The organism is Bradyrhizobium sp. PSBB068 (genome assembly GCA_016839165.1).
GTDB lineage: Bacteria > Pseudomonadota > Alphaproteobacteria > Rhizobiales > Xanthobacteraceae > Bradyrhizobium.
Genome location: CP069300.1, coordinates 1,532,397 through 1,647,739 on the forward strand (window position 1 = coordinate 1,532,397; position 115,343 = coordinate 1,647,739).

The 115,343-nt window shown below is 62.7% G+C and carries 106 protein-coding genes, 1 tRNA gene and 5 pseudogenes (2 of these 112 cut by a window edge); 67 read left to right on the plus strand and 45 right to left on the minus strand.

The annotated features are described in order from the left end of the window. On the minus strand, positions 1-545 hold the beginning of the coding sequence (locus tag JQ507_07300) for a PLP-dependent aminotransferase family protein (protein QRI71287.1). It extends 694 nt beyond the left edge of the window; the window shows 545 of its 1,239 coding nt (coding positions 1-545); it begins with the start codon at positions 543-545; its stop codon lies off the left edge, out of view. A 71-nt stretch (positions 546-616) separates the two neighbouring features. Next, complete coding sequence (locus tag JQ507_07305; protein ID QRI73235.1) at positions 617-1,039, minus strand: DUF3124 domain-containing protein; 423 nt, start codon at positions 1,037-1,039, stop codon at positions 617-619. 178 nt (positions 1,040-1,217) lie between these two features. Here JQ507_07305 and JQ507_07310 point away from each other — a divergent pair, with 178 nt between their 5' ends. From JQ507_07310 to JQ507_07325, 4 genes are all read left to right on the plus strand, one after another. Next, a complete protein-coding gene (locus JQ507_07310) occupies positions 1,218-2,951 on the plus strand; it encodes a cation:proton antiporter (protein QRI71288.1) in 1,734 nt (577 codons plus the stop codon). 147 nt (positions 2,952-3,098) lie between these two features. Continuing rightward, positions 3,099-4,175, plus strand: a complete 1,077-nt coding sequence (ribB, locus tag JQ507_07315; protein ID QRI71289.1) for a 3,4-dihydroxy-2-butanone-4-phosphate synthase — start codon at positions 3,099-3,101, stop codon at positions 4,173-4,175. Positions 4,176-4,303: 128 nt separating this feature from the next. After that, entirely contained in the window at positions 4,304-5,518 is a 1,215-nt protein-coding gene (locus tag JQ507_07320) for an acyl-CoA dehydrogenase (protein ID QRI71290.1), read from the plus strand. 128 nt (positions 5,519-5,646) lie between these two features. Next, positions 5,647-6,564, plus strand: a complete 918-nt coding sequence (locus tag JQ507_07325) for an MBL fold metallo-hydrolase (GenBank protein ID QRI71291.1) — start codon at positions 5,647-5,649, stop codon at positions 6,562-6,564. Between the two features lie 123 nt (positions 6,565-6,687). Here JQ507_07325 and JQ507_07330 read toward each other — a convergent pair whose 3' ends face one another. Then, positions 6,688-7,545: a DUF1499 domain-containing protein gene (locus JQ507_07330; protein ID QRI71292.1), complete on the minus strand. Its 858-nt coding sequence runs from the start codon at positions 7,543-7,545 to the stop codon at positions 6,688-6,690. Positions 7,546-7,701: 156 nt separating this feature from the next. After that, on the minus strand, positions 7,702-9,330 hold the full coding sequence (locus JQ507_07335; protein ID QRI71293.1) for a fatty-acid--CoA ligase: 1,629 nt from the start codon (positions 9,328-9,330) through the stop codon (positions 7,702-7,704). Positions 9,331-9,508: 178 nt separating this feature from the next. Here JQ507_07335 and JQ507_07340 point away from each other — a divergent pair, with 178 nt between their 5' ends. Beyond that, positions 9,509-10,579 carry an extensin family protein gene (locus JQ507_07340; protein ID QRI73236.1) on the plus strand — a complete coding sequence of 357 codons (1,071 nt, stop codon included), beginning with the start codon at positions 9,509-9,511 and terminating at the stop codon, positions 10,577-10,579. A 23-nt stretch (positions 10,580-10,602) separates the two neighbouring features. Here the strand turns inward: JQ507_07340 and JQ507_07345 are convergent, their stop codons facing one another. Further along, complete coding sequence (locus JQ507_07345) at positions 10,603-11,280, minus strand: L,D-transpeptidase (GenBank protein QRI71294.1); 678 nt, start codon at positions 11,278-11,280, stop codon at positions 10,603-10,605. 349 nt (positions 11,281-11,629) lie between these two features. On the opposite strand from JQ507_07345, the gene JQ507_07350 reads away from it, so the two are divergent. Both JQ507_07350 and JQ507_07355 read left to right on the plus strand, forming a co-directional pair. Further along, positions 11,630-12,607: a magnesium transporter CorA family protein gene (locus JQ507_07350; GenBank protein ID QRI71295.1), complete on the plus strand. Its 978-nt coding sequence runs from the start codon at positions 11,630-11,632 to the stop codon at positions 12,605-12,607. A 131-nt stretch (positions 12,608-12,738) separates the two neighbouring features. After that, entirely contained in the window at positions 12,739-12,960 is a 222-nt protein-coding gene (locus JQ507_07355) for a hypothetical protein (protein QRI71296.1), read from the plus strand. A 138-nt stretch (positions 12,961-13,098) separates the two neighbouring features. On the opposite strand, the gene JQ507_07360 is transcribed toward JQ507_07355, so the two are convergent. After that, entirely contained in the window at positions 13,099-13,851 is a 753-nt protein-coding gene (locus tag JQ507_07360) for an SDR family oxidoreductase (GenBank protein ID QRI71297.1), read from the minus strand. 147 nt (positions 13,852-13,998) lie between these two features. Continuing rightward, positions 13,999-14,640 carry a pyridoxamine 5'-phosphate oxidase gene (pdxH, locus tag JQ507_07365; protein ID QRI71298.1) on the minus strand — a complete coding sequence of 214 codons (642 nt, stop codon included), beginning with the start codon at positions 14,638-14,640 and terminating at the stop codon, positions 13,999-14,001. 108 nt (positions 14,641-14,748) lie between these two features. On the opposite strand from pdxH, the gene JQ507_07370 reads away from it, so the two are divergent. Continuing rightward, positions 14,749-15,156 (plus strand): hypothetical protein, encoded by a 408-nt coding sequence (locus JQ507_07370; GenBank protein ID QRI73237.1) that lies wholly within the window; start codon positions 14,749-14,751, stop codon positions 15,154-15,156. Between the two features lie 125 nt (positions 15,157-15,281). Beyond that, on the plus strand, positions 15,282-16,253 hold the full coding sequence (locus JQ507_07375; protein QRI71299.1) for a J domain-containing protein: 972 nt from the start codon (positions 15,282-15,284) through the stop codon (positions 16,251-16,253). 388 nt (positions 16,254-16,641) lie between these two features. Here JQ507_07375 and JQ507_07380 read toward each other — a convergent pair whose 3' ends face one another. Continuing rightward, entirely contained in the window at positions 16,642-17,406 is a 765-nt protein-coding gene (locus JQ507_07380; protein QRI71300.1) for an anti-sigma factor, read from the minus strand. A gap of 66 nt (positions 17,407-17,472) precedes the next feature. Beyond that, complete coding sequence (locus JQ507_07385; protein QRI71301.1) at positions 17,473-17,961, minus strand: sigma-70 family RNA polymerase sigma factor; 489 nt, start codon at positions 17,959-17,961, stop codon at positions 17,473-17,475. Positions 17,962-18,182: 221 nt separating this feature from the next. On the opposite strand from JQ507_07385, the gene JQ507_07390 reads away from it, so the two are divergent. The 4 genes from JQ507_07390 to JQ507_07405 all read left to right on the plus strand — a co-directional run bounded on the left by JQ507_07390 (position 18,183) and on the right by JQ507_07405 (position 22,083). Next, positions 18,183-18,782, plus strand: coding sequence for a histidine phosphatase family protein (locus JQ507_07390; protein ID QRI71302.1), 600 nt, complete (start codon positions 18,183-18,185; stop codon positions 18,780-18,782). A 75-nt stretch (positions 18,783-18,857) separates the two neighbouring features. Continuing rightward, positions 18,858-19,946 (plus strand): chorismate synthase, encoded by a 1,089-nt coding sequence (gene aroC / locus JQ507_07395; protein QRI71303.1) that lies wholly within the window; start codon positions 18,858-18,860, stop codon positions 19,944-19,946. A 43-nt stretch (positions 19,947-19,989) separates the two neighbouring features. After that, positions 19,990-21,183 (plus strand): adenylate/guanylate cyclase domain-containing protein, encoded by a 1,194-nt coding sequence (locus JQ507_07400; GenBank protein ID QRI71304.1) that lies wholly within the window; start codon positions 19,990-19,992, stop codon positions 21,181-21,183. Between the two features lie 12 nt (positions 21,184-21,195). Next, complete coding sequence (locus JQ507_07405; protein QRI71305.1) at positions 21,196-22,083, plus strand: EamA family transporter; 888 nt, start codon at positions 21,196-21,198, stop codon at positions 22,081-22,083. 7 nt (positions 22,084-22,090) lie between these two features. On the opposite strand, the gene clpS is transcribed toward JQ507_07405, so the two are convergent. Further along, positions 22,091-22,396: an ATP-dependent Clp protease adapter ClpS gene (clpS, locus tag JQ507_07410; GenBank protein QRI71306.1), complete on the minus strand. Its 306-nt coding sequence runs from the start codon at positions 22,394-22,396 to the stop codon at positions 22,091-22,093. 220 nt (positions 22,397-22,616) lie between these two features. Here clpS and JQ507_07415 point away from each other — a divergent pair, with 220 nt between their 5' ends. Continuing rightward, the gene (locus JQ507_07415; protein QRI71307.1) at positions 22,617-23,465 is read left to right on the plus strand and encodes a DUF1194 domain-containing protein; all 849 of its coding nucleotides are present in this window, start codon (positions 22,617-22,619) and stop codon (positions 23,463-23,465) included. Between the two features lie 114 nt (positions 23,466-23,579). On the opposite strand, the gene JQ507_07420 is transcribed toward JQ507_07415, so the two are convergent. The 11 genes and pseudogenes from JQ507_07420 to JQ507_07470 form a co-directional block, all read right to left on the minus strand. Next, on the minus strand, positions 23,580-24,821 hold the full coding sequence (locus JQ507_07420; protein QRI71308.1) for a class I SAM-dependent RNA methyltransferase: 1,242 nt from the start codon (positions 24,819-24,821) through the stop codon (positions 23,580-23,582). Then, entirely contained in the window at positions 24,814-25,569 is a 756-nt protein-coding gene (locus JQ507_07425) for a TlyA family RNA methyltransferase (GenBank protein QRI73238.1), read from the minus strand. Before JQ507_07425 ends, JQ507_07420 begins: the two co-directional genes overlap by 8 nt. 8 nt (positions 25,570-25,577) lie before the next feature. Continuing rightward, a complete protein-coding gene (locus JQ507_07430) occupies positions 25,578-26,141 on the minus strand; it encodes a nucleoside 2-deoxyribosyltransferase (protein ID QRI71309.1) in 564 nt (187 codons plus the stop codon). Positions 26,142-26,203: 62 nt separating this feature from the next. Continuing rightward, positions 26,204-28,132: a 1-deoxy-D-xylulose-5-phosphate synthase gene (dxs, locus tag JQ507_07435; protein QRI71310.1), complete on the minus strand. Its 1,929-nt coding sequence runs from the start codon at positions 28,130-28,132 to the stop codon at positions 26,204-26,206. Between the two features lie 538 nt (positions 28,133-28,670). Further along, positions 28,671-28,922 carry an exodeoxyribonuclease VII small subunit gene (locus JQ507_07440; GenBank protein ID QRI71311.1) on the minus strand — a complete coding sequence of 84 codons (252 nt, stop codon included), beginning with the start codon at positions 28,920-28,922 and terminating at the stop codon, positions 28,671-28,673. 125 nt (positions 28,923-29,047) lie between these two features. Then, positions 29,048-29,974: a histone deacetylase family protein gene (locus JQ507_07445; GenBank protein ID QRI71312.1), complete on the minus strand. Its 927-nt coding sequence runs from the start codon at positions 29,972-29,974 to the stop codon at positions 29,048-29,050. A 282-nt stretch (positions 29,975-30,256) separates the two neighbouring features. Continuing rightward, positions 30,257-31,930, minus strand: a complete 1,674-nt coding sequence (locus JQ507_07450; protein QRI71313.1) for a bifunctional metallophosphatase/5'-nucleotidase — start codon at positions 31,928-31,930, stop codon at positions 30,257-30,259. A gap of 79 nt (positions 31,931-32,009) precedes the next feature. Further along, positions 32,010-32,771 carry a crotonase/enoyl-CoA hydratase family protein gene (locus tag JQ507_07455; protein ID QRI71314.1) on the minus strand — a complete coding sequence of 254 codons (762 nt, stop codon included), beginning with the start codon at positions 32,769-32,771 and terminating at the stop codon, positions 32,010-32,012. 200 nt (positions 32,772-32,971) lie between these two features. After that, positions 32,972-33,208 (minus strand): annotated as a pseudogene (locus tag JQ507_07460) (alpha/beta hydrolase). Positions 33,209-33,221: 13 nt separating this feature from the next. Then, positions 33,222-33,785 carry a DinB family protein gene (locus JQ507_07465; GenBank protein QRI71315.1) on the minus strand — a complete coding sequence of 188 codons (564 nt, stop codon included), beginning with the start codon at positions 33,783-33,785 and terminating at the stop codon, positions 33,222-33,224. 25 nt (positions 33,786-33,810) lie between these two features. Next, positions 33,811-34,701 (minus strand): LysR family transcriptional regulator, encoded by an 891-nt coding sequence (locus tag JQ507_07470; GenBank protein QRI71316.1) that lies wholly within the window; start codon positions 34,699-34,701, stop codon positions 33,811-33,813. 186 nt (positions 34,702-34,887) lie between these two features. Here JQ507_07470 and JQ507_07475 point away from each other — a divergent pair, with 186 nt between their 5' ends. The 4 genes from JQ507_07475 (at position 34,888) to JQ507_07490 (ending at position 36,891) form a co-directional block, all read left to right on the plus strand. Further along, positions 34,888-35,556 carry a hypothetical protein gene (locus JQ507_07475; GenBank protein ID QRI71317.1) on the plus strand — a complete coding sequence of 223 codons (669 nt, stop codon included), beginning with the start codon at positions 34,888-34,890 and terminating at the stop codon, positions 35,554-35,556. A 225-nt stretch (positions 35,557-35,781) separates the two neighbouring features. After that, positions 35,782-35,982: a hypothetical protein gene (locus JQ507_07480; protein ID QRI71318.1), complete on the plus strand. Its 201-nt coding sequence runs from the start codon at positions 35,782-35,784 to the stop codon at positions 35,980-35,982. 39 nt (positions 35,983-36,021) lie between these two features. Then, positions 36,022-36,729, plus strand: a complete 708-nt coding sequence (locus tag JQ507_07485; GenBank protein QRI71319.1) for a VOC family protein — start codon at positions 36,022-36,024, stop codon at positions 36,727-36,729. A gap of 9 nt (positions 36,730-36,738) precedes the next feature. Then, positions 36,739-36,891: a hypothetical protein gene (locus JQ507_07490; protein ID QRI71320.1), complete on the plus strand. Its 153-nt coding sequence runs from the start codon at positions 36,739-36,741 to the stop codon at positions 36,889-36,891. Positions 36,892-37,075: 184 nt separating this feature from the next. On the opposite strand, the gene JQ507_07495 is transcribed toward JQ507_07490, so the two are convergent. The 4 genes from JQ507_07495 to JQ507_07510 form a co-directional block, all read right to left on the minus strand. Continuing rightward, a complete protein-coding gene (locus JQ507_07495; protein QRI71321.1) occupies positions 37,076-37,729 on the minus strand; it encodes a pilus assembly protein in 654 nt (217 codons plus the stop codon). A gap of 11 nt (positions 37,730-37,740) precedes the next feature. Further along, complete coding sequence (locus tag JQ507_07500; protein QRI73239.1) at positions 37,741-38,238, minus strand: pilus assembly protein; 498 nt, start codon at positions 38,236-38,238, stop codon at positions 37,741-37,743. Positions 38,239-38,316: 78 nt separating this feature from the next. Continuing rightward, positions 38,317-39,717, minus strand: a complete 1,401-nt coding sequence (locus JQ507_07505) for a pilus assembly protein (protein QRI73240.1) — start codon at positions 39,715-39,717, stop codon at positions 38,317-38,319. Between the two features lie 979 nt (positions 39,718-40,696). Further along, positions 40,697-42,475, minus strand: coding sequence for an acyl-CoA dehydrogenase (locus JQ507_07510; protein QRI71322.1), 1,779 nt, complete (start codon positions 42,473-42,475; stop codon positions 40,697-40,699). Positions 42,476-42,689: 214 nt separating this feature from the next. Between JQ507_07510 and JQ507_07515 the strand changes: the two genes are divergently transcribed. Further along, positions 42,690-42,764 (plus strand) — tRNA-Gln (locus JQ507_07515). Positions 42,765-42,956: 192 nt separating this feature from the next. Here JQ507_07515 and JQ507_07520 read toward each other — a convergent pair. Beyond that, the gene (locus JQ507_07520) at positions 42,957-44,267 is read right to left on the minus strand and encodes a hypothetical protein (GenBank protein QRI71323.1); all 1,311 of its coding nucleotides are present in this window, start codon (positions 44,265-44,267) and stop codon (positions 42,957-42,959) included. A 1,222-nt stretch (positions 44,268-45,489) separates the two neighbouring features. Here JQ507_07520 and JQ507_07525 point away from each other — a divergent pair. Next, a pseudogene (locus JQ507_07525) lies at positions 45,490-47,406 on the plus strand (ParB N-terminal domain-containing protein). Here the strand turns inward: JQ507_07525 and JQ507_07530 are convergent. The 3 genes and pseudogenes from JQ507_07530 to JQ507_07540 all read right to left on the minus strand — a co-directional run bounded on the left by JQ507_07530 (position 47,406) and on the right by JQ507_07540 (position 50,011). After that, positions 47,406-47,663: pseudogene (locus JQ507_07530) on the minus strand (helix-turn-helix domain-containing protein). The pseudogenes JQ507_07525 and JQ507_07530 overlap by 1 nt on opposite strands. 63 nt (positions 47,664-47,726) lie before the next feature. Then, positions 47,727-48,880 (minus strand): IS3 family transposase gene (locus JQ507_07535; GenBank protein ID QRI71324.1). Its coding sequence is split into 2 segments (ribosomal slippage): positions 47,727-48,631 and positions 48,631-48,880, totalling 1,155 coding nucleotides; the frame shifts between segments, so codons are not numbered across the junction. A 588-nt stretch (positions 48,881-49,468) separates the two neighbouring features. Next, positions 49,469-50,011, minus strand: a pseudogene (locus tag JQ507_07540) (hypothetical protein). 349 nt (positions 50,012-50,360) lie between these two features. On the opposite strand from JQ507_07540, the gene JQ507_07545 reads away from it, so the two are divergent. After that, positions 50,361-51,221 (plus strand): SDR family oxidoreductase, encoded by an 861-nt coding sequence (locus JQ507_07545; protein ID QRI71325.1) that lies wholly within the window; start codon positions 50,361-50,363, stop codon positions 51,219-51,221. A 260-nt stretch (positions 51,222-51,481) separates the two neighbouring features. After that, positions 51,482-51,685 carry a tryptophan-rich sensory protein gene (locus tag JQ507_07550; protein ID QRI71326.1) on the plus strand — a complete coding sequence of 68 codons (204 nt, stop codon included), beginning with the start codon at positions 51,482-51,484 and terminating at the stop codon, positions 51,683-51,685. A gap of 1 nt (position 51,686) precedes the next feature. Here the strand turns inward: JQ507_07550 and JQ507_07555 are convergent, their stop codons facing one another. The 5 genes from JQ507_07555 to JQ507_07575 form a co-directional block, all read right to left on the minus strand. Further along, a complete protein-coding gene (locus JQ507_07555) occupies positions 51,687-53,222 on the minus strand; it encodes a cryptochrome/photolyase family protein (protein QRI71327.1) in 1,536 nt (511 codons plus the stop codon). Next, positions 53,223-53,912, minus strand: coding sequence for a sigma-70 family RNA polymerase sigma factor (locus tag JQ507_07560; GenBank protein QRI71328.1), 690 nt, complete (start codon positions 53,910-53,912; stop codon positions 53,223-53,225). 684 nt (positions 53,913-54,596) lie between these two features. Continuing rightward, positions 54,597-55,094: a DUF427 domain-containing protein gene (locus tag JQ507_07565; protein ID QRI71329.1), complete on the minus strand. Its 498-nt coding sequence runs from the start codon at positions 55,092-55,094 to the stop codon at positions 54,597-54,599. A gap of 38 nt (positions 55,095-55,132) precedes the next feature. Then, positions 55,133-56,647, minus strand: a complete 1,515-nt coding sequence (locus JQ507_07570; GenBank protein QRI71330.1) for an alpha/beta fold hydrolase — start codon at positions 56,645-56,647, stop codon at positions 55,133-55,135. After that, positions 56,644-57,963, minus strand: coding sequence for a DUF3422 domain-containing protein (locus JQ507_07575; GenBank protein QRI73241.1), 1,320 nt, complete (start codon positions 57,961-57,963; stop codon positions 56,644-56,646). The genes JQ507_07570 and JQ507_07575 overlap by 4 nt, the downstream gene beginning before the upstream one ends. A gap of 274 nt (positions 57,964-58,237) precedes the next feature. Here JQ507_07575 and hemC point away from each other — a divergent pair, with 274 nt between their 5' ends. From hemC to JQ507_07590, 3 genes are read left to right on the plus strand one after another with little or no spacing between them, the layout of a single operon-like run. Next, positions 58,238-59,224, plus strand: a complete 987-nt coding sequence (gene hemC, locus JQ507_07580; GenBank protein ID QRI73242.1) for a hydroxymethylbilane synthase — start codon at positions 58,238-58,240, stop codon at positions 59,222-59,224. Positions 59,225-59,233: 9 nt separating this feature from the next. After that, positions 59,234-60,256, plus strand: a complete 1,023-nt coding sequence (bchI, locus tag JQ507_07585; protein QRI71331.1) for a magnesium chelatase ATPase subunit I — start codon at positions 59,234-59,236, stop codon at positions 60,254-60,256. Then, positions 60,253-62,010: a magnesium chelatase subunit D gene (locus JQ507_07590; GenBank protein QRI71332.1), complete on the plus strand. Its 1,758-nt coding sequence runs from the start codon at positions 60,253-60,255 to the stop codon at positions 62,008-62,010. The genes bchI and JQ507_07590 overlap by 4 nt, the downstream gene beginning before the upstream one ends. Here JQ507_07590 and JQ507_07595 read toward each other — a convergent pair. Further along, positions 62,007-63,059: a uroporphyrinogen decarboxylase gene (locus JQ507_07595; protein QRI71333.1), complete on the minus strand. Its 1,053-nt coding sequence runs from the start codon at positions 63,057-63,059 to the stop codon at positions 62,007-62,009. The two genes, JQ507_07590 and JQ507_07595, sit on opposite strands and share 4 nt — an antisense overlap. Positions 63,060-63,167: 108 nt before the next feature. On the opposite strand from JQ507_07595, the gene JQ507_07600 reads away from it, so the two are divergent. The 6 genes from JQ507_07600 to JQ507_07625 all read left to right on the plus strand — a co-directional run bounded on the left by JQ507_07600 (position 63,168) and on the right by JQ507_07625 (position 68,812). Next, positions 63,168-64,127: an alpha/beta hydrolase gene (locus JQ507_07600; protein QRI71334.1), complete on the plus strand. Its 960-nt coding sequence runs from the start codon at positions 63,168-63,170 to the stop codon at positions 64,125-64,127. 9 nt (positions 64,128-64,136) lie between these two features. Continuing rightward, positions 64,137-65,072, plus strand: a complete 936-nt coding sequence (locus JQ507_07605; GenBank protein QRI71335.1) for an alpha/beta fold hydrolase — start codon at positions 64,137-64,139, stop codon at positions 65,070-65,072. A gap of 17 nt (positions 65,073-65,089) precedes the next feature. Next, on the plus strand, positions 65,090-66,637 hold the full coding sequence (locus JQ507_07610; protein QRI71336.1) for a phytoene desaturase: 1,548 nt from the start codon (positions 65,090-65,092) through the stop codon (positions 66,635-66,637). After that, positions 66,634-67,689, plus strand: a complete 1,056-nt coding sequence (locus tag JQ507_07615) for a phytoene/squalene synthase family protein (protein ID QRI71337.1) — start codon at positions 66,634-66,636, stop codon at positions 67,687-67,689. The genes JQ507_07610 and JQ507_07615 overlap by 4 nt, the downstream gene beginning before the upstream one ends. A 10-nt stretch (positions 67,690-67,699) precedes the next feature. Next, a complete protein-coding gene (hemF, locus tag JQ507_07620; GenBank protein ID QRI71338.1) occupies positions 67,700-68,602 on the plus strand; it encodes an oxygen-dependent coproporphyrinogen oxidase in 903 nt (300 codons plus the stop codon). Between the two features lie 63 nt (positions 68,603-68,665). Then, entirely contained in the window at positions 68,666-68,812 is a 147-nt protein-coding gene (locus JQ507_07625; GenBank protein QRI71339.1) for a hypothetical protein, read from the plus strand. Between the two features lie 13 nt (positions 68,813-68,825). On the opposite strand, the gene JQ507_07630 is transcribed toward JQ507_07625, so the two are convergent. Both JQ507_07630 and crtI read right to left on the minus strand, forming a co-directional pair. Beyond that, complete coding sequence (locus JQ507_07630; protein QRI73243.1) at positions 68,826-69,773, minus strand: carotenoid 1,2-hydratase; 948 nt, start codon at positions 69,771-69,773, stop codon at positions 68,826-68,828. Continuing rightward, positions 69,686-71,221 (minus strand): phytoene desaturase, encoded by a 1,536-nt coding sequence (gene crtI / locus JQ507_07635; protein QRI71340.1) that lies wholly within the window; start codon positions 71,219-71,221, stop codon positions 69,686-69,688. Before crtI ends, JQ507_07630 begins: the two co-directional genes overlap by 88 nt. A gap of 103 nt (positions 71,222-71,324) precedes the next feature. Here crtI and JQ507_07640 point away from each other — a divergent pair, with 103 nt between their 5' ends. The 17 genes from JQ507_07640 (at position 71,325) to JQ507_07720 (ending at position 87,145) form a co-directional block, all read left to right on the plus strand. Further along, positions 71,325-72,191 (plus strand): polyprenyl synthetase family protein, encoded by an 867-nt coding sequence (locus tag JQ507_07640; protein QRI71341.1) that lies wholly within the window; start codon positions 71,325-71,327, stop codon positions 72,189-72,191. Positions 72,192-72,280: 89 nt separating this feature from the next. Further along, entirely contained in the window at positions 72,281-73,423 is a 1,143-nt protein-coding gene (locus JQ507_07645) for a methyltransferase domain-containing protein (protein QRI73244.1), read from the plus strand. Positions 73,424-73,493: 70 nt separating this feature from the next. Then, the gene (gene bchC, locus JQ507_07650) at positions 73,494-74,435 is read left to right on the plus strand and encodes a chlorophyll synthesis pathway protein BchC (protein QRI71342.1); all 942 of its coding nucleotides are present in this window, start codon (positions 73,494-73,496) and stop codon (positions 74,433-74,435) included. Further along, positions 74,432-75,427 carry a chlorophyllide a reductase iron protein subunit X gene (locus JQ507_07655; protein ID QRI71343.1) on the plus strand — a complete coding sequence of 332 codons (996 nt, stop codon included), beginning with the start codon at positions 74,432-74,434 and terminating at the stop codon, positions 75,425-75,427. The genes bchC and JQ507_07655 overlap by 4 nt, the downstream gene beginning before the upstream one ends. A gap of 25 nt (positions 75,428-75,452) precedes the next feature. Further along, positions 75,453-77,060, plus strand: coding sequence for a chlorophyllide a reductase subunit Y (gene bchY, locus JQ507_07660; protein ID QRI71344.1), 1,608 nt, complete (start codon positions 75,453-75,455; stop codon positions 77,058-77,060). Further along, positions 77,060-78,511 (plus strand): chlorophyllide a reductase subunit Z, encoded by a 1,452-nt coding sequence (gene bchZ, locus JQ507_07665; protein QRI71345.1) that lies wholly within the window; start codon positions 77,060-77,062, stop codon positions 78,509-78,511. Before bchY ends, bchZ begins: the two co-directional genes overlap by 1 nt. A 74-nt stretch (positions 78,512-78,585) precedes the next feature. Next, positions 78,586-78,822, plus strand: coding sequence for a hypothetical protein (locus tag JQ507_07670; GenBank protein ID QRI73245.1), 237 nt, complete (start codon positions 78,586-78,588; stop codon positions 78,820-78,822). Positions 78,823-78,941: 119 nt separating this feature from the next. Then, entirely contained in the window at positions 78,942-79,160 is a 219-nt protein-coding gene (locus tag JQ507_07675; protein ID QRI71346.1) for a light-harvesting protein, read from the plus strand. Between the two features lie 12 nt (positions 79,161-79,172). Then, positions 79,173-79,364 carry a light-harvesting protein gene (locus JQ507_07680; protein ID QRI71347.1) on the plus strand — a complete coding sequence of 64 codons (192 nt, stop codon included), beginning with the start codon at positions 79,173-79,175 and terminating at the stop codon, positions 79,362-79,364. 118 nt (positions 79,365-79,482) lie between these two features. Then, positions 79,483-80,319 (plus strand): photosynthetic reaction center subunit L, encoded by an 837-nt coding sequence (locus tag JQ507_07685; GenBank protein ID QRI71348.1) that lies wholly within the window; start codon positions 79,483-79,485, stop codon positions 80,317-80,319. A gap of 28 nt (positions 80,320-80,347) precedes the next feature. Continuing rightward, positions 80,348-81,271 carry a photosynthetic reaction center subunit M gene (locus JQ507_07690; GenBank protein QRI71349.1) on the plus strand — a complete coding sequence of 308 codons (924 nt, stop codon included), beginning with the start codon at positions 80,348-80,350 and terminating at the stop codon, positions 81,269-81,271. Positions 81,272-81,475: 204 nt separating this feature from the next. Further along, positions 81,476-82,912 (plus strand): transcriptional regulator PpsR, encoded by a 1,437-nt coding sequence (ppsR, locus tag JQ507_07695; protein QRI73246.1) that lies wholly within the window; start codon positions 81,476-81,478, stop codon positions 82,910-82,912. Continuing rightward, positions 82,905-83,798, plus strand: coding sequence for a chlorophyll synthase ChlG (gene chlG, locus JQ507_07700; protein ID QRI71350.1), 894 nt, complete (start codon positions 82,905-82,907; stop codon positions 83,796-83,798). Before ppsR (JQ507_07695) ends, chlG begins: the two co-directional genes overlap by 8 nt. 2 nt (positions 83,799-83,800) lie before the next feature. Further along, complete coding sequence (locus tag JQ507_07705; GenBank protein QRI71351.1) at positions 83,801-85,156, plus strand: BCD family MFS transporter; 1,356 nt, start codon at positions 83,801-83,803, stop codon at positions 85,154-85,156. Continuing rightward, entirely contained in the window at positions 85,153-86,349 is a 1,197-nt protein-coding gene (locus tag JQ507_07710; GenBank protein ID QRI71352.1) for a geranylgeranyl diphosphate reductase, read from the plus strand. Before JQ507_07705 ends, JQ507_07710 begins: the two co-directional genes overlap by 4 nt. Next, the gene (locus JQ507_07715; GenBank protein ID QRI71353.1) at positions 86,349-86,837 is read left to right on the plus strand and encodes a tryptophan-rich sensory protein; all 489 of its coding nucleotides are present in this window, start codon (positions 86,349-86,351) and stop codon (positions 86,835-86,837) included. The genes JQ507_07710 and JQ507_07715 overlap by 1 nt, the downstream gene beginning before the upstream one ends. Before the next feature lie 41 nt (positions 86,838-86,878). Next, complete coding sequence (locus tag JQ507_07720) at positions 86,879-87,145, plus strand: hypothetical protein (protein QRI71354.1); 267 nt, start codon at positions 86,879-86,881, stop codon at positions 87,143-87,145. 25 nt (positions 87,146-87,170) lie between these two features. Here JQ507_07720 and JQ507_07725 read toward each other — a convergent pair whose 3' ends face one another. Further along, complete coding sequence (locus JQ507_07725) at positions 87,171-87,605, minus strand: c-type cytochrome (GenBank protein ID QRI71355.1); 435 nt, start codon at positions 87,603-87,605, stop codon at positions 87,171-87,173. A 384-nt stretch (positions 87,606-87,989) separates the two neighbouring features. Here JQ507_07725 and ppsR (JQ507_07730) point away from each other — a divergent pair, with 384 nt between their 5' ends. Both ppsR (JQ507_07730) and JQ507_07735 read left to right on the plus strand, forming a co-directional pair. Then, entirely contained in the window at positions 87,990-89,363 is a 1,374-nt protein-coding gene (ppsR, locus tag JQ507_07730; protein QRI71356.1) for a transcriptional regulator PpsR, read from the plus strand. Position 89,364: 1 nt separating this feature from the next. After that, on the plus strand, positions 89,365-91,545 hold the full coding sequence (locus JQ507_07735; protein QRI71357.1) for a GAF domain-containing protein: 2,181 nt from the start codon (positions 89,365-89,367) through the stop codon (positions 91,543-91,545). 19 nt (positions 91,546-91,564) lie between these two features. Here JQ507_07735 and JQ507_07740 read toward each other — a convergent pair whose 3' ends face one another. Both JQ507_07740 and JQ507_07745 read right to left on the minus strand, forming a co-directional pair. Beyond that, positions 91,565-92,257, minus strand: coding sequence for a biliverdin-producing heme oxygenase (locus JQ507_07740; protein ID QRI71358.1), 693 nt, complete (start codon positions 92,255-92,257; stop codon positions 91,565-91,567). 77 nt (positions 92,258-92,334) lie between these two features. Further along, positions 92,335-93,228: a cobalamin B12-binding domain-containing protein gene (locus JQ507_07745; GenBank protein ID QRI71359.1), complete on the minus strand. Its 894-nt coding sequence runs from the start codon at positions 93,226-93,228 to the stop codon at positions 92,335-92,337. Positions 93,229-93,462: 234 nt separating this feature from the next. Between JQ507_07745 and bchF the strand changes: the two genes are divergently transcribed. The 15 genes from bchF (at position 93,463) to JQ507_07820 (ending at position 109,786) form a co-directional block, all read left to right on the plus strand. Further along, positions 93,463-94,062 carry a 2-vinyl bacteriochlorophyllide hydratase gene (gene bchF, locus JQ507_07750; GenBank protein QRI73247.1) on the plus strand — a complete coding sequence of 200 codons (600 nt, stop codon included), beginning with the start codon at positions 93,463-93,465 and terminating at the stop codon, positions 94,060-94,062. After that, positions 94,059-95,342 (plus strand): ferredoxin:protochlorophyllide reductase (ATP-dependent) subunit N, encoded by a 1,284-nt coding sequence (locus JQ507_07755; GenBank protein ID QRI71360.1) that lies wholly within the window; start codon positions 94,059-94,061, stop codon positions 95,340-95,342. Before bchF ends, JQ507_07755 begins: the two co-directional genes overlap by 4 nt. Before the next feature lie 2 nt (positions 95,343-95,344). After that, positions 95,345-96,919 carry a ferredoxin:protochlorophyllide reductase (ATP-dependent) subunit B gene (locus tag JQ507_07760; protein QRI71361.1) on the plus strand — a complete coding sequence of 525 codons (1,575 nt, stop codon included), beginning with the start codon at positions 95,345-95,347 and terminating at the stop codon, positions 96,917-96,919. Next, the gene (locus tag JQ507_07765) at positions 96,894-100,622 is read left to right on the plus strand and encodes a magnesium chelatase subunit H (GenBank protein ID QRI71362.1); all 3,729 of its coding nucleotides are present in this window, start codon (positions 96,894-96,896) and stop codon (positions 100,620-100,622) included. The genes JQ507_07760 and JQ507_07765 overlap by 26 nt, the downstream gene beginning before the upstream one ends. Next, a complete protein-coding gene (locus tag JQ507_07770; protein ID QRI71363.1) occupies positions 100,619-101,530 on the plus strand; it encodes a ferredoxin:protochlorophyllide reductase (ATP-dependent) iron-sulfur ATP-binding protein in 912 nt (303 codons plus the stop codon). The genes JQ507_07765 and JQ507_07770 overlap by 4 nt, the downstream gene beginning before the upstream one ends. Next, positions 101,530-102,231: a magnesium protoporphyrin IX methyltransferase gene (locus JQ507_07775; protein QRI71364.1), complete on the plus strand. Its 702-nt coding sequence runs from the start codon at positions 101,530-101,532 to the stop codon at positions 102,229-102,231. Before JQ507_07770 ends, JQ507_07775 begins: the two co-directional genes overlap by 1 nt. After that, a complete protein-coding gene (locus tag JQ507_07780) occupies positions 102,228-103,661 on the plus strand; it encodes an MFS transporter (GenBank protein QRI71365.1) in 1,434 nt (477 codons plus the stop codon). Before JQ507_07775 ends, JQ507_07780 begins: the two co-directional genes overlap by 4 nt. A gap of 21 nt (positions 103,662-103,682) precedes the next feature. After that, positions 103,683-104,450: a photosynthetic reaction center subunit H gene (puhA, locus tag JQ507_07785; protein ID QRI71366.1), complete on the plus strand. Its 768-nt coding sequence runs from the start codon at positions 103,683-103,685 to the stop codon at positions 104,448-104,450. Continuing rightward, complete coding sequence (locus tag JQ507_07790) at positions 104,447-105,124, plus strand: PH domain-containing protein (protein ID QRI71367.1); 678 nt, start codon at positions 104,447-104,449, stop codon at positions 105,122-105,124. The genes puhA and JQ507_07790 overlap by 4 nt, the downstream gene beginning before the upstream one ends. Positions 105,125-105,137: 13 nt before the next feature. Further along, positions 105,138-105,596, plus strand: a complete 459-nt coding sequence (locus tag JQ507_07795; GenBank protein ID QRI71368.1) for a phosphonate-binding protein — start codon at positions 105,138-105,140, stop codon at positions 105,594-105,596. Continuing rightward, positions 105,593-105,898: a hypothetical protein gene (locus JQ507_07800; GenBank protein ID QRI71369.1), complete on the plus strand. Its 306-nt coding sequence runs from the start codon at positions 105,593-105,595 to the stop codon at positions 105,896-105,898. The genes JQ507_07795 and JQ507_07800 overlap by 4 nt, the downstream gene beginning before the upstream one ends. Continuing rightward, positions 105,895-106,992: a magnesium-protoporphyrin IX monomethyl ester (oxidative) cyclase gene (acsF, locus tag JQ507_07805; GenBank protein ID QRI71370.1), complete on the plus strand. Its 1,098-nt coding sequence runs from the start codon at positions 105,895-105,897 to the stop codon at positions 106,990-106,992. The genes JQ507_07800 and acsF overlap by 4 nt, the downstream gene beginning before the upstream one ends. A 13-nt stretch (positions 106,993-107,005) precedes the next feature. Beyond that, positions 107,006-108,016: a DUF3623 domain-containing protein gene (locus tag JQ507_07810; protein ID QRI73248.1), complete on the plus strand. Its 1,011-nt coding sequence runs from the start codon at positions 107,006-107,008 to the stop codon at positions 108,014-108,016. Further along, positions 108,013-109,224, plus strand: a complete 1,212-nt coding sequence (gene hemA, locus JQ507_07815) for a 5-aminolevulinate synthase (GenBank protein ID QRI71371.1) — start codon at positions 108,013-108,015, stop codon at positions 109,222-109,224. The genes JQ507_07810 and hemA overlap by 4 nt, the downstream gene beginning before the upstream one ends. Positions 109,225-109,306: 82 nt before the next feature. Then, positions 109,307-109,786, plus strand: a complete 480-nt coding sequence (locus JQ507_07820; GenBank protein ID QRI71372.1) for a hypothetical protein — start codon at positions 109,307-109,309, stop codon at positions 109,784-109,786. A gap of 580 nt (positions 109,787-110,366) precedes the next feature. Here JQ507_07820 and JQ507_07825 read toward each other — a convergent pair. The 3 genes and pseudogenes from JQ507_07825 to JQ507_07835 form a co-directional block, all read right to left on the minus strand. Next, positions 110,367-110,606, minus strand: a pseudogene (locus JQ507_07825) (IS3 family transposase). 466 nt (positions 110,607-111,072) lie between these two features. Next, on the minus strand, positions 111,073-111,387 hold the full coding sequence (locus JQ507_07830) for a hypothetical protein (protein QRI71373.1): 315 nt from the start codon (positions 111,385-111,387) through the stop codon (positions 111,073-111,075). Between the two features lie 8 nt (positions 111,388-111,395). After that, positions 111,396-111,659, minus strand: a complete 264-nt coding sequence (locus JQ507_07835; GenBank protein QRI71374.1) for a hypothetical protein — start codon at positions 111,657-111,659, stop codon at positions 111,396-111,398. Between the two features lie 351 nt (positions 111,660-112,010). On the opposite strand from JQ507_07835, the gene JQ507_07840 reads away from it, so the two are divergent. After that, positions 112,011-112,439, plus strand: a complete 429-nt coding sequence (locus JQ507_07840) for a helix-turn-helix domain-containing protein (GenBank protein QRI71375.1) — start codon at positions 112,011-112,013, stop codon at positions 112,437-112,439. Between the two features lie 22 nt (positions 112,440-112,461). After that, positions 112,462-112,728: a hypothetical protein gene (locus JQ507_07845; protein QRI71376.1), complete on the plus strand. Its 267-nt coding sequence runs from the start codon at positions 112,462-112,464 to the stop codon at positions 112,726-112,728. A gap of 753 nt (positions 112,729-113,481) precedes the next feature. On the opposite strand, the gene JQ507_07850 is transcribed toward JQ507_07845, so the two are convergent. Then, on the minus strand, positions 113,482-114,099 hold the full coding sequence (locus tag JQ507_07850) for a response regulator transcription factor (GenBank protein ID QRI71377.1): 618 nt from the start codon (positions 114,097-114,099) through the stop codon (positions 113,482-113,484). Between the two features lie 14 nt (positions 114,100-114,113). Further along, positions 114,114-115,343, minus strand: the 3' portion of a protein-coding gene (locus tag JQ507_07855; GenBank protein ID QRI71378.1) for a PAS domain S-box protein. It continues 471 nt past the right edge of the window; the window shows 1,230 of its 1,701 coding nt (coding positions 472-1,701); the start codon falls outside the window, past its right edge — the gene reads right to left on this strand; the stop codon is at positions 114,114-114,116.

A 115,343-nucleotide genomic window follows, 5' to 3' on the forward strand; every position in this document is an offset into this window, starting at 1 on the left:
TGCACGGTCGGGATGGTGTAGATGTATTTCGGCGTGATGCCGCGTCGCTTGTGATCGGCGAGCGCTGTGGCCAGCGCATCGATCCGGATGCCCTCGCCGTCGAGGGGAATGCCGACCGCATTGACGCCGAGCCGGGTCAGCCGGTTCAGCGAGCCCTGATAGGTCTCCTGCTCGATCAGCACGGTGTCGCCCTTGGCAAGCAGCGTCTGATTGACCAGATCGAGCGCCTGCAGCGAGCCGGAGACGATCATGATCTCGTCCGCCGTGCAGGCGATCCCGGCATCGCGCTTCAGCTTCTCGGTCAGGAACTGGCGCAACGGCAGATAGCCCTGCGGTCCATGCGCGAGGTTGTAGGTCGCAAGACTCCTTCCCTCACGCTTCAGCACGGCATTCATTGCTTCGAGCAAGCCGTCGACCGGCACCTGCTCGGGATCGTTGTTGCCGCCGACGAAGCTGTATTTGGCGAGCCCGGTCCAGCGCGCGGCCGGCGCAGGCAGGCCGGCCGGGAGCAGCGGTGCAAAGTCGAACTGGGCTGAGGTGGACATGGACGTTTCGCTCCGTGTTGTTGTCGTTGAGAAGGTCCGCGGGAAGCGGCCTTCCGTGAAGTCAGTTCAATTCAGTTCTTGCCGACCAGCCGGATCGGGCGGCCCTGGCTGATGAAGGCGTAATGCCCGGCGCCGACGCTGCCGACCATCAGGGCCTCGACCGCGGGTTCCGCGATTTCGCCGGCGGCCGCCCAATCGACCATGAAATTCGCGCCGGTGCCGCCGCGGGTATCGGTGGTGGCGATCGCGACCTCGATCGTAGCAAACGGTTTTAGCGCGATCGGCGATTTGAGGTAGCTCTCCACCATCTTGCCTGATGTGTCGAAATAGGCGATCCGCTTCAGCACCAGGGGCCTGGTTTCGGAGGCGTTGTGCACGCTGAGCGTCACCGAGAAATCGGCCCGAAGCTTGCCCTGGCTCATCGACACGCTGGAATACACCGGCACATAGAATGCACCTGTTGCGGTGAGGCCCTCCGATGGTACCGCGGTCAGCGAGTTCGCGAAATTTTGTTCAATACTTGCGGAGGATTGTGCTAGCGCCTCGGTCACGCGCACGGTGAGCAGGCAGAGCAAAACTGCCAGAAAAATGCCGCCTGCGCGGATGTGACACATTGCTCGGTTGATCCTCACGCCCGGCCCTCTAGGTTGCGGCAACGGAAGTCTTTGACGCATGCATGAACTCATTCGCGATATCACGCTCTGTATCCTGTTTGCCTGGGGGATCGGGCTGCTCGCCCATTTCTCCCGGCAACCGCTGATACTGGCCTATCTTATCGCCGGCTTTTTCATTGGTCCATTCGGGATGGGCTGGGTCAAGTCCCAGGAGTCGATCAGCGTCATCTCCGAGCTCGGTCTGATCTTCATGCTGTTCATGATCGGGCTGGAAATCGACCTCAAGAAGATCATCCGCGCCGGCAAGGTCATCCTGTTCGCCGGCGCCGGCGAACTCCTCGGCGGCTGCCTGATCGGCATCGCGTTCTTTGCCGGAATCGGGCTCGCGATCGGCGGCGGCAGGTTCGACGCGGTCTATCTCTGCGTCGCCTGTGCGCTGTCCTCGACCGTGATCATCGTCAAGGTGCTCTACGAGAAGCGCGAGCTCGACACGCTGCCAGGCCGGATCACGCTCGGCGTGCTGGTGCTGCAGGACATCTTCGCGATCCTGTTCCTGGCGGTGCAGCCGAGCCTCGACAATCTGCAGATCGGCGTCGTGCTGCTGTCGATCGCCCGCGTCGCGGTACTGGTCGCGACCGCATTGGTGTTGAGCCGTTATGTGCTGCCGCGGTTGTTCCACCAGATCGCGCGCAGGCCCGAACTCGTGCTGCTCGGCGCGCTCGCCTGGTGCTTCCTGATCGGCGAGATCGCCGAGCGGCTGCATCTGTCGCGCGAGATGGGCTCGCTGGTCGCCGGCGTCTCGATCTCGACATTTCCCTACGCGCTCGACGTCACCGCCAAGGTCACGACGCTCAGGGATTTCTTCATCACGCTGTTCTTCGTGGCGCTCGGCATGACGATCCCGATCCCGGGCCTGCAGGTGATCGGACTGGCGCTCGTCATCGCAGCCTTCACGGTGGTGAGCCGCCTGGTCACGACGTTCACACCGCTTTACCTGATGAAGCAGGGCCTGCGCGCCAGCCTGCTGCCGGCGATCAACCTGGCGCAGATCTCCGAGTTCTCGCTGGTGGTGATCCAGACCGGCGTCGCCGCCAACCATATCGGGACCGAGACCGCGAGCGCGGCCTCGTTCGCCTTCGTGGTGCTGGCGGTGCTCTCGACCTTCGCGATGGGCCGCAGCGACCAGATCGTACGCGGCCTGATCGGGCCGCTGAAGCGGATCGGGCTGCGCGATCTCGACCACGTGGGCGAAGGCCGCGGTGAGGGCAGCCAGGAGGGGGGACATGGCGAGATCCGGCGCATTGTCATCCTCGGCTTTTTCCGCGCCGCGAGCGCGCTGATCAGCCAGATCGAGCGGCAGAACCAGTCGCTGCTCGAGCAGATCAGCGTCATCGACTTCAACCCGCTGGTGTTCCGCACGCTGTCCGACCGCGGCATGCACGTGATCTATGGTGACATCAGCAATGTCGATACGCTGGTGCATGCCGGCATCGGCAAGGCCGAGATCATCATCCTGAGCGTGCCGGATTTCCTCCTGGTCGGCGCCGACAATGAGAAGCTGGTGCGCCACGTCCGCGCCCTCAATCCGGACGCGCGGATCGTCGCCACCGCGGACCTGCTGTCCGGCGTCGCGGATCTCTACGAGGCCGGTGCCGACTATGTCACGGTGACGCGGCTCAGCGACGCCGGCGAGCTCTATTCGGTGATCGAGGCCGCCGACGCCGGCCTTCTCGACGACAAGCGCGCCGAAATGGACGCCCAGCTCGCCGACCGGCGCGAGGTGCTGCCTTAGAGGCCGCTGCGTAGTCCGGATGGAGCCAACGGGTGCCGATACCGCCCTGGTATGCCTGCCGGACGCATGGCGGGTTGCATAATGATACTGGCGCCGACATCGGAACCCGGCTAATCCACTGCCTGCATAAAGCGAGATGTCAGGACAATGGCCGATACGATCCAGGAAGTGCTGCAAGCCTTTGCGAAGGGTGAACTCGTCGTCGTCACCGACGATGACGATCGGGAAGGCGAGGGCGATTTGATCGTCGCGGCGTCGTTCTGCACAGCGGAAAAGATGGCCTTCATCATCCGCCATACCTCCGGCATCGTCTGCGCGCCGATCACCACCGAGGACGCCCGCCGGCTGCGGCTCGACCCGATGGTGGCGCACAACGAGTCCAACCACACCACGGCCTTCACCGTCTCGATCGACTACAAGCCCGATGGGGGCACCGGCATCTCGGCCGAGGAACGCGCCTCGTGCTGCCGCGCACTCGCCAACCCCAACGCCGGCGCCAATGATTTTGCGCGGCCGGGCCACATCTTCCCGCTGATCGCGCGCGACGGTGGTGTGCTGCTGCGCTCCGGCCACACCGAGGCAGCGGTCGATCTGTGCCGGCTCTCCGGCCTGCCGCCGGTCGGCGTCATCAGCGAGCTGATGAACGACGATGGAACCGTGATGAAGGGCGAACAGGTCGCGAAATTCGCCGCCGCGCACAAGCTCAAGCATGTCACGATTGCTGATATGATCGCCTATCGCCAGGCGCGCGAGAAGCTGATCGAGCGGGTCGCGACCTTCACCACCGAAAGCCCGATCGGTCCGTTGCAGGGCTATGCCTATCGCTCGCCGTTCGACGAGATCATGCATGCCGCCTTCGTCTATAATGGCATCGGCGATGGCCGGGACGTGCTGACCCGGCTGCACAAGCCCAACATCGTGAAGGACCTGTTCACCGGGCCGGCGCGGATGGAAGCCGTGTTGCGGCACTTCAAGGATGCCGGCCGCGGCGTGCTGGTCTATCTGCGCGATGGTGCCGCCGGTGTTCCGGTCCAGCCGGTTGGCGACCAGAAGACCGCGGAGGCCGATCGCAACAAGCAATGGCGCGAGGTCGGCGTCGGTGCACAGATCCTGCGCGATCTCGGCATCACCTCGATCCGGCATTTGACCTCGTCGGTGCACGACTACAAGGGCCTGTCCGGTTTCGGCATCGAGATCGTGTCGAACGAGAAGTTCGACGTCTGATGCGGGTCATTCCGGGGTGATGCGCGCATTGCCCCCGGCCACGGCATTCGCCCAATTCAATTGCGCTTCGCGGCATAGCGCTTTAATTTATCCGCCAATTTCCGAGTGACGATGCGAAAGGATGTTTCATGAGCGTGCGCCCCCAGGCCAAGGACAAGCCGGCTGCCGCCAGCTTCCAGTGGGATGATCCGTTCCTGCTCGACGACCAGCTCACCGAAGACGAGCGCCTGATCCGCGACACGGCGCGGGCCTATGCGCAGGACAAGCTGCTGCCGCGGGTCACCAAGGCCTATCTGGAAGAGAAGACCGATCGCGAGATCTTCAACGAGATGGGTGAGCTCGGCCTGATCGGCGTGACGCTGCCCGAGGAATATGGCTGCGCCAATGCGAGCTACGTGGCCTATGGCCTTGTCGCGCGCGAGATCGAGCGCGTCGATAGCGGCTATCGCTCGATGAACTCGGTGCAGTCGTCGCTGGTGATGTATCCGATCTACGCCTATGGCGACGAGAACCAGCGCAAGAAATATCTCCCCAAGCTCGCGACCGGAGAATGGGTCGGCTGCTTCGGCCTGACAGAGCCGGACGCCGGTTCCGATCCCGGCGGCATGAAGACCCGCGCCGAGAAGGTCGCCGACGGCTACAAGCTGAACGGCGCCAAGATGTGGATATCGAATGCGCCGATCGCCGACGTGTTCGTGGTGTGGGCCAAGTCGACCGCACACGACAACCAGATCCGCGGCTTCATCCTCGAGAAGGGCATGAAGGGCCTGTCGGCACCGAAGGTCGGCGGCAAGCTCAGTTTGCGCGCCTCGATCACCGGCGAGATCGTGCTCGACAACGTGGTGGTGCCGGAAAGCGCGCTGCTGCCGAACGTCTCCGGCCTCAAGGGCCCGTTCGGCTGCCTCAACCGCGCCCGCTACGGCATCTCCTGGGGCGCGCTCGGCGCCGCCGAGGACTGCATGCATCGCGCGCGGCAGTACACGCTCGACCGCAAGCAGTTCAACCGGCCGCTCGCCGCCACCCAGCTGGTGCAGAAGAAGCTCGCCGACATGGAGACCGAGATCGCGCTCGGCCTGCAGGCTTCACTGCGCGTCGGCCGCCTGATGGACGAGGGCAAGATGGCGCCCGAGATGATTTCGATCGTCAAGCGCAACAATTGCGGCAAGTCGCTCGATATCGCCCGCATGGCGCGCGACATGCACGGCGGCAACGGCATCCAGATCGAGTATCACGTGATGCGTCACGCCGCGAACCTCGAGACGGTGAACACCTATGAGGGCACGCACGACGTCCACGCGCTGATCCTCGGCCGCGCCATCACCGGCATCCAGGCGTTCTCGTAAGGACGCGCCGCACCGACAGCGTAGGATGGGTAGAGCGCAGCGAAACCCATCTTGCCGCCCAGCGCGCGGTCGCGTGATGGGTTTCGCTTCGCTCTACCCATCCTACGAGAGCCAATAGGGGCGGTCCCATGGCCGACAATGACGACATCCCGTTCAACCGCGATTTCCCGCTGAAGTCCGGCGTGGTCGAACAGGTCCGGCCCGGCGTGCGCCGCGTGCTCTGCAACAACCCGAGTCCGTTCACCTTCACCGGCACGGTCAGTTATATCGTCGGCGAGGGCAAGGTCGCGATCATCGATCCCGGTCCCGACGACGAGGCGCATGCCAAGGCGTTGCTCGACGCGGTCAAGGGTGAGACCGTGACGCATATCCTGGTCACCCACACCCATCGCGACCATTCGCCGAACACGCCGCGGATCAAGGCCGCGACCGGCGCGCCGGTCTACGCCGAAGGCCCGCACCGCGCCTCGCGCCCGCGTTTCGAGAGCGAGAAGCACAATCCGGAATCCGGCGCCGACCGCGATTTCCGGCCCGACGTCGAGGTCAAGCACGGCGACGTCATCGAAGGCGCGGGCTTTGCACTGGAGGCGGTCGCCACCCCCGGCCACACCGCCAATCACTTGGCCTTTGCCTGGACCGAACGCAGCATCAATTTCGTCGGCGACCATGTGATGGGCTGGTCGACCTCGATCGTGGCGCCGCCCGACGGTTCGATGATCGACTACATGGCCTCGCTGGAACGGCTGGAGCAGCGCCCCGAGCAGCTCTATTTCTCGGGCCATGGCCCGGAGATTCCGGAGGGCCCGCGCTACGTCCGCTTCCTGGCGCGGCACCGCCGGGCGCGCGAGGCTTCGATCCTGCACCGTCTCGGCAAGGGCGAGGCCGACATCCCGACCATGGTGCGGGCGATCTATATCGGGCTCGATCCGCGCCTCGCCAATGCCGCCGGCTATTCCGTGCTGGCGCATCTGGAAGACCTGGTCGCGCGCGGGGTCGTGGCAACCGATGGCGATCCGGTGATCGGCGGCACGTATCGGATGGTGTAAGCCTCCCTCATTCGTCATTCCGGGGCGTGCGAAGCACGAACCCGGAATCCATCGGGCCGCAGGTTCTGCAGCAAAATGGATTCCAGGTTCTCGCTTCGCGAGCCCCGGAATGACGGGGAGAGATTACTTCTTCACCGTCTTCGCCGGCGGCGCCTTCGGTGCGGCAGGCGCCGCCTTCTTCGCCGGCTTGGAATTGTCGTTTTCGGCGGCGGAATTGAGGTCCTCGATCAGCTTCCTCACCCGCGCGGTGTTGCTGCCGAGATCGGTGTCGAAATAGCGCGAGGCCGAGCGGATATCGATGCGCGAATCCTCATCGTCGGGCGTGACCCTGATCGAGACGTCCTCGCGAAAGCCCATGATCGGCGTGCGCGCCACCGCCTCGATGCGGCCGACATTGCGCGGCGGCTGCGGCGCGCGTGCGTCGATGACAAGCCATTTGCGGCGGTTCACCAGCCGCAGCGTCATCTCATAAGCGCGGTCAGCCGGGACCTCGAGCTCGACGGTCTCGATATCCGGATAGGCGATACGCTGCCGCTCGGCCGAAGCGAGGCCGGCGTAGGCGGCGGGATTGGTGCCTTCGCCGGTGCGCAATCGCGCCAGCGCCTCGAAGCGCGGCGGGTCGATTGGGTCGGTCGTGACGTCGTAGAGCCGCGGCAGCCTGTTGTACTGATAGGTGAGGTAGGCTGGGTAGGCGAGGATCGCGGCGTCGATCAGGAACGCGAGCAGGATGCGGCCCATGCCGCGGGTGCCGTTCTGCCAGATCGCCGCGAAGGCGGCGAGGCCGAGCAGGATCGACAGGCCGGCGAGGCCCAGCGCGCCGAAGAAAGTCGCGAGCGCCGGTTTGACCTCCAGGAACCCGAACCGGACGATCAGGATCGAGACCACCACGGCAACGATGGAAAAGATCGCGAGATTGCGCGACCAGGTGGCGAGACCGGACACGGGCTCCTGCTGGTAGGGAGCGGAAAACCTGCGCGCCATCGTCGAAAAATCTGCCGGTTGAGATGTCCTTGGGCGACCTCAGCCGCCGCCAATGTCCGTGTGAGACCACGGACCTGCGGCGAATTCAAGGGATTTGGGTGCCTTCTTCCCTTCTCCCCTTGTACAAGGGGAGAAGGGTGGAGAGGGAGAATCCGCCTACGCCGCGGCGGTCGGGAAGGTGTAGTCCTTGAACTGGTCGCGCAGCGCCGTCTTCAGGATCTTGCCGGTCGCGGTGTGCGGAATGCCGTCGACGAAGGCGACGTCATCGGGCATCCACCATTTGGCGATCTTGCCGTCCATGAACTTCAGGATGTCCTCGCGCGTCGCGCTCTCGCCCTGTTTGAGCTGCACGATCAGCAGCGGCCGTTCGTCCCACTTGGGATGATGGACGCCGATCACGGCGGCTTCCGCGACCGCGGGGTGACCGACCGCGAGATTCTCCAGATCGATCGAGGAGATCCACTCGCCGCCGGACTTGATCACGTCCTTGGAGCGGTCGGTGATCCGCATGTAGCCGTGCTCGTCCATCGTCGAGACGTCGCCGGTGTCGAAGAAGCCGGCATCGTCGAGGATGTTGGCATCGACCCGGAAATAGGCCTTCGCGATCGCCGGACCCGAGACCTTGAGGCGGCCGAAGGTCTTGCCGTCCCACGGCAGCTCCTTGCCGGCATCGTCGGTAATCTTCATCTCGACGCCGAACGGCGGATAGCCCTGGGTCTGCAGGATGTCGAGCCGCTCCTCGCCGGTGCGTTCGGTGAATGGCGGCTTCAGTGTCGCCAGCGTGCCGAGCGGGCTCATCTCGGTCATGCCCCAGGCGTGGCGCACCTGGCTGCCCATGTCGAGGAACGCCTTGATCATCGAGCGCGGCATCGCCGAGCCGCCGCAGATCACCATCTGCAGATCCGGCAGCTTGACATTGTTGGCGGCCATGTATTGCAGCAGCATCAGCCACACCGTCGGGACGCCCGCGGTATGGGTGACCTTCTCGGTCGACAGCAGCTCGTACACCGAGGCGCCATCGAGCTTCGGGCCCGGCATCACCAGCTTGGTGCCCATCGACGGGGCGGAAAACGCGATGCCCCAGCTGTTGGCATGGAACAAGGGCACCACCGGAAGCATTGTGTCCGAGGCGGAGGTGCCGAGCGCGTCCTTCGAGTTGGCCATCAGCGCGTGCAACACGTTGGACCGGTGCGAATAAAGTACACCCTTGGGATCGCCCGTCGTGCCGGAGGTGTAGCACATCGCCGCGGCGGTGTTCTCGTCGAAGGTCTTCCACTCGAACTTGCCGTCGGACGCCGCGATCCAGTCCTCATAGGCGACCGCGTTCTTCAGCGTGGTCTGCGGCATGTGCGCCTTGTCGGTCAGCACCACGTAGCGCTCGACGCTCGGCAGCTGGCTCGCGATCTTCTCCAGCACCGGAACGAAGGTGAGGTCGGTGATGACGATGCGGTCCTGGGCGTGGTTCACGATCCAGGCGATCTGCTCCGGAAACAGCCGTGGATTGACGGTATGGCAGATCGCGCCGATCCCCATGATGCCGTACCAGACCTCGAGGTGGCGCCAGGTGTTCCAGGCGATGGTGGCGGCGCGGTCGCCGAGCTTGATGCCGTCGCGTTCGAGGCTCTGCGAAACCTTCAGTGCGCGAGCATGGATCTGGGCGTAGTTGGTGCGATGAATGGGGCCTTCGACCGACCGGGTCACGACTTCCTGCGTGCCGTGATATTTCGCGGCGTGCTCGATAATCTTGTGGCACAGCAAGGGCCAATCTTGCATCAAACCAAGCATACGCAAATCCCTCCTCGATCCTCACGCATGATCTGCCGGCATCTTGGACGGCCGGCAGTAAAATCATGGAATTGACATGAACTGTAGCGCGGAGAAAGCAAGCCGAAAATGGCCTGTTGGCGCGTTTCGTCGCGGGGGTGCGGCAATGGTTACCGCCGCCGGGCTGCTTTGCCTTGGCATGCAGGCAGGCCCCGCAGCAGCCGCCCGCGGTGGGCCGAGCCTTCCGTGGGACGATTTGTTCGGCACCCGGCCGCAGCGGTCACACAAGGCGGTGCGCCGTTCAGCGGTGCCGCTGCCGAAGCCCAGGCCTGCCGAGGCACCGGCGGCAAACGAGACGCCGGCGGCATCGGAAGTGCCGCCGGCCGCAGCGCCTGAGCCGCCCGCAGCCGAGACGCAACGACCTGGCGCGCCCGCCGAGACCGCCAAGCCGGCTGAAGTGACAAAATCGACCGAGCCGCCCAGGCCACAGCTTTCGGCCTGCCGGCAGGCGCTCTCGGAGGACGTCGCGCTCGCGCCGAGCATTCCCGATATCCACGGCGCCGGCGGCTGCGGCGGCGAGGATCTGGTGCGGCTCGAGGCCATCGTGCTGCCGGACAAGCGCAAGGTCGCGGTCAAGCCCGCGGCGATCCTCCGCTGCAAGATGGCAGCTGCGGTCGCCGACTGGGTCCGCACCGATATCGCGCCGCTGGCGCAGCGCCTCGGGGGCGGGATCAGCAATCTCGACAATTTCGACTCGTTCGAATGCCGCGGCCGCAACCGCATCGTCGGCGCGCAGCTCTCCGAGCATGGCCGCGCCAATGCGCTCGACGTGCGCGCGTTCGGTCTTGCCAACGGCAAATCGATCTCGCTGACCGACCGCAGCGTGCCGCGTGATCTGCGCGAGACCGTGCTGCATTCGGTGTGCGCTCGCTTCTCCACCGTGCTCGGTCCGGGCTCGGACTGGTACCATGAGGACCACATCCATCTCGACCTCGCGGAGCGCCGCAGCAATTACCGGATCTGCCAATGGAACGTGTACGACCCGCTGCCGCAGGTCGCGCCGCTGTTGCCGGCCGAGCGACCGGAAGAGGCGCCGCCGCGCGAGGTCGCCCAGAAATCGGATGCATCCAGGCCGGACGCTCCCAAGGCGGATCACGGCAAGGCCGATGAGCCGGACGCCGCGAAATCAGATGATGCAGCCGCGCCCGAGAGTGCGGCGGAGACCAAGCCGCAGCCAACAAAAAAGCGCCGGCAAAGCCGGCGCTTTTGATCGCGGTTGCGACGTGATCGGCGTCAGTAGGGGACGTTGCCGCCGCCCTGCAGCGCCATCTGCGGCTTGTAGGGCGAGTCGCCGTGCTTGGGCTCCAGCACCACGACGATGGTGCCGAGCTTGACGCGGTTGTAGAGGTCGATGACGTCCTCGTTGGTCATGCGGATGCAGCCCGAGGAAATCGACGATCCGATATATTCCGGCTGGTTGGTGCCGTGGATGCGGAACAGCGTGTCCTTGCCGCCCGAGTAGAGGTACATCGCGCGCGAGCCCATCGGATTGTCCGGGCCCGGTGCCACGAAAGTCGGAACGCCGAGGCGCGAGATTTCGCCGGGGGTGGGGTGCCAAGCCGGCCATTCGGTCATGCTGCCGACCTTGGCAATGCCGGACCAGGCCATGGCTTCTTCGCCGACGGTGATACCGTAGCGGATCGCCTTGCCGTCGTTCAGCACGTAGTAGAGGTAATGATTGTCGGAATCGACCACGATCGAGCCGGCGGCTTCCTTGCGGTGATATTCGACGATGGCGCGGCGGAACGGTTCGGCCACCGGCGTCTTGACGTAGGTGGTCTTGGCCAGCAGTTCCTTGTCACGCGGCTTGAAGGCTGCAGTATTGGTTGCCTCATAGGTCGTGGCCTGCATGCAGCCCGACAACATCAGGCCCGCGGCCAGGATTCCGAGGGTAATTTTGAACGACGACATGATTACATTCCAATCGAAAACCCGCGCCCGAAAGCGCCAAAAATACGCCCCAAACGCCACGATTCCATGAGCGGCATTATTGCCTGAAACCCGCCATTCTTCCCAGACTTTAGATGGCTTTCCTGCATCGCGGGACGTGATCTGTGGCTTTTTTGCCGCAACTGTTCTGGCGCGGGTTGGTTTTTTGTGCAAACAGGCAACGGTCGTCGAGGGGAGGCTAACGTATTCCCAACCGGCTGCCCCAAATATGGACGCCCGGTTAATGCCCCGGTCATGAAGCGCCAGCCAGAATCGCGCTAAGCCGGCGGGCCCTGCCTCCTGTTTCCAGCCCTTTATCTCGGAGTTCGTGATGCTGTCGGTGTTCGTTCCCTCCGACCTTTCCCTCAAGAAGGCCGCCGCCACCGACCTCGGCGCGCTGCCGGAGGGCGCGGTGTGGATCGATCTGGTGAACCCGACCGTCGAGGAGGACCGGGCCGTCGAGAGGCTGGCGGGGATCGCGGTTCCGACCCGGGAAGACATGCAGGAGATCGAGATCTCCAGCCGGCTCTATATCGAGAACAGCGCCCGCTACATGACCGCGACGCTGATGTGCCAGTCTGACACCGACATGCCGCGCACCACCGCGGTCACCTTCATCCTGACCAGCCACCGGCTGGTCACGGTGCGCTACGATCTGCCGAAGCCGTTCGCGCTGGTCGAGAACAAGCTGGCTCGCGCCTGCGCCCCCGGCATCACCGGCGAGCAGGTGCTGATGGAACTGCTGGATGCGGTGATCGACCGTTGCGCCGATCTCCTGGAGCGCTGCGGGGCCGACATCGACCAGGTTTCGCACGACATCTTCGAGCCCGAGAGCGCGCGCCACGGCCACGCCAAGCAATATTCGCAGATCCTGATCGCGATCGGCCGCAAAGGCGACCTGACCTCGAAGATCCGCGAAAGCCTGGTCTCGATCGGCCGCCTCGTCACCTTCCTCTCGGCGGTCGTGGAAGGGGTGAAGTGGTCCAAGGACATGCGCGAGCAGCTCAAGACCATGCAGCGTGACGTGGCCTCACTGACCGACCACGCCTCCTATCTCTCCAACAAGATCACCTTCGTGCTCGACGCCATGCTCGGCGTGGTCAATCTGGAACAGAACAACATCATCAAGCTGTTCTCGGTGATGGCGGTAGTCTTGATGCCGCCGACGCTGATTGCATCGATCTACGGCATGAATTTCAAGGTGATGCCGGAACTCGAATGGGTGAACGGCTATCCGCTGGCGCTGGTGATGATGCTGATCGCAGCCGTTGTGCCGTACTGGATCTTCAAGTGGAAGAAGTGGCTGTAAACACAGTTCCATACGTCGCGTTTTGGGACGCGTTTTCTGCCTTATTTCCTCTCCTAAAATTTGAGCGTTGCGCTGAACGTTTGGGCGAATTTTGTCTGCGATAACGCCCGCCTCGAAGCCGGAGGACAGCAATGGTTGAGAAGATCATAACGCCACGGCGTAACGTCATCGACTTTGCGCGCTATCAACAGGACCGCGCCGCAGGCAGGGTGCAGGCGATCTCGCCGAGACTTTGCCGTTACTGTGACGCTGCGCTGCTTGATGGCGAGGACGAAGACGACTGCTCCAGCGCGCTGAATGACGTCGCGCTGCAGCGGACTGAGAAGAAGTCGCGTCGGTTCTATGCGGACTAGAGGCTGAGGCCTTCTGGAGGCAGAAGCCTCGTCTGCGTCGTTACGCCTGCCATCGAAGCAATCCCTCAAACTACGGCCGCGGCGGCGGCCGGGATCGCCTCGAACCTCTCTCCCCCGAAATCACATCCAAGCCGAAGCTCAGACGTGCTGGCCACCATTGATGTGGATCTCGGCGCCGTTCACGTAGGAGCTCGTTTCCGTGCACAGCACGTAGATGATCTTGGCGACCTCGTCGGGGGTGCCGAGGCGATGCATCGGGATTTGCTGGTCGACGATCTTCTCGGTGCCCGGCGACAGGATCGAAGTGTCGATCTCACCGGGGGCGATCGCGTTGACACGAACGCCGACGCGGCCGAAGTCCGATGCCATCTCGCGCGTCAGTGCCGCAAGCGCCGCCTTCGACGTTGCGTAGGCCGCGCCGGCAAACGGATGCACGCGCGAGCCGGCGATCGAGGTGACGTTCACCACCGCGCCCCTGGCGTGCTTCAATTCCTCGATCAGCCCGCGCGCGATCATGACCGGCGCGAAGAAGTTGACGTGGAAAACGTGGGTCCAGGTCTCGATGTCGGTGTCCATGGTGCCGAGCCGGCCGCCGCCCACCGCCTTCGGCGAGATCGCGGCGTTGTTGACCAGCGCATGCAGCTCGTCATTGTCCAGCCGCTGCCGGATCTCCGAGATCGCGCGCACGGTGTCGTCATGGCTGCCGAGATCGACCTCGATGTGATCTTCCGGCCCGGCGCCCCACGGGCAAACCTCCGGAAACGCATGCCGCGAGAGGGTGATGACGCGCCAGCCGGCGGATGAAAACCGGATCGCGGTGGCATGGCCGATGCCGCGGCTCGCGCCGGTCAGGAGCAGCGTGCGCCGCGGTGCATTGGATGGGCGGGTCATCGACGGTTTCTTTCGTTTTCGCCATGCGCGGCGCCGTGCCGGGCATCGACGTCTTCGAACGGTAAGAGATCAGGACGTCGATGGCAGGGCGCATCTTACACGAAGACGTGCTTCGCGCTTTCGCCCTTCCATGACAGTCGCAGTGTTTCAGGGATAGAGCCGGACCTTCGACCACGCGTGACCCGCGCCATCGCGACGGAATTCGATGCGGTCGTGCAGGCGGAACGGCCGGTCGTGCCAGAACTCGAAGCGCTGCGGCGTGATCCGCCAGCCGCTCCAGCCAGGCGGCCGCGGCACCTCGCCGATGACGTATTTCGCGCCGGTCTTGGCGATCGCCTGCTCGAAGGCGAAGCGGCTCTCCAGCGGCTGCGACTGCTTGCTGGCCCAGGCGCCGATCTGCGCCTGCTTCGGCCGCGTGGCGAAATAGGCGTCGGCCTCGGCGTCGGTCACAGGCGTCACCGGCCCGCGGATCCGCACCTGGCGGCGCAGCGATTTCCAGTGAAACAGTAAAGCGGCCTTAGGATTTGCGGCCAATTCGCGGCCCTTGGCGCTCGCAATGTGGCTGTAGAACACGAAGCCGTCGGCATCGAAGCCCTTCATCAGCACCATGCGCACGTCGGGCAAGCCATCGGCATCGACCGTTGCGAGCGCCATCGCGTTCGGATCGTTGGGCTCGGACTTGACCGCTTCCGCAAACCATTCTGCGAACAGGGCGAACGGCTCCTCCGCCGCGGTGAAATCACCCGATGTTAACGGTGTCGGGTGTTTGATGGAGGTCGTGTCGGTCATGTCAGGAGTCCCGATTTGCATCCGCCCGCGTCCGAGAACGCGCTGCTGGCCCTATATAGGGCATGGGAGCGCGTTGGCCTATCGGCGATCCACCCCGCGGGCGCGGTGGTGACATTGATCCTGATCGGCGTCGGCGCCGGCGGCTGTAGCCTGTCGCGCAGCGATGCCTTCGCCAAGATCGACGACAAGGACGTGACGGGCTCGATCAGCCCGACGCCGGTGAGTGCTGTCATGCCGACCGACAGCGATCTCGCCTTCGCCCGCAACGCGGCCTCCGACGTGCTGACCAAGGGCGACAAGGATTCCAGCCAGCCCTGGGAAAATCCCGAAACCGGTGCGCGCGGCTCGGTGACGCCGCTGGCCCAGGCCTATTCCGGCGAGGACGGCAAGACGTGCCGGGATTTCCTCGCCAGCTATGTCAATGGAGCCACCGAGAGCTGGCTGCAGGGGGCCGCCTGCAAGGCGGGACAGGGACGGTGGGAAATCCATAGTTTGAAGCCTTGGAGAAAGTCCTGAGAGTTCCGGCAGAAGCCGGCACCTCCCTAGTTGCAAAAATGCCACTGAGCCCCCAGATAGAGGCAAAGTGGGCCCCGATGGGTTCCCGGTCAGGACGGACTTTTCCCGTGAAGGAGACGTGACGGATGCGCGACCCCTATGAGGTCTTGGGGGTGCAGCGGAGCGCCAGCGCTGCGACGATCAAGAGCGCCTATCGCAAGCTCGCCAAGAAACATCACCCGGATAACAACAAGAACGACCCGAAGGCCGCGGCCCGCTTTGCGGAGATCAACACGGCCAACGAGATCGTCGGCGACGAGGACAAGCGCAAGCAGTTCGACCGCGGCGAGATCGATGCCGAGGGCAAGCCTCGCTTCCAGGGGTTCCCTGGCGGTGGCGCCGGCGGCCGTGCCGGTCCGGGCGGCGGCTTCGAGTACAGTTTTCGTGGTGGCCCCGGCGGCGGCATGGGCGGCGGCAGCTTCGAGGACATCCTCAACAGCATGTTCGGCAACGCCGCGCGTGGCGGCGCTGGCGGCGCTGGCGGCCGCGCCGGGCGAGCCAGCCCGTTTGAATTCGACGGCGGCGGGGTCGGCGTCGACCTCGATCTGTCCGTCGCCATGACGGTGTCGCTGGAGGAATCGGTCAGGGGCGGCGACAAGCGCGTCCGCCTGCCGACCGGCCGCGAGCTCAACGTCAAGATTCCGCCCGGCGTCACCGCCGGCCAGCAGATCCGGCTGAAGGGGCAGGGCGACACCGCGCAAGGCCACCCGCCCGGCGATCTGCTGATCACGATCTCGATCGCACCGCATCCGTTCTTCAAGGTCGACGGCAACGATCTGCGGATCGATCTGCCGGTGACCCTCTACGAGGCGGTGCTGGGCGGCAAGGTCCGCGTGCCGACGCTCGGCAGCGCGGTCGAGCTGTCGATCCCGAAGAACACCTCCAGCGGCCGCACCTTCCGCCTCAAGGGCAAGGGGCTGCCGAAGGCGGGGGCTGTCGGCGACCTCTACGTCACGACCCGCATCATCCTTCCCGACGGGAACGATGCCGAGCTTGAGGCATTGATGCAGACGTGGCGGGAGCATAACCCCTATAATCCGCGCAGCGATCTCGGCTGACTGCCGGGAGCGCGCCCCAGAGACGCGAAGACGCGAAACTGCATCTACCCCGGACTCTATCGGGGTAGACGCCGGCCCGTGAGCGCGTCAAAGGATGACCGGCCGTCCGAATACCTGGGCTGCGGCGTGCAGACCGGATGGCGGAAAACGAGTGCGGCCTCGAGAGGGGGACCAGCGCGGTACACAAAACCCCAATCGAGGCCGCGTGCGCCGATCGGCGGATCGGGCGCAGATCATCTTCGCGTGAGCATCCGGTGCGATAATGAGACGCGTCGATGACGCGAATCGAAGTTTTCAATGTCGGAATTGGGACGCCGAGTGAGGCTGGATTCACTTGCTCGAAACGGCACAACTCTTGCGACACGATCTCCCGTAAAATTACGGGAGATCAGCCGCCGCTCTTTTCCATCTGATCGTAGACCGCCCGCGCGACCTGGGTCAGGCGCGTCCGATCCGTGCCGCCGCTGACGACATAGGCGACGCCGCGATCGGCCCAGAACAATGCGCCGTCGCTGCCGTGCACCGCATAGCGCATCTGGGTCGCCTCGGTCTTCACCTTGGCGGTGTAGACCGTGAAGCGCTCGCCGGACGTGCTCTCATACATCAGGAACGACGCCGGTCCGCTAGGCCCCGGCAGCAGCCGGCCGCCGACCAACTTCAGCCCGGTCAGCTCCGGCGCGCGGACGTCCCAGCCGCAGCGCTTGGTCAGCCATTGCTGCAGATGGTCGCGCTCGCTGCCGGGCACCTCGACCGGATGGCGGACCTCGACCACGTAGAGGCGGTGCGCATCGAGCGCATCGAGGGTGAAGCTCTGGAAGGTCGACGGTGTCGCGGAGGCGCCGCGCGCGACCCAGCCGACGCCGCCGCCGGCGATGAAGGCGGCAAGCGTTGCCGCCACCGCGCCATAGACCCAGCGGCGCGGCTGGCGCACCAGCCGTTCGAGCTCGAGCCGCTTCGGCACCGCCTCGTCCAGCACGCGATCGTAGCGCGCATGCAGCGTCTCGGCCATCGCGCGCCATGACTGCACCCGTGCCGCGTCGTCGGGATGGGTAGCGAGCCACGCCTCGACATCGCCGCGGCGCTCGGCCGGCAGCTCGTTGTCGACGTAAGCGTGCAGCTCGTCTTCGGTGACGGGGATGTTCGGATCGGTCATATCAGTCGTCTCTGCCAAATCTTGTTCGAAAATCGTTCAAGCGAACACCTGCCATTGCGCACATTATCATTTCACCCGCCGGAGCGCCGGGCGCTGGCCCTCGATCGAGGCCCGCACATGGGCGCGCGCGCGGGCGAGGCGGGACATCACGGTGCCGATCGGAACGCCCTGGATATCGGCGACCTCGCGGTAGCTCATGCCCTCCAGCATCACGAGCAGCAGCACCGAGCGTTGCTCCTCGACCAGCGTCGACAGTGCGCGCTCGATGTCGCGTCCCTCCGCCTCGGTGCCGCTGGCGTCGGCATTGTTGTCGAGCAGCGGCATCAGGGGCGGTCGCCGCGCCAGCGAGCGCCTGCGGTTCTTGTTCAGGTTGGTCAGGATCGTGTAGAGCCAGCTCCTGACGTCGCCGCCGAGAAACAGCCGCTCCGAGCGCAGCGCGCGGACCAGCGTGTCCTGCACCAGGTCATCGGCGATATCCGTGTCACGCGTCAGCGCCCGCGCATAGCGGCGGAGCGCTGGAATCATGGCTTCGACACTTTGACGAAACGCGGTCATGCATCCAGTCTTCGATGGTCGCGGCGACGGCCGCCGTGTCAAACATAACACCCTTGCGGCGTGCCTATTCCGGTTGCGCCAACCTGCGCGTAGTGCGCCTCAGCTGCGGCCGATTTGGGCTTGTCGCCAGCCAAAGTGCTGGTGTACCTCCGAGCCGAAAATTCGAAGCGTGGAAGCCGGGCGCCCGACAGCTCGCTCAGCAAGGACCAGCCGTCACGGGAATGCCGGTGCCAACGATCTACTATATCCGCCACGGCGAGACGTCGTGGAACGCCGAGGGCCGGCTTCAGGGCGTGCAGGACATCGCCCTCAACGATCGCGGCCGTGCCCAGGCGGCGCATGCCGGCCGCATCCTTGCCGACTTATTGGCGCGCGACGGCCGTGACAAGACGACGCTGCCGTTCGTCGCAAGCCCGCTGATCCGGGCGCGCGCGACCATGGAGCTGGTGCGCACCGAGCTTGGCCTGCCGCCGGGCGATTACGCCCTCGACGCGCGGCTGCGCGAGATCGCCTACGGGAGCTGGGAGGGCTCGACGCTGGCGCAGGCGCAGGCCGCCGACCCCGTGGTCTATGCGCGCCGCCTGACCGAGAAGTGGCAGGTCGCGCCGGAGGGCGGCGAGAGCTATGTCGACGTGCAGGCACGGATGACCGACTGGTACGGTTCGGTGACGTCGGACACGGTCGCCGTCGCCCATGGCGGCACGGCGCGGGCGCTGATGGTCGCGCTCGGCTTCGAGACGGCGGCCTCGGCCGCCGACCTCACGATCGAGCAGGGCGCGGTCTACGTGTTCGGCCCCGCGGGGCTGCAGAAACATAGTTAAACGCGCCCGGTCAGCCACGTCTTCAGGGCCATGAAACCCGTTTGACGCTGCCGACCCCGCGCGTTACGACACGCCATGTCCTTCAATACTTTCGGCCATATGTTCCGCGTCACGACCTTCGGCGAGAGCCATGGGGTCGCGATCGGCTGCGTGGTGGATGGCTGCCCGCCGATGATCCCTCTGACGGTGGAGGAGATCCAGCACGATCTCGACCGCCGCCGCCCCGGCCAGTCGCGCTTCACCACCCAGCGCCAGGAGCCGGATGCGGTGAAGATCCTGTCCGGTGTGATGGCGCATCCGGAAAGCGGCGTTCAGGTGACGACCGGCACGCCGATCGCGCTGCTGATCGAGAACACCGACCAGCGCTCGAAGGACTATTCCGAGATCAAGGACAAGTTCCGCCCCGGCCATGCCGACTTCACCTATGAGGCGAAATACGGCCTGCGTGATTATCGCGGCGGCGGCCGATCGTCGGCGCGCGAGACCGCGACCCGTGTCGCGGCCGGTGCGATCGCGCGCAAGGTGCTGCCCGAGGTGAAAGTGCGCGGCGCGCTGGTGCAGATGGGTCCGCACAAGATTGATCGCGCGAAGTGGGACTGGGACGAGATCGCAAGGAATCCGTTCTTCTGTCCCGACAAGGACAAGGCAGCGTTCTTCGAAAGCTATCTCGACGGCATCCGGAAGAGCGGCTCCTCGATCGGCGCCGTCATCGAGGTGGTCGCAGAGGGCGTGCCGGCCGGTCTCGGCGCGCCGATCTATGCCAAGCTCGACAGCGATCTGGCATCGGCGATGATGAGCATCAACGCGGTGAAGGGCGTCGAGATCGGTGCCGGCTTCGGCGCCGCCGAGCTGACCGGCGAGGAGAACGCCGACGAGATGCGGACCGGCAACAACGGCACGCGTTTCCTGTCCAACCATGCCGGCGGCGTGCTGGGCGGCATCTCGACCGGCCAGCCGGTGGTGGTGCGCTTTGCGGTCAAGCCGACGTCCTCGATCCTGACCACGCGCCGCACCGTCGACCGCAAGGGCGCCGATACCGACATCCTGACCAAGGGCCGCCACGACCCCTGCGTCGGCATCCGCGCCGTGCCGGTGGGCGAGGCCATGATGGCCTGCGTGCTGGCGGATCATTTTCTGCGCGACCGCGGGCAGACCGGGCGCTGATCCCCTATATAGTGGGCGGTACCAGACCGCCTTGGGGACTGCCATGAACGCGTCGGAGCTTCGGGATGTCATCGCGTGGATGATCGGCGGCGCGCGATCGGCGCCGACCCCGCCGCAGATGATGGCGGAGTGCTGCGAACGGCTGGTGCGGGCCGGGCTGCCGCTATGGCGCATCGGCGTGTTCGTGCGCACGCTGCATCCGGAGATCTATGGCCGGCATTTCTTTTGGAGGCCGGGTGCTGAGGTCGAGACCGGGACCGTCGATCACAACATCGAGGAGTCCCCGGAATTCGCCGTTAGCCCGCTGTCGATCGTTTTTAAGCAGGGAATTGAGGTGCGCGCGCGGCTCGATGATCCCTCGAGCAAGCGCTTTCCGATCGTCGTGGACCTGCAGGCCGAGGGCGTCACCGACTACATTGCGGTGCCGCTGATCAACACCGACGGCCGCCCCAACGCATCGAGCTGGACCACCAGGCAGCCGGGCGGCTTCACCGAGGAACAACTCGACGCGATCCGATCGATCGCCATTCCGCTGGCGCGTTACATCGAAATCGTGACGCTGCGCCGCACCGCCTCGCTGCTGCTCGACACCTATGTCGGCAACCGTGCCGGCGAGCGCATCATGGGCGGCCAGATCCGACGCGGCCATGCCGATACGATGGATGCGGCGATCTGGCTGTCCGACCTGCGCGGCTTCACCGCGCTGTCGGACCGCTTGCCGGCCGAGACCGTCGTGGAAATTCTCAACCTCTACTTCGATTGCCAGGTCACCGCGATCCGCGACCATGGCGGCGAGGTGCTCAAATTCATGGGCGACGGCTTGCTCGCGGTGTTTCCGGTCGACGAATATCTCGGCGACGAGGCGCAGGTCTGCTCGCGGGTGTTGGATGCCGCGCGGGCGTCCCGCGCCGGGGTCGAGGCGCTGCAATTTCCCAACGGCGACGCGGTCGAGCGCTTCCGCTTCGGCGTCGCGCTGCATCTCGGGCGCGTGCTGTACGGCAATATCGGCGGCGGCAACCGGCTCGACTTCACCTGCATCGGTCCGGCGGTCAACCTCGCGGCGCGGCTGGAGAAGATCGCCGGCCGTCTCGGCCGCACCGTCGTGGCCTCCGAGCGCTTCGCCGGCATCCATGACGGCGGCTGGAGCGACCTCGGCGAGTTTCCGATCGCGGGGTTCTCGAAGGCGGAACGGGTCTATGGCCTGTTCGACGAGGCGCCGGTCGCCGCTGCGAGTTAGCATCGGTGCGATGTGACTGACACCGACGCGCAGCGTCGCACCGGGATTGCGCTGGTCGTGGCGGCCGCGGCGGCGTGGAGCACCGCGCCGTTCTTCACCCGGCTGCTGCACTTCGATTCCTGGACCATCCTGTTCTGGCGCGGGCTGTTCGGTGGCGGCGCGATCGTGCTGTTCCTGGTCGCGACGCAGGGCCGGCGCGGCGCGCGCGATCTCGTCGCGATGCCGTTGAGCGGATGGCTGGTGGCCGGTCTCTCGACCCTTGGCATGGTGACGTTCATTCCGGCGCTGCAACTGACCAGCGTCGCCAATGTCGCAATCCTGATCGCGATGCAGCCGTTTGCGGCCGCTGCGATCGCCTGGCTCTGGCTGCGCGAGCAGGCGCGGCCGGGCACCTTGCTGGCAAGCCTGGTCGCGCTCGCGGGCGTCGCCATCACCGTCAGCGGCGCCGGGGGCATCACGGATTACAGGGGCATCGGGCTTGCCTGCGTGATGGTGCTGGCGATCTCGCTGATGACGGTGGTGATCCGGCGGCACAGGGGCACGCCGATGATCGCGGCTGCGGCACTCTCCAACTTCCTCGGCAGCGCGATCAGCGTTCCGTTCGGGCAGGACATCGGTGCGGTCGGCGGTGCCGATCTCGGTGTGCTCGCGCTGTTCGGCGCATGCCAGGTCGGACTCGGCCTGACTTTGTTTACGGTCGGCTCGAGATTGCTGCCGTCCGCGCAGGCATCGCTGATTGCAACCCTCGAAACGCCGCTGATGCCGTTCTGGGTGTGGCTGGCATTTGCCGAAGTGCCGTCGCTCCGCGCCATGATCGGCGGCGCGCTGGTGATGGGCGCCGTCGTCGCCGACATCGCGCTCAGCCAGCGGGCGCAACTCGCTCAGCCCGCGGAGCGGTGAGGGCTGGCTACTCTTCCGGCTCGGTGGTGAACAGCAGCGGGTAGCCCTTGGCGCGGCCGGCGTCGGTGGCGCGCGTCGCCTTGGTCTCGGCGACATCCCTGGTGAACACAGCGACCACGCAGACGCCGCGCTGGTGCGCGGTCAACATCACCTTGTAGGCCTGGTCGTCGGTCATGCGGAATTCGCCCTTCAGAACGGTGACGACGAATTCGCGCGGCGTGTAGTCGTCATTGACCAGGATCACCTTGTGCAGGCGCGGCCGCTCGACCTTGGTCTTTGTCCTGGTTTTCGGCTTGACGACGGTATCGGGCATCGCACTCCCTCGCGATTGCCCGTAAGAATACCGTCTTCCGGCACATCTTGGAACCGTTCGATTTGCACGGCGTCATTGCGGCAACGGCACGGCGCGTGTCGTCTCATGCGTGACGTCCAGCCTGCAGGTGCCTAACTTGAATGTGAAGGATAGATGATATCTGCGCTTTTCGCCGCCTGATTTGCGTGTCACCATGACATCACACGACGGGAGGGCCGCAATGCGCTGGTATGTCTCGATCGGAGCTGTGCTTGTCGCGGGCATGTTGGCCAGCGGCGATGTGGCCGGTGTTGCCGCGCCGGGCCCGGGTACACAGACCGGCCGGCTGGCCGAAAAGGAATCCACGCCAAGCGTCGATATCGAGCTGATCATCGCGGTCGACGTCTCCTATTCGATGGACATGGACGAGCTCGCGATCCAGCGTGAGGGCTACGCGCAGGCGATCGTCTCCAAGGAATTTCTGCAGGCGCTGAAGGCCGGTCCGAACGGCAAGATCTCGGTGACCTATTTCGAGTGGGCCGCCTCCAACGACCAGAAGGTCATCATTCCCTGGCGGGTGATCGACGGCCCTGAATCGGCCGACGCGGTCTCCGCCGAGATCATGAAGACGCCGGTGCGCCGTGCCTCGCGCACTTCGATCTCGGGCGCGATCTATTTCGCGATCCCGATGTTCGATGACAATCCGCATCGCGGCCTGCGCCGCGTGATCGATATTTCCGGCGACGGCCCCAACAACAACGGCGCGCCGATCACGCCTGCCCGCGATGCTGCGCTCGACAAGGGCATCGTCATCAACGGCCTGCCGATCATGGTGAAGGAGCCGTCCTACTCGACGATGGATATCGAAAATCTCGACTGGTACTACGAAGACTGCGTGATCGGCGGGCCCGGCTCCTTCGTGGTGACGATCAAGGATCGCGAGAAATTCAAGGAGGCGATCCGCACCAAGCTGCTGCTCGAAGTCGCCGGCCGCACTCCCGAACGCCCGGTGGTGCGGACCGCCGAGAAGGAGCCGCGGGTCAGCTGCACGATCGGCGAGAAGATCTGGCAGGATCGCTGGGGACGATGATCTTGTAGATCATGTGGGCTGGATAGAGCGCAGCGAAACCCATCATTTCTTCGTGGGACATGCGATGCAGATTATGGCGAGACCGCCGCACGCTGCGATAGGCGCAACGATGGTTCAGCGTGCGAAGCGCGCCACCAGCTCGACATGCGGGGTATGACGGAACTGGTCGACCGGGGTGACATCAGCGATCTTGTAGCCGCCGTCGATCAGGGTTTTCGCGTCGCGCGCGAATGTTGCGGCATTGCAGGACACCGCAACGACCACCGGCACCTTGCTTGCCGCCAACTGCGTGACCTGGGCCTGCGCGCCCTGCCGCGGTGGATCGAACACGACGGCGTCATAGTCGCGCAACTCCTGCGGCATCAGCGGGCGGCGGAACAGGTCGCGCGCCTCGGCTTTCAGCGGCTTCAGCCCCGGCGTCGACTGTGCGGCCTTCTGCAATGCCGCGATCGCGCCGGCGTCGCTGTCGAAGGCCGCGACCCGCGCCTTCTCCGCGAGGCGCAGTGCGAACGGGCCAACACCGCAGAACAGGTCGGCGATATGCTTGGCGCGGCCGCAATGCGCGCGGACCAGCGCCGCAAGCGTCTCTTCGCCCTTGAGGGTGGCCTGCAGGAACGAGCCCGGCGGCAGCACGACCTTGGCTGTTCCGATCGCCACGTCGGGAGAGCCGCGTTGCAGCACCAACTCGCCGTGCCGCGTCAGCCGCGCCAGCCGGTGCTTTTCTGCGACGCGCGACAGAGTGGTGATCAGGTTGGTCGGCAGCGCGCCGGAGCCGCGCACGTCGATGTCGAGACCGTTGAGGGTCGCGGTCACCTGGATGTCGAGCGGCTTGCCGATCGCAATCAGCGGCTCGGCGACGGTCCATGCCGCCTCGAGCGCGCCGTCGAGCGTAGGATCGAGTATCGGACAGCGGTCGACCGGGATGATGTCGTGCGACCCCGCCGCGGCGAAGCCGACCTTGAGGACCTCATGGGTGCCCATGCGTCCGTGCAACGTGATGCGGCGACGGCCCGCGCCATGGGCGTCGAGCAGTGGCGCAACCTCGGCCGCGATCCTGGCCTGCGCCAGCGTCTCGACCACGATGTTGCGCTTCCACGCCTGGTAGGGCTCCTCGTTCCAGTGCTGGATCGCGCAGCCGCCGCAGACGCCGAAATGCGGACAGAACGGCGCGATGCGCTCGGGGCTTTGCTGCGTGACCCGCAGCAGCCGCCGCCGGTCGGGATGATTGCCGGGGACGTCCTCGACCTCGACGGTTTCACCGGCCAGCGCATAAGGCACGAAGATCGACTGCGATCCGTCGATCGCGACGCCGTCGCCGCGGTGGCCGACATGGTCGATGGTGAGGATTTCAGCCACGGCGCGCGCCGAGGAAGAATTCGATGTTGCCGTCGCCGCCCGGTATCGATGACGGGAACACCTGGATGTCGGTGCAGCCGAGCGAGGCGGCAAAGGCCGCGATATCGTCGCAGATCTCCTGGTGCACCATCGCGTTGCGGATGACGCCGCGCTTGGAGTGCTTGCGGGCCGCCTCGAACTGCGGCTTGATCAGCGCCAGCAGATGCATCGGGGCCGCCGCCAGCGACAGCGCCACCGGCAGCACCAGCTTGAGCGAGATGAAGCTGACATCGATCACGACGATGTCGGGCCGCGCCGGCAGCCGCTTGCCCTCGTAGTTCCTGATGTCGGTCTCTTCCATGGAGACGATCTTCGGATCGCCATGCAGCGAAGGATGCAGCTGGCCGTGGCCGACGTCGATGGCGAACACGAGGCTCGCACCATTGGCGAGCAGCACTTCGGTGAAGCCGCCGGTCGAAGCGCCGACATCGAGGCAGACATGGCCCTCGACATCGATCGGATAGTGCTCGAGCGCGCCGGCGAGCTTGACGCCGCCGCGCGAGACATAGGGATGCGCCGGCTCGGCCGTGAGTGCAGCGCCGGGCGCGACGATCTCGGACGCTTTGGCGATTTGCTTGCCGTCGGCGGTGACGAGGCCGGCGTCGATCGCGGCGCGTGCCCGTGCGCGGCTTTCGAACAGGCCGCGTTCGACCAGCAGCACGTCGATGCGCTTGCCGGCGGATGCGTCGTTGCCGCCTGCCTTGCTCACTTGCTTGCTCACTTGGCGCTCTGCCGGCGTTGCGCGGCGGCGAGCCGCACGCAGGCCTCGAAGGAGGTGAGGTCGTGCCAGAGATCGGCCGACGGCTCCCGCGGCGTCACCAGCGGGCTGCCGTGTAAATCGAGCGCGTGCATCATCATCAGATTGTCCGGCAATCCAAACTCTTCCACCGTCAGCCCCTCCGCGTCGATCAGGCGTCCGTCGGATGCCGGCACGACCTGGCCGAGCCGTGCCACGCGATTGGCGTAGGACGTGGGATCGTTCGAATAGGCGAGGCACAGTTTGCCGCGCCCCGCCATGTAGCCGAGTTCATAGACGGTGCCTGCGTCGGCACTGGGGCCGCGAAACGGCGTCAAATTGGCGATAATGGCGTCGGCAGACTCCATCATCGCCTCGTTGCTCTTGAAGATGGTGAGCGAGGCGCCGGCGGCGGTGGGATCGATGCTGTTGTCGAGCGGATAGAGCCCGGTGAGCCCGTGATAGGCGCAAACCTCCGCCTTGCGGCGGCCGATCTCCACGGCATCCGGCAGGAACACGTCAGGACCTGCCAGATAGATTTTCATGGACTTGCTCAGGACAAGATCGACTTGAAACCTCTCCCCGGTGGGAGAGAGGTGGAAGGCGATTACGCGAGCTTGACGGTCTCGGTCTTGTAGTCCTTGCCGAGGGTTTCGAACACCTTGGCAACGATGCTCTTGGCGTCGAGACCGGCGCGGGCATACATCGCCGCCGGCGTGTCGTGATCGAGGAACACGTCGGGCAGGATCATCGAGCGGAACTTGAGCATGCCGCTGTCCAGCATCGCGTTGTCGGACAGGAACTGCATGACATGCGAGCCGAAGCCGCCGATCGAGCCTTCCTCGATCGTGATCAGGATCTCGTGGTCGCGGGCGAGCTTCATGATCATCTCCTCGTCGAGCGGCTTCATGAAGCGCGCGTCGGCGATGGTGGCGGAGAGGCCGTGGGCGGCGAGCTCGTCGGCCGCCTTCTCACACTCGGCGAGGCGGGTGCCGAAGGAGAGCAGGGCGACCTTCTTGCCCTCGCGGATGATGCGGCCCTTGCCGATCGGCAGGGCAACGCCGACTTCCGGCATCTCGACGCCGCGGCCCTCGCCGCGCGGATAGCGCAGCGCGCTCGGGCGATCGTTGATCGCAACCTGGGTCGCGACCATGTGCACCATCTCGGCCTCGTCGGAGGCCGCCATGATCACGAAGTTCGGCAGACAGCCGAGATAGGCGTTGTCGAACGATCCGGCATGGGTCGCGCCGTCGGCGCCGACCAGGCCGGCACGGTCGATCGCGAAGCGGACCGGCAGGCTCTGGATCGCGACGTCATGGACCACCTGGTCATAGCCGCGCTGCAGGAAGGTCGAATAGATCGCGCAGAACGGCTTGTAGCCTTCGGTGGCGAGGCCCGCAGCGAACGTCACCGCGTGCTGCTCGGCGATGCCGACGTCGAAGGTGCGATCCGGGAATGCCTTGTTGAAGATGTCGACGCCGGTGCCCGACGGCATCGCCGCGGTGATGGCGACGATCTTGTCGTCCTTCTGCGCTTCCTTGACGAGGCTCTGGCCGAACACGTTCTGGTAGGCCGGCGCGTTCGGCTTGGCCTTGGCCTGGGTGCCGGTCGCGACGTCGAACTTGACGACGGCGTGGTACTTGTCGGCGGAAGCTTCCGCCGGGCCGTAGCCCTTGCCCTTCTGGGTCACGACGTGGACCAGGATCGGTCCGGTCTCCATGTCGCGAACGTTCTTCAGCACCGGCAGCAGATGGTCGAGATTGTGACCGTCGATCGGGCCGACATAGTAGAAGCCCAACTCCTCGAACAGCGTGCCGCCGTCCATCATGAAGCCGCGGGAATATTCCTCGACGCGGTTGGCGCGGTTGGCGAGGATCTTCGGCAGCCGCTTGTTGATCTGCTTGGCGGCCTCGCGCAGCGAGCGGTAGGTCTTGCCGGAGTACAGGCGCGACAGATAGGCGCTCATCGCGCCGACCGGCGGCGCGATCGACATGTCGTTGTCGTTGAGGATCACGATCAGGCGCGAGTTCATCGCGCCGGCATTGTTCATGGCCTCATAGGCCATGCCCGCCGACATCGCGCCGTCACCGATCACGGCGATAACGTTGTTCTTGCCGCCGGAGAGATCACGCGCCACGGCCATGCCGAGGCCGGCCGAAATCGAGGTCGAGGAGTGCGCGGCGCCGAACGGATCGTAGTCGCTCTCGGTGCGCTTGGTGAAGCCGGAGAGGCCGCCGCCGGTACGCAGGGTGCGGATGCGGTCGCGGCGACCGGTCAGGATCTTGTGCGGATAGGCCTGGTGGCCGACGTCCCAGATCAGGCGGTCGCGCGGGGTGTCGAAGATGTAGTGGATGGCGGTGGTCAGTTCGACCACGCCGAGGCCGGCGCCGAAATGGCCGCCGGTCACCGACACGGCGTCGATGGTTTCCTGGCGGAGCTCGTCGGCAACCTGCCGCACCTGCTCGACCTTCAGCTTGCGCAGGTCATCGGGCGTGTGAATAGTATCAAGAAGCGGCGTTTTACTAAATGTGGTCACTGCGAATTTCCAATTTTTGCCTGTCGGAACGAACCGCCCGACGCGAGATGGGTTGGCGCGCACATCGCGCAGCGAATGCCAGACACTGGGTGCCGCCCCGGCAGACCGTGCCTGGTTGTAAGCCTAGATTCACTCCGGATTGGACCACGTGATACGCATCACCTTGGTCGCTCTTCACCCGTCCCGGTTCAGTTTTGTCGAACCATTTGAGACGCATGCCGCCCGAATATTTCGGGCCGCCCGCCACCCTCAAATGCCCATAGAACTGGAAGCATTACACCAAAGCCGTAGCCAAAGCCAACCCGATAGGGCACGCAGGGTTCCTATGCGCTGCCTTGAAAAAACCTAGACTTTTCAATGGTTGGGGCCTGGGGCGGGTTCCAATTTGGCTATTTTAGCGGCAGCTGGCCGGTCCGGAACGGTCCGATTCGCGGCCGCACCGGTCGCCACGGTCGCTCCATGGCGCGATCGATCCGACGGAAATACGCAGCAATAATTGCCCGCCCTGGCGGACATCCTGTCGCATGCGGCGGCGGCGCTACTGCACGTCGAGCGGCTCGGTGCCGGACGCCTGGCCGGAGGCGTCGGTGGTGATCTTGTCGACACGGGCTTCGGCCTGGCGCAGCAATTCCTCGCAGCGCCGCTTCAGCGCCTCGCCGCGCTCATAGATCGCGACCGATTCCTCAAGCGGTACCTTGCCGTCCTCGAGCCGCTTGACGATCGATTCGAGTTCCTCGATCGCGCGTTCAAAGGAGAGCTTCTTGACGTCGGCTTGAGTATTTTCGGCCATTATCTGTTCCCAGTGCGCCGATCAGACCGTGATCGGATCTTGTCGTCCAAGCATGACCCGTCGCGGGCCATGCTTACCCCGGCGCAGAATCAATCGAATTTTTGCGGGCGTATTGTGGCGGGTATTTATCCGCCCATCAATGCGGTGACGTGAGATGCTACCGACTCTTTCAGGCCCTCGAGGTCGTAGCCGCCTTCCAGGACGGAGACGACGCGCCCGCCGGCGCTCTTGTCGGCGAGATCCATCAGCTTGCGCGTGACCCAGCCGAAATCCTCACCCGTCAGGTTGATCGACGCCAGCGGGTCGCGGTGATGGGCATCGAAGCCTGCCGAGATGACGACGAGTTCCGGGGAAAACTTCTCGAGCTGCGGCAGGATCAGGTTCTCGAACGCGGAGCGGAATTTGGCGCCGCCGTCGCCGGGCGCCAGCGGCGCGTTGACGACGGTGTCGTGCTCGCCGCGTTCGCCGGCAGCGCCAGTGCCGGGGAACAGCGGCATCTGGTGCGTCGAGCAGTACATCACGGTCGGATCGGCCCAGAAGATGTCCTGCGTGCCGTTGCCGTGATGGACGTCGAAATCGATGATCGCGGCGCGCTTGATGCCGTATTTGCGTTGCGCGTGGCGCGCGGCGATCGCGGCATTGTCGAAGAAGCAGAAGCCCATCGGCGTCGATTTCTCGGCGTGGTGCCCGGGCGGGCGCACTGCGACGAAGGCGTTCTGGTGCTTGCCCTCCATCACCTGATCGGTGGCGGCCACGGCGCCGCCGACGCCGCGCATCACGGCTTCCCAGGTGCCCGGCGACATCGAGGTGTCGCCGTCGATATAGATCATGCCCGAAGTCGGCGCGATGTGGCGCAGTTCGCCGACATAGTGCTCGCCATGGCAGAGCAACACGGTGTCGAGGTCGCCTTCCGGCGCGAGGTCGCGCACCAGCGCCTTGAAACGGTCTTCGCCAAGCACCTCGGCGACCGCGCGCAGCCGGTCGGGGCGTTCGGGATGTCCGGGTGGGGTCAGGTGATCGAGGCAGGCGGGGTGCGTCAGAAGCAGTGTCATGCAATTTCCCGGCGCAATGGAGGCGCGTGCGAGGACGCCCTAATGTAGGCGGTTACCGGCCCAGCGGAAAGGGCCCGCTCTGACCCGGCCCTCACCTTTTCGGGACGGCGGCCGGGGGCAACAGCCCGGCGCTATCCCGGTCATTGCGAACCAACGGGTCGCGCGAATGCGCGCCCGATGACAGGCTCCGCGAAGCAATCCATCTTTCCGCGCAAGCTGAAAAATGGATTGCTTCGTCGCTTCGTGCTCCGCAACGACGAGGAGACAGTCATATGCGGTGTCTCAGTTGACCCGCTCGATCCGCTTGCCGGCAGTCGGGCCGACCGGGCTGTTGGCCTTGAAGTAGGCATAGAGCGCATCGACGTCGTAGATGCCGAACTGCTGCGCTGTCCCTTCCTTGAACACCGTGAAGCCGTCGCCGCCTTCGGCGAGATAATTGTTCACGGTGACGCGGTAGCTCGCGGCCGGGTCGATCGGCTTCCCGTCGAGCGACATCCGCGCGGCGATGATGCGCTCGCCGTCACCCTTGCCCGCATCCCACGCATAGGCAAAGCCCTTCGAGACCTGCAGGGCGCGCGGCCGCTTCGGGTCGGCCCATTGCTGCTCCAGCACGTCCTTGAGCTGCTTGCCGGTCAGCGTCATCGTCACGAGCTGGTTGCGGAACGGCTGGCTTGCGAAGATATCGGCATAGGTGACCGCGCCGTCCTCGCGCTTGACGATGTCGGTGCGCACGCCGCCCGGATTGGTGAGGGCGATCACCGCGCCGCCGTTCGGCTCCGAGCTGGTGGCGCTGAGCTGCGCGTCGGCGACGATATCGCCGAGCACGCTTTCGCCGGTCTCGCCGGGCGTGCGCGACAGCGTCTCGGTGACCGAACCCGCCGCGCGGTTGGCGATCGGCGCGGCCAGCCGGTCATAGGATTCCAGGAGCGCGCTCTGCTCGGGATCCTTGGCGGTGCCGCCGATCTTCACGATGGTGTTGTCGGCCTTGGCGCTGATAACGTCATGGGTCTTCGGATCGAGCTGGAGATCGATCGCGGTGACCAGCGTGCCGTATTTGTCGCCCGACGTGACGAGCCGTCCGTCGATCTCGCAGATATAGGCCTGGTGGGTGTGGCCGGAGATTACGACGTCGACCGCGCGATCGAACTTCTTGACGATGTCGACGATCGGCCCGGAGATCCCGGGGCATTCATTGTAGTCGCCGGTCGGAAAACCGCCTTCGTGGATCAAGACCACGATCGCCTCGACGCCCTTCGCCTTCAGCTCGGGGACCAGCGCATTGACGGTCTCGGCCTCGTCGCGGAAGTCGAGGCTGGCGACGCCGGCCGGCGACACCAGGTTCGGCGTGTTCTTCAGCGTCAGGCCGATGAAGGCGACCGCAATGCCGTCGAACTCCTTGATCTCGTAGGGCGGAAACACCGGCTTGCCGGTCGCCTTGTCGATCGTGGAGGCGGCGAGGTAGCGGAATTTGGCCCCCAGGAAGGGATGCGGCCCCTGGCATTTGTCGATCGGGTGGCAGCCGCCATTCTGCATCCGCAGCAGCTCATCCTTGCCCTCGTCGAATTCGTGATTGCCGACCGAGGAGATCGCAAGCCCCATCATCGAAAGCGACTCGATGGTCGGCTCGTCATGGAACATCGCCGACAGGAACGGGCTGGCGCCGATCAGGTCGCCGGCCGCGACGAAGATGTTGTTCTTGTGTCCCTCGCGCAGCTGCTTGACCACGGTGGCGACCCGCTCCGATCCGCCGGCGGGCACCATGATCTTCCTGGTCGCATCAGCGGGATCGGTGATGCGGATGCCGCCGGGCGGCGGTCGCAGGTAGCCGTGAAAGTCGTTGATCGCGAGAATGCGCAGGTCCACCGGCGCTGCGGCACTCTGTGCCAGGCAAGGGCCGGTTGCGGCGAGGCCGAGCGCGCAGAGCGCGGCGACTAGTGTCAGGCGGGGCTGTCTCATGACCTGTCCATGGAACACACGATCATGGCGCGACGCCACTACAATTTTGCGACGCTTCGTTTCAATCCCGACGCTTCGCTCAATCTTTGGGGCGCGCCAGGAATGCCGTGAAGGCGCTGACCGCCTCCTTGGAGCGCATCCGCTCGCTGAACAGATGGTTCTCCTGCTCGATGCGGCGGGCGACGTCCTCGGGCGGCAGCCGGATCAGGCGCCGCGAGATCGCCACCGCCTCGGCCGGCAGCGCGCAGATCTCGCGCGCAATCTTGTGCGCCTCGACCTCGGCATGTCCAGGCGCCACCACGGCGTTGACGAAGCCGGCGACGCGCGCATCGTCGGCCGACATGGTGCGGCCCATCACCAGCATCGCGAAAGCGCGCTGGTGACCCATCGTGCGCGGCATCAACAGGCTGGAGGCACCTTCCGGCACCAGGCCGAAATTGGAGAACGGCGTCGAGAACAGCGCGGTCGTGCTGGCCAGCACATAGTCGCAGTGAAACAGCATGGTGGTGCCGATCCCCATCGCGACGCCGTCGACGGCGGCGATGATCGGCTTGACGTTGTGGGCCAGCGAATACAGGAACTTGACGAGGTCCGAGGCGGGCGGCGTCTCGCCGGTCGAGGTGCCCTGCGTGAGCAGGTCCTCGATGTCGTTGCCCGCGGTGAACACGCCGGAGCCGCCGGTGATGATCAGGCAGCGGATCCTCGGATCGTTCTGCGCCCTGTCGATCGCCTCGCTGATCGCGCGAAACATCTCCTCGGTGATCGCGTTCTTCTTCTCGGGCCGGCGTAGCCGGATCACGCGCGTGGCGGCTTCGTCGGTTACTATGACATGCGCGGTCATCAAGCAGTTCCAGGGGCGGCCGGCTGCGTCGCCGGCGGAGATCGTGCTGCTATCCTACATGATCCCGTCCATGCCCCAAATGTTCCAGGCCGCTTTTCGCCGCAGGCGGGCATGAGAACGGCGCAGTGCAGTCAACCTGAATCCCGCGATGTCGGCGGCGTGCGTCGAGCGAGCCGAGCCGTCGCGTGCCACTTGACGTGCTAGCCGCGCCCGACGAACGAGCCGATGCCGCGGCCGATCGCGGCGCCGTGCTGCAGGAGCGCGCCGAGATGATCGCCGGGGACCGACATCGCATACAGGCCGTTCTCCGCCGCGAAGCGCTGCATCGGCGCATGCGGTCCGTCGTCCTGCCCGTTCCACAGCAGCACCGGCACGCGCGAGGAGAGCACTGCGTCCCTTGCGCCGTCGACCTGGCCGAGCGCATCGAAGCAGGCGCGCGCAACATGCCTTTCAGCCGCCCCACACGGCGGCCTCGCTCCAGCCGAGCTCCCTGAACTCGGCTTCGCGGAGCGGAGCTTCGCCGGCGGCGAAAAATTCGTCGAGCTGCGGCGGCTTGACGGTGGTTTCGGCGAGCATCGCGTGAGCCTGGCCGCGATGATGGATCTGGTGCTGGAACAGATGCATCAACAGGCGGTCGCGGCGCTCGGTCTGTACCGACGTGTCGCGATTGACCCTCACCACATCATCGAGCCGTGCAGGCGTCAGCGCGTCGCAGTGAGCGATCAGGCGCTGGTCGATCGCGCGTTGCGCGGTTTTCAGCGCGTCGACCGCCGGGTAGGGCACTTCATTGGCCCACGCCTCCGGCCCGAGCCAGCCACCTTCGAGGGCGTCGACATAAAAGAGATCGATGACATGGATGTGGTTCAGCGTCGCCTGCAGGCTCGGGAAGAACCCGGTCCGGGCCGCCGCGAACTCCGCCTGGCTGAGACCGGCGCAGGCGGTCAGCATGCGGTGATTGGCCCAGGCATTGTTGTAGGCAAAGGCTCGAAACGTCTGAACGAGGCTCGCCGGCATATCGCTCCTCACTGAATTAATTGTGTCAGGCCGCCGCGCCGGCCAGCCGGCCGACCCGCGACAGCAACAGCTTCAGGATCGGGGATTTGTTGGCCTTGTGATAGGCGATCACGAGATCGAGCGTCGGCGCCTCTCCCTGCACCGGACGCGTGGTGATGGTGTCGGGCAGATAGCGCGCCGTGTAGGCAGGCAGCAGCATCACCGCATGCGTCGAGGTGATCATCGATATCGCGTGCACTACATTATGCACCTCGTGCTCCGGCCTGATGTCTATTCCGGCGCGGTTGAAATACTCCAGCACAACACGGCGCACCGCCGGCGCGGATCTGGACGGCAGAAAGAAGGTCTCGTTGACGATGTCTTCCGGCGCGACGTTGGCCTGCGCCGCCAGCCGATGGTCGCGCGGAAACACGAACACCAGCGGATCGGTGCGCACGCGTTTGCAAGCAAGGTCTTCCATGTTGTCGTCGGCCCGCATGAAGGCGGCATCGAGCTTGCGCCGCATCAGGGCCTTGGCAAGCGTCGGCGAATAGTCGCTCGACAGACGGATATCGATGCCGGGAAATTCCTCGCGCAACACGCGGGTCACCTCGGGCAGCAGATCGATTTCGGCGCCCGACAGGAATCCGAGCGAGAACACGGGCTTCGGCGGCTGCGCCGCGCGCAGCGCCGCTTCCTTGGCGGCCTCGGCCTGCAGCAGCGCCATCCGGGCATGGTCGAGAAACGCCTTGCCAGCCGCGGTCAGCTCGATGCCCTGCGCGCCGCGGTTCAGCAGTTGAACGCCGACTTCCTCCTCGAGATCGCGAATCTGCCGGCTCAGGGAGGGCTGCGAGGTGTGGAGCTTCTGCTCGGCGGCAACGGTCAGGCTGCCCGCATCGGCCACGGCAACGAAGTAGCGCAGATGCCGGAGCTCCATCACAGTCTCCCGATCGCTGCCTGGAAGATCCCGCTGCCAAATCTCGTGTCATGTCTCGCAGGCATGGGGCCAGCTTACAAAGTCTTTTTCAAGCCGGCCAGCGCTGTCTATAGCGAAGCGCAATTCGCGTTGTGGGCTCTGCCTTGCGGGCAGAGGGCCCGAACGTCGCCGAGACGGAGCTTGCGCATGCGGACAGGTTACGGAGCGTTGCTGGTGTCGCTGCTGGTGCTGGCGGGGCTCGGCGGCGCTGCTGCGCAATCTCCCGGCAATCAACCAAGGACTGGCGCCATGGAACAGGACGTCGCGACGATCAAGCAGGCACTTGCCGGCAACTGGGAGAGCATCGCGCCCGAGATACGGCCGAGCAAGAACCCGGACGGCTCGATCAAGCCGTTCTATCTCAAGCGCGCCTTCGTCTATCAGTCCTCCGATCGCTTCGAACTCGTGGTCGTCAACTCTGCCGATCCCTACGGCAAGGTGCCGCTGGCGCGCATCAGGATCGTCGGGCACATGCAGTGGCAGGGCGCGCATCCGATTGCGCCAGGCGCGCAGAAGGTCGATTTCACGGCGGACGAAGCCTATGAGGTCACGCCGCTGGCGCAGGGTTTTGCCGACGTGCTCAACAAGGTCGCCTCCACCGGCTATGCGCCGTGGGCGGTCGACGCGCCGCAGAGCATCTTCGGCAAGTCGTTCGCGCCCTTCGGATTGAAGGAAGGCGCCAATTTCATGGAATACGACCTGGTTTATCTCAGGGGCGACCTGTTGTTCTGGGGCGCCCGCAATGTCGACGGCCGCGGCTTCGACACCGAGCAGAACCGCCCGACCAATCTGCAGATCCCGCTGGTCCGCAAGTAACCCCTCGTCAAGGAAGCCTCGCCATGAACGCGCCGGCCGAAGATCACCGCCCCGGGATCGTGCTGAACGCGTTCGATACCCCGTTCAACAAGCGCGACTATGTCGCCGCCGAGCGATTCCGGTGGCCGCGCTACATCCAGCACAGCGCGCATATTCCGCCCGGCCGCGACGGGCTGTTCGGCCTGGTCAAGGACTGGCCCGCGACGTTTGCGCCACGAGAACCATTTGGCGGCGGCGACCGTCGATTTCATCATTCTGCACGGCAGGTTCAGCGGCCACGGCCAGCCGGCGGCCTGGGCCGTCGCCGATATCGTGCGCATGCAGGGCGACATCCTTGCCGAGCATCGGGATGTCATCCAGGATGAGGCGACGCGCGCACAGTCACGCAGCGGCTTGCCGATATTTGGTGATCGCTTCCCGGACTGAGCAGCTTGCGAGCGCGCGGGCGGCTGAGGGAGGCCGGACATGCAACTCGCCAAGAACGTCATCGACGTCGGCCTTTCCACCAACAATCTCGAGCCGATGCTGCGGTTCTGGCAGCAGGATGCCGGGCTTCGTTTCGATCATGTGCTGCCGGTCCGCCGCGGCCAGAAGCAGTACCGCCACGACGCGCACGGTTCGGTCATCAAGCTCAATCATCACGTCGAGCCGCTGCCGGCGGTCGCGCCGAGCGGCTATCGCGAACTGATCATCGCGCAAGAGGGCGTCGGCGTGCCGCAACACATGCACGATCCCGACGGCAACGGGGTCTGCCTGGTGGCGCCGGGATACGACGGCATCAGCCAGATCGCGGTCGCGATGGTGGTGCGTGATCTCGCCGCGCATCGCAGGTTCTACGGCGACATCCTCGGCTTCACCGAGCAATCCTGGTCGGGCGGCGCGGCCTTCCGCCTCGGCGACAGCCTCATCCTGCTGACGCAAGATCGCGCTGCGACCGTCGATCCAATCAGGCAAGCGCGCGGCTGGCGCTACATCACGTTGCAGGTCGCTGATATCGACGCCGTGCATGACGAGCTGCGCGGCAAGGGCGTCCGCGAGGGCCTCGCGCCGGTGACGCTTGGCGAGGTCGCGCGGATTTCCATGATCCTCGATCCCGATGGCAACTGGATCGAATTGTCCCGACGGGCATCGATCGTCGGCAGCCTTTCGGACGACGAGGCGGCAAGAAAGTGAGGTCTGTCCATGAACGATACGCATGAAACGGCGCCGACCCGGTTCGCCCAGGCGAGCGGCGTTCAACTGGCCTATCGCCGCTTCGGCATCGGCCGTTCGTCGGGCGTGACGCCTTCGACTGTTGCGGAGCTGGCTGAGTATTGCGCGGCGCGTATCTGGTGATGTGCCCCGACGCCGGCCACGGCGCGCAGTCACAGCACGCCGAGCTCTTTCTCGCCGATGTCCGGCTGTTTCTCAACGCACCGGACTGAGCGCGGGACTGCAGCACGATCCGGAAAAACGGAAAACGGTTGTCCGAGCTCAAGAGATGAGATCATGATACGATTCCCTGGAAACCGATCGTGATCTAGCAGATCTTCTGTTGCAGGTGCTGGATGCAGGTGCAGGTCGTCGAGGACGTCAGTTTGACGTCATAGTACGGAAAGCTTGCGTTGGCGGGGCTGTTGGTCGAACAACGCGGAAACAGGTAATAGCTGTCTCTCAGCGTCACGGTCCCGCTGATGGTGAAGCCGAGATTTGGCGTATAGCCGTAGGACACTTCGCCCAGAATGAACGAGACATTGTAGTTCTGCGTCCCGGCGAGCGAGGCAGGCAACGCGATCGTTTGACCGACCGGTCTCCCCGTGACGAAGCTCGTTCCGTTGTAGGACTGGCTCCACTGCACCGTCGCCTTGCCGTTGCTGTCCGTGGAGACTTCTGAAACAGTAACGGTGGTGAGCGAGTTGCCGTTGCTGGTCGTCGGATACGGCGCGAGGATCGCGGTCGAAGCGCCGAGGATGTTCTGCAGCTGGCTCGCGCTGACTTGCGTATTCTGCGAGACCATGTCGGCGACGGAATGGGCGGCCGCGGTGACCTTGATGTTGATGGCCATGCCGTTGGCAAGTTCGATGCCGCCGACATAGAGCAGCAACATGAACGGCAACACCATGGCAAACTCGATCGCCGCCAGGGCGTCGGTATCGATCCAGAACTTCCGCGCTCGAAGGGACAGCTTGGTCATCGGATCACATCCTACGAGGCCGGCTCGTTCTGGAAGGCGGCAGTGGCCAGAATCAGCCGGGTGTTGTTGGGCTGATTTGAAAGATTGAATCCAAGGGGGCCGAGCAAGACCGGCCACATGTACATCACCCGGACCACGACGATGTCTCCGGCATTTCCCGGATTGAATTGCATGTTGTTGACGTTGCCCTGGCTGTCATACGTCGGGATGAGAGCAGACGTATCGGCGGTCGACCAGCTGGTGGCGACCCGCACGTCGACCAGGATCTTGCTGCAGGTGAACAGTACAGCGACCTGATTGCAGACGGTCTGGTGAAAGGCGGTCTGTGTCGCCTGTTGTGATTGCGTCTGTCCGGTCAAAATCTGTCGGCTCGATTGCTGCACCACCCCTTCGAGCATCTCCTGCGCAAAGAACACGAGAAACGTCTGCACGATCGCGACGAGGAGGGCGAGAAACGGCGTCGCGACGAGCGCGAACTCGACCGCAGTGGCGCCGCGGCGATCCCTCATGAAGGCGCCGGAGCGATTTCGGATTCTCTTCACCGATCGGATCGTCACTGGGATCGTCACCTGGACCACCGCGCTTTCTTACTGCGTGAGGCTGGCTGTACTTGAGGCGACCTTGATGAACAAATCCGTCAATGCCGCCGAGATGTCGCCACCGGTCTGAACGTCGGAGAAAAGGCCCGGCGAAGCGCACGATTGCAGGTTTTGTGCGATCTGGCCGGTTGAAGAGGACGGGTTGTTGAACTGGGAGATATGACTCATGTACCAGCCGTCGCTCAGCTGCAGATACTCGGTGTAGAGGATTGCAATGCGAATACCCCGGTTCTTGATCGTCGTGCAGATCGTTGGGTCGATCGGTTGCTGGCACCGGAACTTCGAGCCCACTGTCTGTAGTACCGCGTTGGCATTGCAGGACGAGCTCAGCGAGATGATCTTGTCGTCGACGCCGTCGGTGACGAGGAATACGACTTCCTGCGGCGTGTCGCCCGATTGATTGCTGCCGAGGCCGGGATTCGGCATGATGTTGTTGACGCTGCTGAGCGCGTTCTCAATGTCCGTGCCGTAGTCCGTGGTGCAGTTTCCCGAGATCACGCAATTCTGGTGGTCGACCGTCATCAGCTGAATGTTCGAAATGGCCTGTCCCGCCGTGGTCGGGCTGGTCGGCGTTTGCAGGGTGTTGAAGCCGTAGTCGAAGGTATAGAGGCCGGCCTTGTAGGTGGTGTTGTTCAGGGCCGACATGCATTGCATGACGCCGCCCGAAACGCTGGTCTGCGGGCAGTTCGCCCATGAAACGAGCAGCTGATTGACGGCATTCACCACGAGATCGATGCGCAAGGTGACGCCGTTGTTGCGCGCAATGGTCAGGTTGTCGACGCTCGAGGAATTGGCGCCGCTGTCGAGGTTGGGATGCGTTTCATGGCAGGCGAAGCCGCAGCTTCGCGAGGCGGATGGCTGGCTGGACGTGTAAGATATCAGATTGTTGATGTCGTTCTGGGTCGCGCCAATCGCCATGGAAGGCGAGTCGTCGAGCACCAGATAGAAATTCATGTTGGGCGCGCTTGCCGCGCGTGCCGTCGAGGTGCCGCCGACGGCCCAGGTCGCGCTGCGAAGCAGGGTGCCGAAGTTGTTGATCGACTGCGCGGTGTACGAAACCGTCACGGTACGCTGGAGCCCGGAATCGACGATGTTGATCGTCGGTGACGGCACCGAGCTCAAGCCGGTCATGCTGTTGGCTGTGGACGCAAAAACGGCGGCGGCAGCGGCCTTGGCCGTGGAATCCGTTTGCAGCAGCATGGCAGGCCGCACGGCTGCAATTGCCGCAGCGTCCGCCGCGGCATCCAACTGATTCTTCTTGCGCAGGGCCTGGGTGTAATCCGTGGTCATACCCAACAGGTAGACCAACGGCACCGTCGCCAATGCAAAGATTACGGCAACGTTGGCCCCGCGATCTGTGCCGAAGCGAGAGAGCCAGGAGCGCATCACGAACTTCATCTGCATCACCAGTTGATTCAACAGGGCGATCTGCCGGGCGCGTTGTCAGCCGTTGGGAGGTATTCCAGCGCTTCCGCGAGTCTTGGAGATCAAGCCGTTAAGCAATGCTTACGCACGGTTGGTGGAATAGCGGGTAGCGCCACAAAATCTCCGGCCCCCTTACGCGAAGCTGACGAATGCTTACACCAGGCTTACAGAGCCTAGTTTGTTAGCTCCCTGTTTACCGATCGCCATCGTCAGGCGCCAGCGGCACCCAAAAGTTGTGTACCGATGCAATGCACGTAAACGCGGATTTTGCCTCGCATAGGATCAGAAGCGCAGGAATGGGTATCCGGCGGCCGGTTCTCGATGTGAACGCGGCGTGCTCAATCACTGAGTTGCCCGACGGGTCAAGGCCCGTCGACAAAAATATTTCGGTTTATCGTAATGACAACTCTGTGTATGGTCCGCTCGTCTCACCCGGCACGAGGGGCGCTTCGCGGTCGTCACGAACGTGGGTCGAGATGCGGTGGACGCCGATTGCGCAGCTGACGAGTGTGCAACGAGGCGGACGGTGAAGTCGTGTGGTCCTGACGCCCTAACGGCAGGTGTCTTCGTGCAAGATGCGTTGCGTCATGCACGGGCGGTGACAAGCAAGCCCAGTCTCGCCGGGGAGAGCACGAAGTAAGCCGTAACCCATCGCGCAGGGAAAGCCGGGTTGTTTCCGGTGACACCTGTGGTCCTAACCCCCGAGCTTTCTACCCATTGCTCGGGGCCCATGGGTGCGATCGGCACCCGGCTTTCCCTGCGCCCTCTGCTCAAGAGAGGGCGGAACGAACAGCAAGGCTCGGGCAAAACATGTCGCGAGAATGCGAGCGTATGACTCACCAGGCGTGCAACACCCTCACTGTCGTCCCCGCTTGCGCAGGCGGAAGCAGGGACGATGGTTGTGAATGTGGCGCGGAGTGGGATCGAGCGAGACGTGGAGCCCTCACCCCGCCAGCACGGCCTCCGCGCCGGTGATCGCCTCGGCGCTTTCGGTCACGGTCTTTTCCAGCGACGGCGCCTGCACCGAAATGTTCTCGGCAAAGAAGCGCGCCAGCGCGACGTAACGCTGCGGCTCGGCTGCGCCGTCCGCCTTGGCGGCGAGCGCTTCGCCGGCGAGCAGGCAGCCGCCGAGCGTGGCGCCGAACAGCCGCAGATAGGGCGTCGCGCCGGCGAGCGCATCGTTCGGCGCGGCGGCCAGCCGTTCGAGCAGCCATTTGCTGGTGCGCTCGAGCGCGGCGTGGGCATCGCGCAGCTTGGCGCCCGTGGTGCCGAACGCCGGATCGTTGGAGGTCTCGACCTGCTTGATGGTGGCATTGAGCTCGTCGAGCAGCGCCCACACCGAAGCGCCGCCATTGGCGCCGAGCTTGCGGGTGACGAGGTCGATCGACTGGATGCCGTTGGTGCCCTCGTAGATCGAGGTGATGCGGGCATCGCGGTAATGCTGCGCGGCGCCGGTCTCCTCGATGAAGCCCATGCCGCCATGAACCTGCACGCCGAGATAGGCGACCTCGTTGCCGATATCGGTGGAGAACGCCTTGGCGATCGGGGTCAGCAACGCGCCGCGCGCCGCGGCATCTGCGCGAACCTTGGCGTCCTTGGCGCGCACCGAGACGTCGAGCGCGACCGCGGTGGCGTAGCAGATCGTGCGCGCCGCCGCCGTCATGCTGCGCATCTGCATCAGCATGCGCTTGACGTCGGGATGCACGATGATCGGATCCATCCCGTCGCCCTTGTGGCCGACGACCTTGCCCTGGCGGCGCTCCCGCGCATAGGCCAGCGCCTGCTGATAGGCGCGGTCGGCAATGCCGACGCCTTCGAGGCCGACGCCGAGCCGGGCCTGGTTCATCATCGTGAACATGCAGCGCATGCCGGCGTTTTCCTCGCCGATCAGGAAGCCGATCGCACCGCCCTTGTCGCCCATGGTCATGGTGCAGGTCGGCGAAGCGTGCATGCCGAGCTTGTGCTCGACGCCGCTCGCATGGATGTCGTTGCGCGCGCCGAGCGAGCCGTCGGCATTGACCAGGAACTTCGGCACGAGGAAGAGGGAAATTCCCTTGGTGCCCGAGGGCGCATCGGGCAATCGTGCGAGCACGAAGTGCACGATGTTGTCGGTCATGTCGTGCTCGCCGTAGGTGATGAAGATCTTGGTGCCCTTGATGCGGTAGGTGCCGTCATCGGCGCGTTCGGCGCGAGTGCGCAGCGCGCCGACGTCGGAGCCGGCATTGGGCTCGGTGAGCTGCATCGTGCCGGTCCATTCGCCGGTGACGAGCTTCTCGAGATAGATGTTCTTCAGCTCGTCGCTGCCGTGGGCATCGAGCGCCTCGATTGCGGACAACGTCAGCAAGGGGCAGAGGCCGAAGGCGACATTCGATGCGCTCCAGATCTCGGTGCAGGCGGCGTTGATCGCGAGCGGCAGGCCCTGGCCGCCGAATGCTTCCGGCCCGGACACCGCGTTCCATCCCGCGGCGGTCCAGCGCTGATAGGCGTCGGGCCAGCCGGGTGCGGTCGTCACCTTGCCGTTGTCGAGCTTGATGCCGTGTTCGTCGCCGACCGTGTTCAGCGGCGCCAGCACGTCGGCGGCGAACTTGCCGGCTTCTTCCAATACCGCAGCGGTGATCTCGCTATCGAAATCGCCGTAGTGGCCGGCCGCCACGGCGGCAGCGAGCCCCGCACCATGATTGAGGGACAGCAGAATATCGTTGATCGGCGCGCGGTAGGTCATGGCGTTACTCCCGACGAGGCGTTTGCAAATCGTCATCCCATGAAACCGGCGGGCTCTCAACTGTCCGAACGGACATCGTACGGTCTGTCTCGGCCACCGCGGCGCTGCGTGACCGGAGCGGCCTCGTCCTGCGGCTTTCGTGCCTTTTCGATCACCGCCCTGTTGAAATGGCGGGACTCACCCTATAGACCGGCGTGGCCTTCAATCGGCGCGTTGGGGCGTAGCCAAGCGGTAAGGCAGCGGATTTTGATTCCGCCATTCGGAGGTTCGATCCCTCCCGCCCCAGCCATATTCAAAGCATTGATTTTGTTGGCATAATTGGCGTGGCTTGAGCAGCCATTTCGGGGCGTTTGGAAGCGAATTTGCCCCGTCATTTGGAAATCCGTGCCTATTTTGTTTCGGCAACGGTGCGCAACTGCGTCGAGTCGCGATCCGTGAGCGACGTTCAAAATTTGGCTGCGATGGAATAAGCGTGGGCTCGCTATGACGCATTCCGTCGCGTCACGCCGTCACCGCTCATCATGCTCGGCTCACCCGCGTTGGCATCTGCTTGTTCGAGTTGCTTCTGCGCCAAAAGGTGCGCGTGACGTTTGCGCGTTGCTGCCAGCGCCCGCCGCATCGTTTCTTTGGCGTAGCCACGATAGGCCTGCGCCGTTTTGTGTCCGGAGAGTGCACGGCCCTGACCGTCTGTCAGTTCGGCTTCCTCGAGTTCGGTCATGCCGCCGTGCCGGCAGGCATCAAGCGTAAACAGCTCCGACACGCCATCGATCTTCTTGCGCATCTGCTGCACGACCTTCTCCATACCAGGATAGGACCACACCTTGGCATCGCCTTTGCGCTCACCTCGTTCGATCTTGCGCATGATCATGGGAACACCGAGCCTTGGCAGATAGCCCAGGATTTCCTCGACCTCGGCGTAAAACTTGATGGCTTCGCCGTCGACGATCTCTTCGAGAGGATGCCAGACCAACGACTTGTTCTTATGGTGTTCAATCCTCACCGCGTGCGGCCAGTTCTTGCTACGATAATCCGGCCAGCTCGGAAACCCGGCGACCACGTTCTCGGGCCGCTGCAGCCACTCAAAGCAAATGACAGCGACGGCTGCCGGCTCCGGCCGAGCCTCCTTGATGCAGCCCCAGGCAAATTTGTAGACTTCTTCGCGGGTGACCGCGTGCTTCTTGCTCTTCGTGCGGCTCTTGAGCGTGAAATCGTCCCAAGGGTTGGGATGCTTCTTGTCGAACAAGTCCGGATGTAGGCGTCGCATGATGCGCCAGACCTTGCGGCAGAGGGCCACCACCTTCTCGCCTTGCCGCAGCCTCAGCCCGTTCGGGCCGTGAATGATCCTCTCGTATATTTTGTCGGCAGCTCGCGGTGTAACCTCTCTGATCTGCCGTTCTCCGATTCGGCGCTCGCTCTTTCCGACCGTATCGCAGATCAGTAGCATGATACGCTCGTAGTCTGGACGCGAACGGGGTGACACCTTCTCGGTGTAGGCCTTCTCGGTCTTGTATTGCCGAAACAGCCAATCGATGCTGCCGTAGCGTGCAATCTTGCCTTGCTCGATGGGTTCGCCCCTGCGCTGGCCGTTCCATTCATCGAACAATGCATTGAGCGTGGCGGCGCGTCCGCCTTTGCTGTCATCGCCGCACGCCGCCTCGTAGTTCGTACCCAATGGCTCATTCGCCATCTCGCAGCCGAGCCTGCGGTAATGCGTCGGGATGCGGAAATAGAAGCCGATCGATCCACTAGCTAACCGGCGCGCTTCGACGAACCGCGGAAGCCGGCGCTCCAAAATCACAAATCCTCGGCGAGGTCGCCTGGCACGAGATCCGGGGCTATGGCCCGGTCCAGATCGTCTCTCAACCACAGCTGACGCCTTCCTTCCTTGATCCGTGGTTGAGGATACTCGATGCCGACTCGTTTGAGAAATGCTTCGACGGAAGATTCTCCGCAATATCCTGCTGCGATTGCAGCTGGCATACGACGAGGCCAAGAGCCGCTTGGGATGATGGAAGAACGTGGCATCACTGAACTCGAATACGCTGACGTCACATAAAGCAGATCATGAGCAATGCCAGGCAACGGCGATGGTTGGCTGCTCATAGAAGGCTCTATTGGTGCTTGTTCTACAGCGGAGCTGTTGATCGCAATCAAACATGGCGCGCTGGAATTGCTCAACTGCAAGCCAGGGAAAGTAGCTACATCTTCCGCCTAAGTCCGGCCGCCTGCGTTATCCAGGTATGAGTAGCCGCTGTTAGGTCAAGCCGATCATATTCGTGTTATTCGCCGCTGCGGCGGCCATTTGCATAAGCGCGCGCGGCTATCGCCGCGGTGGGCTCTCGTTGACCAAGCCGCGCGGCGTCTCGGCCGGCCGGCTTCGATCCCTCGCGCAGGTAATCGAGAGTATAATGTGTCGCTCGCCGGAGGCTCTCGCTCGCGGGCCCGCCGTCATTGCATGGCGGCGTCGTTATCACTGTCCCGCGCTCGGGTGCCATTTTAGACCGGTCTCGCAACTGCAGTCGCCTCGGTGCCCGCGGTCATTGCATGCCCGCGTCGCTATCACTGCCCTCTCGTCGGCTGCTCTTTGATTTGGTCACTCTTGGCTTGATTACACTTCCTTTGCTTTGCCCAGCAATCTCACGCTTGAGAGCACCACACCATTGCTATCACCTAACCACCGCACCTTCGGTGCGGCGACGGCCGCTTTGCGTCTTTTTTCTTGAATGAAGACATTGAAGGGGCGCTGCCCCTCGCGCGCGCCAGGGTAAAGCGCCGGCTTTCGCCGGCGCCGCCCCGAGCGGTCTCCCCGGTCTTCCGTGCTGCTTTCACGTTGTCGACTTTCGATGATTTGGCACACGCTTGTGCAGACCCGCTTCTCACGAAGCGGCCCTTCGGGCGGGCGATCCCCCTCCGCTCGGGTCGCCCTGGCGCTCGCTACCCCCGGTCTCGCCGACGGGCAGGGGTGCAGGCGCGTGGTGCGCCTTGCACCCATGGAAGCAAAAGGAAGTTTGATCATGTCGGCCAAAACATTTGGAATACCTTGTGGAACTGAGGTTCGCATTCCTCTCGGCAAGCTCAAGAAGTCGCCGAAGAATGCGCGCAAGACGCCGCACAGCGAGGCGGCAATCGAGGCGTTGGCGGCGAGCATCGCCCTCAAAGGCATCCTGCAGAATCTGGTTGTCGAGCCGGAGGCCGATGGCGAGGGGGCGGCGACGGGGTTCTTTTGCGTGACTATCGGCGAGGGTCGGCGGCTGGCCCAGCTGCTGCGGGTGAAGCGCAAGGAAATCAAGAAAAACGAACCGATCCGCTGCGTCATCGATACCGCGAACGACCCCCACGAAATCAGCCTGGACGAGAACGTCACTCGGGAAAGCATGCACCCGGCCGATCAGTTTGAGGCTTTCAAGAAGCTTGCGGACGAGCGTGGTTTTGGTGTGGAGGAGATCGCGGCGCGCTTCGGCGTCACTGCGCATGCGGTGCGGCAACGCCTGCGGCTCGGCGCGGTTTCGTCCAAATTGGTGCAGCTCTATCGCGGTGGCGATCTGACGCTTGAGCAACTGATGGCGTTTGCCGTCACCGATGATCATGCGCGGCAGGAAGCCCTCTATGAGCGCCTGCCCTTCGACCCGGATGCTGCCACCATCCGCCGTCTGCTCACCGAAACCCACGTGGCTGCCACCGATCGCCGGGCGCGCTTTGTCGGGCTCGAGGCTTATACGGAGGCGGGCGGCACCGTGCTGCGCGACCTCTTTACCGAGGATCGCGGCGGCTATCTGGAAGACGTCGCGCTGCTCGATCTGCTGGTCACGGCAAGGCTTGGCCGCGAGGCGGATCGGTTGCGGGCGACCGAGTGCTGGAAGTGGACGGAGCCCCATCTCGACTTTCCGCACGCCCACGGCATGCGTCGGACCTACCCGCATCCGGTCGAGCTGTCGGCGGAGGATCAGGCCGCGCTTGAGGCCGTTCAGAGCGAGTTCGACCGGCTGACCGAGCAGCATCAGACGGCCGAGGAATTGCCCGACGACGTCGACGCGCGGTTCGGCGAGCTGGAGACCGAAATCGATCGGCTGGAGGCAAAGCGGCAGGCCTACGATCCCGCCGACGTCGCGCGCGGCGGCGCCTTCGTGGTCCTCAATCATGACGGCGCTATCAGTATCGAGCGCGGTTTTATCCGTCCCGAGGACGAGAAACCCCACGCTGCAACGGGGCATGAAGGCGATGCTCAGGCAGCGAAAGAGGAGGGCGAAGGAGGCGTCGAAGCTGCGCACGACGGTGAAGAAGAGGAAAGTGCCAGCGACAAGGAGGGCGAGGATCAACGGCTGTCTGACATGCTCATTCGCGACCTCACCGCGCATCGCACCTTGGGGCTGCGCCTCAATCTGAGTGAGCAGCCGGAGGTCGCCATCGTGGCGGTGACCCATGCGCTGGCGGCCCAGATTTTCTATTTTGGGGCCAATGCTCATGTGGTCGGCATGCAACCGGTGAAGACGGATTTGGCTGTCCATGCGGCCGGAATCGAGGATACGGCGGCCGGTAAGGCATGGTCGGATCGGCATGCCAATTGGGCGAGGCAGATGCCCAAGGACCCCAGCGGGCTGTGGGAGTTCGTGGCCGAACTCGATCACGACAGCCGCATGTTCCTGTTCGCGCATTGCACGGCATTGACCGTCAACGCGGTCAGACTGCCGTTCGACCGGAGGCCGCGCGCCCTCGCGGCAGCCCGGCATTTGGCCGAGGCAGTTGCCCTCGACATGACCGGATATTGGCGGCCGACAGTCGGCAGCTATCTTGGCCGCGTCACCAAAGCTGGCATTCTGGAGGCCGTCCGTGATGGCGTCAGCGAGGAGGCCGCGGAGCGCTTGTCGGGCATGAAAACGACCGAGATGGCGGCCGCCCCCGAGCAGCTGCTGGCGGCAACCGGCTGGCTGCCGGTAGCCGGCGACACCTCGACCTCGGCTGCGATTTGCTTGCCGGTGTGGCGCTGCCGGCGCAAGGCCTCGATCGCCGTGCACGTGGCGAGAGGGGTTTGGCTTGGCGATGAAAGGGGCCTGGAGGAGCGATCTCGCAATCCCTCCACACCTTCTGCGCGGAAGCGCTTGACCCATTTGGCGACCGTCTTCGGCGTCGTGTTGAACAGCTCGGCTGCGCCAGCCTGGCTTAGGCCGCCTCCCACCACGCTTTGGACCATCGCCTCTCGACCTTTGGGCGTCAAAGGCGCATTTGAGCTGCTGCCGGTTTGATGGACACCGGGTTAAGCTAATCCCACCCTGCGCTCGAACTCAACTGGGCTGAGATAACCGATGGTCGAGTGCCTGCGGGTCGTGTTGTAGAATCTTTCGATGTAGTCGAACACATCGGCTCGTGCCTCATCTCTGGTCCTGTAGATCTTGTTGGCGGTCCGTTCGGTCTTGAGCGATGAGAAGAAGCTCTCCATCGCCGCATTGTCCCAGACATTGCCGGAACGGCTCATGCTGCAGACCATGCCGTGGTCGGCCATCAGGCTCTGGAACTGCTCGCTGGTGTACTGGCTGCCCTGGTCGGAGTGATGCAACAGCGCATCCGGCTTGCCGCGTCGCCAGACGGCCATCAGCAGTGCGTCGGTTACGAGCTGCGCCGTCATCGCGGCGCTCATCGACCAGCCCACCACCCGACGTGAGAACAAATCAATCACCGCCGCGACATAGAGCCAGCCCTCGACGGTCCATAGGTAGGTGAAGTCGGCGATCCACTTCTGGTTCGGACGCTCGGCGACAAACTGCCGGTCCAGCAGGTTGGCCGGTACGGTGTCGAGCTGTCGATCGCCGCCATCCTTCGGCAAGCGCCGCCGCCGCGGCCGCGCCCGCAAGCCCTGCAGGCGCATCAGCCGCTCGATCCGGTGCAGGCCGCAATCCACCCCATCGGCGAGCAGATCGCGCCAGACCCGGCGAGCGCCATAGGTGCGGTCGCTGGCGGTGAAGCTGGTCTTGACCTTGCCGCCCAGCTCCTCGTCGCTGCGGGACCTGGCGCTGGGAGAACGGTTCATCCAGGCATGGAAGCCCGACCGCGATACCCCCAGCACATCGCATAGCCATGCCACCGGCCAGATCGTCCGGTGCTTCGCGATAAAGACGAACTTCATGTCGCTTCCTTCGCGAAGTAGGCTGCGGCCTTTTTTAGGATGTCCCGCTCGGCCTTCAGCCTGGCGACCTCACGGCGCAGCCGCTCGATCTCCTGCTGCTCGGGCTTCATCTGGCCTTGGCCGGGAAAGGCCTGCACAGGGTCGGAGCTGAACTCTTTCACCCATTTGCGCAGAACGTTCTCATGAACATCCAGGTCGCGCCCGGCCTGCGCCACCGACACCCCACGCTCCCTGACCAGCTTGACCGCCTCGATCTTGAACTCGCGACTGAACTTCCGTCTCTTCATCGCCCACCTCCGCCTTCATGAAACACCCAATCTTGGTGTCCATCAAACCGGCAGCAGCTCAGTTGGCTAAAGCTCTCGGCGTAGGGGTTGGCGAACTATTGAAGCGATAGCGGTGACTGAATGCTCCGTTCGGGACGGTTGACATTTTGCGAGTACGGACACGAGGGTCACCATCCTGAACTTTCCATCGAGCAGCGGCCAATTTCAAGACGAGGCCGTATCTGGTCTCAATTGGCGGGGTGGCCCACTCGCTAAGAGAGCGACTTAGCGCAATTTGCGCTCGGGTCTCATTCGTCTCGATGGAGAACTAAAAGCTCACCACAAGCCTTTAAAGGCGATCGGTGAGCTATGCGGCGGCAGAGCGAATGAGCCGCCCTACGCACCGCTTTCCCTCGGATGGGCACGGGACAGCCGCGGGACGATCGAGAGCTAAGTCAACCCGAACGCCCACTGCCCGGTCTGCGGATGTCCGGTCTACTTCTGCCACAGTCCGCGCCTTCGACGACTTGATCTGGCCGTGGCCGAAACACCCCAGCACCCACAGCGCGCCGATGGCGAGGTCATTCCGCTATCTGGCGCGCAGACGTCTTGTGCCGCCAGAAGCGCCGAGCAGAACAACCCGATAACGGCGATCAGTGCTGCCGCGCTCATTCCGTTCAGGGCGACGAGGCTTGAATAGTCAGACGTCAACATCAACGGTCGACCTAGATGGGCATCGATGAAGAGATAGGTGATGAAGGGTAATGCCGCGACGATCGCAGCCTTCAGGCGTTCGTCCGGCCGAAACAAGATCGTGCCAAGCAGCGCGCAGGGGATCAGGAATAGCTCGACTCCCGACGCAGCACCGAACAGCTTGACGCAGAACGCGGTGTTTGCCACTCCGACTAGCGGAAGCAGCACGCGACCTGCCAGCGAATGCCGCTTAGCCAGCGCAGGCACGGCGAGGAAGACCGGTGTCGTCAACAGGGTCAGCCATGCCGGCCAGGCCGCCGGCCCAACGATCGCGTGCATATAGAGCGGATAGAAAGGCTGGTTGAAAGCCACCATAAGCGCAGTCTTGCCGGCCAGTGAGCAGCGCGGTTCCGGGTGATCCGAATAACTGCCAAGCCGAGTCGCAATGTTTTTAATCATGCCACAAACACCGAAATTTTTCATAACCGCGCGCAAAACGTCGCAATCATTTCCGTAACGACTGCGTGCTGGAAGCGGATCACCAGCTTCGAAGCGGACGACTGGCGTTGACCGCGGAGCATTTGATGCCAATCTTCATATTTGCGCGATATTTTGAGAGAGATTAATCTCGGAAAGGTGTAATCTAGAGAAAATGAAAGTCCAAGTGCCCGGCGGATAACTGTGATTCAGCTCATCGCTCCGCCGATCAAACCAGCGATGCACATCTGACAGGATTTTCGCCCGAACATATTCAAATTCGGCAAGTTGGCTGGATGAACTGGGTTACGTGCTGAAGTATAGTGCGCGCATGAAAGTCTTGGTGTTCGGCCTTGGTTACTCAGCTTTGCATATCTCGTATGCTCTACAGCGTGCGGGGTGCGAGGTCACCGCAACGGTGCGTTCGCGCGCGAAGGCCATTGGTTTGATTCAGGCGCGCATTGCGGCGCGAGTTTTTTCATCTGACCATATCGATGAGCAGATCGCTGAGGATGTCAGATCGAGCGACGCTGTTTTGGTCTCGGTACCGCCCGGAGAGTGTGGTGATCCGGTGCTCGAATCCTTTTCGGGCTATATCGCCGAAGCGTCGAAATTGCGTTGGGTTGGCTATCTTTCCACGGTCGCCGTATACGGTGACCAAGCCGGCGGTTGGGTCGATGAGCGGACGGCGACCGAGCCTGGAAAAGGCCGCTCGCGACTCAGAGTTCATGCCGAGAAGGATTGGCTTGCCTTGGGCTCTCACGTTTTCCGGCTTGCCGGTATATACGGTCCGGGCCGAAACCAGCTGGCGCAACTAGCGGCGGGAACGGCGCGGCGGATCATCAAGCCTGGCCAAGTATTCAACCGTATTCACGTGGCGGACATTGTCGCCGTGATCGAAGCATCGCTGGCGAAGCCGCGGCCGGGCGGAATCTACAACGTCTGCGACAACGAGCCGGCCCCTCCGCAGGATGTCGTGGAGTACGCGTCCAAACTTTGTGGATTGGATCCTCCGCCCGGTATTCCCTTCGAGAAGGCCGATCTCTCGCCGATGGCGCGCAGCTTTTATAATGAAAACCGTCGTGTGAGGAATGCTCTTATTCGAGAAGAACTTGGCGTGAACCTCAACTATCCAACCTATCGCGAGGGACTTGCGGCGTTGCGGGCGTCCGGAGAAGGACCAGGTCAGTAGCTTCTTACTCTCAAGTTTTTCCGCCGTGTTGTGTCGCCTACCGGCGCATACCTGATCCGTAAGGAAAATGATCGGTAACGTGCACGATCCGACCTGTTGGTTGCCTCGGCCTGGCGATCAGTCGGCTTTGCCATGGGCGTCTCTATGGCGCGATGGGATTTGGTCGAATCGTCATCGCGCTTCAGCCCTTTGTTTGAGCATGATCTTTCGGAAAACCGCTTCGCGCTTTTCCGGATCATGCTTTAGGTTCTCCGCGTGAATTGGAGCTGCCGCCCGATGTTGGCCATAGCTTACCGGCCGAGAAGCGCGTTGGTCATTATCGTCGAATGCTGGCGATCATCCTGGCTTTCATGACGCACCAATGGTCTCGTGATCGATTCTCGGTGATATTGTTCGAGCCCCACACACTGTGGGTATCTTTCGCCTCTGCTTTGAATGCCGGTCTCGTCTTACTGAACCCATGAATTACGGCGGTTTCGCCTCAATCTCGTCCGCGCGGCTTCTAATAGCCCTCAATTCGCTGCGATCCCTGCGATCAAGGTTTCGATAATGATTTGTCATTCGACCGTTGGAAACGAGCCGTTTGCGGTGCTTGGCAAGGAAATTCCAATAGAGGGTGGTGAATGGGCAGGCATCGTCCCCAACCGACTTCTTCGGATCGAACCGACAGTTTTTGCAATGATCGCTCATTCGGTTGATATAGTTGCCTGATGCGGCGTAAGGTTTTGTCCCCATTACGCCTCCGTCGCCGTATTGGCTCATTCCGAGCGTATTAGGTAGGGATACCCAGTCGATCGCATCCCAAAACATCGACATGTGCCAACGATGTACTTCGTATGGTGCGACGCCAAGCAGCAGCGCAAAAAGCCCCAACACCATGAGTCGTTCGATGTGATGGGCATAGGCATGATCGATGGTGTGCGCGATCGCGTCAGCGAGACATCTCATCTCGGTGTCGCCGGTCCAATAAAACCGCGGCATGCGAAGATGTGCATTCAATTCGTTCTCGTCGGCATAATGAGGCATGCGTTGCCAATAGATGCCTCGTACGTATTCTCTCCACCCAAGAATCTGACGGACGAAGCCCTCGATCGCATTGAGAGGAGCGTCCTTGCTCTTGAGCGCAGCTCCTATGACCTCGGCCGGCGTCAGAAGATGCAGATTCAAGGGGCCAGAAAGGCGTGAATGATAGAGAAATGGTTCGCCGTTTCTCATCGCATCCTGATAGGTCCCGAAGAGAGGAAGCCTTTCGGAAACGAAGTCGTCGAGTTGCTTGAGTGCTTGGGCGCGCGACACCGGGAGGTCGATCGTTTCGAGTCTACCTGGGCTGCCCACAAAGCGCTTTAAAACGAGATCGCGAACGTCTCTGCTGATGGGATCCATCCTGCAGGGTCTCACCGGAGGAATAACGGGCGGGTTTCTACCAAACGGCTTTCTGTTCTGCTCGTCGAAGTTCCAGGCCGATCCAATTGGCTTGCCGGTAGTCTGGTCCATCAATAGTCCGGTTTTCCTCCGCATATGGCGGTAGAAGGTCTCCAGGATATGTCCAGGATTGTCGCGCGTGAAGGCTGTGAAATCTTCCTGTGAGCTGAAGAAATGCCGGTCGCGTCGGAACTCAGGCGGTTGCGGAAGTCGCTTGAGCTTCTCGGCGATACGCCAGTCGCCCGGCTCCAAGACGATCGTACGCTCGGGGCTAAGCGACTGTTGGGCTCGGACGATTTCGGTTTCGAACGTTCCCGTGTTCGAGGGATCGTCGATGGCAATATAGCGAACGCGCCGCCGCCGTGCGATCATTTCCTCCCGAAAATGGCGCATCGAGGCAAAAAAGTAAGCTATACGAAGCTTATGCTGTGTTATGTAGGTCGCTTCCTCGTTTACCTCCATCTGCATAACTACGTCGAGATCGTGGTCGAACCCATCGAACGCGGCTGAATCCGCGTCAAGCTGGTCGCCGAGTACGAGGACGAGATTTCTGACCTTGAGCTGCGTTGACTGAACCATCTACAAGAGACCGATTTCGATCTCTGAACCTACGCGGTCTTCAAGTTGCTGTTCTCGTATGCCGTCAACGAGGAGAGCAAGATCGCCCAGCGCCATTGCCCCGATCTGCGCCCGTACCTGCAGCAGCGCGCGCCGCAGCCAGGTCTTGATGGTGTTGACGGGAACGCCATACTGCTCGGCCAGCCGCTGCCGGCTCTCACCGTAGAGATAAGCCGCGATCACCAGATGACGCCGGGTCGGGTCGAGCGTTTGCAGAGCGGACAACATGCTCTGCTGAAGCTTGACGGTGTCGCTTTCGTTTTCCTTGCTTTCCATGCTCTCCAGCGCCGTGGGTGTGTCGGCTGGAAAGTCCAGCAGGGCGGAATGGTCGCGATAGATTTCTCGCGACGGCCTTCGCACGGCGTCGATCGCGAGGTTTTTAGCGATCGTGATCATCCACATCATGGGCGAGCCCAACGCCCGACGATATCCGGCTGCGTTCAACCAGATGCGAACATAGGCCTCCTGCACGATCTCCTCCGCGAGATGCCGGCGCCTTACGACCACCAAGACGGTGGAGAACAGCTTGCGTCGCGTGGCCGCGTGCAGCTTTTCGAAGGCCGGCTCGTGGCCTTCCACCATACCCTGCAGGAGCTGCTCAAGCTCGGTCGGATCGGACCGCTCTATGCGGCAGTCGTTCATTGACGCCATGTCATCCCCCTCTGAGCTGCCCCGCAATTCCGTAAGATCTCAAGTTCTCCGACACACATGTGACTGTCAACTAGAGTTTACATACGGCTCTGACAATGCTGGGCGTGGCGCGCGAGAAAGCACAGAAATAGCGTCTTTTTTTAATTTTTCCCGGATTTGGGACGGGTGGAGCCTTTCTTTATGACGAGGTCCAATCGCTCCTATTGTCATCCCAATCGTACAATCGATGCCGCTCGTCCAAGGCGCGATCCAATCACCTGGATGATGTTATTCACTCTCGCGGCCACGACATTCATCATTGCCGGAAGATTCATCTATTTTCTGCGATCCCACCAACCGCGAAATCGCGGCAAATGCGCCTGAAGGCAACGGAAGTGGCGCGCGTCGCGCCGAGCGGGCTGGACCCGAACTAACTGGTTTCGCCGTCCTCGCGCTCGCCGCGATAGGCCGGCTCACGGTCGACTACAACGGCAAATCCCGCACCGAAGCCGCACAAGCAACTACGCCGGTTGGTGGCGCAAACACAGGCACGCCACAGCCGGTCGGTCTGATCCGCCGAAACTCTACCAGCCGATCAATCCCGCGACACCCGCGCTGCCCCGACCTCATTAAATACCGGGATTGGGCTCGCGAACAGTTCGACGAGACAAACGAAGTAGCGATGACCAGCAGGAGATTCGTACTCTACCATCCGCGAGTCCCTGCGCCGCCCTTGAACGGTCCGACGATGCGCGAGGTGATCCAGCCGCCGTAGAAGTCGCCTTCCTGAGGCTGCACGCGTTCGTCGTCCACCCAGCATTCATCGACGCGCGAAGCATAAAAAGCGATGTGATCCGCGATATCGGAAAAAGCAAGTGACGGCGAAGGGTAGCTCCAAGCTGCGCGTTCGGACGTCCGTCCATCGACATCAAGCGACCAGTATTTTGCGTGCCCCTTGAATTCGCACCACGAGCCGCCCGGCGCATCCATCAGATATTGTGGCGCGATATCGTCGGGCGGGATGTAGTAAACCGGCGGATGACTGGTCTCGAGCACGCGATAGCCCGCCGTCGTATCGGCGACTGTGCGTGCGTTGAAAATGACGCGCAGCCGTGCGCCGATTTTCTCCAGCCGCGGCGGACGGGGATAATCCCAAACTGACTCCTGTCCAGCCGCGGGTTCGATGCGCTTAGGTCTCCACATGTCTCGTCCACTCCAAGAAGGTGTCGTTCGGGCAATACTCATCGCACGATCATGGGAAAGGTTACGGCGATCGCCCATGCGAACAGCGCGCCGTTGGCGAGAGCGCCAGGAAACGGGTGGCGGGTCGCCGCGTAGCTCCAGCGGCTGATCAGCCCGAAGGCCGTAAACAGCAACAGGATCGCAGGCAAGATAATGACAAGGAAGAACAGTTTCATTGGGTCGAGCGCAACGGCAATGGCGAGCGAGGTCAGGAAACAGAATTTGGTGAAAGCGTACGCGCCGATACGGGACTCGCTACCACGTGTCAGCCATTCGTCGGCGATGAAATAGGGCAGCGTCCCACATGCGATTGCGGCGATCAGCGGCAGCCGGGCCGGAATCGGCAGGAACGAAAACACATAGGCGTCGATGGGAAGGCCGAAGGCCAGGACGTTGTAGGCGGACACGGCGGCGGCCGCGATCGCGGCGCGTGTCCAGGCGACATTCGTCGCAGTGGCCGGCGGTTGCTTGCTGCGCAAGTACACGAGTATCGCGGTCGAGAAAGTTCCATACACCAGAAAATGCAGCATCAGATAATCGCCAAGCAGGATCGGCAGAAAGTCAGTCGGCATCTTCCAGAGCAACAATGGGGTCACGATCGCGGGCAGCAGCGCTGCCGTCATCAGCGTCTTCCAGCGGAGGCTCGCGCCGACTGGGCGTGGGCTGACCTCCGGCAACAATGCCGACAACGGCCAGGCCAGTCCAACGATTCCGGCAAACACCAGCGCCAACCAGCGCCCGCGGCTGTCGACTTCCTCCTGCGGCCGATCGCCGAAGACCGCATTCAACCAGCGTGCGGCTTCGACCATGCCGTCATGACTGTAGAGCACGCCAATATGTTCGACGCCACGCGCCAGCACCAGCTTGCGCGCGGTGCCGTCGTAGAATTGCCCGTAAGTCTCGCCAGGGATTGCCGTGCCGCCGGTTGTCAGATTGACGATGCGCAGGCCCTCATTCCTGAGCATCGCAGGCTCCAGCGCGCCGACGATGACCAGCAGATTTCGCGGGCTGGACGGCGTAACCACGGGCGAAAACACGGATACCGCGACCGTCGCCTCGACGTCCGGTTGGGCCTGCGCGAACCGGACCACGATGTCGGACGCCATCGAATGTCCGAGCACCGCGAGCCGGCTATTGCTCCCTGGCAGTCCGCGAGCCAACGCCGCGACGTCGGTCAGCTCCTTCAGCAACGCGTTGGTGATCGTCAAGCCTTTGGTGATATCGCCATGCATCGGGACCGGGTTGCGGCCATGGCCGAGAAAATCGAAAGTCACGGCGATGTAGCCGTTGCGCGCAAGCGTTTCGGCAAACGGCTGCATTAACTGCTGCGAACCAGCAAAGCCGTGGGCGATCACGACGACAGGCGCGGGCAACGCGGATTGCCGTCTGAAGATCGTGACCGGAGTGTCGCTGACGACGGTCCGCGTGATGTTCAGGTCCCGGCTGCCTTCATGCAATTTGAAAAGCCCGATCAGGATCGCCGCGATCGCGATGAATCCAACAAAGAACCTCATGGATCTTCGCCGGCAATGTGCTTCCTGCGGATGCTGTGCACCGTCCACCAGATCGCAAAGCCGGCGACCGGAACGAAGGCGGCCGTCGCGACGCTGGGCTCGAGATCAATAGTGCCGCTGTCATGCGCCGCCTTGGCGATGTATCCGAACAAGCTCACCACGTAATAGGTGATCGCCGCGACCGACAGGCCTTCCACCGTAGCCTGCAGTCGCAGTTGCAGTCGCGTCCGCGCATTCATCGACTTCAGCAGCTCCTGATTCTGCTGTTCGAGCTCGACGTCGACGCGCGTACGCAGCAGGTTTGCGGCGCGTGCGAGTTTCAACGACAGGCTGGATTGCCGCGCCTCGGCGGTGACGCATGTGCGTAGCGCGGGCTTCATCCGGCGTGCAAGAAACGACGACCACGTCGGGAGGCCGCCGACCTTGCGTTCGCCAATGGTTTGCAGGCGTTGCTCGACGATCTCTTCATAGGCGCGGCTGGCGCCAAACCGAAACACACTGGCGGCTGCCCCCGCTTCGACCTCGGCCGCCAGGGCAGTCAGCTCGTCGAGCAGCTTGTGGTTGGCGGCGAGATCGCCGGCGCGGCGCATCTGGTCTGTGACCTCGACGAGGCGGCGCTCCACCGCTGCGATCGATGGCGACAGCCGTTGCGCTTCAGGCAGGCCGAGCAGCGCCAGCGTGCGATATGTTTCGAGTTCGATCACCCGTCGGACCAAAGCCCCGGCGCGGTCCGGCGACATCGTACGGTTGGCAACGAGGATGCGGACAAAGCCGGATGGTCCCGGCTGGAAGTCGGTGGCGTAGACCGCGGCGCCGTCCGAGTTCTCGGCCACGGCCAGACTGGCTTTGTCGAAGAGGCGTTCGGGCGCGGTTCGTTGCGGGTCCTCGCTCAGAAGATGCAGATCGACGGCCACCAGCAGCGGGCCGGGCTGCGCGAAGAGCCGCATTGGCAGCGCCAGCGAGGCCGCGTCCGGATGGAACGGCGCGGCCGCGGGATCGGCCGGCATTTCCCAGGTATAGGTCGTGAATTCGGAATGCTGTTCCCATCGCAGCACGGTGGTGCCGAACGGTGCACGATGATGCCTTTCGCCAGGAGACGGCGGCTGCAGCCCGCGCGACGTGCAGAATGCGATCAGATTGGCGCGGTCGGCCTGCGCACGTGCCCCCGACGTATCGAAGGCAAAATGCACGATGCGTGATGGCACCGAAACCGGTGTGAAAGGGCGAGCATGAACCTCGCCGAGTACGGCTGCACGCAACGGATGAGGTGTCAGCCGCACCGCTCCGCCGTCACCTATCAGGACATCCGCGCTCATCGCGATCTCGATTTCCGGCGGCTTGTTGCATCCGAGCTCCGCAGCGATAGGAGTAACACTCCGTCGTGCCCCGCAGAAGCAGGAAGAGATCGGAGTGCTTCGGCAAAAAAATCTGGCGCGCTGTGAAACGCCGGATGATTGGCTCGTATATTCTGCGATATTGTGTCTTGAATTGGCGTGTGCACCGCACGCTGGCCTTGGTTTGCATTCCGGCAACGGTTGGCCTTAATCTCTGCCCGCGGCGCGTCGTGCGGCTGCGGATTGGAGCGTGGTGGTGACAGTCTCGATGCGGATAGGCACGCGCAAGAGCGTCATGGCGTTGACCCAGACCGAAGATGTTGCGCAGCGCCTATCCAAGGCCGCGTCCGAATTAGACGTCGAGATCGTCAGGTTCGAGACTACCGGCGACGGGGATCAGACCAGCAAGCTTCTGGTCCACGGCGGGAAGGGCGGCGCCTTCGTGGCTGAAATCCGCGCCGCCGTTACATCGGGCCGGCTTCATGCAGCGATGCATTCGCTCAAGGACATGCCTGGCAATGAGGACACGCCGGGGCTCGTGATCGGTGCGACACTGCCGCGTGATCCGCCGACCGATGCGCTGGTGCTGAGGCCGGGCGTCTCTCTCGATGACATCAAGCGCTCACGTGGCAAGGGCTACCGGATCGGCACCAACGCTGTGCGGCGCGCAGCTTATGCCAGGCGACTGTTTCCGGACATCGAAGTGATCCACTTTCGCGGTGCGGCCGATACCAGAGTTCGCAAACTGGACAATCGGGATATGCAACGGTTGCCTCGTGGCGGCGAGGCGGGACCGGCCGATGCTTTGATCATGGCTCGATCCGGGCTCGAACGGATCGGCCTCGGCCATCGTATTGCCTGCGAGCTGTCGCCTTCGGAAATGTTGCCAGCAGTGGGGCAGGGTATCGTGGCCGTCGAGTGCGCGGTCAATGATTGGCAGACGCGGCGGCATCTCGCTCTGATCGACGATTCTGCGTCGCATCTCAGTTGCGATGCGGAGCGCGAGGTGTTGTGGGTTCTCAACGGCCACTGCAATTCACCCATAGCTGGATATTCGACCATCGAAGGTTCGCAGATGACGCTCACAGCCTCGGTTTTGGATGAAGCGGGCGGGGGCCAGTTCATCGAGGTGACCCGTTCGGGCGCTGCAAACCGCCCGCGCGAACTCGGTCGCGCGGTCGGGCTTGAGCTGCTTGACAAAGGCGCCGCCGACATCATTGCGCGAACGCGTCCGGAGCACTGAGAGCATAGCATGGCAGCAGCATTTCCCTTCTCCGCGGTTGTCGGTCAGGACGAGATGAAGCTTGCGCTGCTGATTGCCGCTGTCGATCCAAAGGTCGGCGGTGTACTGGCCTTTGGCGACCGCGGCTCCGGAAAATCCACGGCGGTCCGCGCGCTTGCCGCCCTGCTGCCGAAGATGAAGATCGTCGTGGGTTGCCGTTACAATTGCGATCCGGATCGGCCGGTGGAACTTTGCGAGAATTGCCGCGTTCGGGCGAGCAAGGGTAGACTAAAGTCGGTACAGGTCCCGGTGCCCGTCGTCGATCTGCCGCTTGGCGCGACCGAGGATCGCGTGGTCGGCGCGCTCGATCTGGAACGGGCACTGACGCGCGGGGAAAAGGCCTTCGAGCCTGGTTTGTTGGCTCGCGCCCATCGCGGGTTCCTCTATATCGACGAAGCAAATCTGCTGGAGGATCATCTTGTCGATCTCCTGCTTGACGTCGCTGCATCAGGCGAAAATGTTGTCGAGCGCGAGGGCTTGAGCATACGTCATCCGGCGAGATTCGTGCTGGTCGGTACTGGAAACCCAGAGGAAGGCGAGTTGCGCCCGCAATTGCTGGATCGCTTTGGCATGTCGGTAGAGGTGAAGACCCCCGACAATCTTGCGGACCGGATCGAGGTGGTGCGGCGCCGTGACGCTTTTGAAAACGATAGCGAAGCCTTCGTCACAAAGTGGGCCAAGGACGAGGCCATGCTTCGCAAGAAGATCATCATGGCGCGGGAGAAACTCTCCTCGGTTTCGGTGCCTGATGTCACGCTCGAGCGCGCCGCCAAACTCTGCATGGCGCTTGGCACCGACGGCCTGCGCGGCGAATTGACCTTGATGCGTGCGGCCCGTGCGCTAGCGACACTGGACTCCGCCAAGGCCGTGACCGACGATCATCTCCGCCGGATCGCTCCCTCGGCCCTGCGCCATCGGCTGCGGCGCAATCCGCTCGATGATGCGGGCTCCTCGGTACGGGTCGACCGTGCGATTTTGGAGGTGCTGGGGTGACCGGCGCCCCCGTTTGGTCCGACGCGGTGACAGCGGCGCAATTGTTTGCGGTGGACCCGTCAGGGACCGGGGGCGTGTTACTGAGATCACGCGCAGGCCCAGTGCGAGATCGTTGGTTCGCCTTGCTTCGTTTGGCACTGCCGGCATCCTGCAATGTGAAGCAAGTGCCGCTGAATATCGCTGAGGGCCGGCTGCTCGGCGGATTGGACCTCAACGCGACTCTACTGAACGGCCGACCTGTTGCCGAACGCGGGCTCTTGGCAGAAGCGGACGGTGGCGTGATCATGTTGGCGATGGCAGAGCGGCTATCGGCCGCAATGACGGTGCATGTCACAGCGGCGATGGACGCTGGGGAGACCATCGTCGAGCGCGACGGACTGTCCCTTCGGATGCCTGCTCGTTTCGGTGTGATCGCATTGGACGAAGGCCTTGAGGACGAATTCGCGCCGGCGTCGCTGCGCGATCGTCTGGCGCTCCACCTCGATCTCAACGCAATCGGCGTCCGAGACGCCGAGGAATTCTCTGCTGATGCCGGGGAAACAGCTGCGGCACGTGCGAAGTTGCCATCTCTCAAGCCCGACGTGGTCCAGATCGAGGCAGTTTGTGCGGCGGCCATAGCGTTAGGCATAGCGTCGTTGCGTGCGCCGTTGCTCGCGCTGCGTATCGCCTGCGCCAGTGCCGCGCTTGCGGGTCACTCCAGAGTCGAACAAGATGATCTCGCTTTGGCCGCGCGGCTGGTGCTCGCGCCCCGTGTGCCGGTGTTTCCGCCAGCGGAGGAGCCGGCCCAACCCGAGCAGCCTCCGCCGCCGACCGAAGATGAGGCCGAAGCGTCCGGTGGTAAAGATCAAACGCCAACCAACGATCGTGCCCTCGACGAAGTCATTCTGGCCGCTGTGCAGGCGGCAATCCCGCCGGATGTGCTGGCGGCACTTCGCGCGGGATCTGCCGGACGTTCGCGCAGTCGTTCCTCCGGCAAGGCCGGCGCATTGCAGAAATCCAGCTCACGCGGCCGTCCGGCCGGCGTCTTGCGCGACGCATTGCGTGGCGGCGTGAGGCTCAACGTGATCGAAACCTTGCGCGCAGCGGCGCCATGGCAGCCTTTGCGACGCCGGGAAGCGGATGGGTCGGGCGAGGAAGCCCGGCCCCGCATTCTGATCCGCAAGGACGATTTCCGCATCTCACGGTTCAAGCAGCGCACGGAAACTGTCACGATTTTCGTGGTCGACGCGTCCGGGTCCGCAGCATTGCATCGGCTGGCGGAAGCCAAGGGTGCGGTCGAACTGCTTTTGGCGGATTGCTACATCCGGCGCGACCAGGTGGCATTGATTGCGTTTCGCGGCAGCGCCGCGGAAATGCTGCTGCCGCCGACCCGTTCGCTGGCACGCGCCAAACGTAGCCTTGCAGGACTGCCGGGCGGGGGCGGCACGCCCCTGGCCGCAGGCCTAGATGCGGCCTTTATGCTGTCGGACTCGGTTCGTCGCAAGGGACAAACGCCGACAGTGATCGTTCTGACCGACGGCCGCGCCAACATTGCACGCGATGGCGGGCAGGGGCGTCCGCGTGCCGAGGACGACGCGGTGAGCGCAGCGCGACAGTTGCGCGGCGCCGGTATTGCAGTTGTACTCGTCGATACGTCGCCGCGTCCGGGCGTTTCAGGAGAAGCTATCGCCAAAGAAATGGGCGCGCGCTATCTGCCGCTGCCGCACGCCGACGCCGCGACCTTGTCAAAGGCCGTGCTCGCCAGCGTCGGCTAAAGCGATGCCTTGTAGGCCCGAACCCGCTTTATCATCTGCTCCACATGCGCGATCGGGGTTTCCGGCTGGATGCCGTGGCCAAGGTTGAAGATCAGTCGCCCTCCCGCGAAATTCGCCAACACGTCATCAACTCCGCGATTCAGCGCGTCACCGCCCGTGATCAATACCAGTGGATCAAGATTGCCCTGCACCGCAACGCGCGTTTGAATCCGTTCACGTATCAGCGACGGTTCCGCCGTCCAGTCGATGCTGACCGCGTCGACTCCGGTTGCATCGACATACCCAGGCAGCAACGCGGCGGCGCCCCGCGGGAAGCCGATGATCCTCGCGCCCGGCACCTTACTGCGGACACCCTCGACAATGCGCCGGGTCGGTTCGACCGACCAGCGCAGGAATTCGCGCGGTGGGAGAACACCGGCCCAGGTGTCGAAAATCTGCAGGACGTCGGCGCCGGCGGCGAGCTGCCCGAGCAGGTAGCGAATCGAGTTCTCGACGAGAGCGTCGATGATCTGCGAAAATGCCTCGGGTTGGCGATAGGCCATCATGCGCGCCGGCGCCTGATCCGGTGTGCCGCGCCCCGCGACCATGTAGGTAGCGACCGTCCAAGGCGCGCCACAGAATCCGATCAGCGTGATCCTCGGATCGAGTTCACGGCGTACCCGGCGCAGCGCCTCGAATACCAGCTCGAGCTTGGTGAAATCCCCGGTCGAGGAAAGTGTGCGAACCTTGTCCGGCGTGTCCAAGGGATCGAGCCGCGGTCCTTCGCCGACTTCGAACCTGACGTTGCGACCCAACGCATAGGGGATGACGAGAATATCCGAGAAGATGATCGCGGCGTCGAAATTGAAACGGCGGATCGGTTGCAGCGTTACTTCGGCAGCGAGTTCTGGTGTGAAGCAGAGATCGAGAAAGCCGCCGGCCCTGGCGCGAACGTCGCGGTATTCGGGCAAGTAGCGGCCGGCCTGACGCATCATCCAGAGCGGCGGAACCGCCTGCCGCCGCCCGGAAAGCACTTCCAGCAACGGTTTGATGGGTGGAGCTTGTGTCAAGCGGCATTTCCGTTTCTGGCCGACAACTATGATTGTCAGTCCTGATACACTGCTGTTACGGTCTTGGCCACGGCGAGATGCGATCTGGCAGGAAAAAGGAGATTTGCGATGAGCGCAGCCGCCCCGGCGATCACCCCTGCCGCTTCGCGTGGCGCGGACGAGTTACCCGCGCCCGTGTCCGGCCAGCGCCACGAGATCGGCAGTTCGGTTGGGAGACTGACATACTATTCAGCTACTCCCGAAACTCCTGGCGAGTTCCCACCGCTATTGCTCGTTCACAGCATCAATGCCGCGGGCTCCGCTTACGAGATCAAGCCGCTTTACGAACACTACCGCGGAAGCCGGACGGTCTACGCTTTGGAGCTTCCGGGCTTCGGTCATTCGGAGCGGGGAAAGCGCGAATACACCGTCCGCATGATGACCGACGCGATTCTGATCGCGATACGCGAGATCCAGAACGATCACGGGCGCGGCCCGGTTGACGCATTGGCGGTGTCGCTATCGTCGGAATTTCTCGCCAGGGCAGTCAGCGAGGCGCCGCTGGCGTTTCGCAGCGCAGCCTTGGTTAGCCCCACCGGTTTCAGGAGCAGCGACAAGACCACATCATGGCGCGACGGCACGCGCGGCAAGCCGTGGCTTCACGCTCTCTTCGAATTTTCTCTTTGGAGCGAAGGCTTCTTCCGCTTGCTAACCAGCCGTGCCGGAATCCGCTACTTCCTGAGCAAGACCTGGGGCTCGCGTAATATCGACGAGGGCTTGCTTGAATACGACTACCTGACGACGCGACAACCCGGCGCACAGCATGCGCCGTATTATTTCGTATCCGGATTTCTGTTCAGTGAGGACATTATTAGCATCTATCACTCGCTGACACTTCCGGTCTGGATGAGCCACGGCGTGCGCGGCGACTTCGTCGACTACTCCAACAAAACCCAGGTTGAGGGCCGCGCCAATTGGACCGTTTGCGTGTTCCCGACCGGTGCGATGCCGCATTTCGAAGCCGAGGCCGAATTCATTGCGGCCTATGACACGTTCCTTGCCGGCGTGCCGTCGGCATCGCGCGCATGAGGGTCTGCCGTGTCCGGTCTCGTTTGGAGCCGCGATGGTACGGACTGGCCCAACCGAAATGCCAGTGTGTTCGTCGAAGCGGCCGGGATCCGCTGGCATGTGCAGCGAATGGGCGAGGGGCCATCGCTGCTCCTGATCCACGGCACCGGAGCCGCAACGCATTCCTGGCGCGACATGTTACCACTGCTGGCCAGGCATTTCTCGGTGGTTGCGCCGGATCTGCCCGGACATGGATTTACGCAATCACCACCGTCGTATCGGTTGTCGCTGCCGGGCATGGCGGCCGACCTCGGCATACAGCTCCGCAAACTGGAGGTGAGGCCGGAGATCACGGTCGGTCATTCCGCAGGGGCGGCGATAGCGGCACGCATGTGTCTCGCCCGCCGCACGGCGCCGCGCCTGCTAATCGCCCTGAATGGCGCATTCATGCCGTTCGGCGGAATCGCCAACCATCTGTTTTCGCCCCTGGCGAATCTGCTGGTGCTGAATCCATTGGTGCCACGCGTGTTCGCTTGGCAGGCATCTCATGCCGGCGCGGTCGAGCGGTTGATCGCCAACACCGGTTCGACAATCGATCAGGATGGGATTGCACTCTATCGTAAGCTGGTCCGGAATCCTGCGCATGTTGCGGCCGCACTTCGGATGATGGCGAACTGGAAACTCGAACCGTTGCTGCACGATCTGCCGCGGCTGACGACAGCGCTGGTCCTGGTGGCCGCCACCAATGATCGCTCGATATCGCCCGAGGTCGCACGTCAGGTTCGCGAGATTCTTCCAAGTGCCGTCATCGAGCGGCTGCCGGGCCTCGGTCATCTCGCGCACGAAGAGCAGCCGCAACTGATCACGGAGCTCATTATGAAATACGCCCACGCAAACTCCGCCGAGCAAGCGGCACAAAAATTGTACCTTAGAATGTACACTTTCAGGCTAGGCAGGTGTCAATAAATAATTACAGTGGTCTTATGCTGGATTCAATCTCAGTCCAATCGACGCCATCGGCGCCGTCGCAGCGCCAACCGCACGCGGTGGTGATCGGCAGCGGTTTTGGCGGATTGGCAGCCGCAATCCGGCTCGGCGCAAAAGGCTATCGCGTCACCGTCCTCGAAAAGCTCGATGCCCCCGGCGGCCGTGCCTACGTGTACCGGCAGGACGGCTTCACCTTTGACGCAGGGCCTACCATCGTCACCGCACCGTTTCTGTTCGAGGAATTGTGGAAGCTGTGCGGACTAAAGATGTCCGACGACGTGACTCTGGTGCCGGTCTCGCCGTTTTATCGGATCCGGTTTCACGACGGATCGCACTTCGACTATTCCGGCGATGCCGGGGCGATGCGCGGCGCGATCGCTCGATTTTCGCCTGGCGACGTTGACGGCTACGACGCATACATGAAGGCCAGCGAAGAGATCTTCAAGGTCGGCTTCGAGAGGCTCGGCGACGTGCCGTTCAGCAAATGGACCGACATGGCGAAGATCGCGCCTGAGATGCTGCGGTTGTCGAGCTATCGCAGTGTCTACTCGCTGGTTTCGAAATTCTTCAGCGATCCGCGCCTGCGCGTCGTGTTCAGCTTTCATCCGTTGTTGATCGGCGGAAATCCCCTCACTGCGAGTTCGATCTATTGCTTGATCGCATTTCTGGAGCGGTGCTGGGGCGTGCATTTTGCGCTTGGCGGCACCGGGCGGCTGGTTGATGGGCTGGTCAGGCTGATCGAGGGCCAGGGTGGCAGACTCTGCTGCAACCAGGGGGTCCGCGAAATCGTCGTGAACGACGGTGTTGCGCGGGGCGTTTGGCTGGAATCGGGCGAGACCGTCGCTGCCGATATCGTGGTGTCAAACGCCGATTCCGCATGGACTTATCGGCATCTCGTACCTGCGTCGGCGCGATCGCGCTGGACCGATAGGCGCATCGAACGTGCACGTTACTCTATGAGCTTGTTCGTCTGGTACTTCGGCACACGCCGCAGATACGATGGAGTGCCGCACCACACGATCCTGCTGGGGCCGCGTTACAAGCGCTTGCTCACCGACATTTTTGATCGCAAGGTTCTGGCCGATGATTTCAGCCTGTACTTGCATCGCCCGACTGCGACGGACACGTCCCTCGCACCAGACGGCTGCGACGCGTTCTACGTGCTTTCACCTGTCCCGCATCTGCAAGGCGGAACCGACTGGAGCGTGATGGCCGAAGATTATCGCCTGGCGATTGCAGGCGAACTCGCCAGAACTGTATTGCCGGGTCTGGAGGACGAGATCGTCAGCTCGCGCCTGCTGACGCCGCAGGATTTCCAGGACCGGCTCTCCTCGTTTCGCGGCGCCGCCTTTGGGCTGGAGCCGATCTTGACTCAAAGCGCGTGGTTTCGCCCGCACAACAAGAGCGAAGATATCCAAAATCTGTACCTGGTCGGTGCCGGCACGCATCCTGGAGCGGGCCTGCCTGGTGTGCTCTCCTCGGCACGGGTTCTGGATTCCCTGGTGCCCGATGCCTCACACCTTGCAAGCCTGGTGACCGCATGACGACACGGCTCGATCCCATCGACATGGCTGCCTGCCGCGCTCTGCTCAAGGGCGGCTCTCGGACTTTCAATGCCGCATCGAAGGTGCTGCCGCGCCGGGTCGCCGAACCCGCCATCGCGCTCTACGCATTCTGTCGTTTGGCGGATGATGCGGTCGATCTCGGAGATGATCGCGCATCCGCGGTGGCGCGGTTACGGGACCGGCTCGACCGGGCGTATCAACGCCTGCCGATGGACCGTGCCGCAGATCGCCTGTTCGCCGAAATTGTCGCAAAGTTCTGTATTCCCCGCGAACTGCCGGAAGCCTTGCTCGAAGGTCTCGCATGGGATGCAGAGGTCCGCCGCTATGAGACGTTGCAGGATCTGACGGCCTATGCCGCACGCGTCGCGGGTGCCGTCGGCGCGATGATGACACTGATCATGGGGCGGCGCGCCCCCGAGATCGTCGCGCGCGCCTGCGATCTCGGCGTCGCGATGCAGTTTACCAACATTGCCCGCGATGTCGGCGAAGATGCCCGCGCCGGCCGGCTCTATCTGCCGCAATCGTGGCTGCGCGAGGCGGGAATCGATCCGAACACATGGCTGCAGACTCCGTCCTTCACGCCGGAGATCGCGGCCATCGTACAGCGGCTGCTCGATGCTGCCGATATTTTCTATTCCCGCGCGACGCACGGGATCGCCAATCTGCCGATTGGCTGCCGCCCGGGAATCTATGCGGCCCGCGCGCTTTATGCGGAGATTGGCCGCGAACTGGAGCGGAGCGGTCTGGATTCGGTGTCGAGGCGTGCGATCGTCTCCACCAATCGCAAGATTGCGGTGCTGGGGCGAACGCTGCTTTTGCCGCAAGCGGAATGGGAGCCTGCGCAAAATCTTGTCGCCCAAGCCGCGGCTGTCGAAGAGACTCGTTTCCTGGTCGAGGCCGTCGCGGCAACGCCGCTGCGCGAAAACGTCAAGCCGCGGCGGCCGATCGAAGACCGCGTGGTCTGGGTTATCGACCTGTTCGAGCGGCTCGAACGCCGCGATCAGTTGCAGCGCATGGCCTCCTACCGATAGAGCAAATGGGATGTACGGGACCGAGCCCATCCGCGACGGCAGAAACGGTCTCGCCGAACAGCAGCGCGCCGAAGCGAAAGTATGGTTCGAATCGCTGCGCGACAGGATTTGCGCCGAGGTCGAGCTGCTGGAGCGCGAGGCGCCCGCCGCGCTGTTTTCCGGGGAGCCGGTCACCTTCACCTACAAGCCGTGGACGCGAGCGTCCGGCAGTGGCGGTGGCACCGGCGGCTTCCTCAGCGGCGGCAGACTGTTCGAGAAGATCGGTATCCATACGTCATCGGCCAACGGGAGGCTGACGCCCGAGATGGCCAAAACACTGCCGGGCGACGGCGTTCAGCTCGACTATGTCTCCACCAGCATCAGCCTGATCATGCACCCGCGCAGCCCGCGGGTGCCGACAGTGCATATGAACACCCGGTTCCTTTCGACGGCAAAGGGCTGGTTCGGCGGCGGCGCGGATCTCACGCCGATGCTGCCGGAGCAGCGAACCCAGCACGCGCCGGACGCCGTTGCGTTTCACGCGGCGATGAAACAGGCCTGCGACGCCCATGATCCAGCCTACTACGGCAAGTTCAAGCCGTGGGCGGATACCTACTTCTTCCTGCCCCATCGCGAGCAGTCGCGCGGCGTCGGCGGCATCTTCTACGACCATCTTAACACCGGCGACTTCGCCAAGGATTTTGCCTTCACGCGCGACGTCGGGCTTGCTTTGCTGGATGTCTATCCACGGATTGTGCGCCGGCGGATGCTGGAGCCCTGGACCGACGCCGAGCGCGCGCAGCAGCTTGCCTGCCGTGGTCTCTATGTCGAGTTCAATCTGCTCTACGACCGCGGCACCATGTTCGGACTTCAGACCGGGGGCAATATCGAAACCATTTTGAGCTCGATGCCGCCATTGGTGAGCTGGACGTAGCCTTCTGCTGAAACCAAATCTGCGCTGAAGCGAGAGCTGCGGAGAGTTGTGCGAGGCGACATCATGGACAGCTATCTCGGTTTCGTCGAGTTCTTCGTGGTGCTCATGTTCGCGGCGGCATGGGGCGTTCTTGAGCTGGTTTGCCGGCGGCTCGACAGAAAGAAGGAAGCCGAACGCGCGAAACAAACCGACGGAACAAAATCGCCCTGACGCGATGCCTCGTTTACCGCAATGCCCGAGGCATGCGGAATGGCAGCATGGCCTGCACGAGGGGCATCTTGAAGCGATCGAGGGAGAGGCTTTCGTGGATCAAAGTCACGGGCTTGCCCAGGAGCTTCGCCGAGAGCACCGAGCGGGCGTAGAAAGGCGCATCTTCCAGCGTCTTGACGATCTTGGCGGCGCCGTCGCTGCGCACGCTGCGGGCGACGCGCCAGCCTGTGCGCCTAAGCTTCACTGTTGGTGGTGGCTCAAACGCCTGCATTCTTCCGTTGCGATCAAACGTCATCGCCAGGTCGACCCGGCTCCCGTCGCGGCGCTCCGCTTCGTAGAGGATCGCCGTGCCGTCCTGCATCGCTCCGCGTGCCCATTGCCAATCTGAGAAGCCCTGTTCGAGCGGTTCATCGCCGTGGTTCATGTCCAAATAGCCGTCACCCTGCCAGCTCAGGTGGGGATGATCGAGTCTTACCTGGACGCGTGCGAACGGTGCGATCGGCCACCATTGATGACGACCTGCCGGATTCAGCAGGAAGACCTGCGGCGTGACCGCCATGGGGACCAATCGGATGGTGCCGCGCAGACGTCCGGGGATCGGAACAGAGATTTCGTCGACGTTGATGGTTAGCGAGCTTCCGTTCCAGGACAGATTGCTTGGTCCCACCGCGAATGTGTCGATCGTGCGGCTGACCGCCTCGCGCGGCCGCTCCGTCATCGCCCAGCGGTTGCCGCCGCTGCGATAGATCGCAACATTGATGGCGCAATGGTTGATCGGATCGGCAGGCCGCTTGCGGCGTGCGAATGCGTAGTAGGGAGAAAAAACATTGCCGATAAAAGCAATGATCGTGATGCCGTTATGCCCGTCGTCGCTTAGCGCGTCGATATACCACCACGCATAGCCGTTCGGCGGAACGACCCGCGAGAAGTCAGGTCCGCGATCAGGCTGGCTGCTGCAGATCGGCCCGACAGCGCCGCCATCGGAACGCCCGGACCCGGATGCGTGCTGCCCCCCGCCAGGTATAGGCCCGGAATCCTGGTTCGCGCTCCAGGACGCTGGAAGGAGGCTATCCATCCGTGCGAGCTGCGCCCGTACAACGCGCCGCCCGTAGCCGGAAACATCCGGTTGAAATCCGCTGGCGTCGTCACTTGTATTGCATCCGCCTGCGGCTGGATTCGTAGGCCGCGTTGTTCCAGAATGCCGAATGTCTGCTGAGCGCATTTTTCCAACTCCATTGCATCGTAGACATGTCGGTCGCCATTCGCTGGCGCGTTGACGAGGATCAGGAATTTCTCGGAACCGCCCGGTGCGATGTGTTCGTCGCGATCCTGGGCGCAGACATAGACCGTCGGCTCGCGCGGCAGCCGGTCGTGCACGAAAATATCGTCGAACTCAGCTGCATATTCGCTCGAGAAAAAGACATTGTGCCGGTGCAACGGGAATCCATCCGGTTCTGCAACGAGGCTCCATGTCACGGCTGACAACGAGCGTGCACGGGGCGGGATCGCCGTTGCGGCGCGGCGGGCAGGCGTGCCGAACATTCCGTCGGCGATGGCGCCGACATCTGCATTCACGATCACGGCGTCCGCCGCAATGCGCTCACCGCTTGCGAGCCTTACGCCAGTGGCGTAGCCGCCGGAGACCAGAACTTCGCTGACGTCTTCACCGCACCGGATCACGGCGCCAAAGGAGCTTGCGCAATCCGCCAGCGTTTTCGCAAGCGCGTGCATACCGCCGTCGATGGACCAGACGCCCTCGTGCTCGACATGCGCAACCAGCATCAGCGTGGCAGGCGCCAGATACGGCGACGAGCCGCAATAGGTCGCGTAGCGTCCGAACAATTGTTGCAGCCTCGGATCGGCGAAATATCGTCCCAGTGCCGCCCACATCGACGAGAACGGCTTGATCTGAGGCAGCCGTATCAGCCCGTGAAGGCCGTCAGCGCCGATCAGTCCGCCCATGCTCGGCTGGGGTGCACGCAGGAAGGGCTTTTCGAGAATGTTGTAGATGCGCTGGGTATCCCGGCAGAAGGCGCGATATCCCTCGGCTTCACGCGCGCCCGCAAAATCCCCGATCGCGTCGACAGTGCGTTCCTGATCGGCAAACAAATCGAAACGAGCGTGCTCGTCCCAGGCATGTCTCGCCAGGATATCCAGCGGGCGCAGGCGGACGTGGTCTGCGAAATTCCGGCCTGCTGCCGCGAACAGTTCGTCGAATACCCAGCGCATCGTGAAGACGGTCGGGCCGCTGTCAATCCTTGCCGAACCGATCGCGATCTGGCGCATCTTGCCACCCGGCGAGGCGGCACGTTCGAGAACGGTGACGTCGAGGCCGCGTGCTGCGAGCGCGAAGGCTGAGACCAGTCCCGCGACGCCGCTTCCAACAACGACAACACGATCTCTGGGCATGGTTGCACCGGCTCCGGCTCGTCATTGACATGTGTCTATATTGATTTACACTACTATCGACAACTAAGATTGACATTTCTTGTGACAAACACGGGAGCTTGCCATGGACGTAACCAGCCGGATCGAACGGGCACTCAACGAAGCGATTGGCCAGGCCGAGCTTCCCGGCTGTCCGCCCCGGCTGGCGGCGGCCATGCGTTATGCGGTGTTTCCCCGTGGTGCGCGCGTACGGCCAAGGCTCTGCCATAGCGTTGCCGCAGCCTGCGGCGAGGATCATCCCGCCGCCACCAACGCTGCCGGCGCGGCGCTCGAACTGTTACATTGCGCCTCGCTCGTGCACGACGACCTGCCCTGCTTCGACGCGGCGGAGACGCGGCGAGGACGTCCCTCCGTGCACAAAGCGTTCGGCGAGCCGCTCGCTGTTCTCACCGGAGATGCATTGATCGTGCTCGCATTCCAGACGCTGGCGCGTCTTCAATGCACGCCGGAGCGGCTGGCGGCGCTGACCTTGACGGTGGCTCGATCCGTCGGCGTCCCATTGGGGATCGTCGCGGGCCAGGCGTGGGAATGTGAAGACGAGATCGATCTGGCGCATTATCACCGCGCCAAGACCGGCGCGCTGTTCGCCGCAGCGACCGTTGCAGGCGCCGCGTCAGCCGGCGCCGATTGCGAGCCGTGGCGGATGGTCGGTGAGAAGCTCGGCGAGGCCTATCAGGTCGCCGACGATATTCGCGATGCGGCCTCAGACGAAGATGAGATTGGCAAGCCCGTCGGCCGCGACCTAGCGCTCGGGCGTCCGAGCGCGGTGATCGAACTCGGCCTCGATGGCGCGCTCTACCGCTTGCATGACCTGGTGCGCGGCGCGATTGATGCGATCCCGCCCTGTCCCAATGGCGCCGAATTGCGTTCGCTCATGCTCTCGGAAGCCCAGCGCCTGGTGCCGGCCAAGCTTGCCCAGTTCGCTGCATAGCCACCATGGCCGCGATCACGCATCGTGAGGCCGGGGATGGGACATCCGACGCGCCACGCGGTGCGGATGCCATCCAGGCAGTGCGCTGCATCTCGCGGTTGTCCTTGCATGATCGCGTGCTGGGCTGGCGCGATTCGATACTCGCCGATCCAAGATTTCAGCGTTTTGCTTGGAGTTTTGCGCTGACGCGGCCGATCGCGCGGCGGCGTGCAGGCGCGCTGTTCGATCTCTGCGCCGGCTTTGTTTATTCGCAGGTTCTGTTCGCGTGTGTCCGTTTGAAGCTGTTCGACCAGCTGGCGAATGGCCCGCTCAGTCCGGCAGAGCTGGCGTCGCGTGTGCCGTTGCCGACCGACGCAACGTTGATTCTGCTCGATGCGGCGGTCTCGCTGCAATTGCTGCAGCGTCGTACTGGCGGCTGCTATGGTCTCGGGTCGCTCGGTGCAGCCCTGAGGGGCAATCCCGGTGTCGTCGCCATGATAGAGCATCATGCGATGCTGTACGAAGACCTGAGGGATCCGATCGCGCTGCTGCGCGGTGACGTCGGCGCCGGGCAACTAGTCGCCTACTGGCCCTATGCCGCCAATCCCAACGCCGCCAATTTGTCACGCGACGCGATCACGCCTTACACCGCGTTGATGGCGGCGTCGCAGCCGATGATCTCGCAGCAGGTTTTGTCGGCTTATTCGTTCCGCGGACATCGCTGTCTGCTCGACATCGGTGGCGGCGACGGCTCCTTCATCGCCGCCGTCGCGGTGCAGGCACCAAAGCTGCGATTCGTGCTGTTCGATCTGCCCGCGGTAGTCGACCAGGCCAGCGAACGCTTTCGCACCGCGGGTCTGTCATCACGCGCGGTCGCGATCGGGGGGAATTTCCTTGCGAACCCTCTCCCCGAGGGCGCCGATGTCGTCTCGCTGGTGCGCGTGATCCACGATCATGACGATGCCAGCATCATGGTCCTGTTGCGCGCGGTTCACCAGGCCTTGTCGCCTGATGGCACACTGCTGATTGCCGAGCCCATCTCTAGCGTCCGCGGCGCCGAGCCGATCGGGGATGCCTATTTCGCCTTCTATCTGTTGGCGATGGGCAGCGGCCGCCCCCGGACCTTCGCGCGGCTGCGCGACATGCTCACCGAGGCCGGCTTTATCGATGTTGCGCTACGGCCGGTCGGGATGCCGATGCTGGCCAGCGTGATCACTGCACGAAAGAGCAAGATTGGCGTTAATCAAACTTGACACTCTAAAATGTAAGTTTAGCATGACATTTGCGGAGTCCCTCCGCATCCGTGGAAGATCGGAGTGAGCGATGGAGACCATCGCGGTCGTTCTCAGGCAGCCGGAGCAGATCGAGCTCAATCGGCTTGCTTTGACTCCTCCAACCGCCGACGACGTCGTCGTCGATGTCGACTGGAGCGGCGTCAGCACCGGCACGGAGCGGTTGCTGTGGTCGGGCCGGATGCCTCCATTTCCAGGCATGGGATATCCGCTCGTGCCCGGGTACGAGTCGGTCGGTCGCGTGGTCGAGGCGGGAACTGCTACCGGCTTGCATCCAGGGCAACGCGTCTTCGTTCCCGGTGCAAAGTGCTTTGGCGAGGTGCGCGGACTGTTCGGTGCTTCCGCTTCGCGCCTGGTGGCGACAGCGAAGCGCGTGGTACCGCTCGATCAAAATCTCGGCGAACGCGGAATCCTGCTGGCGCTCGCGGCGACGGCCTACCACGCCATTGCGGCCCAGGGTGCCCAGGCTCCGGACTGCATCGTTGGTCATGGCGTGCTGGGGCGACTGCTTGCGCGCATCTCCATCGCGGTTCGTAACGAGCCTCCGACCGTGTGGGAGAAGAACCCAGCGCGCGTCGGCGGTGCCGTCGACTACGGGGTGATCGATCCCGAGCATGATACGCGGCGTGACTACAGGAGCATCTACGATGTCAGCGGCGATGCGGGTCTGCTCGATTCTCTAATCGGACGTATCGCGCCCGGCGGCGAGATCGTGCTGGCCGGGTTTTACAGTGAGCGATTGTCTTTCGCATTTCCGCCAGCGTTCATGCGCGAGGCGCGCCTTCGCGTTGCCGCGGAGTGGCAGCCGTCGGATCTCGTCGCGATCAAAAGGCTGATCGAATCCGGGCGGCTCTCGTTCGACGGCCTGATCACGCACCACCACGACGCCCTGGATGCGTCGAATGCCTATCGGACCGCGTTCGAGGATCCTGCGTGCCTGAAAATGGTCCTGAACTGGAGTTCGCTCTCATGAATGTCGTGCCGAACATAAATATGAAAGATGCTCTGCGGGTGGAAGCGTCGATCGAGCCCGATGCGCCGGTGACGACGCCGGCGACCAAGGAAACCCAGATCATTGCGATCTATGGCAAGGGTGGCATCGGTAAGAGTTTTACGCTGGCCAACCTGTCTTACATGATGGCGCAGCAAGGCAAGAAAGTGCTGCTGATCGGCTGCGACCCGAAGAGCGACACCACGTCGCTGCTATTTGGCGGCCGCGCCTGTCCGACCATCATCGAGACGTCATCGAAGAAGAAGCTCGCCGGGGAGGAAGTGAAGATCGGTGACGTCTGCTTCAAGCGCGACGGCGTGTTTGCGATGGAGCTCGGCGGCCCCGAGGTCGGTCGCGGCTGCGGCGGCCGCGGTATCATCCACGGCTTCGAGTTGCTGGAGAAGCTCGGATTCCACGAGTGGGGGTTCGACTACGTGCTGCTCGACTTCCTGGGCGACGTGGTCTGCGGTGGCTTCGGCCTGCCGATCGCGCGCGACATGTGCCAGAAGGTGATCGTCGTGGGCTCGAACGATCTGCAATCGCTCTACGTCGCCAACAACGTCTGCTCGGCGGTGGAGTATTTCCGCAAGCTCGGGGGCAACGTCGGCGTCGCCGGCATGGTTATCAACAAGGACGACGGCACGGGCGAGGCGGCCGCGTTTGCCGCGACGGTCGGCATTCCTGTCCTTGCGGCAATCCCGGCCGACGATGACATCCGCAAGAAGAGCGCGAATTACGAGATCATCGGTTTGCCTGGCGGGCAGTGGAGCTCGCTGTTCGAAGAACTCGCGACAAATGTCGGCCTTGCACCGCCGGTTCGCCCGGCGCCGCTGACGCAGGACGGTTTGCTCGGCCTGTTCAAAGGGGAAGTGGTCGGCCGTGGCGTCGTGCTCGAGCCAGCGACCATGGAAGACATGTGCGGCAAGCCGGTCGTCGACAAGCCGTCCCTCGAAGTCGTCTACGACGCGGCGTGAGCGAGAGCATGATGCGGAGCGCAACATGAACGTCATTCTGCCGCGATACACCGGCGCAATCGCCGAGTCCGTCGTCAACGAGCCCCTCGACTTCGACGCGGCTGCGACGGATGCTGCCGTCGCGCCGACCCCAGTTATCGCCGCGGAGACAAAGAGCGATGGCATGGGTTGTCATGCCGGGGCTGCTGAACTCGAGGCTGCCGCCAGCGCTGCGGGAAAAAGCGAAATTCTTGATCGCTATGCTGCAGATTACCCCAAAGGTCCGCACGACCAGCCGCAGAGCATGTGCCCTGCGTTCGGTTCGCTCCGGGTCGGCCTCCGGATGCGGCGAACCGCGACGATCCTGTCGGGCTCGGCCTGCTGCGTCTATGGGCTGACCTTTACTTCGCACTTCTATGGTGCGCGGCGAACGGTCGGCTACGTGCCCTTCAATTCGGAAACGCTGGTTACCGGAAAGTTGTTCGAGGACATTCGCGAAGCCGTATTTGAGCTCGCTGACCCCGCGCTGTACGACGCCATCATTATTACCAATCTCTGCGTGCCGACCGCGTCCGGCGTTCCCCTCGATCTGCTGCCGGATGAAATCAACGGTGTGCGTATCATCGGCATCGACGTGCCCGGCTTTGGTGTGCCGACCCATGCCGAAGCCAAGGACGTGCTGGCAGCCGCGATGCTCGAATATGCCCGCAAAGAGGTCGAGCAGGGGCCCGTGCAGGCGCCGCGCGGCGGCAAGAGCGAACGACCGACAGTCACTTTGGTCGGCGAGATGTTCCCCGCTGACCCCGTCGGTATCGGCATGATGCTGGAGCCGCTTGGTCTTGCGGCAGGTCCAGTGGTGCCGACGAGAGAGTGGCGCGAACTCTATGCCGCGCTCGACGGCTCAGTCGTTGCCGCGATCCATCCGTTCTACACGGCGAGCTTCCGCCAGTTCGAATTGGCCGGCCGCAAAATAGTAGGTTCCGCGCCGGTTGGGCATGACGGTACCGAAGCCTGGCTCGAATCAATCGGTGCGGCTTGCAATGTTGCAGGCGAAAAGATCGACGCCGCCAAGAAGCGCTTCCTGCCGATGATCAAGGCCGCTCTGGCGGCGAAGCCGATTGATGCGCGCATTACGGTCTCCGGTTACGAGGGCTCCGAACTTCTGGTCGCGCGGCTCCTCATCGAGAGCGGCGCCCGAGTACCCTATGTCGGAACCGCCTGTCCAAGGACGCAATGGTCGGACAGCGACCGCGAATGGCTCGAAACCAGGGGCACCCGCGTCCAGTACCGCGCGTCGCTGGAAATGGACCTGGCCGCCGTCGGCGAGTTCAAGCCCGATCTGGCCATCGGCACCACGCCGGTCGTTCAGAAAGCCAAGCAGCTCGCAATTCCTGCGCTGTACTTCACAAATCTGATTTCGGCCCGTCCGCTGTTTGGGGTCGCCGGCGCCGGATCGTTGGCGCAGGTCGTCAACGCCGCGCTCGCCAATCAGAGCCGATTCGACGAGATGAAGGAATTCTTCGGAGATGTCGGCGAAGGCCACACCGCGGGCATCTGGGAAGATACGCCGAATGAAAACGTGGTCTTCCGTGAAAAATATAGGAAGCAGATCGAAGCCCTGGCCAAGAAGCGCAAAGCCGAGGAGATGATCTGATGCTCGTACTCGATCACGATCGCGCGGGCGGCTATTGGGGCGCGGTCTACGCCTTCACCGCGGTGAAGGGCATGCAGGTTATCATCGATGGTCCGGTCGGTTGCGAGAACCTGCCGGTCACTTCGGTGCTGCACTATACCGATGCGTTGCCGCCGCACGAGTTGCCGATCGTGGTGACAGGCCTCGGCGAGGAAGAGCTCGGCCAGACCGGCACCGAAGGCGCGATGAAGCGCGCACACCGCGTGCTCGATCCCTATATGCCGGCCGTCGTTGTGACCGGATCGATCGCCGAAATGATCGGCGGCGGCGTGACGCCGGAAGGAACCAATATCAAGCGCTTCCTGCCGCGCACCATCGACGAGGATCAGTGGCAGAGCGCCGACCGCGCCATCGTCTGGCTTTGGAAGGAATATGGCATCAAGAAGATACCAGAGCGCAAACCCCGCGCCGAAGGCGTCAAACCTCGCGTCAATATCATCGGGCCGATCTACGGCACCTTCAACATGCCGTCCGATCTTGCCGAGATCCGCCGGCTGATAAAGGGCATCGGCGCGGACATCAATATGGTGTTCCCACTCGGAAGTCACCTCGCCGACATTCCGAAGCTTGTGAATGCCGACGTCAACGTTTGCATGTACCGGGAGTTCGGCCGCATGCTGTGCGAAGCGCTGGAGCGTCCCTATCTGCAGGCGCCGATCGGCCTGCACTCCACTACCAGATTCCTGCGCAAGCTCGGCGAACTTCTGGGTCTCGATCCCGAGCCGTTCATCGCACGCGAGAAGCACACCACGATCAAGCCGCTGTGGGATCTGTGGCGGTCGGTAACGCAGGACTTCTTCGGAACGGCCAGCTTCGCAATCGTTGCCAACGAGACTTATGCGCGGGGCGTCAGGAACTTCCTGGAAAAGGAAATGGGCTTGCCGTGCACCTTCTCTTTCGCGCGCAAGGCAGGCGTCAAGCCGGATAACGATGCGGTGCGATCTGCGGTGCGCGAGAAGCCGCCGCTGATCCTGTTCGGTAGCTACAACGAACGAATGTACCTGGCCGAAGCTGGCGGTCGGGCGATCTATGTGCCGGCGTCCTTCCCGGGCGCGGTGATCCGCCGCCACACCGGTACGCCGTTCATGGGTTATTCGGGCGCAACTTACCTCGTTCAGGAAGTCTGCAACGCGCTGTTTGACGCGTTGTTCAATATCCTGCCCCTGGCGACCGAACTCGATCGCGTCGACCCGACGCCGGCTCGGCTGCACGAGGAAATTCTCTGGAGCGACGAAGCCAAGGCGCTGCTCGACGAGGTGCTGGACGCCCATCCGGTGCTGGTGCGCATCTCGGCGGCGAAGCGCCTGCGCGATGCCGCCGAGAGCAGCGCGCGCCAGGCTGGCGAGGCGCGCGTCACCACGGATTTCGTGACCAGGGCCCGCGCGGCGCTGATGAGTGGAGCGCAAGCATGAGAATGATCGAGGCCGGCCTATTTCCGGTGATTCCGTGTCTGCAATTCAATGACGATAAGCGGGAGGTGATGTCGATGTCCGATTATGCTTATGGCGATCGATCGAAAGTACACGGCGAGGACAAAATCATCGAATCCCAGGTGGTGTTCGGCGCCTGTTACATGGCCTTTTTGTTGCGGGCTGCGCTCTTCCGGCTGACACCTTGGCGCAAACGAGCACTCTTCGCCCATTCCGGGAACCGCGAGTCGATCTTCGCGGAGGCCCGCACTGCAGCCGGGACGATCGTAACGTCATCGTTCATGGGTCTGTAACCGGAATTCCGTCCAGCTCGTTGCCGGGCGGATAATTGCCGTATCGATGGATCCGGCATTCGCTGTCGCCCACGCTTGGGCGGCGAACGGCCGCAAGGCCATCACTAGGAGGATAACAAATGAAGGACGGTTCCCTATCGGGGCTATCCGAAGCTGAAGCCAAGGAATTCCATTCGATATTCATGACGAGCTTCCTGCTCTTCACGGCTGTCGCGGTGGTTGCCCATATCCTCGCCTGGATGTGGCGTCCCTGGTTGCCCGGCCCGGGCGGCTACAAGACAACGGCGCTGGACAGCATCCAGCACGTTGCCAGCGTCGCCCTTTCGTACCTGACATAGAGGGAGGCAATCATGTGGCGAATTTGGCTTCTATTCGATCCGCGCCGTGCCTTGGTCGCGCTCTTCACGTTCCTGTTTGGACTGGCGATCGTGATCCACTTCATTCTGCTCTCGACCGACCGGTTCAACTGGTTGGACGGGCCTCGCAAGGCGAAGACGTCAGAGATCACTCTGCCGTACACACCACCAAGCATGCCGTCCTGATGGCATGACGAAATGCGTACCGGAACGGACGAGAGGATCGAGCGGCCCTTCTTGTCCGCTTCCGGTAGCCACCCGGAGATGACGGTGACGCTGGTTTTCGCAGCCGGAGAAACGAACGATGGCAATGCTCAGCTTTGAAAGAAAGTACCGCGTTCGCGGCGGAACGCTCATCGGCGGCGACCTGTTCGATTTCTGGGTCGGCCCGTTCTACGTCGGGTTCTTCGGGGTGACGACGGTGTTTTTCGCATTCGTCGGCATAGCGATGATCCTCTGGAATACTGCGCTTGGTCCCACCTGGAATCTCTGGCAGATCAGCGTCAATCCACCGGACGTCAAATACGGCTTGTCCTTCGCGCCTCTGCAGGAAGGCGGGATCTGGCAGATCGTCACGATCTGTGCGCTCGGCGCCTTCGTGTCATGGGCGCTTCGCGAGGTCGAGATCTGCCGAAAGCTAGGCATCGGCTATCATGTACCGTTCGCTTTTGCCTTCGCCATCTTCGCCTATTTTACGCTCGTTGTGATCCGGCCGGTGCTGATGGGGTCATGGAGCTATGGTTTTCCCTACGGCATCATCACCCATCTCGATTGGGTGTCGAACACCGGATACCAATACGGAAATTTCCACTACAACCCCGCACACATGATCGCCATCACGTTCTTCTTCACGACGTGTCTGGCGCTGGCGCTGCACGGCGGTCTTATTCTGTCGTCGACCAATCCGAACAGGGGTGAACCGGTCAAGACGCCCGAGCACGAGAACACGATGTTCCGGGATCTGATCGGCTATTCGGTCGGTACCCTCGGCATACATCGTGTTGGGCTTTTCATCGCGCTATCTGCGGTGTTCTTTAGCGCGGTCTGCATCGTAATCAGCGGGCCGTTGTGGTCGGAAGGCAATGCCTGGTCTGAGTGGTGGAACTGGTGGCGCAATCTTCCAATTTGGTCCTCAAACTAATTCCGGTCATCAGAGAGAGTCCTGAGCCATGGCCCAATATCAAAACTTCTTCACGCAGGTCCAGGTGCGCAGCACCATCTACCCCGGGATTCCGATCCAGCCGGGAATATGGGTTCGCACCAGTGAGGGCCGCTTCAACTACTGGCTAGGAAAGGTGGGCGACGCCCAGGTCGGACCTTTCTATCTCGGATTTCTCGGGCTGGCGTCCATCGCCTGTGGCATCGTCGCAATCGAGATCATCGGCCTGAATATGCTGGCATCGGTGAACTGGAGCCCGATCGAGTTCGTCAGGCAACTCCCCTGGCTGTCGCTGGAGCCGCCAAAGCCCGAATACGGCATCAGTTTTCCGCCATTGCAGGAAGGAGGATGGTGGCTGATGGCCGGCTTTTTCCTCACTACCTCGATCCTGTTGTGGTGGGCGCGCACCTACCGTCGGGCACGTGCGCTCGGCATGGGCACTCATGTCGCCTGGGCTTTCGCTTCTGCGATCTGGCTCTATCTCGTGCTCGGCTTCATCCGTCCGTTGCTGATGGGACATTTCAGCGAGGCCGTCCCGTTCGGGATATTCCCGCATCTCGACTGGACCAATAACTTCTCGATTACGCACGGCAACCTCTTCTACAATCCGTTCCACATGCTCTCGATCGCGTTTTTGTATGGTTCGGCCCTGCTGTTCGCGATGCACGGTGCGACGATCCTGGCGGTTAGCCGCTACGGCGGTGAGCGCGAGATCGAGCAGATCGTCGACCGCGGCACGGCGCTTGAGCGGGCAGCTTTGTTCTGGCGCTGGACCATGGGCTTTAACGCGACAGCGGAATCGATCCATCGCTGGGCCTGGTGGTTCGCTGTGCTCTGTCCGCTTTGCGGTGGCATCGGTATTCTTCTCTCCGGCACGGTTGTCGACAATTGGTTCGACTGGGGCGTCAAGCACGGGCTGGCCGTCCCGCGATAATGCATATGGGTTTCTAGACGCGCGCCGGATTGCAACAGGACGCCACGGCGCGCGCCATGTTTCATCGTCTTCCCGTCGCGGTTGTCCGAGATGAAGCGCCGGCGTACGGTCCGATTCAGCTTCGTACGACAAGCGGCCGCCAACAAAGAAACTGGTTCGAGGAACGCTAGGTGAGAGATCACGGGTTGTTGGAGGATATTTGCCCTGGTTCAGGCGTTCAAATCTCCGAAGGAGTCGCTGGGGAATCTCGGCGCATTGCCGGCCGCGAACCTGATCGCGGCCGCCAGCGACGTCGCTGTGATCATAGACGGCGAGGGGGTCATTCGAGATGTCGCCTTCAACAAGGAAGATCTCTCGCTCGAACTCGACGCCCACGGCCGCTGGTTAGGTTCGAGGCTCGCCGAAATCGTGACGTCCGAAACCGCCGCAAAAGCCAAGGAATTACTCCAGGACGCAGTAAACAAAAAGTTTTCGATGTGGCGTCAGGTCAATCATCCGTCGCCCGGCGGCGTGGATATTCCGGTGCTCTATTCGGCCGTCAACATCGGACGCGACGATCGTTTCGTCGTGGTTGGTCGCGACCTACGGCCGCTTGCAGCCATTCAACAACGGCTCGTCAACGCCCAGCAATCTATGGAGCGCGACTACATCCGACTGCGCCACGCCGAAACGCGCTATCGCTTACTGTTCCAGGTCTCGTCGGAGGCGGTCATGATCGTTGACGCCTCCAACAATGCCATCCTTGAGATCAATACGGCTGCGCTGGCGCTGCTTGAGGAGAGCGCGCCGCGGGTTCTGAAATCTAACCTTAGCTCACATTTCGATTCGGCGGATGCCGAACCGGTTCAAACACTGCTATCCAATGTTCGAGCGACCGGTCGCGACGGCAACATCCGTGCCCGGCTTGCGAAGGTGGACCAGGAGTGCTTTGTCGCCGTATCCCAGTTCCGGCAGGAGAATGCGACCTTGTTTCTGGTCCGCCTGTTGTCGCAAGAGGCGCCGCCGCAAGCCGGGGCGCTGAAGGCGACATCGAGCTTGCTGGAGTATTTCGACGCCGCGCCCGATGCGTTGGTCATCACCGGGCATGATGGCCGCATCGCCATGGTCAACCCGGCCTTTACAGAGATGGCGCAGCTCGGCAGCGCCGAGCAGGCGCGCGGCGAATCGCTGGACCGCTGGCTCGGTCGTGCCGGTGTCGACTTTGCGGTCGCGTTCGCCAATCTTCGCCAGACCGGCTCGATCAAGCTGTTCTCGACCTCGCTGCGCGGCGAACACGGTGCGACGACGGATGTCGAGGTCTCGGCGGCATCTCTGATCCATGACGATCGCAAGCAGGGTTTCGGCTTCGTAATCCGCAATGTCGAAAAACGTCTTTCGGCATCGCCGTCCTCCGCCCGCGAGCTCCCGCGCTCCGTCGCCCAACTCACCGAACGGATAGGGCGGGTTCCGCTGCGCGATCTCGTGCGCGAAGCGACTGACGTCATCGAAAAGCTATCGATCGAGGCCGCGCTCGAGTTGACCCGCGATAACCGGGCATCGGCCGCGGAAATGCTCGGCCTCAGCCGCCAGAGCCTGTACGTGAAGCTCCGGCGCTTTGGGCTTGCCGAGCAAGTGGGTGAAGGGGAGGGCGAAGATGACTAGTGTCGTTGTCAGTCGTCCTGCGCCGTCGGTTGTCCTCGAACTGTTGAAGCCTATCACTTGGTTTCCGCCGATGTGGGCGCTGGGGTGCGGGATCGTGTCCTCGGGCGTTTCGCCGGGCCAGCGGTGGCCGACGATCATCGTGGGTGTACTGCTGGCAGGACCGATGGTCTGCGGCACCAGCCAAGCGGTAAACGACTGGTATGACCGGCATGTCGATGCCATCAACGAGCCCGACCGGCCGATTCCATCCGGGCGCATCCCTGGTCGATGGGGCCTTTACATCGCGATCGTATGGACGGTCCTGTCGTTGCTGATTGCGCCGCTGCTGGGCAACTGGGGCTTTGTCGCCGCGGTCGTTGGTCTCGTACTGGCTTGGGCCTACAGCGCACCGCCGATCCGCCTCAAGCAGAACGGCTGGTGGGGCAACGCGGCGTGCGGGCTTTGTTACGAGGGGCTGCCCTGGTTTACCGGGGCGGCGGTGATGAGCGCATCCGCGCCCGACTGGCGCATCGTCCTGATCGCGTTGCTCTACAGCATCGGCGCCCACGGAATTATGACTCTCAATGACTTCAAGTCGGTCGAAGGCGACGAGCGGATGGGGATCGATTCGCTGCCCGTGCTGCTCGGCGTCGACAATGCCGCGCGCTTCGCCTGTCTGGTGATGGTGGTGCCGCAAGTCGCGGTCGTGGCGATGTTGCTGGCGTGGCAGCAGCCAATTCATGCGGCGGCAGTTGGTGCGCTGGTGCTGGTGCAGTTGTTGCTGATGGTCCACTTCCTGAAGGGGCCGCGCGAGCGCGCGCCCTGGTACAACGGGACCGGGATCAGTTGCTATGTCGTCGGTATGCTCGTCAGCGCCTTTGCGCTGGCTGCGATGCAGGCGAGTTGACCATGAATGGTTCAATGCTCTCATGGTTCGGCATCGTCAGACTTGGCCTGATTCAGACCGGCCTCGGTGCGATCGTCGTGTTGACGACATCGACGCTGAACCGAGTCATGGTGATCGAACTGGCGATGCCAGCCATTCTGCCGGGCGCTCTCGTCGCTATTCATTATGTTCTTCAGGTCTTCCGGCCGGCCTGGGGCCATGGTTCGGATCTCGGGGCCCGTCGGACACCGTGGATCGTCGGCGGCATGGCGGTGCTCGCAACCGGCGGCTTGATGGCTTCGATCGCGACGGCCTGGATGACGACGCAGCCCCTATTTGGTATTGCGCTCGCGGTGGTCGCCTTCTGCCTGATCGGTGCAGGCGTCGGCGCTGCCGGTACGTCGCTGCTGGTCCTGCTCGCGAAGCGCACCGACGACAACCGCCGCGCGGCAGCGGCGACCATCGTCTGGGTGATGATGATTGCAGGCTTTATCGTGACGACGGTTGTTGCGGGCCATTGGCTCGATCCTTTCTCACCTATGCGACTGATCATTGTTTCGGGATCGGTATCTGTGGCGGCGATGGTGCTCACGATAATCGGCGTATGGGGTGTCGAAGGAGGTTCCGTCGCTCGCGCCCAACTGGTTTCGAGATCGTCGACGCGCCAGCCGTCGTTTCGCGATGCCTTCATGGAAGTATGGCACGAGCCAAAATCGCGGCGGTTCGCGATCTTTGTTTTCGTCTCGATGCTCGCCTATAGCGCGCAGGATCTGATCCTCGAGCCGTTTGCCGGCGCGGTCTTCGCCTTCACGCCCGGCGAAACGACGAAGCTTTCGGGCGTCCAGCATGCGGGAACGCTGATCGGCATGGCTTTGGTGCCGCTGATTGGCGCAGTCTATCCCCGGTCTCGGGTAAACCTCCAGCTATGGACCGTCGGTGGATGTCTCGCCTCGGCGATCGCGCTATTATGTTTGGCGGCGGCGGCGATCGTCGGGCCGTCGTGGCCGTTGCGTGAGACCGTGTTCATGCTCGGCGTCACCAACGGGGCCTACGCGGTGGCGGCGATCGGCTCGATGATGGTGCTGATCAGCGCGGGCGACGAGAAGCGGGAAGGCGTGCGCATGGGTCTGTGGGGAGCGTCCCAGGCTTTCGCATTCGGAATCGGCGGATTCCTGGGAACGCTGGCCAGCGACATCGCCCGCTATGTCCTGACGTCGGCGGCGTTGTCTTATTTCGCGGTGTTCGCATCCGAGGCGGGATTGTTTGTCATTGCCGCCGTGATGGCCGTTTGGGTTCATCGCGCGCCGACAAAAGACGCGACACAGCAGCAAGTATTCAATTTGCCGATCGCCACTGTAACAGAAGGAGCGCGGTCATGACCAGTTCGGATATTTTTGATGCCGTCGTGATCGGCGGAGGACCGTCCGGCGCGACGGCGGCGCATGATCTTGCAAAGCTCGGGCGGAGCGTGTTGTTGCTCGACCGTGCCGGGCGGATCAAGCCGTGCGGCGGCGCGATCCCTCCGCGACTGATCCGCGACTTCGATATCCCTGATCACCTGCTGGTCGCGCACGTCAACTCCGCCCGAATGGTGTCGCCATCTGACCAGCAAGTCGATATGCCCATCGATGGCGGGTTTGTCGGTATGGTCGACCGCGATGTATTCGATGAATGGTTGCGGACCCGCGCCGCGGAGGCTGGCGCGAAGCGGCGGACGGCCACGTTCAAGCGTTTCGAACGGGACGAGACCGACACGACCATTGTCCATTACGAAGAACGCGCCGCCGACGGGACCATGGTGGCGAAGACCGTTCGGACACGTGCGCTGATCGGCGCCGATGGCGCCTTGTCGGCCGTGGCGCGCCAGTGTTTTCCAGGTTCGGATCGGCTGCCTTACGTATTTGCCTATCATGAGATCGTGCGCGCACCGCCGGTGGCTTCCAGCTTCGACGGTACGCGCTGTGACGTCTATTACCGCGGCAGTGTGTCTCCTGACTTCTATGGCTGGGTTTTCCCGCATGGTGACACCGTCAGCGTCGGCACAGGTTCCGCCCGCAAGGGATTTTCATTGCGGGAGTCCGTTGGCGGCCTGCGGGATGCCGCGGGGCTTGGAACGTCCGAGACGATTCGTCGCGAAGGCGCCCCGATCCCGCTGCGCCCGCTGCCGCGGTGGGACGATGGGCACAGCGTGCTGCTTGCTGGCGATGCAGCAGGTGTCGTTGCTCCCGCGTCGGGCGAGGGCATCTACTACGCGATGATCGGCGGACGCCTGTCGGCGGAAGCCGTCGACGAGTTTCTGGAGACCGGGGACGCCAAGGCACTGCGCAACGCCCGAAGGCGCTTCATGCGGCTGCACGGTGTTGTATTTTGGATTCTCGGCGTGATGCAGCGGTACTGGTATTCCAACGATCGCCGTCGCGAACGCTTCGTCAGCATCTGCCGCGACCGCGACGTCCAGAAGCTGACCTGGGATGCTTACATGAACAAGGAACTGGTTCGTGCCAAGCCTGTCGCCCATGTACGCATCTTCTTCAAGAACCTTGCCCACATGGCAGGACTGGCATCGGCATAATGGCCACGCGCGGCGGTTCCTGGAAGCCCGTGCTGGTCGCGGCTTCCGTTGCGATCTTCATTGCCGTGCTTGGCGGCACGCTGACAGATACCGGAATCTGGTATCAGAGCCTCATCAAGCCGTCTTGGCAGCCGCCGGATTGGCTGTTCGGTCCTGCATGGACCCTGATCTTTGCGCTGGCGACGGCGTCGGCGGTCCATGCCTGGCGCAATGCCGCCAGTCGCGCGCAACGGGAATGGGTGATCGCGCTGTTCGCCCTGAATGGATTTCTCAACGTGTTGTGGAGCACATTGTTTTTCGCGTTGAAACGTCCGGATTGGGCGCTGATCGAGGTGGTGTTCCTGTGGCTTTCGATCCTGTTGCCGACCATCGTCTTCTGGCGCTTCGCAAGGCCCGCGAGCCTTTACCTGGTGCCTTATCTGTTGTGGGTATCATTCGCCGCATTTCTCAACCTCACGGTCGTTCGTTTGAACGGGCCCTTTGCCTGACGATAGGTTGCAAGCATCGGGTGTCCATGTGATCTTCCGGCATGGCTGAGTTGTTTGCGAGTGGGCGCCTCGTCGACTTCATTCTTGTCGTGGTCATTCTCGAGGCCGCGGCCTTGTTGGTCTATTGGTCGCGTGCTCGACGAGGCATCGCGCCGCGCGACCTGCTACCCAATCTGTGCGCCGGCGTATTCCTTCTTTTCGCGCTGCGCGCAACCCTCGCTGGCAGCGGCTGGATGTTGGCAAGTCTTTTCCTGACGGCCGCCGGCCTGGCGCATCTGACCGACGTCACCCAGCGGTGGCGCAACTAGCCCGCGCCGGCCCTGCGCCATTCGGCTATTTCTTTTCGGAGAACTTATTGATGTAGGCGATCACGTCCTTGCGCTGCTGCTCGTCGGTGAGCTTGAACGCCATCTTGGTCGAGCCGGTTGCCAGATCCGCCTTACCCTTGTCGGTCAGGAATTTCTTCAGGAATGCGTTCGGATCGGGCAGATACTGGAAGATCAGGTCGTCGGACCAAACCAATCCGTTCTCGCCTGCGGCTTTGTTCAACGCCGAATAGGCGAAACCTGGCGCCGTTCCCGATTGCCGGCCGATGACGCCGGTCAAGACTGGTCCAACCAGGTTCTTGGCGTCAGGACCGATGCGGTGACAGGTCATGCATTGCTTGAATATCTGCTCACCCTTGGCAGCGTCCTGAGCCAGGGCCGCGCTGCTCGGGAAGACAATGGCTGCTGCGGCACAAGCAAAAACTGCAGATTTCACCGGCACGTTGCTCTCCCTGACTTCGATTTGGTCTCGGTTTGAGTGTTAGGATATATTGACAGTTTTAAATATCAACTGATGTTGTCGGTTCCTGACATTCTTTTGGACTGCATCAAACGAATTCGTGTTGGTTGGCGTTATTCGGATGTTTATCGGCGATCTTGTCGCCAGGGGTGCCCACTACCGGTGTCAGACAAATGTGACAACTAAAAGCCTCAAAACAAAGGTGTTTCTTGACTTTATGCGAGATTCTGCGCATTGCTACCGGGTATGTGTGCCAGTTTCAGCTGGCGGGTGTCAGGCAATATTGGCATGCCGTGTGCACTGGTCTTCACTGCCGTCGTTTCGACAGCTTCCCGCTTCCGCAGAGAAAGATCGGCAGATAGCAGAATGGCCGTATTACCGACCGTACAGCCCGACATCACGCTCCTGCTGGACATGGAGGGTGTGATCCGCGAAGCGACGCTATCTCCGTCGATGAGCGGCGAGAGCGTCGACGGATGGCTCGGCCGCCCTTGGGTCGAAGTTGCCGGTGAAATGGGGGGCGAGAAGGTCAAGCGCATGGTCGATGACGCGCGCGTCACCGGCATTTCGGCGTTCCGCCAAATCAACCAGCGCTTTCCGAGCGGTCTCGAAATTCCGATGGAATACACCACGGTGCTGCTGGGTGGCCGAGCCGGGATGCTGGCGATCGGCAAAAACCTGCAAGCGGTCGCCGAGCTTCAGTCGCGCCTGATCGCGGCCCAGCAGACGATGGAGCGCGACTATTGGAAGCTGCGCGAAATCGAGACGCGCTACCGTCTGGTCTTCGACGCATCAAACGAGGCCGTCCTGATCGTATCGGCCGCCAATCTGCGGATCCTGGAAGCCAACCGTACTGCGATTGAAGCGCTGAATTCGCCGCGTCGCCGCAACGAGGACATCGCGGGACGCGAACTGCTGCATGACATCGCCGCTGAAGACCGCGACGCCGTTCGCGAAGTGCTGGCGCGCATCCGCGAACGCGGCAAGGCGTTGAGCATCCTTGTGCATCTTGGCCCTGAAGCGAAGCCCTGGATGCTGCGGGGGTCGCTGATGACGGCGGAGCCCGGCCACGTGTTTCTGCTGCAATTTACCGCCGCGACCGAACTATCGGCTCCGAAAGACAAGAGTGAGCCTTCGACCGTAGAGGAGTTGGTCGAGCATTTGCCGGACGGGTTCGTGGCGCTCGACGACGCGGGCATCATTCGCCATGCCAATCAGGCCTTCCTTGATCTTGTGCAGCTCGGCTCGAAGGCTTCCGCAATCGGGGAATCGCTTGGCCGGTGGCTCTGGCAACCGGGCGCCGACCTAAATGCACTCCTTTCGAACATCCAGCGGCACAAGACCGTGCGGCTGTTCACGACGTCGATTCGCGGCGAGCTCGGTACCGAGACCGAGGTCGAAATCTCGGCTGGGACCGGGGAGGGCGGGCTCGGTCACATCGGCGTGCTGCTTCGCAATGTGGCCCGTCGCCTTCCGTCAGGCAGTGAGAGTGATTTTCTGCGCACCGCACTGGGTTCGATGAGCGAGCAGATCGGGAAATCGTCGCTGCGCCAGCTCGTCAAGAATACGGTTGGCGTCGTCGAACAGCACTATGTGAAGCAGGCGCTCGAGATCGCAGGTGGCAACCGCACCGCGACAGCAGAACTTCTTGGATTGAGCCGCCAGAGCCTTTATGCAAAGCTCAATCGCTACGGCCTGGACGACAAGGAGCCGGACGCCGAGGAAACCCCAGAGGACTGAGTTGGCGCTGCATTCGCTCGCTACACCAGCATTCGGAAAAGCCGACCTTTCCAACTGCGAACGGGAAGAGATCCATCTCGCGGGCTCGATACAGCCCCATGGCGCCCTATTGGTCGTCAGCGAGCCCGATCACCGTGTCATTCAAGCCAGCGCCAATGCCGCTGAATTTCTCAATCTGAAGCAAGTCGACGGAATGGCGCTCGCCGATCTCGACGGCGACCTGCTGGTCCGAATTCTTCCGCACCTCGACCCAACCGCGCAGGGAATGCCGATCGCAGTGCGCTGCAGGATCGGAAGCCCCGGCGCCGATTATGACGGGCTTTTGCATCGACCGCCCGAAGGAGGGTTGGTCATTGAGCTGGAGCGGGCCGGACCTTCGGTCGATTTGACCAGGTATATCGCCAAGGCGCTCGAGAAGATCCGCACGGCCTCCTCGATTCGCGCGCTGTGCGAGGAGGCTGCGACCTTGTTCCAGGATCGTACTGGCTATGACCGGGTCATGGTCTATCGTTTCGATGACGAGGGCCACGGCGAAGTATTTTCGGAACGCCGCAAGCCGGAGCTCGAGGCGTATCTGGGCAACCGCTACCCTGCGACCGATATTCCGCAGATGGCGAGGCGCCTCTATGAGCGCACAAGAGTCCGCGTGCTGGTGGATGTGAACTATCAGCCCGTCCCGCTGCAGCCCCGGTTTTCGCCGATCACCGGGCGGGATCTGGACATGTCGCTCTGCTTCCTGCGCAGCATGTCGCCGATTCACCTTCAGTACCTGAAGAACATGGGTGTTGGCGCCACCCTGGTGATCTCGCTCGTGGTCGGCGGAAAGCTATGGGGCCTCGTCGCCTGTCACCATTACGAGCCGCGCTTCATACATTTCGAATTGCGGGCGGTTTGCGAACTGCTTGCCGAGGCGATCGCGACACGCATCGCGGCGCTCGAGAGCTTTGCGCAGAGTCAGTCCGAGCTCTTCGTGCAACGGCTCGAGCAGCGAATGATCGAGGCGATGTCGCGCGAAGGTGACTGGCGAGGCGCGATCTTCGACAGCTCGCAATCGATCCTGCAGCCGCTCGGGGCGAGTGGAGGCGCTCTGATCTATGAGGGCCAGATTATTTCGACCGGGGAGGTTCCGGGGACACAAGAGATTAGGGAGATCGGCGCGTGGCTGGACACGCATCGTGATCGAACCGTGGTGGCGACGGCATCGCTCGGCCTGGATCTTCCGCAATTCGCGGGGATTACAAAGGTTGCGAGCGGGGTCGCAGTGACGCCGATCTCCAGCAATCCGGGCGAATACCTGATCTGGTTCCGGCCGGAGCGCATTCGCACGGTGACCTGGGGCGGCGATCCGTTGAAGCCGTTCGTGATCGGCAACAGCCCCACGGATTTGTCGCCGCGCCGGTCGTTTGCGCAGTGGCATCAGCAGGTAGAAGGAACGTCCGACCCTTGGACGCCAGCCGATCTCGCCGCCGCGCGCCTGATTGGTCAGTCGGTGGCGGACATTGTGCTGCAATTCCGCGCGGTGCGCACCCTCATCGCCCAAGACCAGCTCGAACAGTTCAGTCGTCAGGTGCGCGTGTCCGAGCAGCCGGTGATCATCGCCGATATCGACGGCAAGATCCTGCTAGTGAACGAGGCGTTCAAGACGTTGCTGCCGAAGGATCATTCCGCGTTCGGCCGGCTGGATGAATTGGCCGGGGCATTTCAACAACCGGACCGTTTCCTTCGCGATGTTGCGGAGCTCATCCGTCACCATCGCCCATGGCGCGGCGAGTTGCTGTTGCGCAGCGAAAGTAACCGGGAAAAGCCGTTGCTGATCAGGGCCGATCCAGTGCATCCGTCGCGGGACCGGGTGCTCGGCTTCGTGCTGATCTTCTCCGATATCACCGATCGAAAGGCCGCCGAGATTGCGCGCAGCCGTTTCCAGGAAGGGATCGTTCAAAGCAATCGTATCAGCAGCGTCCGTCTCGATTCGAAGACCGATCTCGTCTACCAGAACCTACTGTCGTCGGTGATCGAGAACGCCCAGCTCGCCGCGCTGGAAATCACCTATGGTGTGGAAACCGGCCGGATCGCCGAGATGCTCGAGAGCGTCCGCAATTCGACGCTGCGCACTGCCGAAGTGCTTGAACATCTGATCTGGCATGCGTCACGGACCTCAGGCGGCGGCAAGCCTAACGCCTGAAACTACTGGCGCGGCCGACTTATTGCATGGCCGCTATGGAGGCCGATACATGCGGCACTGCAGCCTCGACGGCGCATGAGATGTCGATATTCATGGAGAATGCGATTGCACCTTCCTCCACCAGGGCTTGCGGATCGGACGCAAGTGCACCGGCTTCCTCAAGCGCCCTGCGGTAGTCGGCCTTCAGCACGTCCAGATCCGAAAAGTGCGGAAAATCGTAGAAGGTCAGCTCCAATGGGCGAAGCCCAAGCGAGCGCGCAAGCAGTCTTTGCAGGATCTGGCCGCCGCTGAGGTCCCCGAGATAGCGGGTATAGGCATGTGCGATCAGTCTCAGGCCGTCGCCATCGGCCGCATGCGATACCCGCTTAGCGTAGATATCGCCGGCGGCAAGCAGTGGAATGTCCTCGATCCATCGCTCGCCGCACAGGGCGGCAAGGTCGGTTTCGATCGCGAGCGTGCGCTCGAGCCGGTAGCGGGACAGCAATGCGATGCCGGGTGAACTGCGATGGCGCTCGAGCCCACGCTCCATGGCCCGGTAGGCGGGGAGCAGATTGCGCAAGAACAGGATGTAGCCTGCCCGGCTCGCTTCACCCCGCAGCAGACTTCGAATAATGCCGGTGCGTTCGGCTTCGGCATGCAGCGCCTTGGTACGGAGATAGAGCGCCGTCACGACGCTGAGCGGCAAGGGGCCATCCGCCGTTGCAGCGGTCATTCCGGTCGCCTCCGCAATCGCTTTGTAAGGTAAGCTTCGTCGCGTCAATCTACGCCGTCCCCGTCCGTTGAGGCCGGTCACGTCCGGCCCTTCAGCTGTTCGATCAGCCCATGCGCCTCCTGCGGCGCAGTGGTCGCGTCTGCCGACATCATATCGGCTCCCATCGACGCCACAAGGTCAGGCTGAGCGATTACTAGCGGGCCGCCCAAAACGATGCCGACCTGCCGGTTGCGCGAGTCGCGCCGGATGTCGTGGATGTCCCTCTTCAACTCATCGAGCCGCCTATCGCTGCTAACGGAGAAGCCGACGATGTCGAACCAGTGATTATGCACCAGTGATGTCAGCTCTTGGTGCGACGAAAACGGGCCGGTGCAGAGATTCCAGCCCGCGCGGCGGAAGAACTCGGCCACCATGGATAGTCCGAAACTGTGTTGGTCGCCCGGAATGATCGTTAGCAGTGCCGATTCGCCGCCGTGGTCGTCGCTGGCTTCGTGCACGAAGCTGTGGCCGAGCCGGTGCATGATGAGCTGCAATCGACCGACACCGAGCGTAACGCTGGCAAAATCCGTCGTGTCCGATTCCCACTGCGCGCCGAGCTGTCGTGCTGCGGGCGCCAGAAGATCGAGAAAGATTGATTCGACCGACGCGCCTTTCGCCTGGAGATCCACGACATAGGCAAATGCTGCGCCGTCATCGGCACCAAGCGCAAGCGCCGCGAACATCTCCACCTCGGTCGGTGCGGTCGGCTCTGCGATCTCCGCAGCCTTTGCGATCGGTGTGCTGCGTAACGCCAGCACGATCTTGGGAATGATCTGCGTCTTGATTGTGCGGACCATCGCGACCGGTTGCAGGGTCGGCCGAAAGCGCCAGATCGGCGCCGGAATTCTCTGTCGCAGCGATTTAGGACGAGGCGCCGACGTGGTGTCGGTGGCGCTACCGGCTGAGAAGGATTGCTCGTTCACATCGGTCATATTTCGCTCCCCCAAGCATTAAGTCGCCACGCTTCAAAACCGTCAAGTTTAATTTACGTACAGTTTAGTTGACAGTTCTCGAAGCGAGGTTTAGCCTTGTTTCGATCAAGCCCGCACTTATGGAGTGGCGCGGTGTTTCGAGCAGCCAAAAGCGGCCGGTTTCCCAAACAAAACGACCCTTCGTCGGCAGCTGCTCGATTTCTCCAGTCGATATCGCATCACCGCGACGCAGAACTGTCAAACAGTCTTTACAGTTCGACAGGTGAATACGTCGCTGCGCCTGCGAACGGAATTTCGCAAATACGAGACGGCGCATCGCGAGCCCGTTCGACAGCCCAATCACTTAGGCCGCTGTACACGCCCGAACAACGCATTCGCCGCGATGCAACAAAGTGGACGCTGGTGCAGGGCATCCTCGCGCCGGTCCAGTTCGCCGTTTTCCTCATTAGTCTCGCGCTGGTGCTTCGTTGTCTCTTTACAGGCGAGGGCTTTGCCGTCGCAGCGGCGTCGATCGTCGTCAAGACGCTTGTACTCTACGCGATCATGATCACCGGTTCGATTTGGGAACGCGAGGTATTCGGCTGCTATCTGTTCGCGTCGGCTTTCTTCTGGGAGGATGTTTTCAGCTTCCTCGTGCTGGCGCTGCACACCGCCTATCTGATCGCGCTGTTCGCGGAGCTCGGCAATCCGCGCCAGCAGATGCTGCTCGCTCTGGCGGCGTACGCCTCCTACTTCGTTAACGCGACGCAGTTCGTCCTCAAGCTGCGCGCGGCGCGGCGCGACGAACGATCGGCGCTGACTGCGGCTCCCTCGACCCCCGGGAGCGGCGCATGAATATGCATGTGCAGGGATGTCCGGTCGCAGCCGATGTCGGGCCCAGTCCGGTCCGCCGTGAGAGCGGCCAACGCGAAGTATTCTGTGGGCTGACTGGAATCGTTTGGTTGCACCGGAAGATCCAGGATGCCTTCTTTCTCGTGGTCGGCTCGCGGACCTGCGCGCATCTGATTCAGTCAGCGGCCGGCGTGATGATCTTCGCCGAGCCGCGATTTGCGACCGCGATCATGGAGGAGAAGGATCTCGCCGGGCTCACCGATGCCAACGACGAATTGGATCGGATCGTCGCTCAGCTGATTGCCCGGCGGCCTGACATAAGGTTGCTGTTTTTGGTCGGCTCTTGTCCCTCCGAAGTGATCAAGCTCGATTTGTCGCGCGCTGCTTTGCGGCTGTCGCAGAAATTTTCGCCTGGGGTCCGCGTTCTCAATTACTCAGGCAGCGGAATCGAGACAACATTCACGCAAGGCGAGGATGCCTGTCTCGCCTCGCTCGTCCCTGCGGCCCCCCCGACCCGGACGAGCGAGGACCAATTACTGATCGTGGGGTCGCTGGCCGACGTGGTCGAGGACCAGTTCATCCGCCTGTTTGACTCGCTCGGCATCGGCACCGTGCAGTTTCTGCCGCCGCGAAACTCTGCGGCACTGCCTGAGGTCGGACCGAACACCAGATTTCTCCTAGCTCAACCGTTTCTCGCTGACACGGCGCGCGCGCTGGAAGGTCGCGGCGCCGTGCGGTTGGCCGCGCCTTTCCCGCTGGGTGTCGAGGGCACGACGGCTTGGCTGCGTGCGGCGGCCGATGCGTTCGGTGTCGCGCCCGCGTTGTTCGAGGCGGTGACGCAACCCCATCGGATCAGGGCGGAGCGGTCGCTGCTTCGCTACCGTGACCAATTGTCGGGTCGTAGCATTTTCCTGTTCCCGGATTCCCAGCTCGAGATTCCCATGGCGCGGTTTCTGTCGCGCGAATTGTCGATGCAACTGGTCGAGGTCGGGACACCCTATCTGCATCGCGAGCATCTCGCCGAAGAGCTCAGGCTGCTGCCGGACGATGTCGCACTGTCGGAGGGGCAGGACGTCGATTTGCAGCTCGATCGTTGCCGAAGGGCGCGACCCGATCTAGTGGTCTGCGGGCTTGGACTTGCCAATCCCCTTGAGGCCGAAGGCATGACCACCAAATGGTCGATCGAACTCGTGTTCACGCCGATCCAGGGTTATGAGCAGGCGGCAGATCTCGCTGAGCTCTTTTCGCGTCCTCTGGTGCGCCGCGCGAAGCTGGTGGCCTGATCATGCAGCTCACCGTGTGGACATATGAAGGACCTCCCCACGTCGGCGCGATGCGCGTCGCCACGGGAATGGAGCGCCTGCATTATGTGCTGCACGCGCCGCAGGGCGATACCTACGCGGATCTGCTGTTTACGATGATCGAGCGCCGCGACCTACGCCCGCCTGTGACCTACACGACGTTTTCCGCGCGCGATCTTGGCGGTGACACAGCCGAACTGTTCAAGACGGCTGCGCAGAATGCCTACGATCGTTTCCAACCGCAGGCGTTGCTGGTTGGCGCGTCCTGTACCGGCTCGTTGATCCAGGACGACCCCGGCGGGCTGGCACGTGCGCTCAACCTCCCGATCCCCGTTGTCGCCGTCGATCTGCCGGCCTATCAGCGGAAGGAAAATTGGGGCGCGGCCGAAACCTTCTATCAACTGGTGCGCGCGCTCGCGGGCCCGTCAGCGCCGGCACCCGGAATGCCGCGTTCGCTGCGTGCCGCAGGAGTCCGTGCTCGCTGCAATCTGCTTGGCCCAACGGCTCTCGGCTTCCGCCATCGCGACGATGTCGCGGAAATTACGTCACTGCTGGCAAAGCTCGGCATCGACGTGAACGTCACGGCGCCGATGGGGGCTAGACCTGCCGATATCGTGAGATTGGGCGAAGCCGACTTCAACGTCGTGCTCTATCCCGAAATCGCCGGCCAGGCGGCGTCCTGGCTGCACCGGACCTTTGGTCAGCCCTTCACCAAGGCCGTCCCGATCGGCGTGTCGGCCACCCGCGAATTTGTCGAAGAGGTCGCGAAGCTCGCTGGTGTCGATGCGTCGGCGACGCTCGCCTCGGCCTCCACCCGGCTACCGTGGTACTCGCGTTCGGTCGATTCGACCTATCTCACCGGCAAGCGCGTCTTCATCTTCGGTGACGCCACCCACGCCGCCGCCGCCGCGCGCATCGCATCCGATGAACTCGGCTTCAAGGTTGTCGGCCTTGGCACCTACAGCCGCGAGTTCGGGCGCGAAATCCGCGAGGCGGCGAAGCGCTACGATGTCGAGCCGTTGATCACCGATGACTATCTGGAAGTCGAGGCGAAAGTTGCGGAACTGCAGCCCGAGTTAGTGCTGGGAACCCAGATGGAGCGACATATCGCCAAACGCCTTGGGGTTCCCTGCGCCGTAATCTCGGCGCCGGTGCATGTGCAGGACTTTCCGGCACGCTATGCGCCGCAGATGGGATTTGAGGGCGCCAACGTCATCTTCGATACCTGGGTGCATCCGCTGATGATGGGCCTCGAGGAGCATCTGCTGGCGATGTTCAAGGATGATTTCGAGTTCACGGACGGAGCAGTGCCTTCCCATCTGGGCGCGGGCCATCAGGTGTCCGATGCCGCAAAGCCGGTTCAGATTACCGAACTAGCCTCAGCCGCGGTGCTGACTAGCGTGACCTGGGCCGCCGATGCCGAGAAAGAGCTGCGAAAAATTCCGTTCTTCGTTCGCGGCAAGGCACGCCGCAACACCGAACGTTTCGCCAACGAAACCGGCGTTGCCACCATAACCATTGAGACGCTCTACGATGCCAAAGCGCATTACGCCCGCTGACGCGACGCCTCTGAAGGTTGTCGTCGTGACCATGGACAGTCATCTTTCCGGCGCGGCTGCGCGGGCGCAAGTGCTGTTGAGGAGCAGCTTCCCGGGATTGTCGCTCGCGGTTCATTCTGCGGACGAATGGGGTACCGATGACGCAGCGCTCGATCGTTGCAGGGCCGACATCGACCGCGGCGACATCGTGATCGCCACGATGCTGTTTCTCGACGACCATGTTCGCCTCGTGATGCCGGCACTCATTGCCCGGCGCAGTCATTGCGATGCGATGATCTGCTGCATGTCGGCAGCCGAGATCGTCAGGCTGACGCGGGTCGGCAAGTTCGACATGAGCGGCGAGGCGCTTGGCGCCATCGCATGGCTGAAGAAGCTGCGCGGCAATCGCAAAGGCAGCCCTGGTGGCAAGGGCGAGATGAAAATGCTGCGGCAGCTACCCAAATTGCTGCGCTTCATCCCAGGCACCGCGCAGGACATGCGCGCCTATTTCCTGACCTTGCAATATTGGCTGGCCGGCTCGGAGCAGAACATCGCTAACATGATCCGCCTGTTGGTCGACCGGTACGCCGACGGTCCGCGCCGCGGCCTGCGCGGCATTGTCAAGGCTGACGCGCCGGTCGACTATGCCGACATCGGTGTCTACCACCCGCGGCTCAAGGGTCGCATTGGCGATACTGCGGAGAGACTTCCTATCCCGGTTGACGCGCGCGGCACCGTCGGTCTCTTGCTGTTGCGCTCCTATCTGCTCGCCGGGAATTCCGGTCACTATGATGGTGTGATCGCTGCGTTTGAGGCAAGGGGCTTGCGCGTGATCCCCGCCTTCGCCAGCGGCCTCGACCAGCGCCCGGCGATCGAACGTTTCTTCATGAAGGACGGACGCAGCGTCGTCGATACGGTGGTCTCGCTAACCGGCTTCTCGCTGGTCGGTGGTCCCGCTTACAACGACTCCCGCGCGGCCGAGGATATCCTCGCGCAACTCGACGTCCCCTATCTGTCGGCGCATCCCGTCGAGTTCCAGACGCTGGAACAATGGGGGGCTTCGGATCGCGGTCTGATGCCGGTGGAAAGCACCATCATGGTGGCGATTCCCGAGCTCGACGGCGCCGCAGGACCGATGATCTATGGCGGTCGCTCTGACGGGGCAGGCGCTACCTGTACCGGCTGCGAGCGCGCCTGCATTTTCGCACCGGCCGAGACCGGTGGCGAAATGCATGTGTGCAGCGAACGAGCCGAGATGCTGGCTGCCCGTACGGCCCGCCTCGTCGCGACGCGCCGTTCCAAACGGCGGGATCGCAAGGTCGCGATCGTCTTGTTCAATTTCCCGCCCAACGCTGGCAACACCGGCACCGCAGCGTTTCTATCGGTCTTCGAATCGCTTCATCGCACGCTTAGTACAATGGAGCGCGAAGGCTATCATGTCGAGGTGCCCGAAAGTGCTGACGCCTTGCGCGAGCGTATCGTCGTTGGCAATGCCGCCCGCTTCGGCGCTGATGCCAACGTCCACGCCAGAATTCCGGCTGGTGATCACGTTCGGAACGAAAAATGGCTACGCCAGATCGAGGCACAATGGGGGCCGGCGCCAGGCAAGCAGCAGAGCGACGGCAGCTCGATCTTCGTGCTGGGTGAGCGCTTCGGCAACGTCTTCGTCGGGATCCAGCCCGCGTTCGGTTACGAGGGCGACCCGATGCGACTGTTGTTCGAGAAGGGATTTGCCCCAACGCATGCTTTCTCGGCTTTTTATCGCTGGCTGCGCCAGGATTTCGGCGCCGGCTCGGTTCTGCATTTCGGAACTCACGGCGCGCTCGAATTCATGCCGGGCAAGCAGGCCGGCCTCTCAGGCGCGTGCTGGCCGGACCGCATGATCGGCGACCTGCCGAATGTTTATCTGTATGCTTCGAACAACCCGTCGGAAGGCACGATCGCCAAACGCCGTTCGGCCGCGACGCTAATCAGCTATCTTACGCCGCCCGTCGCACATGCCGGGCTCTACAAGGGGCTGGTCGAGCTGAAGGCCTCGATCGCACGTTGGCGTGGACTCGCTCCGGGTGAGGATGCGGAGCGCGGCGATCTCGGGACATTGATCCAGGCCCAGGCCAGTGCACTGGAACTGACCAAGTCCGAGCCTGCCTGGATGGATCCGGCCACGGCCGTCGGCAAATTGTCGGAAGCCGTGCTTGAGCTCGAATACACCCTGATTCCGCATGGACTGCACGTCGTTGGTGAGACGCCGTCGGTCGAACAGCGGGTCGAGATGCTGCAGGCGGTTGCCGATGCTTCGCACGGCGCGCGTCTGGACAGATCGATCCTCGAAGCGCTGGTGAAGGGCGAGACGCCCGAAGGACTGGCCGCGAAAAACGACGCTGCGCTGTCGCTTTACACGGAATTGGCCGGCATCGATCGCATCCTCCAGCAGGATCATGAACTGCCCGCGATCCTGCATGCGCTGGACGGCAAATTCGTGCGTCCAGCACCCGGCGGCGATCTTCTGCGCACGCCGGCGATCCTGCCGACTGGGCGTAATCTCCATGGCTTCGATCCGTTCCGCATCCCGAGCGCTTTTGCGGTGCAGGACGGAGCACACCAGGCGCAGCGGCTGATCGACAAGCATGTCGGCGACGGACACGGGATTCCGGAATCGGTTGCGATTGTGCTTTGGGGCACCGACAACCTCAAGAACGAAGGCGCGCCGATCGGACAGGCGCTGGCCTTGCTTGGAGCAAAACCGCGCTTTGACGGCTATGGCCGCCTGACCGGCGCGGAATTGATCCCGCTCGATCAGCTCAACCGGCCGCGGATCGACGTAATCATCACCATGTCCGGGATATTCCGTGATCTGTTGCCGCTGCAGATCAAGCTACTGGCCGAAAGCTGCTTCCTGGCCGCGTCCGCTGAAGAGCCGCTCGAACAGAACTTTGTCCGTAAGCATGCCCTGGCGTTCCAGGCTACGAATAATTGCGACCTGGAAACGGCCTCTTTGCGCGTGTTCGGCAATGCCGACGGTGCCTACGGTTCCAACGTCAACCACCTGGTTGAGAACGGCCGCTGGGATGACGAGGACGAACTCGCCGAGACCTATACGCGCCGCAAGAGCTTTGCTTATGGCCTCAAGGGGCAGCCGGTGCAGCAAACGGCGCTATTGAAGAACGCGCTCGCTACCATCGATCTCGCTTACCAGAACCTCGACTCGGTCGAGCTCGGCGTGACGACCGTGGACCACTATTTCGACACGCTGGGCGGCATTAGCCGTGCGGTTCGAATAGCCAAGGGTGGCCAGTCCGCGCCGGTCTATATTGGCGATCAGACCCGCGGCGCGGGTACGGTCCGGACGCTGTCGGAGCAGGTCGCGCTGGAAACCCGCACCCGCATGCTCAACCCGAAATGGTACGAGGGCATGCTCAAGCACGGCTATGAGGGCGTTCGCCAGATCGAAGAGCATGTCACCAACACGATGGGCTGGTCGGCGACGACGGGCGAGGTAGCGCCCTGGGTCTACCGGCAGCTCACTGAGACCTTCGTGCTCGATATCGAAATGCGCGAACGCCTGGCGTCTCTCAATCCCGTGGCGTCCGCAAAGGTCGCGAACCGGCTGATCGAGGCGCACGAGCGCAAATACTGGTCACCCGATCCGGAGATGCTCGATGTCCTGCGCAGGGCAGGCGAAGAGCTCGAAGACCGCCTCGAGGGCGTGGGAGTTGCTGCATGAACATCCAGACTAGGCCATCGTCGCTCAAGAGCCCGTCCTGCCGTGGCGACGGTGAGGGAAGCGTGCAGGTCCAGCTCGATCCCAAGCTCAAGATCGGCACCGCAAAGGTGTTCTCGATCTACGGGAAGGGCGGCATCGGCAAGAGCACCACCTCGTCGAACCTGTCGGTCGCATTCTCCAAGCTCGGCAAGCGCGTGCTGCAGATTGGCTGCGATCCGAAGCACGACTCGACCTTCACGCTGACTAAGCGGCTGGTCCCGACCGTGATCGACGTACTGGAATCTGTGAACTTCCACGCCGAGGAGCTCCGCCCCGAGGATTTCGTTTTCGAAGGTTATAACGGGGTGATGTGCCTCGAGGCCGGCGGCCCGCCGGCAGGCACCGGCTGTGGCGGCTATGTCGTCGGCCAGACCGTGAAGCTACTGAAGGAGCACCACCTGCTCGAAGATACCGACGTGGTGATCTTCGATGTGCTCGGCGACGTCGTCTGCGGCGGCTTTGCCGCACCGCTTCAACATTCCGATCGCGCGTTGATCGTCGCGGCCAATGATTTCGACTCGATCTTCGCAATGAACCGCATCGTCGCCGCAATCGAGGCCAAGTCCAGGAATTACGGCGTCCGGCTCGGTGGCGTCATTGCCAACCGCAGCAGGAATACCGACCAGATCGATCGTTATGCCGAGCAGGCCGCATTGAAACGCGTTGCGCATTTCCCGGATCTCGACGCCATCCGCAAAAGCCGCCTGAAGAAATCAACGCTGTTCGAAATGAACGAGACGCCGGAGCTGAAGGCCGTTACGGACGAATACATGCGGCTGGCCGCGGAGCTCTGGGCCGGAACGATCGAGCCGTCGCCGGGAAAATCACTCAAGGACCGTGAAATCTTCGATCTGCTGGGGTTCGACTGATGTCCATTGCAACCTATCTCGAACGGCGCGGCGAACTTGAGACCTATTTCGACCGGACTGCGGTCGATGCATGGGCCAAGCTGACGTCGGATGTGCCAGTCGGTCGTATCAGAGCCACTGTCCGTGCTGGCCGGGACGAGATGCGCAACACGCTGCTGTCGTGGCTGCCGCAGAACATGAACGGCGCGCGATTGCTCGATGCCGGATGCGGCACCGGAGCGTTGTCGATCGAGGCTGCCCGGCGCGGCGCAAGCGTGGTCGCGATCGATCTGTCGCCGACTTTGGTGTCGGTGGCGCGGGAACGCCTGCCGTCTGACCTCGGCGGCTCGACCATCGAATTCCGCTCCGGCGACATGCTCGATCCCAAACTCGGCAGGTTTGACTTCGTGGTTGCGATGGATTCGCTGATCCACTATCGCCCGGCGGATATCTGCCGGATCATGGCCGGTCTGGCGGAGCGGACCGCCGCGGCCATGCTGGTGACGTTCGCGCCGAAGACGCCGGCGCTGACCGTGATGCATGCCGTCGGCCGACTCTTTCCACGCGGTGATCGTGCACCGGCGATCGAGCCGGTTGCCGAGCAGAAATTGCGACGGTTGCTGATGGCGGATGAGGGGTTTGAGCGCTGGGAGCTCGGCCGCAGTCATCGCGTAGCCAGGGGATTCTACAAGTCGCAGGCCCTGGAAGTGATTCCACGATGACCCGGATATCGTCGATATTGGCAAAAGGCTGGATGCGGCTCGGGACCCGCTTCCTTCCCTTTGCCGACGCGGCAACGGCGGAGCTTCCGCTCGGACGGCTGCTGCGTCTGTCGCTGTTCCAGGTATCGACCGGCATCTCGATCGTTCTGCTGAACGGCACGCTCAACCGTGTGATGATCGTCGAGCTTGGTGTCTCCACGCTGCTGGTTTCGCTGATGGTGTCGATCCCCCTGGTGTTCGCGCCGTTCCGCGTTCTGATCGGCTTCAAATCCGACAATCATCGCTCCGTGCTGGGTTGGCGCAGAGTGCCCTATATCTGGATGGGGACACTGATCCAGTTCGGCGGCTTTGCCATCCTTCCGTTTGCGCTGCTGGTGCTGTCGGGCACCGGCGAGTATCCCGCCGTTTACGGACAGTTCGGCGCAGCGCTCGCCTTCCTGTTGGTCGGCGCCGGCATGCATACCGCCCAGACTGCGGGTCTCGCACTCGCCACCGATCTGGCGCCGGCGGATGCGCGGCCGCGCGTCGTGGCCTTCCTCTATGTGATGCTGCTGTTCGGGATGGCCGGCAGTGCGCTGATCTTTAGCGAGCTGTTGCGCAACTTCAACGAGATCCGCCTGATCCAGGTGATCCAGGGTGTCGCCGTCATGCAACTGCTGCTCAACGTCGCCGCCCTGTGGAAGCAGGAAGCGCGCAATCCAGGGCTGACGTCGGCTTCCCGAGAGCTCCCCGAATTCCAGCAATCCTGGGCCAGGTTCCGTAACTCCGGCGGTTCGGTCCGCGTCCTTGTCGCCGTGGCGCTCGGTACTTCGGCATTTTCGATGCAGGATATTCTGCTAGAGCCCTACGGCGCCGAAATCCTCAAGCTGACGGTGGGCCAGACCACGGCGCTCACGGCATTTTTTGCGCTCGGCACGCTGGCTGGATTTGGCCTGGCCGCAAGGACGCTGGGGCGCAATGCCGATCCCTATCGCATCGCTGGTTTCGGCGCGGTAGCAGGCGTGTTTGCTTTCGCGGCAGTGATTTTTGCAGCGCCCTTGGGTTCGGTTCTGCTGTTTCGGATCGGGACCGCTTTGATCGGATTCGGTGGCGGGCTGTTCGCCGCGGGAACGTTGACCGCCGCGATGGCGATTGCAGCGGAGGGTGAGAGCGGATTGGCGCTGGGCACCTGGGGCGCCGTGCAGGCGACCGCCGCCGGCAGCGGCATCGCGCTCGGTGGCGGCATCCGCGATGCCGTGACATCGCTGGCATCGAGCGGCGAGCTCGGTCGCGCGCTGACCGATCCGTCGACGGGATACAGCGTCGTCTACCACATCGAAATTGCTTTGTTGTTCGCCACTCTGGTTGCGATTGGCCCGCTCGTCCGCAGCGCACGGACGGGGTTCTCGCAGCCTTCCACAAAGTTTGGCCTGGCTGAGTTTCCAGGCTAGTCAACGAAAGGGAGGTCGCCCATGCAGCCCGACTCGTATATGGACCTGGCACAGGTCACGCTCTACGTCTTCTGGATCTTCTTCGCTTGCCTGATCTTCTACCTTCGCCGCGAAGATAAGCGCGAAGGCTATCCGCTCGAATCGACGGGCATCAAGGGCGGGGCCGCGTATGGCTTTCCGCGCATGCCCGATCCCAAGACCTACCTCCTGCGCGGCGGGCACACCGCGACGCTACCGAACCACAAGAACGATCGCCCCGACGTCGCGTTGGCGCCGATCGCGGTGTGGCCGGGCGCTCCGGCCGAGCCGACCGGCAATCCGATGCTGGATGGCGTCGGGCCCGGGTCCTACGCTAATCGCGAGGACGGTCCCGAACTAACGATGGAGAACGTCCCCTGTATCGTTCCGCTGCGTCTTGCCGAAGGCACCTATCTCGAATCCCGCGACCCCGATCCGCGCGGCATGCGGGTGAACGGCGCGGACAGCGAAATGGGCGGCACCGTCACCGACGTCTGGGTCGATCGCGCCGAAGCTCTGATCCGCTATCTCGAAGTGGAAGTCACGACGTCGGGTGGCGCGAAACGTGTGCTGCTACCGATGCCGTTCGCCAAGATCGATGGCCGCCGCAGCCGAGTCTGGGTCGATGCCATCCTCGGCAGCCAGTTCGTCGACGTGCCGGCGACGAAGAGCCCCGATCAGGTGACCAAGCTCGAGGAAGATCGCATCGTCGGATATTACGGCGCGGGCACGCTCTATGCCACGCCCGCGCGTCAGGAGCCGCTGCTGTGAAACAGGATCACCACCAATTCGAGAGTACGCAGTTCAAGGAGCTGCCCGCGCCGTTGCCTGTCGGCGAGCGCGTGATCTGGCAAGGGAAGCCGAGTCTCAAAGGACTAGCGTTGCGGTCGTTTCACATCCGTGAGGTCGCGATCTATTTCGGCGTGCTGCTGGCGTGGCGGCTGTGGTCGAACTGGCTGCACGGAGTCCAAGCGGGCGACGTCGTTATTTCGGCTCTATGGCTGATCGCGCCGGCGATCAGTGCCATCGCCGTGCTGGCGGGTCTCGCCTGGTTATTCCGCCGCGCCGCCTGCTACACCATCACCAGCAAGAGGGTCCTGTTCCAGTTCGGCGTCGCGCTGCCGATCACCATGAATATTCCGCTGAACAAGATCACCAACGCCGCTCTGAAGATCCATCACGACGGCTCGGGCGATATTCCGCTAGGGGTGTCGGACGGCAAACGCGTGTCCTACTTGCTGCTGTGGCCGCACATCCGGCCTTGGCGGCTGCGTGCGCCGGAACCCATGATGTGCGCATTGCCGGACCCCGCGGTCGTCGCGGCCCGGCTTTCGGAGGCGTTGGGAGGTCAGCCCGCTCCAACGGCGGTCGCGCTCTCGACATCCGTCAATCGCAATTTGGTCTCGGACCTCACGGCCAATTCGCCGTCGACAGCGGCCGCCTGAACGGAGGACACTCATGAGCCAGGCTATCCAGGAGCCCGTGGTCCCCAGAGGCGGCATCATCGCGGCCGCGGCTCTCGTCCTGTTTTCGCTCGCGACGGTGACAACGGCGCGACTGACGGGGACGGGCGGCGTCCACATGACGTTGCCGCCCGCCGCCGAGAGCCGAGATCTCCAGTTCGAGGACGCCCAGGACGGTGCAGTGCTGGTGTACGACGCACACGATCGTCAACTCGTGGACACGCTGGCGCCGGGAAGTAATGGCTTCATCCGCGTCGTGCTGCGCGGGCTCGCGCGGGAGCGCAAGCGCGGCGACATCGGTCGGCAACCGCCGTTTCGCCTCACCCGGTTTGTCAACGGCCAGATCACGCTGACGGACACATCGACCGGCAAGCAGATCGACCTCGACGCCTTCGGATCGGCCAATACGGAGGCCTTTGCGCGGCTGATGAAGCTGAAGGGAGGTGGGGCATGACGATGCTCTGGACGACGTCGCGCAAGACGTTCGACGTGCCCTGCACGATCGAGATCGAGCAGACGTCCGAAACGTTGCACGCCCATGTCGTGCTTGACGGCGACATCGCGATCCAGCCGGGCGACGAGGTCATGGTTCATGACGCGCCGACCGGCGTTGCCTTCGGCGAGCGGCTGGTCGTGCGGAGAACCGCGACCGTGGTGCGGGCCGGCCCGCTCGACCGGCTATGGGCGCGGATCGAGGGCTATCTGGAATTGACTGAGCTTTACGAAGTCAGCTTCTCAGACGGGAGAGCATCATGATCAACATGGAAGGTGGCACGGCCGGCAGTCTGCAAACACGTCCCGCGATCAAAGGAAGCAGCGAAAGCCTCGACAAGGCTCGCGAGGATACCATCCTCAGCCCGCGCTTCTACACGACCGATTATGAGGCTATGGATCGCCTCGACGTCAGCCTGGTGCGCTCCGAATGGAATGCCGTCATCAAGGAATTGCGCGCCGATCACAACAAGGCGCATTTCGTCAAGACCGACGAATTCAAGAACGACCTGCAATCGCTTCCGCCTGAGCTGCGCAGGGAGTTCAAGGATTTCCTCGTCAGTTCGCTTACCGCCGAATTCTCGGGCTGCGTGCTCTACGCGGAGATCAAGAAGCGGATCAAGAACAGGGATATCCAGGAATTGTTCAGCTTCATGAGCCGGGACGAAGCTCGCCATGCCGGCTTCATTAACGAGATCCTGAAGGATCACGGCATCGGGGTGGATCTGAGCTTCCTCACCAAAGTGAAGAAATACACGTACTTCCGTCCTAAATTCATCTTCTACGCGACCTACCTGTCGGAGAAGATCGGCTATGCCCGCTACATTACGATCTACCGGCAGATGGAGCGACATCCCGAGCGGCAATTCCATCCGATCTTCCGCTGGTTCGAATTGTGGTGCAACGACGAGTTCCGCCATGGCGAGGCGTTTGCGCTGTTGATGCGCGCCGATCCGTCGCTGCTGCGCGGACTCAACAAGCTCTGGATCCGATTCTTCCTGCTCGCCGTATTCGCAACCATGTATGTTCGTGATCACATGCGTCCCGCTTTCCACGACGCGCTCGGAATGGATCCCACAGAGTACGACATGCGGGTCTTCCGCATCACTTCCGAGATTTCCAAGCAGGTGTTTCCGGTCACGCTGGATATCGAGAACCCGCGCTTTTTTGCAGGTCTCGAGCGCTTGCGCATGATTTCGGAAGCGATTGCGGATGCGCGCGAGGACGGCGGCTTGTTGTCGAAAGTGAAGCGCGCAGGCCTTGCGGTCCGGGCTGGGCTGACGTTTGCGCGGCTGTTCCTGCTGCCGGTGAAGCCTAACGCGCTCCCGCGCGAAATCTGTCTGCAACCGGCCTGGTGAGGAGAGTGTGTTGATCGCCGCATACACGGTCCCCCCCATCTACGCTGCTTTCGTGTGGTGGTTCAGCACCGGGGCCGTGCTGTTGCTGGTCGGACGCTCGGGACGGTTCGAACTGTCGCGAGCGTTCCTCGCAGTTGGGCTGCTCGCGGGGTCGCTCGGAGGCCTCGCGCTAACCGCTGGCGATGCGAGCGTCGGCGGCGCCTATACGGCCTTCACTTGCACGATCCTGCTGTGGGCTGCCCAGGAGATCACTTTTCTCGCGGGGTGGCTGACGGGGCCGCGCCCGCAGCAATGTCCGGTCGGCGCGACCGGCGGGTCGCGCCTCGGTTTCGCCTTGCAGGCCATCCTCTATCACGAATTCGCTCTGCTGGCCTGTGGCGCCGCCATTGTCGCGCTGACGTGGGCCAGCCCTAACCAGGTCGGTCTCTGGACCTTTGCGGCGCTTTGGGTGCTGCGGCAAAGCGCCAAGATCAACCTCTTCCTTGGCGTGCCCGTCACCAACGACGAGTTGATGCCGGACGCGGTGCGATTCCTGAAGACGTTCTTCGCGCGCAGGCCGATCAGCGGCTTCTTTCCGGTCTCGGTCACGCTTGCGACCGCGGCTCTCGTCATCATGATCCAGCGCATTGTCGAAGTGTCGGTCACGCCTTTCGAGATCGCCAGCCTGACGCTGGTATCGACGCTGTTTGCGCTCGGCGTTGTCGAGCATTGGTTCATGTTGCTTCCGCTGCCGGCGATCACGCTGTGGGGCTGGGGCATGCGCTCGGGTTTCCCGCCGGAGGACATCACGATGGAACAGGAACAAGACGCCAAGGCCATTGCTGCGCCGCTCAATCTCGTCGTGCTCGCGGATATGCGCCCCGATGCGACGCCTCCCAAAGTCTCGCAGGCGGCCTGCGCGCGACTGCGGCTCGAAGACCAGTTTCGTCAGAGTTATCGCGAGCAGCAGGCAAGAGAAGGCCTCACGGCGGCTCACCAGATCTGTCCTGAGCCGGAGGCAACAATCAAGGGGAGAACGTCATGAACTACGAAGCCTATTTTCGTCGGCAGCTCGAAGGTCTTCATCGCGAGGGCCGCTACCGCGTGTTCGCCGATCTTGAACGCAGGGCAGGCGCATTTCCCCGCGCCAAGCATCATCATCCGGGCGGCGCCGGTGAAGTCACTGTCTGGTGCTCCAACGATTACCTGGGCATGGGCCAGCACCCCGCGGTCCTGAAGGCGATGCATGAGGCGCTCGACAGTTGCGGCGCAGGGGCCGGCGGCACACGCAACATCGCCGGAACCAATCACTATCACGTGCTGCTGGAGAAGGAGTTAGCCGACCTTCACGGCAAGGAGGCAGCACTTCTATTTACGTCGGGCTACGTCTCCAACATGGCGTCGCTGAGCACGCTGGCGTCGCGGATGCCCGGCTGCACAATCCTGTCGGATGAGCTCAATCACGCGTCGATGATCGAGGGGATCAGGCACAGCCGCAGCGAGACCCGCATCTTCGCCCACAACGACCCGCGCGATCTCGAGCGCAAGCTCGGCGATCTCGACCCGCATGCGCCCAAGCTGGTGGCCTTCGAGTCCGTCTATTCGATGGATGGCGACATTGCGCCGATTGCCGAACTTTGTGACGTCGCGGACGCCCACAATGCCATGACCTATCTCGACGAGGTGCACGGCGTCGGTCTCTATGGACCGAAGGGCGGTGGCGTCGCCGACCGGGAAGGCGTAAACCACCGCCTGACCGTGATCGAAGGCACCCTGGCAAAGGCGTTCGGTGTCATCGGCGGCTACGTCGCGGCGTCGGCCACGATCTGTGATTTCATCCGCAGCTTCGCCTCTGGCTTCATCTTCACCACGTCGCTACCGCCGGCGGTCGCTGCTGGCGCGCTTACCAGCATCCGTCATCTGAAATCGAGCGCGGCGGAACGAGAGCGGCATCAGGATCGCGTCGCGCGGCTGCGCAGGCGGCTCGATGAGGCAGGGGTTGCTCACCTGGACAATCCCAGCCACATCGTCCCGGTGATGGTCTGCGACCCTGTCTTGTGCAAGCAGATCAGCGATGTGCTGATCGAGCGCTACGGCATTTATGTGCAGCCGATCAACTACCCGACCGTGCCGCGCGGCACTGAGCGGTTGCGCATCACGCCGTCGCCGCATCACACTGATGCCGACATCGAGCATTTGGTGAATGCCCTTGCAGAGATCTGGGCGGAGGTTGGGCTCGCCAAGGCAGCTTGATCTGCTGTTCTTGGGCGACTGATCCAGGCGATCGGGGTCCGTCGATGGCACGATAGGCAATTCTTTCGAACCCCGGTCGATCATGCGGAAGTTGATGAAGTTTCTTCATACGATGGGAGCGATCGGCGTCGTCGGCGCGGTTGCGTGCTTTCTTGTCATGGCAGGCTGTGCGCCCGCACCGGACTCGATCGCGCAGTACGCATCGCTCAGCGTCGCGACGGGTGCAGTGGCGACCTGGATATTTATGCCCTCTCTTGGGCTCACTCTGGTGGCCGGATTGTTGGCCATCGCTGCGAACAGGGCCTTCCACAACGCCGGTTGGGCATGGGCAAAACTCGCAACGGGCGTTCTTGTTTTCGAATGGGGTTTTGTCTCCGTGGTTGGGCCGCTTCAGCAGGAAGCGGAGCAAAGTGCGCGAGCGTTGGCCGGCGAAATCGATCCCGTTACGCTAGCCGGCGAATTGGGGACGCGTCGCGCTTCGCTTTGGGTGTTTCTAGCCATAGCGATGGCCAACATCGTTCTCGGGGTATGGCGGCCGCGGCTTACGCGGTTGAAGGACTAAGTCGTGACGAAAAGCGCTCGGCATGGCGAGACCCGGACCCCGCGCAACTTCACCAGATGGTCCATGAAGGGCTTGCTATAAGCGCGGTCCGCAACTTCACGAGCTTTGGACCGTATAGGCCCGCGGCGTTGCGAAGTCGTCTAAAGACGAAGGCGCTCTGTGAGCCGATCCTCGACGTGGATCGGCTCCCATGCTGGCGGAAGCGCTCAAATTGAAACGCAAACGTCCAGGCCAACTGCGGCCCGGGAGAATAGTAGCGAAGACGGGTATCGCTGGATTTCGCAGGGCGCAGACGCAATGACGCTTCCAAGCGGCCGCGCGAGGTCAAGCACGCTATGCTGTATTCAGGTCAGGCGATTGACGTCGAAATCGTGGCGGCGGGAAAGGAATGGAATTTTAGCAACCGTGCCGGCGCGTTATCGGAAACATCACGTTCCGGGTTAAGTTGCTCTGCGACAGAAAAGCAGAGCTTCCGATGCAGTGGGACTGGGCGATGCAGCGAACCCAGCTATATTGGTGAACCACAGCCTCAAAAGTGGATTTGGGGCTTTGAGCTGCTGCCGGCTTGATGGACGCCGGGTTAAGCTAATGCCCCCCTGCGCTCGAACTCAACTGGGCTGAGATAACCGATGGTCGAGTGCCTGCGGGTCGTGTTGTAGAATCTTTCGATGTAGTCGAACACATCGGATCGTGCCTCATCTCTGGTCCTGTAGATCTTGTTGGCGGTCCGTTCGGTCTTGAGCGATGAGAAGAAGCTCTCCATCGCCGCATTGTCCCAGACATTGCCGGAACGGCTCATGCTGCAGCCGATGCTGTTGTTTAATAGGGAATTCCCTGTTCTCGAACGGCTTTTTCCCTGTTCGCTTGATCAGGGAATCCGCGAATAAACGCCTCCGGCACAGGGAGTTCTCGTCGTTAATATCTTCGCGAAGGGGAAAAATCGCGAAATTCCCTGAAAAATTCCCTGTTTGCAGGGAAATTGCCCGGAGACGGCTGCGATCAGCACTGCGCCCCCAGCCATATACAAGATACTGGATTTTGTTGTGAAAATAGCCTTGCTCAAGGCGGCATTTCTCGCGCATTTGGAAATTCCGTTTGCAATTCTGTGCTGGTTTCGTTTTTGGTCGAAGGGATTGTCGCGCGTTGAACGTCGCTCAACTTGTCAAAATACTAATTGAGCGGATGACTGCGCGTTGCAAGTTTCCGACCGCAGCCGTCGACGCCGCGTGCGGGATCGACGGTTGCAGAACCCGCCGTGTTTTGTAGCGTTCAACGAAGCGCGAAGTCTATCCTTGAGATCGGGCGCAAGCCTTCGAAATTGGGGAGGTCTGCGCTTCGTCTCGAGGTGATGCTGCTCCATCAGCATTCTGCTGATCGAGTTCCTTCTGTGCCAAGAGATGTGCGTGCCACTTGCGGGTCGCAGCCAACGCTCGCATCATCGTCTCCTTGGCATAGCCGCGATAGGCCTGTGCGGTCTTGTGGCCCGAGAGCGCACGACCTTGGCCGTCTGTCAGCTCCGCTTCCTCGAGTTTGGTCATGCCGCCGTGTCGACAGGAATCAAGCGTGAACAGCTTTGACACGCCGTCGATCTTCTTGCGCATCTGCTGCACTACTTTTCCATGCCAGGGTAGGACCACACTTTGGCATCGCCCTTGCATTCACCCTTTTGGATCCGACGCATAATCATCGGGACGCCAAGCTTTAGCAGATGACTCAAAACGTCCTCCGCTTCGGCATAAAACTTGATGGTCTCACCATCGAGAGTCTCTTCGAGCGGATGCCAGACCAGCGCTTTATTCTTGTGGTGCTCGATGCGTACAGCGTTTGGCCAGTTCTTGCTGCGGTAGTCCGGCCACGTCAAAAACCCGGCCAATACGTTCTCCGGCCGTTGCAGCCATGCAAGGCAGATCACCGCGACGGCTGCGGGTTCAGGTCGCCCTTCTTTGGCGCAGCCCCATGCAAATTCATAAACCTCTTCTCTAGAGTTCTGCCGAATCTATTCTGTCGGTCGAACCATCGCTTACCGGGAAATGGGTGCCGATCGCCTTCCAGCGATCAGGTCGGACGGAGAACGCTGATCCGTGTCGAAGACGCTGAAGCTTGGCTGGCAAGCCGGCCAAGCTTTCACAACCGACAACCGGAACGCGGTCAATGACAATACATGTCCCACCGCTGGACTGCGAGTGGTCAGATCCGATTTCGGCTAGCCTGCAGAGGCACCCGATTGCCGACCTCACTGCGCCCGCGCGGTTCGCTCGGTATCGCCGCATCGACCGGATCTACGCTGAGTTCCCCCGAGTTGATGAAGATCGCGGTATATGTCGAAGACAACTTAGGGGAGCCAATCAAGCTAAGCGTCTCCCATTTTGCGCGCCTGTTCAAACTAAGCACTGGCGTCACTGCGATGAGTTTCGTGGAACAGTGCCGGGTTCGTCGCGCCCAGACCTTGATCCATGATCGTGATTTGCCTTTGGTCGAAGTGGCGCTGATTACCGGGTTTTCCGACCAAGCCATTTCACGCGACGCTATCGTCTATACGCCGGCTGCACGGCTGCCGCTTTTGCGCGTGAGCATGGGCGCAGGCGTGCCGCACAGCGGTTCCACCACTCGCCCTAGGTGGTCAACTCGCTGGCGTCACCAATCGATACTCTGACGGAGGAGGCCCGCTTTCCTCGTTGACTGAGATCACCTTGAACAGTGAAGGTCCTTTTTCGCTTCCCGACTACCACGAAGAAGCCTTTCAACTCGGTGTCGCGAGCCAGATACCAGCCGTCTTCAGGAGTCGGCAGCTGAGCGATGGCCTTATCGCTGAGAGCAGTGCGAATGTCGGTCATGAGGGTCGACGTGAACTGCTAAACCGGTTTTCAAACGGTTTTGGCGAACTGAGCTGTTTGAAGGTCAGGGTTCGCTTTGCTGCGAAGCTGTGCGACGAGTCTCTGTAAATAAAAGACCTTTCTCGACTTCATCGTAGTGTAGCGCAGACTCAGAAATCGCAGAGAGGCTTCGGTGTTTTTGAACTCTTATTCAGCGGGTCCCAGGTTCGAGCCCTGGTGCGCCCAACATTGCGAAAGGCTTCTTCGTCAATTGCTTACGGGGGAAGTTGCCGAGAACAGCAAGGGTCTCGTGCGACGTTTCTCCATTCAGGGCCTCGCGGCCAGATGGCAGTGCGCCTTCTCTTTGTTTCCGTAGCTTCACCCATTCAGTACGGCGCCTTGATCCAAGGGTACATGCCAATCAGGGACCCGTCGTAGAATACGATACTAAAGCGCGATGAGATTTGGTTGAATCGTCATCGCGCTTTAGCCCTTTGTTTGCGCATGATCTTTTCGGAAAACCGCTTCGCACTTTTCCGAATCGTACTTTAGGGCGAGCAAAACGGACATTTGCCCAGCTCGCCGAAGTCGGTCATCGCTTGCCGCAGAGTGTGTGGAAGGCACGGCCTCCCCCTGTGCGATCCTAACGCTCAACTTTGGCCCTGAATAGACTTTCTCCCCTTCGACGGAAAATCGTGCGGCCGTCGCGACTTTCGCCGGCCGGAACGATGTAGGCCTCGCACTCCTGCTGCTGAAGGAGCTCCCCGCACATATCCCGCAACCGTTGGTTGGCCGGTCGTGATGGAAGCGCGCGAAAGCGCTTGAGGATGTCAAGCATGACGATGTGCTGTGGCGGGCATCTCCAGAACACCAGACATCCGCTCACACCCGCTCTGCAAAGCTCGCCAGCACCAAAAGCCGGACAGCCTCGGCGAACTGATGCACGCCCAACCGGTCCATCATACGTGAGCGGTGAACCTCGACCGTGCGCACACTGATACCAAGATTGAAGGCGATGACCTTGTTTTGCTGCCCCGCCACGAGAGCCTCAAGAACCTGCCGCTCGCGGGGACGGAGCGTGTTGATCAACTCCGCCGCCATGGCGATATCATCGGTCCGGCCTCTCGCTGCGCTGGTCTTCAGTGCGGACTCAATCGCCGCTATCAGGGCGTCGTCGCCGTAGGGCTTTTCAATGAAGTCCACGGCTCCCGCCTTCATCGCTCGGACCGCGGTCTGCACATCACCTTGAGCCGTCACTACAATAACTGGCAAGTCCGGGTTTATCGATCGAAGGCGAGCATGAACCTCGAAGCCGTCCATCTCCGGCATACGAAGATCCAGCAGGACGCAGCCCCCGAGCAAGCTGCCCGCGACGTCGAGGAACGCTTTTGGCGTTGCATACGACGCCACCTGGAAGCCGACCGCATCCATCAGGCGCTCCAGAGATCGGCGGATCGCCGGGTCGTCATCAACAATGTAAATGAACCGTTCGGCAGCCATCGATCGCCTCATCGTTACGGCGGGACGGGCAGCGTCACGCGAAAGATCGCCCCGCCGCCGCAATTGGGCTCATATCCCAGCTTTCCGCGATGGGCCTCGACGATCGAGCGGCAGATCGAAAGTCCCAGCCCCATGCCATCGACTTTTGTGGTGTGGAATGGCTTGAAGAGGTGTTCGACAATATTGTCCGGCAGGCCCGAGCCACGATCCGCAACAGTGATCTCAATCCACTTGTCACCGAGACGCGCGGTTACCACTTCCAACTCGCGCCACTCGCTCTGCACCATCGCCTCGTGCGCATTGCGTATCAGGTTGACCATGACCTGCTGCAGCTGAATTCTGTTTGCAAACACTACCTCGGCGCGCGGATCGAAGTTCAGCCGGACGTGCACGCGGTGCGGGCCGTTTCCCGCTGAGGCAAGATCACTGGCTTCACGGATCAGCTCCGGCAGGTTTTCGATGCGCATCTCCGTCGCGCCGTGGGTAACGAACTCTCGCAGCCGGCGAATGATCTCACCGGCGCGGAGCGCTTGCTCGGCGGCTTGGCCCAGGACACCGCGCACAGTGTCGACCCTGTGGGGTGCGTCGCTTGCCATCATCCGGCGCCCGGCGTTGACCAAATTAGTGACCGCGGTCAGCGGCTGGTTCAATTCATGTGCCAACGCCGCGGCCATCTGACCCGCTGCACTTAGCCGCGAGGCATGATGAAGCTCCGCTTGGAGCTGCTGCGCGCGGACATCCGCGCACCGCCGCTCCTCGGCTTCGAGCGTCAGTCGTTCGAGCGCTTCCGCCAATTCCGATGTCCGTTCGGTCACCCGCTGCTCCAACGACTCGTTGAGGCGTCGAAGATCACCCTCCAGCTGTTTCTGAGGCCTCAAATCGCGGCTGACAGTCGCCATGTTCGTAGGATGGCCCGTGCGCTTGTCGTCGATGCGGAACCAATCGACCAGGAATGGAATGATCTCCCCTGTTTTGAAGTGGCGGAAGTCGAGTTCTCCGAGCCAACGCCCGGTTCCCATCACCATTGGAAGCGCCTCGTGAAGCGCCCGAGTCCGCTCATGGGGGGCCATGAAATCGAAGATGCTCAGTCGCTGCACTTCCTCAGTGTCAGAAAGCCCGAGGAGGTCCAAGGCCGCCTTATTGACGTATTGCGGCGTGCCCTCTAGATCGGCGAAACCAATGAACTCGGACGACCGCTCAATCACGCTCACCAGGCGCCGTTGCTCCGCCTCCGCCTGCCGGCG

Bases quoted from the DNA above. Each gene is read 5' to 3' on its own strand.
- JQ507_07465 (QRI71315.1), bottom strand. From the start codon at position 33,785: ATGCCGGCGAGCCTCGTTCAGACGTTTCGAGCCTTTGCCTACAACAAT.
- JQ507_07310 (QRI71288.1), top strand. From the start codon at position 1,218: ATGCATGAACTCATTCGCGATATCACGCTCTGTATCCTGTTTGCCTGG.
- JQ507_07345 (QRI71294.1), bottom strand. From the start codon at position 11,280: ATGTCGTCGTTCAAAATTACCCTCGGAATCCTGGCCGCGGGCCTGATG.
- JQ507_07390 (QRI71302.1), top strand. From the start codon at position 18,183: ATGCCGGTGCCAACGATCTACTATATCCGCCACGGCGAGACGTCGTGG.
- JQ507_07820 (QRI71372.1), top strand. From the start codon at position 109,307: ATGCGGAAGTTGATGAAGTTTCTTCATACGATGGGAGCGATCGGCGTC.
- JQ507_07795 (QRI71368.1), top strand. From the start codon at position 105,138: ATGAGCCAGGCTATCCAGGAGCCCGTGGTCCCCAGAGGCGGCATCATC.
- hemA (QRI71371.1), top strand. From the start codon at position 108,013: ATGAACTACGAAGCCTATTTTCGTCGGCAGCTCGAAGGTCTTCATCGC.
- JQ507_07685 (QRI71348.1), top strand. From the start codon at position 79,483: ATGGCAATGCTCAGCTTTGAAAGAAAGTACCGCGTTCGCGGCGGAACG.
- JQ507_07720 (QRI71354.1), top strand. From the start codon at position 86,879: ATGGCTGAGTTGTTTGCGAGTGGGCGCCTCGTCGACTTCATTCTTGTC.
- JQ507_07340 (QRI73236.1), top strand. From the start codon at position 9,509: ATGCAGGCAGGCCCCGCAGCAGCCGCCCGCGGTGGGCCGAGCCTTCCG.
- aroC (QRI71303.1), top strand. From the start codon at position 18,858: ATGTCCTTCAATACTTTCGGCCATATGTTCCGCGTCACGACCTTCGGC.
- bchI (QRI71331.1), top strand. From the start codon at position 59,234: ATGGCAGCAGCATTTCCCTTCTCCGCGGTTGTCGGTCAGGACGAGATG.
- chlG (QRI71350.1), top strand. From the start codon at position 82,905: ATGACTAGTGTCGTTGTCAGTCGTCCTGCGCCGTCGGTTGTCCTCGAA.
- JQ507_07745 (QRI71359.1), bottom strand. From the start codon at position 93,228: ATGACCGATGTGAACGAGCAATCCTTCTCAGCCGGTAGCGCCACCGAC.
- JQ507_07600 (QRI71334.1), top strand. From the start codon at position 63,168: ATGAGCGCAGCCGCCCCGGCGATCACCCCTGCCGCTTCGCGTGGCGCG.
- JQ507_07320 (QRI71290.1), top strand. From the start codon at position 4,304: ATGAGCGTGCGCCCCCAGGCCAAGGACAAGCCGGCTGCCGCCAGCTTC.
- JQ507_07800 (QRI71369.1), top strand. From the start codon at position 105,593: ATGACGATGCTCTGGACGACGTCGCGCAAGACGTTCGACGTGCCCTGC.
- ppsR (QRI71356.1), top strand. From the start codon at position 87,990: ATGGCCGTATTACCGACCGTACAGCCCGACATCACGCTCCTGCTGGAC.
- JQ507_07385 (QRI71301.1), bottom strand. From the start codon at position 17,961: ATGACCGCGTTTCGTCAAAGTGTCGAAGCCATGATTCCAGCGCTCCGC.
- JQ507_07510 (QRI71322.1), bottom strand. From the start codon at position 42,475: ATGACCTACCGCGCGCCGATCAACGATATTCTGCTGTCCCTCAATCAT.
- JQ507_07570 (QRI71330.1), bottom strand. From the start codon at position 56,647: ATGAGGTTCTTTGTTGGATTCATCGCGATCGCGGCGATCCTGATCGGG.
- JQ507_07575 (QRI73241.1), bottom strand. From the start codon at position 57,963: ATGAGCGCGGATGTCCTGATAGGTGACGGCGGAGCGGTGCGGCTGACA.
- JQ507_07455 (QRI71314.1), bottom strand. From the start codon at position 32,771: ATGACCGCGCATGTCATAGTAACCGACGAAGCCGCCACGCGCGTGATC.
- acsF (QRI71370.1), top strand. From the start codon at position 105,895: ATGATCAACATGGAAGGTGGCACGGCCGGCAGTCTGCAAACACGTCCC.
- JQ507_07850 (QRI71377.1), bottom strand. From the start codon at position 114,099: ATGGCTGCCGAACGGTTCATTTACATTGTTGATGACGACCCGGCGATC.
- JQ507_07330 (QRI71292.1), bottom strand. From the start codon at position 7,545: ATGGCGCGCAGGTTTTCCGCTCCCTACCAGCAGGAGCCCGTGTCCGGT.
- JQ507_07430 (QRI71309.1), bottom strand. From the start codon at position 26,141: ATGAAAATCTATCTGGCAGGTCCTGACGTGTTCCTGCCGGATGCCGTG.
- JQ507_07470 (QRI71316.1), bottom strand. From the start codon at position 34,701: ATGGAGCTCCGGCATCTGCGCTACTTCGTTGCCGTGGCCGATGCGGGC.
- JQ507_07740 (QRI71358.1), bottom strand. From the start codon at position 92,257: ATGACCGCTGCAACGGCGGATGGCCCCTTGCCGCTCAGCGTCGTGACG.
- JQ507_07780 (QRI71365.1), top strand. From the start codon at position 102,228: ATGACCCGGATATCGTCGATATTGGCAAAAGGCTGGATGCGGCTCGGG.
- JQ507_07335 (QRI71293.1), bottom strand. From the start codon at position 9,330: ATGCTTGGTTTGATGCAAGATTGGCCCTTGCTGTGCCACAAGATTATC.
- crtI (QRI71340.1), bottom strand. From the start codon at position 71,221: ATGCCCAGAGATCGTGTTGTCGTTGTTGGAAGCGGCGTCGCGGGACTG.
- JQ507_07655 (QRI71343.1), top strand. From the start codon at position 74,432: ATGAATGTCGTGCCGAACATAAATATGAAAGATGCTCTGCGGGTGGAA.
- JQ507_07355 (QRI71296.1), top strand. From the start codon at position 12,739: ATGGTTGAGAAGATCATAACGCCACGGCGTAACGTCATCGACTTTGCG.
- JQ507_07360 (QRI71297.1), bottom strand. From the start codon at position 13,851: ATGACCCGCCCATCCAATGCACCGCGGCGCACGCTGCTCCTGACCGGC.
- JQ507_07690 (QRI71349.1), top strand. From the start codon at position 80,348: ATGGCCCAATATCAAAACTTCTTCACGCAGGTCCAGGTGCGCAGCACC.
- JQ507_07775 (QRI71364.1), top strand. From the start codon at position 101,530: ATGTCCATTGCAACCTATCTCGAACGGCGCGGCGAACTTGAGACCTAT.
- JQ507_07375 (QRI71299.1), top strand. From the start codon at position 15,282: ATGCGCGACCCCTATGAGGTCTTGGGGGTGCAGCGGAGCGCCAGCGCT.
- JQ507_07565 (QRI71329.1), bottom strand. From the start codon at position 55,094: ATGTGGAGACCTAAGCGCATCGAACCCGCGGCTGGACAGGAGTCAGTT.
- JQ507_07545 (QRI71325.1), top strand. From the start codon at position 50,361: ATGAAAGTCTTGGTGTTCGGCCTTGGTTACTCAGCTTTGCATATCTCG.
- JQ507_07680 (QRI71347.1), top strand. From the start codon at position 79,173: ATGTGGCGAATTTGGCTTCTATTCGATCCGCGCCGTGCCTTGGTCGCG.
- JQ507_07490 (QRI71320.1), top strand. From the start codon at position 36,739: ATGAACGATACGCATGAAACGGCGCCGACCCGGTTCGCCCAGGCGAGC.
- JQ507_07670 (QRI73245.1), top strand. From the start codon at position 78,586: ATGTCCGATTATGCTTATGGCGATCGATCGAAAGTACACGGCGAGGAC.
- JQ507_07400 (QRI71304.1), top strand. From the start codon at position 19,990: ATGAACGCGTCGGAGCTTCGGGATGTCATCGCGTGGATGATCGGCGGC.
- JQ507_07705 (QRI71351.1), top strand. From the start codon at position 83,801: ATGAATGGTTCAATGCTCTCATGGTTCGGCATCGTCAGACTTGGCCTG.
- JQ507_07495 (QRI71321.1), bottom strand. From the start codon at position 37,729: ATGACCAAGCTGTCCCTTCGAGCGCGGAAGTTCTGGATCGATACCGAC.
- pdxH (QRI71298.1), bottom strand. From the start codon at position 14,640: ATGACCGACACGACCTCCATCAAACACCCGACACCGTTAACATCGGGT.
- JQ507_07710 (QRI71352.1), top strand. From the start codon at position 85,153: ATGACCAGTTCGGATATTTTTGATGCCGTCGTGATCGGCGGAGGACCG.
- JQ507_07350 (QRI71295.1), top strand. From the start codon at position 11,630: ATGCTGTCGGTGTTCGTTCCCTCCGACCTTTCCCTCAAGAAGGCCGCC.
- JQ507_07500 (QRI73239.1), bottom strand. From the start codon at position 38,238: ATGAGGGATCGCCGCGGCGCCACTGCGGTCGAGTTCGCGCTCGTCGCG.
- JQ507_07555 (QRI71327.1), bottom strand. From the start codon at position 53,222: ATGGTTCAGTCAACGCAGCTCAAGGTCAGAAATCTCGTCCTCGTACTC.
- JQ507_07610 (QRI71336.1), top strand. From the start codon at position 65,090: ATGCTGGATTCAATCTCAGTCCAATCGACGCCATCGGCGCCGTCGCAG.
- bchY (QRI71344.1), top strand. From the start codon at position 75,453: ATGAACGTCATTCTGCCGCGATACACCGGCGCAATCGCCGAGTCCGTC.
- JQ507_07485 (QRI71319.1), top strand. From the start codon at position 36,022: ATGCAACTCGCCAAGAACGTCATCGACGTCGGCCTTTCCACCAACAAT.
- bchZ (QRI71345.1), top strand. From the start codon at position 77,060: ATGCTCGTACTCGATCACGATCGCGCGGGCGGCTATTGGGGCGCGGTC.
- JQ507_07625 (QRI71339.1), top strand. From the start codon at position 68,666: ATGGACAGCTATCTCGGTTTCGTCGAGTTCTTCGTGGTGCTCATGTTC.
- JQ507_07440 (QRI71311.1), bottom strand. From the start codon at position 28,922: ATGGCCGAAAATACTCAAGCCGACGTCAAGAAGCTCTCCTTTGAACGC.
- JQ507_07760 (QRI71361.1), top strand. From the start codon at position 95,345: ATGCAGCTCACCGTGTGGACATATGAAGGACCTCCCCACGTCGGCGCG.
- JQ507_07475 (QRI71317.1), top strand. From the start codon at position 34,888: ATGCGGACAGGTTACGGAGCGTTGCTGGTGTCGCTGCTGGTGCTGGCG.
- clpS (QRI71306.1), bottom strand. From the start codon at position 22,396: ATGCCCGATACCGTCGTCAAGCCGAAAACCAGGACAAAGACCAAGGTC.
- JQ507_07715 (QRI71353.1), top strand. From the start codon at position 86,349: ATGGCCACGCGCGGCGGTTCCTGGAAGCCCGTGCTGGTCGCGGCTTCC.
- JQ507_07415 (QRI71307.1), top strand. From the start codon at position 22,617: ATGCGCTGGTATGTCTCGATCGGAGCTGTGCTTGTCGCGGGCATGTTG.
- JQ507_07675 (QRI71346.1), top strand. From the start codon at position 78,942: ATGAAGGACGGTTCCCTATCGGGGCTATCCGAAGCTGAAGCCAAGGAA.
- JQ507_07765 (QRI71362.1), top strand. From the start codon at position 96,894: ATGCCAAAGCGCATTACGCCCGCTGACGCGACGCCTCTGAAGGTTGTC.
- JQ507_07755 (QRI71360.1), top strand. From the start codon at position 94,059: ATGAATATGCATGTGCAGGGATGTCCGGTCGCAGCCGATGTCGGGCCC.
- JQ507_07640 (QRI71341.1), top strand. From the start codon at position 71,325: ATGGACGTAACCAGCCGGATCGAACGGGCACTCAACGAAGCGATTGGC.
- JQ507_07615 (QRI71337.1), top strand. From the start codon at position 66,634: ATGACGACACGGCTCGATCCCATCGACATGGCTGCCTGCCGCGCTCTG.
- bchC (QRI71342.1), top strand. From the start codon at position 73,494: ATGGAGACCATCGCGGTCGTTCTCAGGCAGCCGGAGCAGATCGAGCTC.
- hemF (QRI71338.1), top strand. From the start codon at position 67,700: ATGTACGGGACCGAGCCCATCCGCGACGGCAGAAACGGTCTCGCCGAA.
- JQ507_07380 (QRI71300.1), bottom strand. From the start codon at position 17,406: ATGACCGATCCGAACATCCCCGTCACCGAAGACGAGCTGCACGCTTAC.
- JQ507_07770 (QRI71363.1), top strand. From the start codon at position 100,619: ATGAACATCCAGACTAGGCCATCGTCGCTCAAGAGCCCGTCCTGCCGT.
- JQ507_07325 (QRI71291.1), top strand. From the start codon at position 5,647: ATGGCCGACAATGACGACATCCCGTTCAACCGCGATTTCCCGCTGAAG.
- puhA (QRI71366.1), top strand. From the start codon at position 103,683: ATGCAGCCCGACTCGTATATGGACCTGGCACAGGTCACGCTCTACGTC.
- JQ507_07560 (QRI71328.1), bottom strand. From the start codon at position 53,912: ATGGCGTCAATGAACGACTGCCGCATAGAGCGGTCCGATCCGACCGAG.
- ribB (QRI71289.1), top strand. From the start codon at position 3,099: ATGGCCGATACGATCCAGGAAGTGCTGCAAGCCTTTGCGAAGGGTGAA.
- JQ507_07445 (QRI71312.1), bottom strand. From the start codon at position 29,974: ATGACACTGCTTCTGACGCACCCCGCCTGCCTCGATCACCTGACCCCA.
- JQ507_07830 (QRI71373.1), bottom strand. From the start codon at position 111,387: ATGCGCAAGAAGATCGACGGCGTGTCAAAGCTGTTCACGCTTGATTCC.
- JQ507_07450 (QRI71313.1), bottom strand. From the start codon at position 31,930: ATGAGACAGCCCCGCCTGACACTAGTCGCCGCGCTCTGCGCGCTCGGC.